Genomic DNA, 115343 nt, shown 5'->3' with positions numbered 1-115343 from the left:
CGTAATAAAGAAATTAATAATTTAAGTGCACTTTAATTATTTAGAGTGAGTGCTTTTATGGTTTTTTAAATAACGTTTTTCGGCTTCCATCAATAATACTGTTAAATATATTTTAGTGGGAAGCGACAGCAGCACGCCTACAGCAATGCATGCCGCCGCTATAATTATTCCTTTAATACCATGCTCGACGGTAAAGTAGTTCGACACAATTAACGTATGGCCAGTCACGATAAGGCACAACCCAAGCACTATTGATGTTTTAAGCAGCCTAATTATCATTATTTGCGACATAGTTACCTCACTAAGAGTAAGCTTATTGTAGACAGGCTTTAAATACTTGGCATTGATTTAAGACAACAAACAGTACAAAAAAAGCCCAGCTTATTACTAAACTGGGCTTTTAAATGTATTAACTACTGTCTTTGTTAGTCGAGCATATTACGCAGTACATATTGTAAAATGCCGCCGTGTTTGTAGTAATCCCACTCTTTAGGGGTATCAATACGTACGTCTGCACTCAAGGTTACTTTTTTACCTTCGGCATTTGTAGCAATAACGGTGACTTCATCGGTTTTATCGTACAGGCCATCAATATCGAATTGTTCTTGCCCTGTTAACCCGTGTGACTCGTAGCTTTCACCTTCTTTAAATTGCAGAGGTAGTACACCCATACCAATTAAGTTAGAGCGATGAATACGTTCGTAGCTTTGTGCTACAACGGCTTTAACGCCTAATAAAAGTGAGCCTTTAGCAGCCCAGTCACGAGATGAACCCGTGCCATATTCTTTGCCCGCTAAAATAATGAGTGGAGTATTATTTTTTTGATACTCCATTGCTGCATCATAAATGCTCTCTAGCGTATCGCCAGGCTGAGTACGTGTTACGCCGCCTTCAGTACCAGGAGCTAGTAAGTTTTTAAGACGCACATTAGCGAACGTTCCACGCATCATTACTTCGTGATTACCACGGCGTGAGCCGTACGAGTTAAATTGCGCTTTATCTACACCTTTCTCTTGCAAGTATAAACCTGCTGGCGCTTCTGCTTTAATAGCACCCGCTGGAGAAATATGGTCAGTGGTTACTGAATCTCCAAGTTTAGCTAAACAACGTGCACCTTCAATAGAAGGAATGCCCGGTGGTTCTACTTTCATACCATCAAAAAAGGGTGCTTTTTTAATGTAGGTAGATGCATCATCCCAATCGTAAAGTTTGCCATCCGGTATTTTAATTTGCTGCCAACGGCTATCGCCTTCGTAAACGTTAGCGTAGCTTTTTTCAAACATTTCCTTAGTTACGGTTTCTTTAACTAAGTCACTTACTTCTTTAACGCTTGGCCAAATGTTTTTAAGGTAAATATCGTTACCGTTAGCATCTTGCGCAAGGGGTTCGTTGTATACGTCAATATCGGTTCTGCCTGCAATGGCATAGGCTACAACAAGTGGAGGAGAGGCTAAAAAGTTCATTTTAACATCTTGGTGAATACGCCCTTCAAAGTTACGGTTACCCGATAAAATAGAGCTCACTACTAATTTATGCTTTTGAATCGCGTCTGATATTTCAGTTGCAAGAGGCCCTGAGTTACCAATACAGGTAGTACAGCCGTAGCCAACTAAGTTAAAACCTAAGCTTTCTAAGTCATCCATTAAGCCTGCTTTTTCTAGGTAGTCGGTAACTACCTTAGAGCCTGGTGCAAGTGATGTTTTAACCCAAGGTTTTACATTAATGCCTAACTGTTTCGCTTTTTTAGCAACCAAACCAGCAGCTAAAATAACACTTGGATTAGAGGTGTTGGTACAGCTGGTAATCGCGGCAATAACACAAGCGCCATCGTTTAGCTCAAACTCTTGGCCTTTAAATTTAACCTTAGCGGCACCCATAAACTGCGCTTCGTTAACTGGCTCATCTGGATTTGTTGTCGGTCCTTCACTCTCAATACGAGCTTGTTCTTCATCGCTTTTATCACGACGAGCCATACGTTCGTCTTGGAAGCCTTTTAAATGATCGCTAATAACTTTGCCAGCTTCGTTTAAGGCAATTCTATCTTGTGGGCGCTTAGGGCCTGCAAGGCTTGGTACAACGTCATCTAATTTAAGCTCAAGTGTATCGGTATAATTAGCTTCGTCGCCATCGTTACGCCATAAGCCTTGATGCTTAGCGTAATCTTCAATTACTTTTAAGTGTTTTTCGTCGCGGTTTGTTAAGCGAAGGTAGTTAATGGTCTCATCATCAATTGGAAAAATACCACACGTAGCGCCGTATTCTGGTGCCATATTGGCTATGGTTGCTCTATCGGCAAGTGGTAGGTCGGCAAGGCCGTCACCATAAAATTCTACAAATTTACCCACTACGCCATGATTACGCAGTATTTCGGTTACTGTTAACACTAAATCGGTTGCGGTAGTACCTTCAGGTAAACGTCCGCTTAGCTTCATACCTACTACTTGTGGAATGAGTAAACTTATTGGCTGACCAAGCATGGCTGCTTCAGCTTCAATGCCGCCTACACCCCAGCCAAGCACACCTAAGCCATTAATCATGGTGGTGTGAGAGTCAGTCCCTACAAGCGTATCTGGGTAAGCGAATTTTTTTCCGTCGCGCTCTTCATTAAAAACAACGCGCGCTAAGTATTCTAGGTTTACTTGGTGAACAATGCCGGTTGCTGGTGGCACTACTTTTAAATTATCAAAAGCGGTTTGTCCCCAACGTAAAAACTCGTAACGTTCTTTATTTCGGTCGTACTCAAGTTTTGCATTTAAATCAAATGCACCATCATTTCCGTAGCCATCTACTTGCACCGAATGGTCAATCACAAGTTCAGCAGGCGATAACGGGTTTATTTTTGCAGGATCTCCACCTAGCTTTTCCATTGCGTCACGCATCGCGGCTAAATCTACAATAGCGGGTACGCCGGTAAAATCTTGCATAACAACACGGGCGGGAGTAAAGGCAACTTCAGATGCAGGCTTTGCTTGAGGATCCCAATTAAGAAGGGCTTGAATGTCTTGTTCTTTTATATTTACGCCATCTTCGTTACGAAGAAGGTTTTCAAGTAGTACTTTTAAGGAAAAGGGCAATCGTTTCGCTTTGTCGCCAAGTCCTTTTAGAGAATGAATATGATATTGCTCACCATTTATTGTGAGCTGATGTTGGGTATCGAAACTATTATTCATTATTTGCCCCTTTATGAATTATAAAAATGTTTTGAAGAGTGACCTCTGTAGTGTTCGAGTTGCAAAGTACATACCAGTGTAAAAAATCGCGTTTAGAGAACGAATTTTATACAGTTATTATAGTAGAGATGATGCTGAAAAATTTAATTTCAAGAGATGATTTAAAAGAAGAGATAGGGTCAAAAGTTATTTCGACCCTTATTAATACCAATTTTATTAAAAACATGATCATTTTATCGTATTAAATAGCGCACTCACTGCGTTAAAAATTATTCATATAGAACAACTATGTGTCGTAATTTTCGCCTTGTTATTACGCTATTTTCTTAGCGCTATAATAGATCACTAATTTAATGCAATTGGTATAATTACCGTAACCAGCCCTGCTGCTTACCTTTAATACTCAAGCAAAGTAAAGCGATGGCAATAATGATTACAAAAATAGGCATAAATACCGCACTTGCGCCAAGTAGCTCAATACTATTTATGACCACAAAATTATAATATTGCTGAATTAAAATAGCGCCGAGCGATAGCGCAAAAGTAGGTGTTGCCAGCGCGTTTTTAGCAAGTAAAAACAGACAACCCAAAGTGCTTCCAAATACGGCTACAGCAAATGCAATGGTTGACCAAAGAGGGATGTCAGAGTAGGCAGCTTGTTGATCTAACGGAAGTTTACCTATCATTTCGGGTGTCATCATCATGTGCATAGCAAAAGCAATAACGCCAAGTAAATTCCATACGAGTGCCGCCCATACAACGGGTTTAAACCAATTTTTAGGTGTGTTTACAGACATTTTATAACCTTGTTTTTATTATTAATTAGGTTATTAAAGAGTAAAAAGGCCAACTATACAAGTTGGCCTTTTTATATAAAAAGAGTGCTTTTAAATGCTTAACCAAATGAAATAGGACGACGACCTGTTTTATCATCTACTTTTGGTTTTTTAGTTCGCTTACGCTTACTTTTAGCTGGTTGATTTGTTGGTTGTGGTGCAGCTTGCTTTGACTCTGCTTGAGTTTGTACCGCAGGTTTTTCTGCAGGGATTGCATCTTCACTTAGTGAGAGTTTAAAAAACTCACCATCAAACTCTAGTACATCACCACTGTATAATTTTTTCCGTTTAATTGTACAAATTTCATGGTTAACACCCACATAGCCTTCAGTAATTAGGTTTTTAGCTTGGCCGCCACCTTCAACTAAGTTTAGTACTTTTAATAATTTACAGAGCTCAATCGGCTCTTCTTCTAATTCTATTTCTATGTATTCTTCGTTCATATTTGCTCTCGGTGGGGTAACGCACAAGCTGTAGTATAAAGGCTTGCAGCTATTTTTGCACCAAAGCAAGTAACTTTAGCTAATTGTAATAGGGAAATAAGGACGAAAGTTTTTATGTATTTTATCTGTCTTTAAAAAAACTGAAGCAATTGAAGAGTAATCTTTGCAGCAGTTAATTTTACGTATGGCCTGCTAATTGCTAAAACCTTGGCGGAATAAATATTTTTCATTAAATGGAGTAGGAAATGGGCGTAAGATTAGCAATGAAAAAAGAGCTAATGGGATTAGATAATTCAGGTATGTTAACTGCTGACGATGTTAGAGAGCACCTTGCTAATTCTGTAAAAAAGCAAGCTGATCAAGATGAGCGCGGTTTTTCTGTAATTTCAAAATTCAATGATACCCATAGCCGTTTAGTTAGTGGTGATGCCACGAGAAAAACAAAACTTGAATTTGAACGTCATCGTTTATTTAAAGAAGTTTTATATACTCGCAAAAGTGTTGATGCTTGGTTAGATAGCCAAACAAATTAAATTGCTATAAATAGTTACCTTTAATAGACTACAATTGTAATCAAAAAGGGGTAACTATGAAAAATGGAATTTTAATATGTGTGTTGGCATTACTATTAGCTGCGTGCCAACAGCCTACCGTGTATGTATTTAGTGAAAACTTGCAAGATGAACAGCGCAACCAGCTCGATGCTGCGCTAAAAGCACAATCGCTCCCTTATGAATATGTAGAGCTGGCAATCCCACCTGATTTTGGTGAAGCCACATTACTCTTATCAAGTGATAAGGTTTATCCTAAAGAAACTGAGCAACTTGCGGCTATAATGCAAGAGCTAGGTTACAAGCCACAAGTTAACTACACGACTCGTTCAAATCACTTTTATGGTGATGGCAATATAGGCTTTTATTTAAAGAATATAGTGGCGGGTACTACCTTTGTTATGCCTAAAAAGTTACGAACAACTCAATGCAGCGAAGAGAAGTACAATGATTTACTTGTCACATTTACAGATAAATATGCTGACTTTAGTTTACCCAGTGGCGCTGTTGTAAGGTTAGGTTGGGAGTTTTTATACGGTTACGTTGTTATTTATTATAAAACCTATTCGCAAACATATCGTCATTCACAGCCGTTTGTAAATACCCCCTTTGGTGCCAAGCCCTCAGATACTTACACTTTTACTGCGCACGTTAATAAGCCCAGTTGGCTTGATTGCTCATTGCAAATTGTTTATATGGATTGAACTAACCGTGAGTTTCTATATGCTCGCTTAATTTGGCAATGCGCAGGCTCATACCTTCAATAATTCGGTCTTTAATTTTTTCGCGGATAACATTAGGTAAGCGGGTGAGTGCTTCAGGGGTAATGGCAAGTACTATGGTGTCGGTTTTAGCGCGAGCACTGGTGCTGCGTTCTCGGTTATTTATAAAGGCACCTTCACCTATAAATTCACCGGGCTCAATAGTGCCAAGTTCTAGCAAGTGGTTATGCTTAAATACTAATAATGCGCCGCTAAGTACAATGTACAAGCGCTTGTCATTATCGTATTGCTTAAATAAAAATTGATGCTGACTTACTAAATATAACAGGCCGAACGACTCCAATAAGACTTGGCGCTCGCTGAGCGTAAATTCTTTAAAAAAGTGCAGCCTGTTTATAATTTCCATTTGTTTGAATAATGGAATATGTTCGATTAGCTTCATCAATAACCAAATGTGTTAAAAGCGTTTAATCAGCTAATATTGCGCTCTTTTAATTTTCGGGTCAACGTGTTGCGTCCCCAACCAATTTTTATGGCTGCATCTTGCTTATGACCAGAGCAATTAGCCAGCGCCGTTTTTATTAAGCGAGTTTCTAGTTGAGCTTGAATGTCAGGCCAAATATTTTCTTTGCCTTGCTTTAGCTCTTGATTAAGCCATTGCTGAAACGCGTCTAACCAATCACCTTCTTCTTGGGTTGGTGTAGCATCTAGAATCTCCGGCGGTAAATCTTGCTCGCTTACAAGTTCGCCCGGTGCCATAACTGTTAGCCAGCGACACGTGTTTTCTAATTGGCGTACATTGCCAGGCCAATTAAATAAGCGTAATTGATCAGTCGCTTTAGGGCTCAGTACCTTGCTTTCTACTTGTAGCTCTTTAGCGCTTTTATGTAAAAAGTGTTGCGATAAGCTTTCTATATCTTCAGTACGCTCTCGAAGAGCGGGTAAACGTAGGCGTACTACATTTAGACGATGAAATAAATCATCCCTAAACTTGCCCTGTTTAACTAAATCTTCAAGGTTTTGGTGCGTAGCTGCAATAATACGCACATCTACTTTTATACTTTGATGGCCACCAACGCGATAAAACTCACCATCGGCAAGTACGCGTAATAAACGTGTTTGCACATCAAGTGGCATATCACCAATTTCATCTAAAAATAGTGTACCGCCATTGGCTTGCTCAAAGCGGCCTTTACGTACGCTATCGGCGCCTGTAAACGCGCCTTTTTCGTGGCCAAATAACTCTGACTCAACAAGCTCTTTTGGAATGGCCGCCATGTTAAGTGCAATAAATTGATTTTCTTTACGTGGGCTATGATTGTGTAGGGCGCTGGCGACAAGTTCTTTACCTGTGCCAGATTCGCCATTTATTAATACGCTCATGCTAGAGGCCGATAGTTTACCTATCGCTCTAAACACTTCTTGCATAGCGGGTGCTTCACCAATTATGTGCGCACTTTTTGGTGGTGTTTGCTTTCGCTTAGTTTTTTTAGTGGAGTTTGCTCTGCATGCGCTTTCGACTAGCGCCACTGCTTCGTTTAAATCAAACGGCTTAGCTAGGTATTCAAAAGCACCTTTTTGAAATGCATTAACTGCAGAGTCCAAATCTGAGTGAGCAGTCATTATAATAACTGGCAGCCCAGGGTTTTGCTCTGCAATAAGTTCAAGCAAAGCCATACCGTCCATACCAGGCATTCGTACGTCCGAAACTAAAACAGTAGGTTGACTAAACTTTAATGCGCTCAATACATCTTGCGCATTAGCAAAGCTTTCTGCGTTAAACCCTGCACGGGTTAGTGCTTTTTCAAGTACAAATCGAATAGAAGCATCATCATCTACAAGCCAAACTGTTTTCATGCAAACTCCAAACATTAATCTGCAAAGGGCAGATAGATATTAAATTCAGTATGTCCAGGCCAGCTATCACACTCTATATAGCCATTATGTTGATCTATCAGCGTTTGCGCTATTGAGAGTCCTAACCCTGAGCCATCTTCTTTATTGGTGATCATAGGGTAGAACAGTGTTTCACGTACACTGGGATCAATACCTGGTCCGTTATCAGATATTTGGATCAACAAGGCTTTTTTAGGTGCTTTACCTGGGCGACGATGTTGATGATTAATGCGGGTTTTTATTGTTATTTCACCGCCATCTACAAGCGCCTGCTGAGCATTTCGAACAATGTTTAATACTACTTGCTGAATTTTACCTTGATCAATGTATACATCAGGAATACTTGGGTCGTAATCCTTAACCAAGCTAATGTTAGAACAATTATCTAACGTACTTAGTCGTGCAACCGATTCAAGTGATTGATGTATATTGCCATACGATTTTTGCGGAAGCTGATTTGGCCCCAAAAGCCTATCTACTAATTCGCGTAATCGGTCGGCTTGCTCAATGATAAGTTCAGCACATTGATCTCTTTCTTGTTGATCAACCTCATACTGCAATAACTGCGCCGCTCCGCGAATTCCACCTAAAGGATTTTTAATTTCGTGAGCTAAACCTCTAATTAGATTTCGGGCTGCTTGATATTGATGCATTTGATTAGACGCTTGGTCGTGCTTAATTTCGTCATCGGTTTGGCGCCACTCAAATAAAATATAAAGTGAGCCATCAAACTTAATTTGTCGTGTACTTACGGCTACTTTTGCATGGCGAGAATCGCTAAAAACCACGTCAGCTCTGTGCTGCTGGCAATCTACACCTTCAACTAATGAGTATTGTTCTATACGCTGCAAATCGATTGAATGGTAATTAAAAAGACTATCAAAAGGCTGATCTAATAGGCGCTTGTTACCAAGGCCAAGCAGTTCGCTAGTACTGGTATTGGCATAGACAACGGTGAAGTTTTTATCAAGCAACATGATAGCGGTTGTTTGATTTTGCCAAATAGCATCGAGTAGCTCAGGGCTAAAGTTTTTATTATTAATCATAGCTGCACCATTTTAGTGCGTGAATATTTACAAGCAAGTTATATAGTAAAATACACTGCTGCACGTTTAGTAATGCCCCAATTTAGTTACTTAGGTTTAGCCCTTTTCGGTGCATAAAAAATATGCAGGGCTCACTTATAGCAATAACTTGGTTTTTACTATTCAAAAGCTTTAATTGTAGTGTGTGCTCACCACGTTCTACATCTCTTATTGCAAAGGTTGAACTGTCACTGGCTGGGCCATGTGCTTTGCCATCAATAAAAAGTTGTATAGTAAAACCAGTTTCAAAGCGTGGTTTTATTCGGCTAGTAACATAAACAGTGCCGGTATTTTCACGAATAGTCTGGTTATGATCAGGTGAGGAAATGGCAATACTAAAGGCCGCTTGTTGGGGCTGGGGTTGCTCGTCAAAAATGTCAGTATTTGTTGCAGGCATATTAAGATCTTGGCTGGTAAGCTTTACCTCTTTAGCACCTTTATGAGGGGTGTCAGAGAACACTAATACGCCATTTTTATCTTTCCAAGCGTATATCTTTGTTTCACCAGCGTAACCATAATTGCTTAATCCTAAAGCAATTAATAGTAATAAAATCTTGATGTTCACTCTGCAGCCCTGCATTTTTGTCGGTAACTTAACTTTAGTGGAGATTGATTAATTTTACCATTAAAAAAGCCCGCAAAGCGGGCTTGAGAACACACATATTTTATACAGCTAAATTAACAGCTGTAGTACATTTCAAACTCAACTGGGTGAGTTGTCATGTTAAGCTTTTCAACTTCTTTAGATTTAAGTTCGATGTAAGCATCGATTAAGTCGTCAGTGAATACACCACCTTGAGTTAAGAATTCACGGTCTGCGCTAAGTGCAGATAGTGCTTCGTCAAGTGATGCTGCAACAGTTGGGATTTCTGCTGCTTCTTCAGCTGGTAAGTCATATAAATCTTTATCCATAGCATCGCCAGGGTGGATCTTGTTTTTGATACCATCAAGGCCAGCCATAAGCATTGCTGAGAAAGCAAGGTATGGGTTAGCAGTTGGATCTGGGAAGCGTACTTCAATACGACGACCTTTTTCAGATGGAACCACTGGGATACGAATTGATGCAGAACGGTTACGTGCAGAGTATGCAAGCATAACTGGTGCTTCAAAACCTGGTACTAAACGTTTGTACGAGTTAGTAGAGGCATTTGCAAAAGCGTTAATTGCTTTAGCATGCTTGATGATACCGCCAATGTAGTAAAGCGCATCTTCAGAAAGGCCGCCGTACTTATCACCAGCAAAAAGGTTTACACCATCTTTAGCAAGTGACTGGTGACAATGCATACCAGAACCGTTATCACCAACAACTGGCTTAGGCATAAACGTTGCTGTTTTACCGTATAAGTGAGCCATGTTATGGATAACATATTTCATTTCTTGGATTTCATCCGCTTTTAATACCATTGTATTAAAGCGAGTAGCAATCTCGTTTTGACCTGCTGTTGCAACTTCGTGGTGATGTGCTTCTACTACTTGGCCCATTTCTTCTAGAACTAGACACGTAGCTGAACGCCAATCTTGGAAGTCATCAACAGGAGCAACTGGGAAGTAACCGCCTTTAATACCTGGACGGTGACCTGTGTTGCCATCTGCATACTCTTTATCTGAGTTCCAAGCAGCTTGCTTAGAATCAATTTTGTACATAGAACCAGACATATCTGATTTGTATTTAACGTCGTCAAATACGAAAAACTCTGGCTCAGGGCCAAATAAAACTGTATCTGCAATACCTGTAGAGCGCATGTAATCTTCAGCACGCTTAGCAACAGAACGCGGGTCGCGCTCATAACCTTGAAGCGTTGAAGGCTCTACTACGTCACAACGTACGATTAATGTTGATTCTTCAGTGAAAGGGTCTAGTTTGATTGATTCAGCAACTGGCATTAATACCATGTCTGATTCGTTTATGCCTTTCCAGCCTGCAATTGAAGAACCGTCAAACATTTTACCGTCTTCAAAAAAGTCTTCATCAACTTGGTGATGAGGAATAGATACATGTTGTTCTTTACCCTTAGTGTCAGTAAAGCGTAAATCAATGAACTTAACGTCATTTTCTTTAATAAAATCTAAAACCGATTGTGACATGTGTCCTCCAACTATTGGGTTTTGTTATTGCTGCATAATTGCTTTGGGATTTACTAAGCTGATTTTGTGCCATTTTTATAACTAGCTGTTTATAAATTAAAAAAATATCGTTGCATCAAAATGGAATGTACAAACGCACTATATTGGTGCGTAAATTTTCCTTTTTGGTGCAAAATTTACAGGGCACAATTTGCTGCTAATTTAATCGCTCGGAAATAGCATAACCTAAATGCAAAAGAGTACCAAAAAGATCAGCAAAATAGCCAAAAAGGCTGTTTTTCAAAAAAAATTTGAAATTTAATTCATATAATTGTCATATATAAAACAGATACTTAGTAAAAGTATTGAGAAAGTTTTGAAATTTATATTGGATAAACTTTCATCCATGTCATTAATGAGGGATAATATGCGCCCTTTTAAATCCTATGCTGGGACATCTCGCGAAAGCGTGGATGAGTGCGTAGATCTTGCAGGATCAATGAGAATTTAATTTCTCTGAGTAAATATATGAGCATCGAACAGTTAAGAAATATAGCGATTATCGCGCACGTTGACCATGGTAAAACAACACTGGTTGACAAACTACTTGAGCAATCAGGTACATTAGAAACACGCGGCGGTAACGAAGAGCGCGTGATGGACTCAAACGACATTGAGAAAGAACGTGGTATTACCATTTTGGCTAAAAACACAGCCATTTCTTGGAATGACTACCATATCAATATCGTAGATACCCCGGGACACGCCGATTTCGGTGGTGAAGTTGAACGCGTACTTTCGATGGCTGACTCAGTATTATTACTTGTTGATGCTCAAGAAGGTCCAATGCCGCAAACGCGTTTCGTTACGCAAAAAGCATTCGCGCAAGGCTTAAAGCCAATCGTCGTTATCAATAAAATTGATAAGCCAGGCGCTCGTCCAGATTGGGTTATGGATCAAATCTTTGATTTATTCGACAACCTTGGCGCGACTGACGAACAGTTAGACTTTAAAGTAATCTACGCTTCAGCAATCAACGGTTGGGCAACACTAGATTTAGACGAACCATCAGACAACATGGAACCTATGTTCAAGATGATCGTTGAAGAAGTATCACCACCGGATGCAGATCCTGAAGGTGACTTCCAAATGCAAATTTCTCAACTAGATTACAACTCTTATGTTGGTGTAGTTGGTATTGGTCGTATTAAACGTGGTTCTGTTGCTCCTAACCAACAAGTTACTATTATCAGTGCTGATGGCACTACACGTAATGGTAAAATTGGTGCAGTACAAAGCTACCTAGGTCTTGAGCGTATCGAAACTGATAGAGCTTACGCTGGTAACATCGTAACTGTAACAGGTATTGGTGAGCTTAAGATTTCTGATACAGTTTGTTTCCCAGGAAACGTTGAAGCATTACCACCACTAAGTGTTGATGAGCCAACTGTAACAATGACATTCTCTGTAAATAACTCACCTTTCTGTGGTAAAGAAGGTAAGTTTGTAACGTCACGTAATATCCGTGAGCGTTTAGACAAAGAATTAGTACACAACGTAGCACTTCGCGTTGAAGATACTGCAAGCCCAGATAGCTTCCGTGTTTCTGGTCGTGGTGAATTACACCTAGGTATCTTAATCGAAAACATGCGTCGTGAAGGTTACGAGCTTTCAGTTTCTCGTCCAGAAGTTATCTTACGTACTGTAGATGGCGTTCTAGAAGAACCGTTTGAAACAGTGACTATTGACTGTCAAGAAGAGCATCAAGGTTCTGTTATGGAACAAGTTGGCCTACGTAAAGGTGAACTTACTAACATGACTCCAGATGGCAAAGGCCGTATGCGTTTAGACTTCATGATCCCAAGCCGTGGTTTAATTGGTTTCCAAACTGATTTCATGACGCTTACTTCGGGTTCTGGTCTTATGTACCATACGTTCGATCATTATGGTCCTCATAAAGGTGGCGCTATCGGTGTTCGTAAGAACGGCGTAATGATTGCAAACGCAACTGGTAAAGCACTTACTAACGCATTATTCAACTTACAAGAGCGCGGCCGTTTATTCATCGGTCACGGTGTTGAAGTATACGAAGGTATGGTTATCGGTATTCATAACCGTGATAACGACCTTACAGTTAACGCCCTTAAAGGCAAGCAGTTAACTAACGTACGTGCATCTGGTACTGATGAAGCGCAAACGCTTTCTCCGCACCTTAACTACTCACTTGAGCAAGCACTTGAGTTCATCGATGATGACGAGCTAGTTGAAGTTACTCCACTAAACATTCGTATCCGTAAGAAACACCTTACAGAAAACGAACGTAAACGTGCGGGTCGTGCACCTAAGTCATAATCTATTAATTTAGAATAATGATTTTAAAAGCCGCTGTATTGCAAAATACAGCGGCTTTTTTGTGGATGAAAATAAGAGCTGTTAGCTATAGTCGTCAGTTGAAAGTATTTAGTTCAAAATTATATGACTACTGTTTTGAGATGAAATTTCCATAATATATTTACCTCTAAAAGCGCAGCGCCTCTTAACCTCTTTGTGAATAATTTACTTAAAGATCTTTTGCACAAGGAGAAGGGAATGAGAAGAGAAAGAGAAAGCTGAAACAGCCGATAATGCAAAGTATCTGTGTATGTTGGGTCTCGCTTCGCTCAACCCAACATACATGTTCAATTATTTTATTGGTAGTAACTTACTTTTTAGGAAGTAAGGTTATTTTGCCAAATACGTCGGCATCTATAAAACCACGATTTCTGTCGCCATTTACTGGTTGTACTTCATGTGAGCCCATAAAGTGCTCGCGCACGTCACTGCCATCGTTATCGCAATACGCTAACATAAACCCGATTATTTGCTTTTCGCTAAGTGTAAGTGGCGTGTTTTTAGCCCCTTCTTTATAATCATTAGGGTAGAGTTTTATTGCTACTTCCCAGGTAATGTTAAAGGGCGCGGTGGTGTTGCGCTTCCAGTTACTAACTAGGTGGTCAGTATACAAATGAGCTTTTTTATCAGGTCCGTAATCGGCAGCTTGGTTATCAAGGCCAATATGGTACGCCAAAGCGGTGTGATTAAATTGATGATTACCGCCCGATGCATCGCTATCAATAAATACTTCAAGCGCATCGTCATCCCAATATTTATAGGTTGGATCAGCGTGTGTATCTATTAAAACGTCATCCACAATATCGGCTTGTAGGTATAAATAGTTTTGATCCCACAATAAGCGATAACGCCCTTTAAAGTCGGCATCGTTTGATGGCAGTGTGCCATCCATTAGATAAGGCATGTCGTGCCAAGCGGCTTTATCCCATGCGCTTTCTGATACGCCATCAATAGTAATTGGAGTTGATGTATGTTCAACATCAATAGCCATTGCTGGCGTGCTTAATAAAAAGCTTAAGGCGAGTGCTAATTTCTTCATTAATCTCTCAATTTTATTGTCGATTTGTCTTAATGTAATAACAATCTTAAAACAGCTAAGTAAATAGTTACAGTGAAATACTCTCGCCTTCGTTTAAAATATACAGCGGTACTTTTGAATCCATTTTATTGTACATATGCAATAAGCGAAGTAAGGCTGAATGACTGCTGTGGTCGCCCATTTTCCAACTTGAGTTACCGTATCCCCACGGTATCATTACTTTACAATTAAGCTCTTGTGCTGCGTTGAGCGCGTCTTCAGGTGTGGTGTGCACGTAACGGTACCAGTTAGGATCGTCTTTACTGTAGTAAGAAGCGATTGGCATTAAGCAAATATCGATATCGCCGTATTTTTGCTGTATGTCTTTAAAATGTTTTGAGTAGCCTGTATCGCCTGCAAAAAATAAAGTGCTACCGTTTTGTTCAAGTAACCAGCCATTCCATAGGTCTTTATCGTGATCTTCGTAAATAAAGGGCACTAATACGCGAGCGCTAAAATGATGAGCTGGCACGGCGTTAATAACTAAGTCGTCAATGTTGGTTGTTGAGTACCACGGCATTTCGGTAATATTAAAACCGCCGGCAGGGAAGTTATCGGCCATCCCGAGTGGTGTTAAATAGCGAGGTTTATTGCCAATACTTTGTATGTCGGCTTTATTAAAATGATCGTAATGAATATGCGAATACATTACCGCATCAATATTTTCGAGTTCTTGCTCACTAGGCCAAGCGCCTGCTTTACGATAAATACCACCGCTGAGTTTAAAGCCAAGTGCGACTGGAGAATCAAACTGATTTTTTACCAGATCAAACAGCACACTTTGACCATTTGGAGTGTTAATAACAAAACTAGCGTGGCCAAGCCAGCGTACGGTATAGCCAGTGCTAAGTTGTGGTTTAGTTTGCAGACCTTGGTACTGGCAGTTTTCGCTGCCGGTTTTGCATAGTAAGTCTGGGTGAGCTGGGTAGCAGTTTTCAGTACAGGTAGTGGGATATGTTTTTTCACCTGTGTATAAATTTTTATAACGGCCGTTCTTATCATTAATAACAACAACTGAGTCAGAGCTGGTAATACGATTAATATTATTAGGTGCACCGCAGGCCGTTAATATACATAAGAGCATTGCTGCGATTAAAAAGCGTTTCATTGTAAATCCCTTTTAGTATTCCCTTTAACATAAAAAAGCCTGCAATTAAGCAGGCTTGTTAAAGTAACAAATGATTAGCCAGCGCTATTCATTTGTTCAATAAATTTATTTGAATCGGCAATCGATTTGTTCATGTCGTTCATCAACAATTGAATATCGCGCTTAAGGTTAGTGAATTCACCTTTAATAGCCGATACCGCTTGTGCATTTAAGTTATGCTTTAAGTATAAAACGTTATCATGAAGCGAGGTTAATACTGGCTCCATTTTACTCTCTGCGCTGCGCATTGAGCGTAATAACTGATCAAATTGACGCTTAGTCGCGGTTAGCTTTTTGCTGCTTTCACGCTTAAGTGACGCGCTCTTGTATTGCTCTAACTCATCGCTCCACTCATCAAATAGCGCTTCTGCCACGTCTTCTACTTTATTGATGTTAGTTGACACTTCGTTAGCGGCATTTAAGCTCGACTCGTAATCGTCGTTTAACTGATTATAAGTGTCTTGTAGTTCGCCACCATTAAAATCGATTAGAGTCGTTAAGCGCTCTAGTGCCGATTTAAATTCTTCTTGTGACTCTTGTTGCGAGTCTTTGGTTTCTTCTACGCGGTCAATAAGAATATCGCGTTTGTGAACACCCACTTTTTCCATCGCAGAATAATAAGCTGATTGGCAGCCAGTTAAAGTAAGTGTTACTACAAGCATTGAAACACTGAGTAATGTTTGTTTTTTCATTTGAATTCCTGTTTACGAGCGTTAGTGCTGTAAATTATGGCGCTGATTGTTATTATAATCAAAACTAAATAAGCACAAGTCAATTGTATGAATGATAAGCTCTCACATTACAAACAGCAAGTTAAGTCCTTTATACGCCAGCAGCCTGGTTGGTGGATGCAGTATTTTAATCGTTGTATAGACGATCAAATAACGGTTAATGCAGGTTACCTTGCTTACGTAACCCTTCTTTCATTAGTGCCATTAATTGCGGTGGGTGTTGCTATATTTTCAGCTTTTCCGGGCTTTGAATCTACTCGCATGGAAATTGAGAGCTTTTTGTTTACCAACTTTGTCCCTACCTCTACCGATGTTATTAGAGAGCACATTAGCTCCTTTGCCGGTAACGCTAATCAAATGACGGCGGTAGGTATTGGCTTTTTAGCTGCAATAGCCTTGCTGTTAATACGTAATGTAGATGCCACACTAAATCGAATTTGGCGAATTAAGAAAAAACGCCCGATGATGATCTCATTTGCTGTGTATTGGATGGTTTTGAGCTTAGGGCCTGTATTACTCGGAGCGAGTATTGGGGTTACCTCTTATATTGTATCTTTGGTATCGTTTGCTGATCAGGGTATTCCTGGGTTTAGCGGGTTTTTGTTAAAGTTATTGCCGTATGGGATTTCGATGGTGGGCTTTATTATGCTCTACACCTTAGTGCCTAATACGCGTGTATCTTTCAGAGCAGCAATACCTGGCGCTTTTTTTGCGGCACTTTTATTTGAGCTGACTAAAAAAGGGTTTGCACTTTATATTAGCCATTTTCCTTCGTACGAAGTTATTTACGGGGCAGTCGCAACCATTCCTATTTTGTTTGTATGGGTGTATTTGTCGTGGGTAGTTGTTTTGCTTGGCGCTGAATTTACTGCGTGTATTAGCCCAAATGATATTCCAGAAACACCAGAACTTGAACTAGAAGATGATGAACCAGCAGTAAAGGACACAGTTTAAATGCAAGGTTTAATACAACGCGTAAAGCATGCCAAAGTAGAGATTAACAACCAAGTCGTAGGCGAAATTAGCCAAGGTATATTGTTGTTGCTGGGCGTTGAAAAGCACGACGATACGCAAACGGCCGATAAGCTTTTACACAAGGTAAGTAATTATCGTATTTTTACTGACGAAAACGACAAAATGAACTTAAGCCTTAAAGATATTAAAGGTGAGTTACTGGTGGTTTCGCAATTTACGCTAGCGGCTGATACTAAAAAGGGTATGCGCCCTAGCTTTTCATCTGCGGCAACGCCAAGCCAAGCTAATGAGCTTTACGAGTACTTTGTTGCTCAAGCTAAAGAGTTGGGGCTTACAATAGCCACCGGTGAGTTTGGTGCCGATATGCAAGTAAGCTTGTGTAACGATGGGCCCGTAACGTTTAACTTATCTGTTTAAACTTTTTGGTTACCACGACAATATGATTTACATAGCCCGTAATTTTTTGCGGGCTAATGTTACAACCAAATACATCGAGTAATAGCTGTTGAAGTTGTTTTAATTGCGACTCATGCTGCGATAAAAAGTTAATAAATAGCACACCGTTGTTATTTAAAGCCGAGTAAATTTTTTTATAAAATGCCTCTTCAAATAAAAATCGAGGTGCATCTATCTGGCTAAACAAATCTAAAATAATCCAATCAATATTTTGCGCACTTTTTAAAATCTGTTGCGCATCGGCGCAAAGCAGTTGCTCATTTTTATTTGACGAAAAAAATTGGGTATAGCAATCAATAATATCGGCGTTTTTTTCAACCGATGTTATTTGTGCTTTAGGGTATTTGTGTTGTAAATAATTACGAATTGCTCCGCCGCCGAGGCCGAGTTCTAACACTTTTTGTGGCGGCTTAAGAGCCTGCCAATGCTTACCTAGGCATAATAAATGTGGAAAAAGTAATAAATCCGGGTTATTTAAATCAATAACAGATTGAAGAGTGTCGTTAATCAGTAACCAGCGTAACGGCTCGTGCTCACGTACTTGAATGTGATCGCCACTGCATTTATGCCAATAGATTAACTGACCAATACTATGGCTATTTTCAATAAATTGATCGCCCAGCAAACCCGTCAGTGAATTTATATAATTGATTTTTTCCATCATATTCTCAGCATAAACTAGCAACGTTAAAGCGCAATGGCCTTTGCCATTATTTTTTACGTTATTTTACAGCCATCACCAAAGTCGTATTTGCAGTTTTTTTAAGATGGAGTATGGTATTTGCCATCAATAATACCAACGGACTTAATTATTTAAGCTTTTTAGTTTGGTAGATAATCAATACTATTAGTATAGCGCCGTAGCCTTTTTTGACTTTTATTTACGGCTTATATAACAACAGGAGTATGTATGTTTCAGGTAAGCACCCCACAAAGTAGCGAAGATTGGCAAGCGTATTACCAGTTGCGTTGGCAGGTATTACGCGCGCCTTGGGGCGAGCCACGTGGCTCTGAACAAGACGATATGGAACAAGACTCTGAGCACCGCTTTATAAAAAATAAAGAAGGCGAAGTGCTAGGTGTAGCACGTTTGCACTTTAACAATCATGAGCAAGCACAAGTGCGCTATATGGCGGTTGCAGAGGGTAATCGTAACCAGCATATTGGTAGTCGCTTACTGCACGAGCTTGAAAAAATTGCATGGGTTCAAAACGCAGGTGAGCTTGTATTGTTTGCACGCGAACGAGCGCTTGAATTTTATAAACGCCACGGTTACGAATTAAAAGAAAAAGCGCACTTAGCGTATGGCGATGTTCAACACTTTAAAATGGTAAAGCAAAAACCGTCTGAGCCAGGTTGGTTTCGTCACCCTAATTGGACGCAAGTACTACAAAATACGTGGCGTGAGTCTATTCCAATTAGTGACGCGATGGGTATTAAGGTAGAAAGCTATACTGATTGGCAATTTACAACCAGCGCTGACCTAGACGCTAACTTAAACCTACATAACACTATGTTTGCAGGTTCTATTTATAGCTTGGCCACGCTAACAGGTTGGGGGGCTACGTACTTAGCACTTAAAGAAGCTGGGCTTGAAGGTAATATTGTATTAGCCGATGCTAACATTAAGTACTTAAAACCGCTTACTACCGACCCACGTGGTTGTGTTGATATACAAACCTGTAAGGGCAAGTTAAGCGATTTAGAAACCGACGGTAAAGCAAGTTACGTAGTGCCTGTAACTATTTACGATGGTGATAACGTGGTTGCCGAATTTGAAGGGCAGTTTGTAGTAAAAAAATAACTCTTTAGCTGTTCAAAACACAAAAAAGCCAAGCGATGCTTGGCTTTTTTGTGTGTAAAACTTAGGGAAGTATTACAGCAAATCGGTTAATAATATACCGACACCAATACGTTCTACATCCGCATTGTAATCAATTAAGCTTTCGCCATAACCGTTAAAGTATTGTGCATAACCACGAACGCGACCCCATAAAGGAAACGACCAGTCGAGTTGAATTGCACCACGATTATCTGAATTTAAATTGTTACGCGTCATAAAGCTAAATTCATGGTCATGAAAACGATACGCGCCGCTAAATTCGAAGTAACCCATGTATTTGTATATGTCTGGGTTGTCGTCGCCATTGGCTTCTAAAATATCTTCTTTTTCGTCCTCAGCTATTCGGTACCAAGGTTTAAAGCTAAAAACAAAGCCTCTGTTTTCCCAAATGAAGTCTGCGTAAATACGGTTCCACGAACGTGAGTTTGGTTGGCTTCGACCATTTGATTGATGCGAAATACCTAATGCGATTGCCATTTCGTCGCCCCATAATACGTTTTCTGGGTCGAGGTAATTTATCCAAAATATCTCTGGTTCGTAGTTGGTCTCACGAAATGGAGACGAAATTTCTGAGTTATAAATTTGCCAATATGATTGCAGTGTAAAGCCAAAAAATATGGCTTGGTCTTTATCCGAAAAATCATCGTAAAGAGGCACTTTTATCGATAGCTGATATTTGGCTTCTAGATTGTCGAGCGGTTCGCCGTCGTTATCATCTGTTAGTGCATCAAAACCATCAAAAGGGCGATCGTTTGGGTGTGATACGTACGAAAGCGGTAAAATATAGTTACGCTTATGTGGCGTAATTACATTTCTATTTTTTTTACCTACTTCTTCACGGGCTTGGCGTTTATCAAGCGCGGTAAGTTGTTTATTTTCTTCAAGAGCTGAACACTTTTTACGAAGATCGTCTAATGTCTGTTTACCATCTCCGCCAATTACCTCATTTAAAATACACTGTTTTACAAGCTCGATGTCGTTATCTTGCTCGTTTGTAGCAACTTCTTCTTGTGCGAAGGTAGCGGTACTAATTAAAGCAGAAAGAGTTATCCAGTGGCGCCAGCTCATTGTAATTCCTTGTGAGTTTGGGTTGTTGTATGCGTTAATTTAATTATAACGTCTTTTTACATATGTAACGGTGAACTTTTACTGAATTTGTATTTATAACAAGGTCTATACGTATACAAAGTAAGTATAGATCAAAAGAAAAGCGGCCTAAGCCGCTTTTCTAATGCAAATTAACTATTTTAGTTAATTTATACCAACTTTATTAAAAACATGATTATTCTAGCGTATTAAATAGCTCACTAACTACGTTAAAAATTATTTATATAGAACAACTATGTACCATAATTTTAGCCTTGTTATTAAGCTATTTCCTTATCGCTATAATAGATCACTAATTTAATGCAATTGGTATTACTCTCACGCAATGAGAAGGGTGAGCTAAAGCTCAAATATGTTAGTAAAAAACTTATAAAGCTCGGTACCTTGATTAACACTCGCTGAGGCGAAGTGCAAAATAGCAATTGCATCGCAATCAAGAGTAAGTGTTTGCAATGGTTGCTCACTTAAGTAGCGCTCCATGCGTAAAATATTGGCAATAGGCTCACCAGCTTTAATGTGCCCGCCAAGTGGGGCTAAGTATTCAACCATGCCGCCAATAGGGGCGTAGTAGGCAAAGTAGTCATCTAAATTACATGCATAACGGGTCATATTAGCTGGCGTATGCGGTGCGTTTTGTAATACGCCTTTGTGATTTAAGTAACTTAAAATGCTGTTTGCATCGTTTAATGCTTCTTTTAAGTCTATTTTTTCTTGGCTGCCTAGCTCTACAGTAAATGCTTCTACAGGTATTGATAATTCGCGACCTTGTCCGCTAAGTGCATCACTTAAATGCCACCATGGGCAAAAGTTAGCTTCATCCATAGCGCCGTCAAAATCACTAGGAATAAGCAGTACATGTTCAATATTAAAGTAACGTGCGCTGTCGGTTGCATAGCTTGGGCAGTACAGATGCTTGCTTGAAATAGGGCCTGTGTGTAAATCGAGTACTATATCAGCCTGATGAGCGAGCTTTTGTAAGTTAAGCGCAATGCGTTTACCCGTATTGAGTAAATAAGCAGGGCCGTTAAGTTTGCTGTCTACTTCGTCAATAAGTGCCTGTTTGAAGTTACTTTTTAATGTAGCGTCGTCATACTGAGTATGATTTTGTGCAAACTGTGCCACTAAATTTTTATTGTAGTGATACATGCGATTCCAATTAGTGCCCGTAATCGGATCGAACCTGCCAAGGGTAAACTCGCCAGATTTTTGATTACAACCAACCGGATTGGCATAAGGTACAAGGGTAATATCGCCACTAAGGTTAAGGTGTTTTAATTGCTCAAGCAGCTGAAAAATAACTGCGTTACCTTGCACTTCAGCGCCATGCATATTGGCCTGAATGTAAACATTTGGCCCTGTGCCATCGCCTTTTAAACGATACACAGGAATTGTAAGCGGTAAGCCGTTTGCAACTTCCCCTACTACAATGTTCTCTTGGCTAATGTGTGTTGTATTACTCATACTTGTTACCTTAAATAATGGCTGGCATTTTCGGCTTGGCGAACACAGGTAAGTGTACCGTTTTGCAAGGTGTACTCAGCAGCTAGCTCATGGCATAAAAAATACGGCATACTTTCGGTAAAGCCGTAAGCACCGCATTGGCTAAACACTAGCCAGTCGTGCTCATTTAAATCGCTTGGCAGGTTATGTTCACCTAAGCAATCAAGCGCTGTACAAAGTGGGCCATATAAAGTGACCGCTTGAGTTTTAGCACTGGATTCACGCAGTAACGCAGCAGGAAAGTCTTGGCTGGTAACAGCAGGGCGTAATAAGTGATTTATACCGCCGCTTAAAATTACTTGCTGTTGATTATAGTTTTGTTTGCGCTCTACTACTGGGTTTGCGTAATGACCGCATTCGCCCACGGCATAGCGACCAAGTTCCATCCATAATTCTTCTACACCCGCATCATTTTTAATTTTAGCTAGCGCAGCAATTAAGTCATCCCAATCAAGTGTTGCCTCGTTTTGTGTATAAGGAATACCTAAACCGCCACCTAAATCTAAAATTTTAAGGCTAATATTTAAATCGCTGGCAAGTTGGCTAAGAGGTGCAATCATTTGTGACCACAAGTCGCTTAGTTTTTGCGTGCTAAGCATGTTGCCCCACTGAAAAATATGCAGGCCGTCAAATTTAAGCGCAGGGTAGTCAGCTACATTGAGTGCTTGCCATTCATTACAACCCAAACCAAACGGCGTAAGGCTGTCGCCGCCCAGTGGGTTTTTTTCACCTTCAGGCCAACGTAATTGTACACGCAGTAATACTTGTAACTGCGTGTTTTGTAGTTGCGCTTGTTGGTTTAACCAACGTACTTGATTGAGGCTTTCTGCTACGAATATACGCACGCCGCGCTCAATAAAGTGTTTTATTTGTTTAGGGCTTTTTGCAGGCCCTGTGTTGAGCACGCGCTGCGAGCTAATACCTTGTGCTAGTACTTGCTCAAGCTCACCTTTACTTGCTACGTCAAAATTAAAGCCAGCACTGTCTAAGCTTTGAATAATTTTAGACAGTGGGTTTGCTTTTACCGCGTACCACAGTTTTACATCGGTTTGCGCAACTAAACGCGCAAGATGCGTGTTTAGTTGATCTAGGTCGTAAACAAAAAAAGGTGTATCAAGTTGTTGTGTAATAGTATTTACAGCAGTTTTGATAGGCGTGCTCAAAAAGCTCATTATCGTAAAACCTCTTCAAGCAATAACGATGCATCGCTTTTCTCGTCGCGGTATTTAACTATTAACGCACACGACATGCTTAGGCCTTGCTCGCGCGCCCACTCGTTAGACGCTGGGCGAGAGCCAGGTATTACAATGGCGTATTCTGGAATTGGCTCGTCTTTATCTAGTTGGCGCTCGTTTACGCAGTCGTATACCGGAATAGTTGCTGATAAACGCACACCAGGGGCAAGTACTGCGCCTTTTTTAATGACTACGCCTTCAACAATAATACAGCCTGCACCAATAAATGCATCATCTTCAACCACTACTGGGCTGGCACCAATTGGCTCAAGTACACCACCAAGCTGAACTGCAGCACTTAAATGTACGTTTTTACCTACTTGTGCACAAGAACCCACCAATGCGTGGCTATCTACCATTGTGCCTTCGTCGATATATGCACCAATGTTTACATACGCTGGTGGCATAATAATCGTACCTTTAGCAACATAAGCACCACGGCGAACACTTGAGCCACCTGGTACCATACGAACGCCATCATCAGTACTAAATACTTGCGGAGCTAGGTTATGTTTATCAACAAAGCCGCCTGCAAACTCAGTATTAGTGCCATTTTTAAAGGCTTCTAAAATGCCTTGTTTTACTTCTACGTTAGCTTGCCATTGGCCGCTTTCGTTTTGTGATGCTGCGCGTACTGCGCCCGATTCTAAATTATTTAATAGTTCTAACCAGCTCATTATAAAAACCTGTATTTAATGCCAAGATAAAATGGTGTTGTTTGCAGTTGTGATGCAATCGGTTTGAGTTAACTCAAGATGTGTTAAAGGTGGACGAAGTTGCGGGCTGCTTAAGCGGCCTTGCAAATGCATCAGTACCTTTACGGGAATAGGGTTTGCGACAGCAAATAGGCTATTAATAGCGCTTGACCACTGGGCAAATAAATTAGGGTGTTGACCACTTAAACTGCGCTTAACAAACTCGTGAGTTTGTTCAGGCCATGCGTTTGCAGCTACCGACACCAAACCTTTTGCGCCAGCTTGAGCAAAATAAGGCATTAGCGCATCGTCGCCACTAAAAATAGCTAAATTAGGCGCGGCTTGGCGGTAAGCTTCAAACTGAGCAATGCTGCCGCTCGCTTCTTTTAACGCCCATAAATTTTTATTGTTTTGTAAGTTTTGAATTGTTGCCACTGGGATGCTAACAGCGCTTCGACCCGGTACGTTATAAAGCATACATGGGTGAGCGCTTGCATTTAGCAGGCTTTCAAACCAATGAGTTTGACCTATAGCGCCAGGCTTTGCATAAAGCGGTGAGCCAAGTAAAAAGCTATGAATTGGGAGTGTATTACAGTAGTTAACCCACTCAATTTGTTGCTTTAAGTTACTACCGCCCACAGCTACCATGAGTGGTACTGTTGGTTTTAGCTGGCATACGTGCTCAACAATGGCTTGTTGTTCTTTTAGCGTTAGTGCTAAACCTTCGCCCGTACTGCCAAGTAGCAAAATACCGTTATGTGCCGCTTCTTGATCGCTAACCAACTTAGTTAACGTGTTGTAGTCGACATCGCCGTGTTGATCAAATGGCGTAACGAGCGCGGTCCACAGTGAGTAGTCGTTTAAATTGAAGTTGTTGATCATCTCTCACGAACTTATAATTTGTACCAATTTTATTAAAAACGTGATCATTTTAGCGATAACTAATTTAATGTAATTGGTATTATTCGAAGAGTTAAAAAGCTTTATGGAAGGAGCCGCATTAACGTCGTTCGAACTAATAATTCGAAGAGCGAATGGGCTTAAAATAATAGGGCGCACGGCCTTAATATTTAAGACCAGAAGCTCTCCACCAAACTAACAAGCTGCTTTTTATAAACAGCTATTGGTGACAGTCGCTAGGGTTCAACCTAGTCGCCCGAAATAAACACCTCGCAAAAGTGGTTACTTCTCGGCGTTAATTCCCCTCACGTATGCTTACTGGAGTTTGCGCTCCTAACATACGTTACCTGAATAACGCACCTCTTCTAGCCCTTTGCACCTGTTTGTAGAGTAAAACTTACAAACCTGTGCAATTTAAATAGGGTAATTACGGCGATTAAAGCATTTTAGCCGTCTAGGTGTCAAGCGACTAAATACAGATTAATTCATCGAAAAGAGGGGTGGTTACGTATTAGGTGCTTTTCTCGTACACTAGCAATATAAGTAGTGAGGTATTTAATTAGTATGGAAAAATTTAGCGATATTTATAAGCGAGCGGTAGAGCGAAAAGGCTCTGAAAAAATGCTTAAGTTATTACTTGCAAAACCGCTATCTAAAAAACAACTAAGCACGTTAAGTGACGACGATTGGCTTGAAGAATTTACTCGAAAAGTATTTCAAAGCGGCTTTTATTGGTCAGTCATAAATAATAAGTGGCCGGGCTTTAGAGAGGTTTTTTGGGATTTTAGCGTTGATAAGTTATTAATGATGCCACCTGATATGCTGGAACAAAAAGCAACGGATGAGCGAATTGTTCGTAACTATAAAAAAGTAAAAACAATTACCGAAAATGCTTACATGATCCACGAAATAGCAGGAGAACATGGCAGTTTTAGCCAGTTTATCGCTAATTGGCCAACAGACGATATTATTGGCTTGTGGGCGTATTTAAAAAAACATGGTTCGCGTTTAGGCGGAAATACAGGGCCTTATGCGCTGCGAGCACTTGGTAAAGATACATTTTTACTATCACGCGATGTAGAGAATTATTTGCGTGCCCATAAAATTATAGACGGCGGCTTACAAACTAAAAAGTCACTAAATGCAGCCCAAGCTTTTTTTAACGAAATGCAAAAGCAAAGCGGCTTAAGTATGCAAGAGTTAAGCTTAATTGTTGCTTATGGCGTAGGTGACAACCGTGTTGGTATAAGTCAGCAATAATAGGAATTACCATGAAATTAGTGCCAAGATACACAGATATTGCGGAAAACTTCGCAATAGAAGATTTCCCTCCAAGTGTCGCCTCTCCTCAGCTATTACTGTGGAACGAGAGTTTAGCAAAACAATTTAGTATTAACGTTGCGGCTGATTTGCGTGCCAGCACTTTTAGCGGTAACGAAAAACAGGCGATTCCTGCAGTAGCACTTGGTTACTCTGGGCACCAATTTGGACATTTTTCACCACGCTTAGGTGATGGACGAGCGCACTTACTGGGCGCTATTAGTGATGATGAAAACCAGTTATGGGATATTCAATTAAAAGGCTCTGGTGCTACTCCTTACTCAAGAGGTGGGGATGGACGTTGCGCACTTGGCCCTGCTATTCGTGAATACGTAATGAGCGAAGCAATGCATGCGCTGGGAGTTAAAACCACACGCTGCTTAGCGGTTGTTGGTAGTGGTGAAACGGTTTATCGTAATCCGCCACAAGCAGGGGCTATCGTTACGCGTGTAGCAACGAGTCATATTCGTGTTGGTTCATTTCAATATTTAGCGACGCAAGGCGATGTTGAAGGGCTTAAAAATTTAGCCGATTTAGCTATAGAGCGACACTACCCAGAAATAACCGATACAGGTTCGCAGCGATATTTAGCATTTTTAGGCGCTGTGATTAAAAACCAAGTTAAGCTAGTTGTGAGCTGGATGCGTGTTGGCTTTATTCACGGAGTAATGAATACAGATAATACGCTAGTTAGCGGAGAGACCATTGATTACGGCCCGTGTGCCATGATGAATAGCTTTGATTTTGATACTGTATTTAGCTCTATAGACAAACAAGGCCGCTATGCATTCGGTAATCAACCTAATATAGCTAACTGGAACTGCGCACGCTTAGCTGAGAGCTTAATACCACTCATTAGCGATGATGACGAGCAAGCGGTTTCATTAATGACGCCATTTATTAATAGTTTTGCTGAGCAGTTTAATACTGAGTTTACGGCTATGTGGGCACAAAAACTGGGTTTAAATGAATCTAGCGATAGTAGTGGCGAGTTAATAGCAGAGTTGTTAACGCTATTAAAAGATAATCAGCTCGACTACACCAATACCTTTGATGCGCTTACTGAATCCTTAAAAGGAGAAAAAAGCGTACCTGAGTCGCTAATTGAATGGAGAGCTAGGTGGGTAAGTTTAACTGACGATAATAGTTATGAAGTAATGAGAGCGGCAAATCCTCGTGTTATACCGCGAAATCATGTGATCGAAGAAATAATTGCACAATATAACGCTACAGGATCCAGCGAGTTACTACAGCGCTTTATAAAAATAGCCGGTAATCCATACTCTTACGGTGAAAAGTTATCAGAATTTTGCTCTCCACCGACGAATGATAATGACTACCAGACTTTTTGTGGTACTTAATACTTAACTTTAAATATAACCGCATGATTAAAAAGAGTCATTTTTTAATCAAACATGCGCATATACCTAGGGGAATGCTAATTCTGGTGGTATTATGCGCACAATTAAAACCAAGCAATATTTCTTTGCATTTATAAGTGCATTCAATTTAATTGCTCTTACATTCCTTGCTAAGTACTAATTTACAAAAACCTACTATATTTATTTTTCAATAAAGTTTTAATTTCGCCTATAGTAAGTGGATGTGTGTTGCGACAAGGCATAGAAAAAAGTAATAAACTTTATTTTTCGTTAAGTATTGATTAACAAAGGCTCAGTTAGTCTATATAAAACTGATTGAGCTAGTATCGATTAGCTACAATTTAAAATTGTTCAAATGGGAAGAAAACAATGAAATTAAAATCACTTACAATTGCAATCGCGTTGGCTGCAACTAGCGCATCTACGTTCGCTGCTGATAAAGAAGAAGGTTTCTACATTGGCGCATTTGGCGACTACTATGACGCATCTTGGAAAAACATGCGTGACCAAGCCGGTCTTGACGTAAACGAATCAACTGGCTGGGGTGTTGAAGCTGGTTACCGTTTCAGTGATTACTGGAGCGCACGTCTTGAATATGCTGACATGGATTTTAATGCTTTTGATAAAGTTGCTGGCAACCGTAACAATATTGATGGCGAGCGTTACGGTATTGATGCTCTTTACCATTTAGACGGCGGTCCTTTCTATGGTCTTTTCGGTATTAAAGAAATTGACGTAGTTGATGACAACACATTCTTAAATGCAGGTGTTGGTTACCAACATTTCATTACAGATGGCTTATTTGTAAATGCTGAAACAGCTGTATACCAAGGTCTTGACCGTGGTTACACAGATGTTGGCGCTAAAATTGGTATTAACTACTTATTTGGCCAAAACTCTGCTCCTGTAGAGCCAGTAAAACCAGCTCCAGAGCCTAAAGTGGTTGAAGTAGCTGTAGCTCCTGTAGACAGCGACAACGATAACATTCTTGACGCAGATGATAAGTGTCCTAACACACCTATGACTGATGCTGTAGATGGTACTGGTTGTACTTTATATGAAGATAAAGAAGTAACAGTAAGCTTATTAGTGACTTTCCCTAACAATGCTTCTGCAGTATCTACTCAATACTTAAATGATATTGAAAAAGTATCTGCATTCTTAAAAGAGTACCCAGATACAACAGTACTATTAGAAGGTCACACTTCTGCTGTAGGTAAAGCAACTTACAACAAATGGTTATCTAAAAAACGTGCTGATGCTGTAGCTAAGCAACTTGTTGCTGATGGTATTGCTGAAGACCGTATTACTACAGTTGGTTTAGGTGAAGAGCGTCTTAAAAATGATGCAAACACTAAAGCTGCAAACGCAGAAAACCGTCGTGTAGAAGCGCATATCAAAACTATCAAAAACGTTAAAGTTTTACGTTAATTAAATAGTTTGTAATAAAGACCCAGCCAAGTGCTGGGTTTTTTTATGCCTGTAATAAATTAATGTTAGTTAATGGTAATGATTCTTACTTAACAAGTATTCATGAAAATAGTTTTTACCACAACCACTATTCATAGTATTTATAATCGGTATAATCAGTTGCGCAACTGGATGGATTTTCATCTATCCATAAAAGCTTTATAATTACGCGTTAGAATACTATAAGTATTGGGTAACTTATTTGCGCCCAAAGCGCTACCGGATACTTTCACGTCACCAAGAGGGCAATATTGTGCTACAAGAATATCGTAAACACGTAGAAGAACGTGCCGCGTTAGGTATCGTACCAGCGCCATTAGATGCTCAGCAAACTGCTGATCTTATTGAATTAATAAAAAACCCACCTGCAGGTGAAGAAGAATTCATTTTAGATTTGTTCATTCAGCGTATACCAGCTGGTGTTGATGATGCTGCCTATATTAAAGCGGGATTTTTAGCAGCTGTAGCTAAAGGTGAAGCTAATTCTCCACTTGTTTCTAAAGAAAAAGCGGCAGAATTATTAGGTACAATGCTGGGCGGTTACAATATCGCGCCAATGATTGACCTACTTGATGACGAAACACTTGCACCAATCGTAGTTAAAGGCCTTTCAAATACATTACTTATGTTTGATGCGTTCTACGATGTTGAAGAAAAAGCAAAAGCGGGTAATACATTCGCTAAGCAAATTATTGAGTCTTGGGCAAATGCAGAATGGTTTACTAATAAGCCAGCTGTTGCTGAAAAGATCTCAGTTACTGTATTTAAAGTAACTGGCGAGACAAATACTGATGACTTATCACCAGCACCAGATGCATGGTCTCGTCCAGATATCCCACTTCATGCTTTAGCAATGCTAAAAATTGAACGTGATGGAATTACACCAGACAAGCCAGGCGAAGTAGGTCCAATCTCTCAGCTTGAAGAATTAAAAACTAAAGGCTTACCACTTGCATATGTAGGTGACGTTGTTGGTACTGGTTCTTCTCGTAAGTCTGCAACTAACTCTGTACTTTGGTTCATGGGCGATGATATCCCATTCGTACCAAACAAGCGTGTTGGCGGTGTATGTCTAGGTAATAAAATTGCTCCAATCTTCTTCAATACAATGGAAGATTCAGGTGCATTACCAATTGAATTAAATGTTGATGAGCTTAACATGGGTGAGCAAATCGATATTTACCCGTACGAAGGTGTTGTTAAGAGCCACGGTACTGACAAAGTAATCTCAACTTTTGAACTTAAATCTGATGTAATTTTAGATGAAGTTCGTGCTGGTGGTCGTATACCACTTATCATTGGTCGTGGTTTAACTGATAAAGCACGTACATCACTTGGCCTAGGTCCAACTGATGTGTTTAAAGTACCAACAGTGACAGAAGTGTCTGAAAAAGGCTTCACACTAGCGCAAAAAATGGTTGGTAAAGCGTGTAACGTTCCAGGTATTCGCCCAGGCCAATACTGTGAACCTAAAATGACAACTGTTGGCTCGCAAGATACAACAGGTCCTATGACACGTGACGAACTTAAAGACTTAGCATGTTTAGGTTTTTCTGCAGATTTAACAATGCAGTCTTTCTGTCATACGTCGGCTTACCCTAAACCAATCGATGTAAACACTCACCATACGCTTCCTGATTTCATCATGAACCGTGGCGGTGTGTCACTTCGCCCAGGTGATGGTGTAATTCACTCATGGTTAAACCGTATGTTATTACCAGATACTGTAGGTACTGGTGGTGATTCACATACACGTTTCCCATTAGGTATTTCATTCCCAGCAGGTTCGGGTGCAGTAGCATTCGCAGCAGCTACAGGTGTTATGCCTCTTGATATGCCTGAGTCAATTTTGGTTCGCTTTAAAGGTGAAATGCAACCAGGTATCACTTTACGTGACCTTGTACATGCAATCCCTTACTTCGGTATTAAAGAAGGTTTATTAACAGTTGAGAAAAAAGGTAAAATTAACGAATTCTCTGGTCGTGTACTAGAAATTGAAGGCGTTGAACACCTAACTGTTGAGCAAGCGTTTGAACTATCAGATGCATCTGCAGAGCGTTCTGCAGCAGGTTGTGCGGTTAAACTTTCTAAAGAGTCTATCGCAGAATACCTAGAATCAAACATTGTTATGCTTAAATGGATGATCTCTGAAGGTTACGGCGATGTACGTACTATTGAGCGTCGTATTACTGCAATGCAAGATTGGTTAGCTAACCCAGAACTAATGGAAGCTGACGCTGATGCAGAGTACAAACATGTACTTGAAATCGATTTAGCAGATATTAAAGAGCCAATCCTTTGTGCTCCAAATGACCCTGATGATGCACGTTTATTATCTGATGTTACTGGCGAGAAAATCGACGAAGTATTCATCGGTTCTTGTATGACTAACATCGGTCACTTCCGCGCAGCAGGTAAGTTACTAGATGGCTTTAAAGGTCGTATCCCAACTCAGCTTTGGGTTGCCCCGCCAACTAAGATGGATAAAGATCAGCTTACAGACGAAGGTTACTACGGTATCTTTGGTCGTGTAGGTGCACGTATCGAAACTCCAGGTTGTTCACTATGTATGGGTAACCAAGCACGTGTTGCAGACAAAGCAACGGTTGTGTCTACCTCTACACGTAACTTCCCTAACCGTTTAGGTAATGGCGCGAACGTATTCTTAGCTTCAGCAGAACTTGCTGCAGTAGCGGCTATTTTAGGTAAACTACCTACTCCAGCTGAGTACCAAGAATACGCAGCGAAGATTAATGCAACGGCTGCAGATACTTACCGTTACTTAAACTTCCACCGTATGCCTGCTTACACTAAAAAAGCAGACAACGTGATTATTCAACAAGCTGTATAACTTTTAGAGTTTGTTTAAAAACCCGCTTCGGCGGGTTTTTTATTGGCTAAAACAAATATTAGATAGTTCATGCTTCTTTTTTTGTATTATTGTATTAACTCTAGTCTTAAATTGCTTTTAAAGTAATTAATCGCGCAAAAATTCCTATCAAAATGCATTAAAATCCTTATCAATATTCTCATTATTTTAGGCGAGATTTTATGACAGCATTAAACAACCAGAATTTATTGCAACTACGTTTTGTTAACCAAGCAAATATTGATTTGGTAAAACCTTCTTTTGATAACCTTCCTGCAAACCTTTATGCAGATGGTGCCTTTCGTAAACGTCGTTATTCAGTAGTAAAAATGCAAAATGGTGAAATAAAGCTACAGCAAGCCAAAGCATTTGTTCAAGATGATTCAATTAATACTTTTCAAGGTAATGTAGAGCGTACTTACGAAAATTTAGAGCAAAGTTTACTTGAGTCAGAGGGCATGAAAAGCATTGTAAATGAGTTTCGCCAACTTACCGGTATTGATGAAGAACGTAATATTGAAATTCATCAGTTCCGCATGCTTGCGATTGATAGCGATACACCTGCAGCGCCAGAAGGCGTGCATCAAGATGGTTTTGACCATGTATGTATATGCGGTGTTTCTCACGAGAACTTAGAAGGTGGCGAACTGCTTGTATACGAAAACAAGCAAGCTGAGCCTTGTTTTAAAATGGAAATAAAAGACGGCATGTTTGCATTAATAAACGACCGTCAAGTGTGGCATAACGCAACACCTATGAACAAAATTGATGCTAGCAAACCAGGTTACCTGGATTGTTTTGTATTAACGTCTTAAGGAAGTTAGGCATGAACATAACGCAATTACGTGAGCAGTTTCCAGCATTAATGCAGAACGTTGATGGTAAATCGCCAATATTTTTAGACGGACCAGGTGGCTCGCAGGTACCAACATCGGTGCTTACTGCGATGACAGCTTATTTAGGTCATTATAATTCGAACTTAGGTGGCGCGTTTTTTTCAAGTGATAAAACGGTTGAGTTGATGGCGAATGCGCGCCAAGCCGCTGCTGATTTACTTAATGCACCTAGCTCACAACAAATTGTGTTTGGTCCAAACATGACCAGCCTTACGTTTAGTTTTAGCCGTGCAATTTCACGCGACTGGCAGGCTGGCGATGAAATAATTGTAACCAATGCCGATCACTTCTCGAATGTATCGTCGTGGCAACAAGCTGCAGAAGATAAAGGCGTTAAAGTCAATACGGCTTTAATTAACGAAGCTGATTGCAGCTTAGATATGGTGCAATTTGAAAGCTTATTAAACAGCAACACTAAGCTTGTAGCGGTCACTTATGCTTCAAATACCACAGGTTCAATTAATAATATTAAACGTATTGTTGAGCTTGCTCACGATGTAGGTGCACTTGTTTATGTTGATGCCGTACATTATGCACCGCATGAGCTTGTTGACGTGCAAGCACTTGATTGCGACTTCTTAGCGTGCTCTGCGTATAAGTTTTTTGGCCCGCATTTAGGTATGGTTTACGGTAAAAAAGAACATTTAGACGGGTTTACGCCTTACAAGGTTGAGCCAGCTAAAGACGTAGCACCAGGTCGCTGGGAAACCGGCACGCAAAGCTTTGAAGCAATGGCTGGTTTTATCGCAGCTGTTGATTACATTGCGGCGATTAGCGAACTTGACGATAGCCATTCACGCCGCGAAAAGTTAAGCGTTGCTTTTGCTAAAACTAAGCAGCACGAAATGGCGCTTAGCGAACACTTTTTAACGCGCTTAGTTAATTATCCACGTATTAAGTTATTTGGTATTGATGATTTTGATCGCCTTAATGAGCGTACACCTACTTTTGCTTTAATTTTTGAAGGGCTTGAGCCACGCGCCGTTTCAGAATTTCTAGGTAAGCAGCATATTTGCGTGTGGGATGGTAATTTTTACGCGCAAGGGTTGTGCAAGCAATTAGATGTGCTTGATAAAGGCGGCGTAGTGCGCATTGGTTGTATGCACTACAACACCATTGAAGAGCTAGATCAGTTGTTTAATTTATTTGATGAACTGCTAGGTTAATCATATCGTTTTGGTGCGCTAACTCTTTGGCGCACCATATATTTGTTCTGCACGATTAAACAGCACCCACGACGTTAAAATATACTTATCGTTTGATACTGGCTTATTACCTCTGTGAGTATGTGTAAAGTAGCCTGGGGCTATTACCATAGTGCCTTTTTTAGGTGCGATTTTACGATTTTGATAGTAAAACTCTGTTTCACCACCTTCTTCTACATCGTTTAAGTAAAACATAAATAACAACACGCGATGCAAAGCTTCATTGTGCTGTAGCTGCGGATAAACTTCACTGTGCCAGTAAGGGTAGCCACCTTTGTTTACTTCGTATTTTTGCGCTTGAATGTTACCGAGTCTAAAAATTTGCTGAACTAAAACGGGTAACTGCGGTTTACCCACTTCTTCAAAATTCTCTTGGGTTAAATCGACTACATCACCTGTTTTTGGATGATAAACCTTTAAGCCAAATGCCCCAATCATCATAAAAATATGCTCTTCAACATACTTAAAAACATGCTGTGCAGTCGTTTGTTGTATATGTTTTAATTGTTGTGCATATTCGGGGTGATTATTTAAGTGTAGGTCGTGGCTGTCTTTTTTCTTTAAGTCGACACCGCCCGATGTTACCCCTTGTCTTACATGCGGGCTTTGCGCGAATGTGGAAATAAATTCATCGCAAAACTCATCGCTTAATGCGTTATCAATAACGCGTATAAAGTCCGTCATGGTTTACCTTTATATAATTATTATTGGATTTTTATGTTTATTGAAAAAGTGATGCCGCGCTTTAGCGAAACAGATGCACTCGGACACATTAACAATACCGTACTCCCTGTATGGTTTGAAGTCGCGCGTGGACCTATTTTTAAGTTTTTTACACCGGACTTAAATCCACATGATTGGAAATTGATTATCGCCAAAGTTGAAGTGTCGTTTGTGGGCGAATTATTTTATGGCCACGAAGTGACAGTAAAAACCTCTGTAGAGCATATAGGAACCAGCTCTTTTACACTTAGGCAAGAAGCATGGCAACACGATAAATGCTGCGCAATAGGCAAAGCTGTGATGGTGAGGTACGATTTTATTGCTAAATCAAAGCAAGCGCTTAGCATTGACGAAAAAGCAGCGCTTAACGAGCATATTTACCAAGACAGTTAACCTTACAAAGCTTATATTTTATATAAGCTCATGCTGAGCTGGATTAGTGTAAATAAATAATGGCAGCTATAAATTTTTGTCGAGAAATTTTAACGTATTTAGATTGAGTTGCAGGCTCCAATTATATACTATTTATATTATATATTGTTGCGCCGTTATAACAGGAAATGTTAATTCGGTAATTTGATTGGAGTATGCGTGTGACATCTATTGCCAGTAACCAGCTTTTACAAGTTATTCAGCTCAGTGATGGTGAGAATTTAGCAGCTGAAATTTTGCCGTTTGGCGCAATAATAAAAAGCATTAAATTTAAAAAACAAGAAATGACGCTTAGCGTCGATGATCCTCAATACTATCTTGAAAACCCATTTTACTTAGGCGCTACAGTAGGTCGATACGCTAATCGTATTGCAAAGGGGCGTTTTAGCTTATCTGGTACGCAGTATCAACTAGAGGCAAATAACGGTCCTAATAGCCTACATGGCGGTGTTAAAGGTTTTAATAAAGTACTTTGGCAAGTAACTAAACAAACTGAAAGTGAAGTTGAGCTTTATTATTGCTCGCCCGACGGAGAACAAGGTTTCCCCGGTGAGTTGCAGGTTTGGCAAACTATTAGCGCTAAAAACGGCGAGCTTACTCTGCACTTTAAAGCGCTAACCAATAAAGAAACGCTCGTTAACTTTACCAACCATTGCTACTTTAATCTTGATGGCAGTGAATCAATTAATGAGCATCTTGTTCAAATTAATACCGAACGTTACCTTCCTATTGATACAACTAGTATTCCACTTAATGAAGCCGCTTTAGTTTGCGGTACCTGCTTTGACTTTACTAAGCCAGCTCAAGTTGGTGAGGCCTTAAGTGCTGTTCATCCTCAGCTAGAAGCTGGAAATGGCTTTGATCACTGCTATATTTTTAATGATGACAGCAGTTTAAAGACGATGGCTACATTAACTTCGCCACACACGAACGTTAGTTTAACCCTTAAAAGTACGCAGCCAGGCATGCAGCTTTATACCGCAAACTTTGTTGGTTCGCCTTTTAAAGCACGGCAAGCTTTGTGTTTTGAAGCGCAAAATTGGCCAGATGCGCCAAATCGTGAAAATTTTCCAAAGGCTAATTTATTGCCAGCAGAGAAATACGAACAGGTTATTATTTACGCTTTTTCTGAGTGAATACAGTTCTTTAATGTTAATTAAAAGAAAATCAAAAGAAAATATACGGTAATTAAATGCTTTCCATAATTAAGGAAAAGGTTGCACTTTTTGCCGGTTTAAAGTATTTATAATATAAATAGTATTTGAAACTATACGCACTACCACAACGACACAACGACTACACACAATCAGGAGTTTTTAAAAAATGATAATTAACAATAAGTTATCGTTCAACAAGAAAACCGCGCTCAGTATTGCTATCACTGGTATATTGGCAAGCGGAAGCGTTGCAGCTCAAGGCGCTGAAGGCAATACGCCTACAGTAGTAAATGAAGATGTTGAAGTTATCGCAGTAACGGGTATCCGCAGCAGCTTACGTTCATCAATGTTAGATAAAAAAGCATCTAATGTTGTTACAGACGGGATTAAAGCAGAAGATCTTGGTAAATTTCCAGATTTAAACGTAGCAGAGTCTCTGCAACGTATTACAGGTGTAGCAATTGACCGTAGTGGTGGTGAAGGCCAAGCGGTAACTATTCGTGGTTTTGGTCCACAATTTAATACTGTACTTGTTAATGGTCGTCAAATTGCGACAGACAGTGCAGGTCGTGAATTTAATTTTGATGTATTAGCGGCAGATCAAATCACCGGTGCTGATATTTATAAAAGTAATACAGCAACGCTTCAAGAAGGCGGCATTGGTGGTACGGTTAACGTAACTACAGCACGTCCTTTTGACTTTGGCGGTTTACATGTTTTAGGCTCTGTTAAAGGCATGTACGAAAGCTTATCTGAAGAAGTATCTCCATCAGCATCATTTTTAGTAAGTAATACGTTTAACGATGACAAGCTAGGTGTGCTTTTTGCCATCACTAATCAGCAACGTAAGCTTCAAAATAACCAAATTTTAACGGCAGGTTGGCGCGGTGGCCAAACAATCTCTAACCCTACTGATGGTGTACTGTTTGAAAATGCATACATTCCACGTAACTGGGATCAAGTCGTTGATGAGCAAGATCGTGAACGTACAAACGCAAGTTTAGTGCTTCAATATGCACCATCTGACGATGTTACAATTACTGTTGATGGAATGATTTCAAAATTTGAAGTTGATTCGTCAGTGCGTGATTTAGCATCATGGTTTGAACCAGACCGTGTAGGCAGTGCAACAATTGATGCTGAAACAGGTACGCTTTTAACTTTCTCTCAAGATGTAGGCCTAGGCGCACCAAGTGGCGACCCTGCAAGTGACTTTGTATCGCATACACGTAACTCACGTGATGTAACTAACAAAGCATTTGGTATCAATGTTGATTGGCAAGTAAACGAGTCATTAAAAGCAAAATTTGATGTATCTCGCTCAACAGCTGAAAACGACCGTGCAGGTAATGATCGCTTTAACGTTGTAGGTATGATTAACAGCTACAGCTTTGACGGTACTGGCAGTATTCCTACCGTACAGCATGATGGCTTTGAAAATGGGTCATTGCCAGATCCAAGCCTAGCGCGTCTTCACTACAATGAAATTGGTAACCAATTTACAGATGAAGATGAAATCACTGAAGTAAAAGCCGACTTTGAATACGTACCAGATAAAGGTCCATTAGAGCGTATTAACTTTGGTGCTTATCGCCAAGAGCGTGAAAAATCTAGCTTCCAAATTTTTGGTAGCCAATGTCAATTTTGTGGTTACGGTACACAAGCACCGCTTGATGAAATTGATTTTGAAGCGTACACAGCGAGTAACTACTTCCCTGGTTTAATCGATACATTTTATAGCTACGATGGCGATAAAATGCTTGATTACTTAGCGGATCAAGGTTTCCCAGTAGAGCCAACACTACAAAATAACCGTTACACAATTAACGAAGACATCACTAGCTTATACATGGACTTTACGCTTGGTTTTGACCTAGCAGATATGCCAGTAACCGTTAATATGGGTGCTCGTTATTCTGAAACTGATATTGAAGTTGCTGCAATACAAAGCTTTATTAGCGATGTAGTTCCAACGTCAGATGCGACATTGTTTGCTAATGTATTTGGCCCTGCGACTAATATTGAACAAGGTACTAGCTACTCAAACTTACTACCGTCTTTCAACGTTAAGCTTGAGCTACAAGATAATATGATTTTACGTTTTGCCGCGTACGATAGTATTACTCGTCCAACGATGTCTCAGTTATCTCCAGCAACAAACTTTAACGAGCCACGTCGTCAAAACTTAACAGCAAGTGGTGGTAACCCAGCGCTAAAACCATTCCAATCAGAAAACTGGGATATCTCTTACGAGTGGTACTACAACGATGCTAACTTATTTAGCTTTGCTGTATTTAGTAAAGAAGTTGACGACTTTATTGTTACGTTAACAGGTGCTGAAACATACGATATGACAGACCGTTCAGGTCCTGATTTTGCGTGTACTACATGTACAGACCAAACAGATGACGAACTTATTGGTAGCTCAGAAGTTTACACTGTAAGCCGTCCTCAAAATGGTGAGTCTGCAACTGTAACCGGCTTCGAAGTGGGTGTTACTCACATGTTTGAAAATGGCTTTGGTTTTATCGCTAATGCGACTGTTGTGAATAGCGACATTAATGTAGGTGATGATACAACTCAAACATTTGCACTTGAAGGTTTGGGCGATTCACAAAACTTAGTATTGTTTTATGAGCAAGACAACTGGCAAGCACGTGTTGCATTTAACAACCGTGAAGGCTTTTTACGCTTAGTTGATAACGGCTTCAATGGTGAACCAGTGAACGTAGAAACGTACGGCCAGTGGGATATTAGTGCAAGCTACGATATTAACGAAAACTTCACTATTTTTGCAGAAGGCATCAATATCACTGAGGAAGAGTTAGTACAAACAGGTCGTTTTGCTAACCAAATTTATTCAGTGGAAGATAATGGCTCACGTTACGCGTTTGGTATTCGCGGATCGTTTTAATTAATGTTTGAGGCGAATTTCTCGCCTCTTGTTTCATTGCAGCACATTAGTGCTAATACCAATTAGGTTAATTTAACAGTAGTGTATATTAGTTAACCTAATTGGCTAAAATGAAACCACATTAAATCCAAATGCCCTACCGGGCATTTGTTGTATAAAACGTTATCAAAGATACTCAAAGAGTAGTCCATTATGAATAAAACAATAAAAACAATCGCAGTAATTGGTGGCGGCACAGCAGGATGGTTGAGCGCTGCAATTATAGCTTCGTATCACCAAGGTAAAAATGGTGATGGCTTAAAAGTGATGTTGGTTGAATCGTCAGATATTCCAACAATTGGTGTAGGTGAAGGTACCTGGCCCACGATGAAAAACACACTTCAGCAAATAGGTTTGCGTGAAGTTGATGTATTTAAAGCCTGTAACGCTACCTTTAAGCAAGGTGGTAAATTTGTAAATTGGACGCACGGCAACAACGACTTTTACTACCATCCATTTACTGTACCGCTAGGCTACGGCCGCATAGATTTAGCCCCTTATTTAGATAATGTTGAAGACTTTGCACAGCAAACTAATTTTCAACATGATATTTGCGAAGCAAGCTTAGCCCCAAGAGGTATAGCGCAAGGTGAATATCAAGGTAACTGTAATTACGCTTATCACTTAGATGCCGGCGCTTTTGCAGAAATGCTTAAACAGCATTGTAAAAGTAAGCTTGGCGTAGAGCATATTATTGGTACTGTTGATCAGGTAAAACTTGATGACGATGGTGCAATAAATGAGCTTACTCTAAAAGATCAAACCCGCATTATAAGCGCCGATTTATTTATAGACTGTACTGGTTTTTCATCATTGTTATTAGGCCAAGCGCTCAACGTACCGTTTAAAAAAATGGACCACGTGCTATTTAACGACAGCGCACTGGCGATGCAAGTTCCTTACGATGAAAACGATGACTCCTTAGCCAGCCATACCATAGCAACAGCTCAAAACGCTGGATGGATTTGGGATATAGGTTTAACGCATCGCCGTGGTGTAGGGCATGTTTATTCAAGCAAATTTTTATCAGACGATGAAGCAGAGCAAAACTTACGAAACTATTTAGGCGATGCAGCAAACGGTTTAACTGCCCGTAAAATTAGCTTTGAGTCGGGCTACCGTGAGAAGTTTTGGCATAAAAACTGTGTTGCAGTGGGTATGTCAGCAGGGTTTGTAGAGCCGCTTGAAGCAACCGCTATTATGCTTGTTGAAATTTCAGCACGCTTTGTAGCAGAGCATATTCCAGCAGATACACAAGTAATGCCTATTGTAGCTAAACGCTTTAACGAGCAAATGGACTACCGCTGGCAGCGCATTATCGACTTTTTAAAGCTGCATTACATGTTAACCAAGCGCCCAGAACCTTACTGGCAAGCACATGTGCATCCGGACACTATTCCACAAACCCTGCAAGAAGATTTACTTCTTTGGGGAAGCCGTGGCCCGCTTATTCAAGATTTTCATGGCGCATTAGAGTTATTCCCAGCCGCCAGCTACCAGTACGTTTTATATGGTATGGGCTTCAAACCAGACTTTACTAAACAGGCTTATTTGTATTCACAAGACGCTCAAGCCAAACAAATAATTGAACGTAACAGCCAGCTTACACAGCAGATGTTGCAAACTTTGCCGCCACACCGCGCTTATATTGAGCAGTGGTTAGCGGCTAACCCAGTTTAAGGATGTGTAACTATGGCTATTAGTGAACTAGTAAACACCAAACACCAAACATTAAAAATTAACCCTAATGCAGGTATTGAATATGCAAAAACGCAGCATTTAGTTAATTTAAGAGCTAACGAAGTAGCAAAAGCTGCATGCGACTTACCTATATTTTTAGCGCGAAATGCGCAAAACGGCAGTTATACCGTATCGGGTTTAACAAGCTTTAGTGCTGGGCAAAGTTTATTGGTTAATAACAACCAGTGGCAGGCGCTTTACACACCGGTATGTATACAAACTCACCCTCTTTATTTAATGACCCGTGAAGCAAATAGCAGCGACTACTTTATTGCGATTGATGATCAAAGCTCAGCCGTAAATACGCAGCAAGGCGAGGCACTATTTGATGCTAAAGGTAACCCAAGCTTATTTTTAAATTCACAGCAAAAGCTACTTGAGAGCGATTTAAAAAATGATTATCAAACGTATCAATTTACCCAAGAAGTAGCGCGCTTAGGGCTTATTAAAAACATAGATATTATATTGCAGTTTGAACAAGGCGAAACCCAAACTATTCAAGGTTTGAGCACAGTTGATGAAGACAAACTGCAAACTTTAGATAGCGATACCGTTGCAAACTTACACAAGCAAGGTTACCTAAGTGTGCTTAACAGTATGCTTATTTCACTGTTTCAGTTAAATGCATTGGTAAAGCTGCACAACCAACGTCCCGAACTTATGCCTTTAAAGCAAATTAAGTTAGAACTAAGTCGAGATGCGCACGCGCTGTAGCGTGCACTTTTTTATTACACAGACATTGCGCGTAACGCGTAGGAGACACACACATGTCAGATAACATTTTACAGCTGGTGGTTTTTGTTTTTGTCACCGCTTTAATTGGTGGCCTTACTTATTGGAAATGCCGAGGCCAAAATCGTAATAACGGACAAAGCCAAACCAAAGAGTATTTTTTAGCGGGAGGTGGCCTTACTTGGATGTTTGTTGCAGGTTCAATAACACTTACTAACTTAAGCACCGACCAACTAGTAGGTATGAATGGTAACCAAATGGCTTTGCTTGTTTGGTGGGAGCTTGCGGCGATTATTGGCTTAATTATTTTAGCTAAAGTCTTCATTCCTGTTTATTACAAATACAATTGTACTACCACCACAGAGCTTTTAGAAAAGCGCTATAACAACAAACATATTCGCGCTGTTATTGGGGGATTATTCTTTTTAGGTAATGCACTTATTTACATGCCAGCGGTAATTTACTCAGGTGCGCTGTTTATGCAAACCATGTTTAAGGTTGATATTCCGCTAATGTATATTGCCACCGCATTTGCCATTGTAGGTGCTATTTATGCGTTTTTTGGTGGCCTACGTGCAGTTGCAGTGTCTGATACTTACAACGGTTTACTGGTACTGGGTATGGCTGTTTTAGTGGTATTTTTAGCACTTAATGCGATTAATTATGACTTTACGGGTATTCCTGAGGAGCGCTTAACACTCATAGGCGATGCTGACTCACCTATTCCGTGGCCAACACTTTTAACCGGTATGATCTTTATTCAAATGTATTACTGGGGTACTAACCAAACAATTACGCAACGAGCCATGGCTGCTCCTAATGTTAAAGAAGCGCAAAAAGGTATATTTGCCGCAGCGGGAATTCGTTTTTTAATCGTCCCTGCCATTGTGGTATTACCGGGTATTATTTCGTTTAAACTTTACGGCGATATTGGCGACGCTGCTTATGGTCGAATTGTAGGTGATGTAATGCCAGCATGGTTAACCGGTGTGTTTGCAGCGGCAATGGCAGCCGCTGTACTCTCTACTTACAACAGCTTATTAAATTCAGCTACAGCACTATATGTATGTGACATTCACGAAGCTTACTTTAATAAAGAGCCAAGTGTTGTAAAGCTAAGTGGTTACGTAACATTGCTACTAACAAGCTTAACACTGGTACTTGTACCAATTTACCAGCAAGCAGACAGTATTATTAACTTACTACAGCAATTAAATGGCTTATTAAGTATGCCTATATTCTCAATTTTTGTAGTGGGCTTATTATTTAAAAATGTTGATGCACGTGCAGGTATTGCAGCAGTAATTTTAGGTGTTGTAATGTACGGCATGCTTACGTTTGCAAACTCACCACTACATACTGACATTCATTACATACACTTAATGCCAATTACACTGATTGTATGTGTAGCTTTTGCATTGATAGTAAATAAAGTGGTATTTGGTTTGAATGCGCAGTGGGCAGGTAAAACACCGGCACTTGATGACGCAGGACAAGTACAAGTACAAAAATAGATTGTAAATAGTTTAAGCTGACAAAATCGGTCATGGGGCAACTCTGGCCGATTTTTTATATATATTAAAAGCAATAACAGAGCTTTAAAGTAAAGGTTAGTTTAATACCTTTTATTACAGTGGTACTTTCAGTGAGTTTATCTGACTATTTGCGATGTAAAGACTATCAAAATCTAATTTGTATGATATATACTATTATTATTGGGTGTCACCATCTGATAGATTGTGGCTCAAGCAAAGAGATACATTTAGTAAATAGTGTAGCTTACTAATTTTCGTTATATTTATAACTCACACAATAAACAAGAGGATAGGAAAATCATGGCCGACACTAAATCATTTTATCGATTAGACAGTGTAAACAGCACCGTTATTTTCGATTGCCAGAGCAAAACACCAGCGTTACTGTACTTTGGTAAACGCCTATCTGAGCAAACAACAGAAACAATGCTTACTCAGCTTGCTACCCGTCAAGAAGTAAAATGTGCCGTGGTTGAAGAAGCGCCTATTTCTCTATCTCCTTTATTAGGCGAAGGCTTTACTGGCGCGCCAGGGCTTGAGCTAGTAAATGATTCAATCGCATGGTCAGTTGGGCCAGAGCTTCAAGAAGTGCGTCAGCCTTCAAGTGCGACTGTTGAGTTTGTAAGTGTAGATAAGCTTCGTGGTATTGAAGTCGTGCACAGCATTACGCTTGACAACAACAGTGACGTACTAAGTGCACATACTGTATTAACTAATTTAGGTGACTCACCACTGAGCGTTAATTTCTGCGCCGCGCCAACATTTCAATTGCCAGATAGCGTAAGCAAAATAGTGAGCTTTGAAGGTCGTTGGTCAAACGAATTCCAGCGTCAATCTGTTGATTTAGTGCTTGGCAGCTTTGTACGTGAAAACCGTAAAGGCAAAACATCACACGATGTGTTTCCTGGTTTATTAGTGCATAACGAAAATGCTGGCGAGCAACACGGCGAATGTTACGGCTTTCATTTAGGTTGGAGCGGCAACAATAAACTACGCGCAGAGCTTCTAGCTGAAGGTCGTCGTTATGTACAAATGGGTGAGCTATTACTTCCTGGTGAGCTTACGCTTGCTAAAGGTCAAACGTATCAAAGCCCGAGCATTTATGGCTCGTTTTCAAGTGAAGGTTTTAGCGCGCTTTCTCGTAATTTCCATCGTTTTGTTAAAGCTAATTTACTTAGCCAAGCTCAACGTGAAAAAGCGCGCCCTGTGCATTACAACACGTGGGAAGGTATTTACTTTGATCACGACGTAGACACGCTTAAGCAGTTAGCCGACAAAGTAGCGCCGTTAGGTATTGAGCGTTTTGTACTTGATGATGGCTGGTTTAAAGGCCGCCGTGGTGACAATGCAGGCTTAGGTGATTGGACTGTAGATTACAAAATTTACCCAGATGGCTTATCGCCAGTCATTGATCATGTAAACAGCTTAGGCATGGAGTTTGGTATTTGGTTTGAACCAGAAATGGTAAACCCAGATAGTGATTTATACCGCGCGCATCCTGATTGGGTTTTAGGCTCCCAAAACAACGAACAGTTAAGCTTTAGAAATCAGCTCGTACTTGATTTAACGCGCTCTGAGGTTGTTGAGTACCTATACAAAGCGATTGACGATATTTTAGTTGAATACCCAACTATTAAGTACATTAAATGGGATATGAACCGCGATATTAACCATGCGGGTAATTTTGATGGTAAGCCAGCAGTGCACCAGCAAACATTAGCACTTTATCGTTTAATTGACCGTATTAAAGCGGCGCACCCAGGGCTTGAAATAGAAAGCTGTTCGTCAGGTGGTGCACGTGTAGATTACGGCGTACTTGCACACACAGACCGTGTATGGACGTCAGATTCAAACGATGCGCTTGATCGCCTTGAAATACAGCGTGGATGTTCGTTCTTTTTCCCATCGTCGGTTATGGGTGCACACGTAGGCCCACGCGATTGTCATATCACAGGGCGTAATGTAAGTATTGAAATGCGTGCTGCGGTATCAATGTTTGGCCACATGGGTATCGAAATGGACCCACGAGAGCTGACCGATCACGAATACAATGCACTTAAAGCGGCAATAGCACTTCACAAAGAGCATCGTGAATTTATTCATGCTGCCGATTTATACCGCCTAGATAGCGACGATTTATCAATTAACTTTGGTTTAATCGATGAGCAAAAAACAAAAGCGTTATTTGCTTATAACAGCGTTCGCGAAACACCGCGTACAGCGCCTAATAAGCTTCGTTTTGTTGGTTTAGATGCCGATGCGCAGTACACACTTAATTTAGTGTGGCCGGTAAATTTTGAAGAGTATCGTCCATCTTCAATTGCTGCGGTAAATGGTCAAACATTTACAGGTGAAGCGCTAATGCAGTTTGGTTTACAAATGCCAATATCATTCCCGCAAACATCGCTTATATTTGAGCTTAACAAAGCTTAAATTTAACTAAGAGCAGTAAAAGGCGCTAATCGCTTTTATGCTGCTCTATTTAGATATCAGCAGTCAGCTCTATATTGTTTAGAGCTGACTTTTTTATATCCTTAGTAAGCTAATTTAGTAAATTAACTTAGTAAACTCAAAAGTATCGAAAATAGAGTGGTTACGCTTGCGCGTAATTTTGCTTGTTACCCAACCAACGTTGAATTAGTGGGTCAACAACCTCTGGGTGTTGCTTAAGCATTTGCTGTGCAATCGGTCTTACTTGATTAAGTATGTGCTTATCGCGGGTAAGATCGGCAATTTTAAACTCGGCTAACCCTGTTTGTTTTGTACCGAGTACTTCACCAGGGCCACGAATTTCTAAATCGCGCTCTGCTATCACAAAACCATCGTTACTATCGCGTAGTACACCTAATCGCTTTTGAGCGGTATGAGACAGTGGTGCGTGGTATAAAAGCACGCAATGCGATGCCGTAGCGCCACGGCCAACTCGCCCACGTAACTGATGCAGCTGTGCTAAGCCTAAGCGCTCAGGGTTTTCTATAATGATTAAGCTCGCACTAGGGACGTCTACACCAACTTCAATAACCGTAGTGGCTACTAATACGTGTATGTTTCCTGCCTTAAACTCGCTCATAATGGCTTGTTTTTCAGCTGATTTCATTCGCCCATGTACTAAGCCTACGTTTAGCTCTGGTAGCGCTTCTTTTAACTGCAGTGCGCTGTCTTCGGCGGCTTGGCATTGCAGTACTTCAGATTCATCAATAAGTGTACACACCCAATAAACTTGGCGGCCTTGCTCGTTACACGCTAATTTAACGCGGGCAATAATATCGTCTCTGCGAGTATCAGGAAGTGCCACTGTTGTGATTGGCGTACGCCCAGGTGGCAGCTCATCAATCACAGAGGTTTCTAAGTCGGCATAGGCGGTCATAGCGAGTGTACGTGGAATGGGTGTTGCGGTCATGACTAGTTGATGAGGGTAACAATCACCAAACTTACCTTTTTCACGCAGTGATAAACGCTGGTGGACACCAAAGCGGTGTTGTTCATCAATAACTATAAGCACTAAGTTATTAAACTTAACTTCATCTTGAAATAAAGCGTGAGTACCTACAATCATTTGCGCTTCACCAGAGGCTATTTTTTCAAGTGTTGCTACGCGCTCTTTGCCTTTTGTTTTACCGCCAAGCCAAGCAACTGTTATACCTAGTTGATTAAACCACGTTGTAAAATTAACACCATGTTGCTCTGATAAAATTTCAGTAGGAGCCATTAAAGCGACTTGAAAGCCCTGCGCAATGGCTGTTAGTGCACTAAGTGCTGCTACTAGGGTTTTACCTGAGCCTACATCGCCTTGTACTAAACGCATCATGGGATACGCGTGTTGCATGTCACCTTTAATTTCAGCAACTACGCGGCTTTGCGCATTTGTGGGTGCAAAAGGAAGTTGCTCTAAAAATTGGCTTTCTAATGTGTTTACCGGATTTAATGCCACGGCTTTAACTTGTTGCCCTTGCTCTCGTACTTTTAATAAGCTGAGGTTTTGAGCAAGTAACTCCTCAAATACAAGGCGCTGTTGAGCAGGGTGAGTACCTTGCTCTAATGCAGTTACATCAACATCATTTGGTGGGCGGTGCAGTAATAATAGTGCGTCACTTAGCGGCATATTTGATGGCTGCCACTGTGAAGGCAGTAGTTCTTCTACTGAGTATTTATTTAGTAAATCAATAGCCTGTTCGCTTAAAGCTCTAATCGATAGTTGCTTTAAGCCTTCGGTTGTTGAATAAACGGGCGTTAATGTTGTCGCTACCGGCTGCTCGTTAGAGGTATCGCTGATGCTGTATTCAGGATGACTCATTTCAAAGCCAACACGGCCACGGCGCACTTCACCAAAACAACGTATTATTTTACCAGCGCTAAATGCGTTTTTTTGTGCGGCGGTAAAATTAAAAAATCGTAGTGTTAGCCTGCCAGTACCATCATTGATTTGGCAAACAAGCATGCGCCTTTTTCCAAACGTGATTTGGCTTGTTTCAATTGTTGCTTCAACACTCACGTGGCTATGTAGTGACAACTCATTAATCGCGTATAAGCGAGTGCGATCTTCGTAGCGAAGTGGCAAATGAAAAAGCATATCTTGCACAGTTAAAATACCTAGCTTTAACAAACGCTCAGCCATTTTTGGGCCGACCCCTTTGAGCTCTGTAATTGGGTATTGATTTAAGCTAGGTTTAGACAAATTATATCAATCTTATTATTTGTGAATAAGTTAAGTGTACTTACAGAGCTTTAGTCCATCAAGTATGTTTTAAAGCTTGCCAAAATTGCTCGTCAGCGACTATTTCGCCGTTTTCATCAAGTGCAGGATAAGGTAATTTTTTTTGTTTACACTGCCTTGCGATAATAGGGTGGCAGCCTTCAAAGTAGAGTGGATGTTTAACTTCGGCGCTCAACATATCTCTATTATATAAACCAGCCAGCTCACGTTGGCGCTGTGCTTCAAACAATATTAGCGCAGCAGCAACTGAAACATTTAGCGATTGCACCATGCCTTGCATTGGAATAATAATATTTTGATCGGCATATTCTAGAGCTTTTTCTGATATCCCTGTTTTTTCTTGTCCAACAATAATAGCCGTTGGCTTGGTGTAATCTACTTCTCTAAAATCAACGGCATCTTCTGATAAGTGAGTCGCGAGTATTTGTATTTCTGGATTGCGTTCACGCATTGCAGTAACGGCATCATCAATATTTCTATGTAAGTGCGTCTCTAGCCAGTTTTTACTGCCGCCTGAGGTATTGTTTGTTAGCCATTTTTGCTTTTCAGGCCATACAGCATGTACGTGATGACAACCAACCGCATCAGCACTTCGTACTATTGCAGATAAGTTATGGTGTTTGTGCACGTCTTCTAAGCACACGGTTAAGTCTGTTTGACGGCGCGAAAGTACGTCTTCGATTCTTTGATAGCGAGTTTGCTGCATGGTTATCCTCTTTTTTCGGCAATTATACGAGATTTTTACAGTTAAGGCATTACCGTACGGCTAATTGGATTTTGTAGAGAAATCAGTGTTTCTGTTGATTGAATGGCTTCTATTGCTTGTATCTTATTAATCAGCACATCTTGTAAGTGATCAATGGACTTTGTCATTACCTTTATAAATATACTGTAGTTACCTGTTGTGTAATAAGCCTCTACCACTTCCTCCAATGCTTCTAGCTTTATAAGTGTTTGTGGGTAATCACGTGCGTTATTTAAATTAATACCTATAAAGCAACACACATCGTAGCCTAACTGTTTAGTATTAATCGTTAATTGGGTGCCTGTAATGATCCCTGCTTGCTTCATTTTTTCAATTCTTACGTGAATTGTCCCTGCGCTTACATTAAATCTTTTTGCTAATTCGGCGTACGCAGTACGGGCATTTTCCATTAATGCATGAAGTATCTGTTTATCGAGATTATCGATTAAATAATTTTCCATTATATTTTTCTCATAAAATTATCGAATATATGATTTTTATACCACTTAATTGATGGTTTTAATATGTTAAAGCTATTTTTGTTATGGGATATTGAATTAATTAATCAAATCGTTACATTAACCTCATTAAAGGCGCTCATTAGGGTGCTTTTTATCAATTAAGCAAGTAACAATAACTGGGAATGAGGCCAATTATTATGAGTTCACACTATGTGCAGCAACAGCAGCAAATAAGTAAAGTTAAACAATTTTTTTCACAGCAACTAGAAACCCAACTTGGGCTGGTTGAGGTTCAAGCCCCTATTTTGGCTAAAGTAGGTGACGGCACGCAAGATAACTTAAGCGGCCATGAAAACGCAGTTGCTGTAAATGTAAAAGCGATTACAGATAGCCGCTACGAAGTGGTGCATTCACTGGCTAAGTGGAAACGTAAAACACTCGCAACTTATGGCTTTGGTGTTGGTGAGGGTATTTACACTCAAATGAAAGCTTTGCGCCCAGATGAAGATTCATTAAGTCCTATTCATTCTGTATATGTTGATCAATGGGATTGGGAAAAAGTAATTAACGAAACCACAGAGCGTTCGCTGGCAACACTAAAGCAAACTGTTCAATCTATTTATAAAGGGATAAAAGAGACGGAAGCTTTTGTAAGTGAGTCTTATGGTTTGACGCCTTTTTTACCGGACGACATTAAGTTTGTGCACAGTGAAGAGCTACGTAAAATGTACCCTGACTTTAGCGCTAAACAACGCGAAAAAGCCATTGCACAAGAGTATGGTGCTGTATTTTTAATTGGTATTGGTGGCGCGCTTGGTGATGGCAAAATCCATGATGTAAGAGCCCCAGATTACGATGATTGGTCTACGCCGACATGCGAGCAATACATGGGTTTAAATGGTGATATTTTAGTATGGAACCCAGTACTTGAAGACGCCTTTGAAATTTCATCAATGGGTATACGCGTAAGTCCTGAAGTTTTAAAAGCGCAGTTAAGGGTTACTGGAGATGAAGAACGCTTAGAGTTTGATTGGCATAAAGCGCTACTACAAAGTAAATTTCCGCAAACAATTGGCGGTGGAATAGGGCAGTCGCGCTTGGCTATGCTCTTGCTACAAAAGCAGCATATAGGTCAAGTACAAGTGGGTGTATGGCCGCAGCAAACACATGCTGAGGTAAGCGGTTTACTTTAAATGTGAATAAATTTGAGTGCTCAATAGAGCACTCAGTTATTAGCTTGTTTTGAACTCTATTTCAATTTTGTTATTCAAAAGCTTAACGTTGCACGGAGGGTAATTGCGGATTGTTTTAAGTACTTTATCAAAAATATGAATCTCTACACCTGAATGCAAAACAGAATTTACCGCTAAATTAGCGTCGTTAAGTAAATCGTGTAAGTCGTGATCTAAGTTTGAAAGACGTTTTTCTAATTGCTCTGCCTGCTCACAATAATGCTTTTGAGTAGCACCAATTTTAGTAATTAATAGTTTTTTCTTTTCGGCATCTTTCACTAAATCAGTTTTTTCTAGTGCTGCTTGCAACGTGTCTAGCTGTGCATCTGTTTTAGCTAAGTCTTTAAAGCAATTATCAGTATCAGCGGTTATTTCGGCGCCAGAAGCCGCTAGGTTAATAATCATTTTAGCGCCTGATTCATTCCCTATTTCGCCAGCAATGAGGGTCGTTGCATCGAGTATTTCGCCACCAAATATTTTACCCTTAGGTAAGTCGGATTGACCAACTTGCAGCAAGCGTTTAGCTTTCATTACACAGTGGCTTGTTTGGCGATCAATAAAAATATTATTTGCTTCTAGGTAGCAATACTGTGAATGGGATACGTGAATATCACCTCGTGCAATAAGCTTACAAGACAGTGATTGTTCGTCGGCTTTTTGATGGCCAATAATGCCTTGTTTAACGGTGATGTTTCCGCCTGCGGTAAGCTCTCCTGATTCAACAGTGCCAAATATAGTAATATCGCCTTTGGCTGTTACTTTCATTCCAGGGTCTATATTACGGGTAACAATAACACTGCCTTGAAAGTCAATGTGGCCGCTTTTTACGTTTACATCTGAAATGGTAAAAATATCGTCGACACGCATACCATTATTAATTTCAACCGGAACACCTGCAATAGTAGAGACTAGTTCAAGCGGATTTAGCTTTGATATTTCGGTGCCTTCGCCTGCCACTAATTGTTTATTTTCTCCGGGTTTTGCGGGCAGTATGTCACCTATTACGGTAAAGCCTTCTTTACCAGGAGTTGCTGGTTGTTGGCGAATAAGCACAGAGCCTGGTTCTACACTTGCAAGCTTGCCAAAATCGCGCATATCCACGCTGCCATCTTCTTTGAGCTTGGGGGTTTTTAAACGGTCTTTTAAAGTCTCTACGGTTGTTATTAGTTTAGTAGCTAAACCATCACTTGGTAGTCTGCCTTTAGCTAATACTCCCTTAACGACAGAACCCGGTGTATGATCAAACTGTTTTTGCAGTAGCAACTCTAAAAATGCTTGCTTATAGCCACGCACAATTCCTGCTTTAACGAGTTGTTTTTTTGCATCTTCTAAACTTAATAATTTTCCGCCTTGGGCAAGGGTTAGCTCGCCAATGGCCAGCATTTTATCGTCGCTAATTGTTACATTTAAAGTGGCATTGTGTTTTGTTGCTACAACCAGAGTGTGTTGTGTGTTTTCGTTTTTAAAAAAATCATTAATAGCGTCATGATCTATTTTGCAGTCGCAAAAAGCTGACTTTTCGAGAGCCTCTAAAATAAATGCAGCGCTGGGAGGAATATGTTCTTTTACATCAAGTAAAACATTTCCATTGTTGGCAAGCTTAAACACGAGTTAATCCTTTTTTACTACTTAAGTTAAGTTTGTTTTTTAAAACACAACTACAGATTGCTAGAAATTTACATTTGAGTCAAGAAGTCAGAGAAAACGAAGTGCGGAGCGAGAAAATAAAGGCTATAGAGAAGCTCTATAGCCTGTAATACTTAATTGGTAGAAGGTAATTCCATTATTCCGTCTATTTCAACTTGTGCACCTTTTGGAAGTGCACGAACACCTAATGCAGCTCTCGCTGGGTAAGGTTGCTTAAAGTATTGGCTCATAACTTCATTTACAGTGGCGAAGTTAGATAAATCAGTTAGATAAATATTTATTTTCACTAAATCTTGAATTTGCCCGCCAGCTTCTTCACATACCGCAGTGATATTTTTAAATACCTGATGCGTTTGCTCACTAAAGTCTTCTGAAATCATTTCCATCGTTTCTGGCACTAATGGAATTTGACCAGATAAATAAACAGCGGTGCCTACTTTAACTGCTTGGCTGTAAGTGCCAATGGCAGCAGGTGCTTTGTCGGTAGAGATAAATGCTTTATTCATGTGTTTCCTATTTTACTTTTTACGATAGACTTTTTGTACATCAGGCATAACGCGAATGCGGCGCATAATGTTAGCAACGTGGATACGGTTTTTAACGGTAACCCCTAAATCTATCACGTATAAATTACTTTCTTTTTCATCGGTGGTAATTTCTACAATATTGGCTTGGGTTGTAGTAACAACATTGGTTAATTTAGCCAGAGCCCCTTGATGATTAATAATTTCAACTCTCAGAGCTGCAATATATTCTTTCTCAGGGTTATCGTCCCATTTTACAACTAAGTATTTAGAGCGCTCATTTTCCCAGCCACGGATGTTTTTACATTCTTGGCGGTGAACGGTCAGGCCCTTACCTTGGCTTACATGAGCTGTAATAGCATCGCCAGGTACAGGTCGGCAACACTTAGAGTAATTAACTAGCATGCCCTCAGTACCAATAATGGTCGCTTTGGCTTGGCTGGTAATATCAGTTAAGTCGTCACTGTCATTTTGTAATAGACGTTTGGCAATTAACATGCTCATTAGGTTACCAGAGCCAATTTCTACAAGTAATTCAAGAAGCGTTGTTAGTTCGTGCTCCTCAAGTACTCTCGCTATATTTTCATCAGCAATGCTATCTAGTTTGTTTTCACCTAATGCTGAATCAAGTAAGCGGCGCCCTAAAAGCATGGCTTCTTCATGATGCTGGCTTCTAAGGTAATTACGAACGCCCAAACGCGCTTTACCAGTAACAATAAAGTTTAGCCATGTTGCATTAGGGTGAGCACCTGAGCTTGTTATTATCTCTATAGTTTGCCCTGTATCTAAGGGCCTACTTAAAGGGTGCGGCTTGCGATTAACGCGCGCGCCTACGCAGGTGTTGCCTACATCTGTATGCACGGCATAAGCAAAATCGACTGCGGTAGCACCCATCGGTAGCTCAACAATACGCCCATCTGGTGTAAATACGTAAATTTCTTCTGGGAATAGCTCAGTTTTTACATTTTCAATAAATTCAAATGATGAACCCGCACTTTGCTGAAGCTCTAATAAGCTCTGCATCCACTGGCGAGCACGTTGCTGCGAAGTATTACCTGCACCATCACCTGCTTTTTTATACATCCAATGCGCCGCTACACCTTTGTCGGCCATATGATCCATATCGTGAGTACGAATTTGAATTTCAACAGGTATACCGTGTGGACCAACTAATGAAGTATGAAGCGATTGGTAACCGTTTGTTTTTGGTACTGCAATATAATCTTTAAAGCGTGTTTCAATAGGTTTATAAAGACTATGAGCTACACCTAATACACGATAACACGTATCCATAGAGTCAACTGCAATTCTAAACGCGTAAATATCCATAACTTCGTTAAATAGCAGTTCTTTATTAAGCATTTTTTTATAAATACTATATAAATGTTTTTCACGGCCAGACACAGTTGCTTTAATGCCTGATTCTTCAAGACGTGCTTCTATTTCATGCTGGATATTAGTAATAACTTCTTTGCGATTACCGCGTGCTTTAGCAACTTCCGATTTAAGTGCGCGATGACGCATAGGATATAAAGCTTGAAAACCTAAGTCTTCAAGTTCATTTTTAATATCGTGAATACCTAAGCGGTTTGCAATTGGTGCGTAAATTTCTAGTGTTTCACGCGCTATTCTGCGGCGCTTATCTGGGCGCAATGCGCCTAAAGTACGCATATTGTGTGTTCTATCAGCAAGCTTGATTAAAATGACTCGAATATCCTGAGTCATTGCCATAATCATTTTGCGGTAGTTTTCAGCTTGGAATTCTTTTTTATCTTTAAAGCTAAGCTTATCGAGCTTACTCACACCTTCAACTAGCTCTGCAACAGTTTCGCCAAATATCTCGGCTAAATCTTGTTGACTAAAATCAGTATCTTCAATTACATCATGCATTAGCGCGGCCATGAGTGTTTCATGGTCAAGATGCATGCCTGCAAGAATTTGGGTTACTTCTACTGGGTGCGTTATGTAAGGTTCGCCACTCGAGCGAGTTTGTCCTTCATGGGCCTCTCGGGCTACCACGTAAGATTTTTGAACCAGCTCTACATCAGCAGCGGGCAAGTATTCTGAGATTTTCTTTTTAAGACCTTCAAAAAGATACATTCACACTCCAATGTTCTAGTGAAGCAAATTAGGTAAGTTACGAATATACGATGAAAAGAGAGGATTGCCAACGGCTATAGTAGAAATACTGCGCCGTTGGCTAAATCAGACCGGGAGGTCGATTATTGGTTGCCACCAACAATAGCAGCAACAGCAGCTAATTCAGCTGCTTCTTGGTGTTGTTGTTCTTCACGGTCAATTAAGTCCATTGAAGAGCTATCAACTAAACCTAGTTCAATTTCACGTAAAGCAACTACCGTTGGCTTATCGTTTTCAGGGTCTACTAGTGGAGTTTTACCACCAACAGCAATTTGGCGGGCACGACGAGCCGCAACTAAAATTAAGTCAAAACGATTACCAACTGCATCTACTGCATCTTCAACTGTTACGCGGGCCATCACAGCACTCCAAAAATAATTTAAATCAAAGACGTAGTTTACTGCAAGCAGCCACTTTCGCCAATAGCCAGTGTTCAATTTTTATCAGTTTTACTTGTCTAAGCCTGATTTAAATAGACTTAAATTATTTAAGCAGGCTATTTAGTAAAACTTGATGGCGTTCTTCTTGCGCTTTTAGGGTTAAGCGCTGAGCCATTACAATCATTTCTATGTCGCCAAGCGCGCTCTCAAAGTCATCATTAACAATTACATAGTCGTATTCGTTATAATGTGATGTTTCAGATTGTGCTTTTGCCATACGAGAGGCAATAACCTCAGCCGAATCTTGGCCACGATTATTTAAGCGTTGCTCTAACTCTTCTTTTGAAGGAGGTAGTATAAAAATAGTTTTCACGCTTGGCATTATTTCGCGCACTTGTTGCGCGCCTTGCCAATCAATATCTAAAAACACATCAATACCCGCATCAAGTTGCGACTCAATAGCCTGCTTTGATGTGCCGTAGTAATTGTCAAACACTTGGGCCCATTCAAAAAAGTCATCTTTGGCAATAAGCGCTTTAAACTCATCTGTAGATGCAAAGTGATAATGCACACCATTTTCTTCGCCTGGGCGAGGGGCGCGAGTTGTATGTGATACAGATACTTTCATATCAGCGTGTTTTTTTAATAACGCATTGATTAAGCTTGATTTACCAGCACCTGAAGGGGCTGATAAAATAAATAAGTTACCGCGAGTTTGTGCCATGCTTTTCTCTACCTAAAAATAAACAGGCTTGGATTACAAGTAAACCAAGCCTTTAATTAACTGCATTGTACTTTAATTAGCTCACCTTGCTCAAGTTAGACGTGCTCAAGTGAGCCATGCTTAAATTGAAGTGGCAGTGTTAGACTTTAAATAAAATTGCAATTTAAAATTGCCAACAGAACTAGCCGCTAGATATAAGTATTTGATAAGGTGAACTATCACCTATTAAAGGAGCCTTTATGCTTAATAAAACCTTATTTACCGCACAACAAGTAAGAGATAATGAAGCTTTAGCGGCTAAAAATAGTCATTGCGATTTATTTACCCTAATGCAGCGGGCAGGAGAGGCTGTATATAAGCAATGGCAGTTATTTGATGCGCAGCATACATTAGTCATTGTTGGCCATGGTAACAATGCTGGAGACGGTTACGTTGTAGCTAGGCTTATTATGCAATCAGGTAAAAAGGTAACAGTATGCGCTGCTGAACCCGAAAAAACATTAAAAGGTGATGCTGCAAAAGCGCAGCAGCTATGGATAGAAGCGGGTGGGGTGGTTTCTCATTTTACAAAAGATGCTCTTAATGAGTGCGATATCGTTATTGATGCGCTCCTTGGTACTGGGCTTAATAGCGCCGTGCGCGATAATTTTGCGAATATAATTAACGCTGTAAATAACAGTGGTAAGCCCGTAATAAGCATTGATATTCCATCAGGCATTGAAGCAAATACAGGACAGCCTTTAGGGTGCGCAGTACAAGCTACTTCAACCGTTACTTTTGTAGGTATAAAGCAAGGGCTCACAACGACGGCAGGTAAACAACATAGCGGTAAGTTAGTTTTTGATGATTTAGCAATTGGCGATGCGTTTACTTGTATAGCTCAATCATCAGGTACCTTGATAAATATTAATAGCTTTAAAGGAATTGCCACGCGGGCAATCAATAGTCACAAAGGCAGCCATGGCAAGCTTTTATGTGTTGGTGGCAATCAAGGTACTGCAGGTGCAATTAGGTTAAGTAGTGAAGCAGCTCTTAGAACGGGTGCTGGTATGGTAAGGGTGTATATACACGAAAGCTCAATAACACCTATTAGTATTGGCAGACCAGAACTTATGGTAAGCAGTAATAACTTACATCAAGCGCTAGAGTGGGCAAGCTGCGTTGTTATTGGCCCAGGGCTTGGGCAAGACGAGTGGGCACAAAAAACATTCGATGAAGTAATGCAATATTGCCAAAACAATAAAATGCCATTGGTTATAGATGCAGACGCCCTTAATTTACTCGCTAAGCAAGCTTCATCGTATATGTTAGAGCAATGCGTACTTACGCCACACCCAGGCGAAGCTTCACGACTGCTAAGTGTTAGTACTAGCGACATAGAATCAGACCGCTTTAATTATGCTCGCCTTTGCGCCAAGCGCTATAACGCGACTTGTGTATTAAAAGGTGCTGGAACATTAATAGCTAATGCCCAGCACACGTGGGTATGTGAAGATGGCAATCCAGCACTGGCAGTTGGCGGCAGTGGCGACGTACTCACTGGTATTATTGGGGCATTACTTGCTCAAGGTTTAACTATTGATGAAGCAGCACGCTATGGCGTAACACTGCACGCTAAAGCCGGTGATATCGCAAGTGAGCGAGACGGGCAAAGGGGAATGCTACCCAGTGATCTATTCCCAATTGTAAGAGAGTTAGTTAATAAAGTGACGTGAGTTTAAGCGTCACTCTACATAATTAATTATTAAGCTGTAATAAATCCCATTTTGTACCATGTAGGTCTTCAAAAACCACTACGGTGCCATAGGGTTCTACTCTAGGCTCTTCGTTAAATGTAACGCCTTTAGCAAGCATTAAATTATAATCTCGCCAAAAGTCATTGGTATGTAAAAATAAAAACACACGACCACCCGTTTGATTACCAATAGCGCTCATTTGTTCCGGCGTTGTGGCTTTAGCAAGCAGTAGATTAGTTCTGCTCGAATTGGCTCTGTTTGAACAAGCCCCGTTTGAATTTGGTGGTGAAATTAACACCCAGCGTTTACCATCACCTAAGTTAGTATCCTCTACTAACTCAAAGTTGAGCTTTTGAGTATAAAACTCAATGGCATCGCCGTAGTCCTTAATAACTAATGCAATGCTGCTTATATGCTGTTGAACGTTAGCCATGTTTGGTTTACTCCGTACTATTAAATAAATGTACTTTTTATTATATTAGTTAGCGACTTCGCAGCGTATATGCCCGCAGTATGTAATGTGAATTAACTTGCGAGTTCGTCTTCATCATCGGGTGGATCACCTGAGTCTTCTTTGCGTTTTCTTTGTTCTTGTTTTGCTTTTTGTACATTTTCGTAGGTAGGTGGCGGAATAGGCATCAGTGAAATAAGCGGAAAGAATGCTAAAAATAAATAAGCCCCCTTAGACATACTTTTACCCCACGTGACCATTTTGAGCATAGCCCAAACTACGAATGAAAATAACCCAGTCACAAGGGCAATAAAAACAAAGAAGATGAATATTCCGTTATTACTTAATAAATCCATTTAATATAAATCTTAGTTATACGTAACTTAGATGTGGGTATAAATTAAACAATACCAATGGTTTTTATACTAAAAAGCAAAAAACCAGCCGAAGCTGGTTTTTTATATAAGCGAGGTGCTTAAACGGTGATGTTTATCACATCATTCCGCCCATGCCACCCATTCCGCCCATGCCGCCCATATCAGGTGCACCAGCAGATTCGTCTTTAGGGATTTCAGCTACCATTGCTTCAGTAGTGATCATTAGACCCGCAATAGACCCTGCAAACTGTAGCGCAGAGCGTGTTACTTTAGTTGGATCTAGGATACCCATTTCAATCATGTCGTTGTATTCGCCAGTTGCTGCGTTGTAACCGTAGTTACCATCGCCGCCTTTAACTGCGTTAATTACAACTGATGCTTCGTCGCCTGCGTTTGTTACGATTTGACGAAGTGGTGCTTCCATCGCACGAAGTGCAACTTTAATACCGTGGTTTTGATCTTCGTTGTCGCCAACTAAATCAGCTAGCTTGCTAGCAGCACGTACAAGTGCAACACCGCCGCCAGGTACTACGCCTTCTTCAACCGCTGCACGAGTTGCATTTAATGCATCTTCAACGCGGTCTTTTTTCTCTTTCATTTCGATTTCAGTAGCAGCACCTACTTTGATTACTGCAACACCGCCAGCTAGTTTAGCCATGCGCTCTTGAAGTTTTTCTTTATCGTAGTCTGATGTAGCTTCTTCAATTTGTGCTTTAATTTGAGAAACACGACCAGTAATACCAGCTTCTTCACCAGCACCATCAATGATAGTTGTATCATCTTTAGTGATAATTACGCGTTTAGCTGTACCTAGGTCTTCAACTGTTGCTTTTTCAAGCTCTAAGCCGATTTCTTCAGAAATAACAGTACCGCCAGTTAATACAGCGATATCTTGTAGCATTGCTTTACGACGATCGCCAAAGCCAGGTGCTTTAACAGCTGATACTTTAACAATACCGCGCATGTTATTAACTACTAATGTAGCTAGTGCTTCGCCTTCAAGGTCTTCTGCAATGATTAGTAGTGGTTTACTTGCTTTAGCTACCGCTTCTAATGTTGGTAATAATTCACGGATGTTAGATATTTTTTTATCTACAAGTAGAATAAATGGGTTATCTAGCTCAACAGTGCCTTTTTCTGGGCTGTTGATAAAGTAAGGAGATAAGTAACCACGGTCAAACTGCATGCCTTCAACAACATCTAGTTCGTTTTCAAGCGATTGACCTTCTTCTACAGTAATAACACCACTGTTGCGGCCTACTTTTTCCATTGCTTGAGCAATGATATTACCAATCTCTTGATCAGAGTTAGCTGAAATAGTACCTACTTGTGCAATTGCTTTAGTATCAGAACAAGGAACAGATAACGCTTTAAGCTCTGCAACAGCAGCAATAACTGCTTTGTCGATGCCGCGCTTAAGATCCATTGGATTCATGCCTGCTGCAACAGCTTTAAGGCCTTCATTAACAATAGACTGTGCAAGTACTGTAGCGGTAGTTGTACCATCGCCGGCTGCATCATTTGCTTTAGATGCAACTTCTTTAACCATTTGTGCGCCCATGTTCTCAAACTTGTCTTCAAGTTCGATTTCTTTTGCTACAGATACACCATCTTTAGTGATAACTGGAGAGCCAAATGATTTGTCTAGCACAACGTTACGGCCTTTAGGACCTAATGTAACTTTTACTGCGTTTGCCAGGATGTTTACGCCAGTTAGCATTTTAGCGCGTGCGTCACCTGCAAAAAGTACTTCTTTTGCTGCCATGTTTTAAATTCCTCTAAATTCTTAAATGTTTATAAACGAAAAGTAGGTTTAGCCTACAATGCCTAAAATATTATCTTCACGCATGATCAGGTACTCTTGACCTTCGATCTTTTCAACTTTTTCAACATATGAGCCAAATAACACAGTGTCACCGGCTTTAACTTCTAACGCTCTCACGTCACCGTTATCTAAAACGCGACCATTACCTACGGCTACAACTTCTCCGCGAGTTGATTTTTCAGCTGCAGAGCCAGTTAATACAATACCGCCAGCAGATTTTGTTTCTTCTTCTAGACGTTTAACGATTACGCGATCTTGTAAAGGACGAATGTTCATGTTTTTTAGTTCTCCTAACAGTTTCTGAACAGTACAGAAAAAAGCTTTTCTAATTTGCATTCATTAATGGGGGTAGAGTGTAAAATTCCAAGAGAAAAAATGATAAATTTTTAATCTTTTCGCTCATATTCGCCATCAATAGTCGTTGGTCGTTCCATTTGCCCTTGCTCTCGTTCAGCATGTTGCTGCCCAGCAAACGGCGATGGCCCTTGTTGCCTACCTGCGCTCATTCTAACAGTTGCTTGGCTAGCAAGGCCTGCGGCCAGCTTGTTACGAATTGCAGGCGTTAATAATAGTAACCCAAACACGTCGGTCATAATGCCAGGGGTAAGTAATAATACCCCCGCAATTACAACGCATATTCCGGTAAATAATTCTTTGGCTGGCATTTGCCCTTGCGCCATTTGCGCTTGTACGTTTTGCAGCGCACCCATACCTTGTGTTTTAACCATTTTGGCACCTAAAATCGCGGTAATAACAACAAGTGCAATTGTTGCAAATCCGCCAATCACATCGCTTACTTGAATCAGTAAGGCGATTTCGATAATAGGGATGATGATAAACAACACAAATAAAAATCTAAACATAGCGCTCTCTAAATAATGACACTCAAAAGAGTTGATGAAATATAAATGAGGGTGACTAGGTCTCTTTTCAAGGTTAGGGCATAGGTATAGTCATTTTACTGATATTTAAGCGTCTACACATTGTATCGGCTATCGGATACTATGAAGCTAGACACTGTCCAATAAGAATAGGTTCATAATGACTACGCATTTTAAAATGATTTTTACGACCTGCAAAGATGAAGCAGAAGCACGCAGCCTAGCAAGGGCGTTGGTAGAAAAAAAGCTAGCAGCTTGTGTAAATATTTTACCTAACATGGGCTCTATTTATATGTGGGAGGGCGAAGTAGCAGAAGCAACTGAAGCCAAGCTACTTATAAAAACAAAAGCAGATAAAATGAACGATGTGTTTTTAACAATAAAAGAGCTACATAGCTACGAAGTGCCGGAGATTCAGGTTGTAGAAGTTTCAACCGGTAATTTGGCGTATTTTAATTGGATGGACGAGGTACTGAATTAATGCGTTTTTTCTTTTTATTGTTGGCTACATTATTAACTGTACCCGTAAAGGCTGCGACTAATAATGTGCTTGGTGATCTACTTGGGCCTCCTCAACAGACTTTTTTACCTGTAGACCAAGCGTTTGTTTTTGATTTTGACCAACAAGGCAGTACCTTGTTTGTAGGTTGGGATATAGCGCCAGACTATTATTTATATAAAAAGAAAATAGAAATTATCGCCAAAGGTGCAAACATTCAAGTAGGCAACTCCGGCAGTGGCGAAATTATTGAAGATGAATTTTTTGGTAAAACAGAGGTTTTTTTTAATTCCGCGAGTGTTATTAGTAAGCTAAGTAATATAACCGAAGGCGCCGTGGTTAAAGTTCGTTACCAAGGCTGTGCAAAAGCAGGGCTTTGCTATCCACCAGAAGTAATCAGCATCCCACTTAGTGTTATTAGTGGCGCACAGATTAAAAATATAGATCAAAATAGCGCCACCGATGAAGCGGCAACTGCGCAAAGTACATTTGCAGCACTCAACGAGCCAACTACTGAACCTAAAACAAATTCGGATGATGCCGAAAAAGAACTTACTTTTACTGAGCAATTAGCAAGTCAGGGCTTAATAACTAATTTACTTATATTTTTTGTGGTTGGTGTAGGCCTTGCTTTTACGCCGTGCGTATTTCCAATGTTTCCTATTTTGTCGAGCTTAATTGCGGGTCAGCAAAACCTTTCAACTAAAAAAGCGTTTGCGTTGTCGTTTGTATATATACAAGGCATGGCAGTTACTTATGCAGCACTAGGCTTAGTTGTTGCGGCGCTTGGTGGGCAAGTGCAGGGGTATTTACAGCATCCATTTGTACTAGTTAGCTTTAGTTTACTATTTGTATTATTGGCTATGTCGATGTTTGGTTGGTACGAAATAAAACTGCCAAGCAGTATGATGAGCAAGCTAACTCAGGTAAGTAATAACCAAAAAGGCGGCAACTACGTTGGCGTATTTTTAATGGGTGTACTGTCGGGGTTAATTGCATCACCGTGTACTACTGCGCCACTGTCGGCGGCGCTCTTATTTGTAGCGCAAAGTGGTGATTACTTAGTAGGTGGTTTAACGCTATACGTGCTTAGTTTAGGTATGGGGTTACCACTTTTATTACTTGGGACATCTGGCGGTAAATTGCTGCCTAAAGCAGGTGGTTGGATGGAGCAAGTTAAAACTTTGTTTGGCTTTGTAATGCTTGTTGTGCCGCTTATATTACTTGAGCGACTAGTAAGCGCCGACATTATATTATTAATGGCTGGTGTGCTTGCATTAGCAACGGCACTTTACCTACATCACTGGCAAAGTAGCCAAACACAAAGCAAGTTAAAAACTGTATTATGGTTTGCTGCAACGCTATTAGTTATGACTGGGTTTACGTTAACTAAAAACTACTTTTGGCCAGTACAAGCTGTGCAAGTAAGCTCACAAAGTAATGAGTTTAAAAAGGTGGCGGATTTAGCTGAGCTAAAAGAAGCCGTAGCGCAAGCGAATAATGAAGGTCGAATGGTTATGGTCGACTTATATGCTGACTGGTGTGTGGCGTGTAAAGAGTTTGAGCATTACACGTTTCCAGATGCCAAAGTGCAAAGTGAATTTAGCCATTATCAGCTAATTCAAGTTGATTTAACTAACAGTGACAATAAAACAATTGAGTTAATGGAAGAGTACACCGTGTTTGGTTTACCTAGTATTTTGTTTTTTAACAGCCAAGGTAAAGAGCTAACTACACAACGTGTAACCGGCTTTTTAAACGCAGAAGATTTTGCTAAACACCTTGCTACAGTGCGCGCCAGCGCACAATAATAGTGCAATAGAGCCACTTGGATATACCAAGTGGCTTACGACTCCCTCCTAGTTATTCGTTCCCAAAATAGAGATTGGACCAGTATTTTGCTGCTATTTACATCGAAATCACTATAATAGTTGGTTAACGTGAGAATTTGTTGCTACATTACTTTTTTCTGCTTGCTTAAAAGCGAAAAACTACTTAGCAACCGCTTAACTCATTACTTATAGGATATATCGCGTATTATGGCTGCAAAATTTAACCTTTTAGTTATAAATGGTCCAAATTTGAACATGCTTGGCAAACGTGAACCGGATAAATACGGTTTTCAAACGCTAAGTGAAATTATGAGCGAACTAACCAGTGCCGCTGATAGTCTAGATGTTGAGTTAGCACATTTTCAAAGTAATAGTGAGCAAGCCCTCATTGAGCGAATACACAGTGCTTGGCAAGCGGTTGATTACATAATAATTAACCCTGCTGCATTTACGCATACAAGCGTTGCATTACGTGATGCATTGCTAAGTGTTGATATTCCGTTTTTTGAAGTGCACTTAAGTAATGTGCACGCACGTGAAGCCTTTCGTCATCATTCGTATTTTTCTGATGTGGCACAAGGCGTGATATGTGGATTAGGTGCAATGGGTTACCACGCAGCATTAAATGCCGCTGTGAGCCGGTTGAAAAACTCGATTTAATTTTAAATTAACACACAAACAAACAGGCGGGTCGTGTAATGGATATTCGCAAGATAAAGAAGCTTATCGAATTAGTAGAAGAATCAGGTATTGCTGAGCTAGAAATCACTGAAGGTGAAGAATCAGTACGTATTAACCGTAACAACATGAGCGCAGGCCCTGGTTACCCGCAATTTGCTCCACAGCAATATGCACCGGCGCCAGCAGCCCCAGCTCCAGTTGCAGCAGCTCCTGTAGCAGTTGAAGCAGCAGCTCCAGCAGAACCTACTGGCCATCAAGTTAAATCACCAATGGTTGGATCTTTCTATGCAGCAGCGTCTCCTGAAGCTCCAGCGTATGTAGAAGTTGGTCAGCAAGTTAAAGTTGGCGATACGCTTTGTATTATCGAAGCTATGAAAATGATGAACCAAATTGAGTCAGATAAAGCCGGTACAGTAAGAGCTATCTTAGCTGAAAATGGCGAGCCAATAGAATTTGATCAACCTCTATTCATCATTGAATAATAGCGTAACCTAAAAGGCCAACTCTAATGTTAGATAAAGTAGTCATTGCAAACCGAGGTGAAATTGCACTTCGTATATTGCGCGCCTGCAAAGAGCTTGGGATCAAAACGGTTGCTGTGCATTCAACGGCGGATCGCGATCTTAAGCATGTATTGCTTGCAGATGAAACCATCTGTATTGGTAGACCATCAGCAACTGAAAGTTATTTAGATATCCCGCGCATTATTGCTGCGGCTGAAATAACTGACGCTGTAGCGATTCATCCAGGTTACGGTTTCCTTGCAGAAAACGCTGATTTTGCCGACCAAGTTGAGCAAAGTGGTTTTGTATTTATTGGTCCAAAAGGTGACACTATTCGCCTTATGGGTGATAAAGTTTCTGCTATTTCAGCAATGCGTAAAGCAGGCGTTCCATGTGTACCAGGGTCTGATGGTCCGGTATCAGATGATAAAGAACGTAACATGCAAATCGCTAAACGAATCGGTTACCCGGTAATCATCAAAGCCGCTGGTGGCGGTGGTGGTCGTGGTATGCGTGTTGTTCGTAGCGAATCTGAACTTATTGATTCAATTGCATTAACACAGCAAGAAGCTAAGCAGTTCTTTGGTAATAGCATGGTTTACATGGAGAAATTCCTTGAAAACCCACGCCATATCGAAGTTCAAGTATTAGCAGATGGCCAAGGTAATGCAGTACATTTAGGTGAACGTGATTGTTCTATGCAACGTCGTCACCAAAAAGTAGTTGAAGAAGCACCAGCGCCAGGTATTACTGCAGAAACACGTAAATTTATTGGTGAGCGCTGTACACGTGCATGTATCGAAATCGGTTACCGCGGTGCAGGTACGTTTGAGTTTTTATACGAAAACGGCGAGTTTTACTTCATCGAAATGAATACACGTATTCAGGTTGAACACCCTGTAACTGAAATGGTTACTGGTATTGATTTAATCAAAGAGCAGTTAAAAATTGCTGCGGGTCAACCATTATCATTCACGCAAGACGACGTTGTTATTCGTGGTCATGCTATTGAGTGTCGTATTAATGCTGAAGACCCTGAAACGTTTATCCCTTCACCGGGTAAAATTACACGTTTCCATCCTGCTGGTGGCTTAGGTATTCGTTGGGACAGCCATATTTACGCTGACTATACGGTTCCACCACATTACGATTCAATGATAGGTAAGTTAATCACTTACGGTGAAAACCGTGACGTAGCTATTGCCCGCGCGCGCAATGCACTTAACGAGCTAGTAATTGACGGAATTAAAACTAATACTCCTTTGCATAAGAGAATTCTTGCAGATGAAAATTTCCAAAATGGTGGTACTAACATCCACTATCTTGAGAAGAAATTAGGATTGTAATTCTAGCCTGTAAAAAGGCGTTTTATCTTAGTTAATAACCCGAGTTATTAAGCTGATTTAAATAATTAAAAATCCGATATCAGGAGACTGATATCGGATTTTTTAATGCCTGTAATTTAAGTTTTATAGGCAATAAAAAAGTCCATAAAATATACTGCAAAGAGTAAATTCGATGGACTCAATATTTATATAATATGTTGAACTAACATTACACTAATTTAGATTCAATTAACTGTAGTGCTTCTTCTAAAATTGTTTCTACTGCTTTTTTAGCGCGCTCAGGATCGCGTGACTTTATGGTCTCTAAAATATCAGCGTGCTTAGCAACATCTGCGCCCGGTACACCTTTAATGTGGTTTGTATAACGAATACTTACTCTAAGGGCTGTACTAATAAACTCAGTTAACTGCACAAAAAAGCGATTGTTACTGGCCACTAATATGCTGGTATGAAAAGCAATGTCGGCTTCTAATGGGTCGTCTAAGCCTTCGTCTGCTTCAGCCATACGGGCTAAGGCACTATCTATATCAGCGAGTTGTTCAGCAGTTGCATTTAGTGCTGCAAGAGCGGCCGCTTGTGGTTCAAGGGCTACGCGTACTTGAGTAAACTCTTTTAATAACGACAGTGATGGTTTGCTGCTTAAAATCCAACGTAGTACGTCGGTATCAAACATGTTCCAGCTACTTTCAGGTAATACACGAATACCTTGCTTAGGACGCGATGAAATTAATCCTTTAGCAGAGAGCATTTTTACCGCTTCGCGGGTAGCGCTGCGACTTACATCATACTTTATACATAAATCGGCTTCAGAAGGCAGGCCTTCGCTTACAGGGTAAACACCACGCACAATAGCAAAACCCAAATCGTGGGTTAATTGTTGTGTTAAATTTTGACGGGGTTGGCTTTTCATTGCGGAGGATTCCGAGTTGATATATTGCTTTATTATATATCATATATCATATTAATGTACTTAAGGATATGATATAAACTTTTAATTAGTTAAATATTTTAGCACAGCAATAACAACTTAGTTTGGCTCTTTATAATGTAAATGTAAGTTTATAAAGGGTTTAATTAAAATTGAAAATGCGCTGTATGGAGAGTTGAATTTGAACACCCTAGCTCAATATCATAGTCTTTCTGGTAAAGTTATTTTTATTACAGGCGGTGCATCAGGCATTGGTAGAGCAATGGTTAAATCCTTTGTAAACCAAAATGCAAAAGTAGCATTTATAGATATTGATGATAAGGCCGCGCAATCGCTTATTCGTGATTTACCCAATGCAAAACTATGGTATAGGCAAGTTGATGTAACTGACTCTCATGCACTTCAGCAATCACTTGTGGATGCATGCGCCGCTTTTGGTGCCATTAATGTACTAGTTAATAATGTAGCGAACGACCGCCGCCAAGCGAGCGAAGACGTTACAGTGCAAGACTGGGATCAGTGCTTACAAATAAACTTAAACCCTGCATTTTTTGCCTCTCAAGTTGCTATGTCTTTTATGAAGGGCGATGGAGCGGGCAGTATCATTAACTTTAGTTCTATTAACGCTATTATGGGGCAACCTCAAATGGCAGGCTATGTAACCGCAAAAGCAGGCCTAATAGGTATGACTAAGGCACTGGCTCGCGATTACGGCGAGTTTGGTATTCGCGTTAACGCTATTTTACCAGGGTGGGTGGCTACCGACCGTCAACTAGCAAGCTGGTTTACCGAAGAAGAGCAAGTTAAGTGGATGGAAGCCATGGCGCTTAAAAAATTAGTAACTCCTGAAGATGTTGCTAATTTGGCACTCTTTTTAGCCGCCGATGAAAGCAGTATGATCACCGGGCAAAGTATTAAAATTGACGGTGGGAGGCTTTAAAGCTTGGCTACTTCATCTCTTTTTATTGCTGTTGACTGGGGCACGAGCCATTTACGCGCTTATTTGTGCGAAGTAAAAGCGCAATCAACACTTAAACTATTAGCACAACGTGATGGCCCTGGTGTTGTTAAGGCAAATCAAAATTTTGAGCAAACCCTAATCGACACCATTGCGGTGTGGAAGCAAGAGTATGGCATCTTACCTATATATATTGCAGGACAAATTACCTCAAGCATCGGCTGGCACGAAACACCTTATTTAGAATGCCCAATTAATCCCGAAGGGTTACTTAATGCTGCTGTTAGCTTTGATTGCGATGGGCATATTATTAAAGCGTTACCTGGCACAAAGTGTACGCTGCAAAATGGCTTGTTTGATGTAATGCGCGGCGAAGAGCTGCAAATTTTAGGGTTTTTAAAGCAAAACCCAGAGTATCAACAAGGTAAAATATTACTCTGTTTGCCTGGCACACATACCAAATGGGTGCTTATAAACAATGGCGAAATCATTTGCTTTAAAACAGCCATGACCGGTGAGTTATATGATTTGTTATGTCATCAAAGTGTTTTAATTCCTAACGACTGCGCAGAGGGTGAGTTTGACTTTAAAGCATTTGAGCAAGGCTGTGAGTTAACTTTAGGTAGTGATAGCGGTAACTTGGCACATGGTATTTTTAGTGTGCGTACCCGCCAGCTTTCAAAGGAGTTAACGCCAGTACAAGCTAAAGCCTATTTGTCGGGGGTATTAATTGGCAGCGATGTACGAGCAGCTCGCCACGCTAGCGAATGGCAATTATTAAGTGATACACAAGTTGTGGTGATTGGCACAAAGCAGCTCAATAAGTGTTTTACTACGGCGCTTAACCAAATAGGTGTGAAGTGTATTGAGTTTGATATTAAAACAGCGACGCTTAGTGGCTTTAATTATTTATTTAATTTAGAGTCAAAAAAATAAACCCCTTTATAACGGTTAAATTATAAAGGGGTTAACAGGAAACTATTATAACTTGATAGTTAAGCGCTTTTAGCTGCTTGGTTATGCTCAATATAATCATTAAGCGCAGCAACTTGCGCCTCATTAAAACGTAGTCCTAATTTACTGCGGCGCCATAAAATATTGTATGCGTTTTCTGCCCACTCTTCATTTAGCAAGTAATCTACTTCTGCTGCAAATAAACCATGGCCAAAATCTTGGCCTAAATCACTCAGCCCAGTTACACTACCTAAAATATGTTTAGCACGAGTACCATAAGTGCGTACAAAGCGTTTAAGTGTTATTTCAGGTAGCCATTCGTATTTTGCTTTTAGCTCTGATTTAAGTGCTTCTACAGAGCTAAAATCACCACCAGGGAGCGGACTATGTTTGGTCCACGCATTGCTCATTTGTGGATAAAAATCTTCAAGCTTATTAACCGCAGCTTCGGCAAGTTTGCGATAAGTTGTAATTTTTCCGCCAAACACACTCAGTAGAGGTGTTTGTTTAGCATCACTCGAAAGCTCTAATTTATAATCGCGAGTAACGGCTTGTGCATTAACTGATTCGTCATCAAGTAATGGGCGTACACCAGAAAAGGTATGTACTATGTCTTCGCGTTTAATCGGTTGTTTAAAGTAGGTATTAGTAATATCAATTAAGTAATCAATTTCTTCATCACTAATTTTAACGTCTTGTGCTTCACCTTTGTGTTCTACATCGGTTGTGCCAATAAGTGAGAAGTCATCTTCAAACGGAATAACAAACACAATACGCTGATCTTTATTTTGTAAAATATAAGCTTGTTTTTCATCGTGAATACGAGGCACTACAATGTGGCTACCTTTTACAAGGCGAATATTTTGTGGTGATTTCTCTGTTAGTGCTTCGTCAAATAATTTAGCAACCCAAGGACCCGCAGCATTAACAATCCCTTTGGCAGAAATGGTGTATTTAGCTTTACTCTTTTGCTGCTCAAGCGTTACCTGCCATTTACCTTGCTCACGTTTAGCATTTACACACTTAGTTTGCGTGGTAATAACAGCACCTTTTTGTTGCGCTGCTAGGGCGTTTAAAACGACTAGGCGAGAGTCATCAACCCAGCCATCTGAGTATTCAAAACCTTTAGTAATAGAGGGTTCTAAAACGCTATTTTCACCAAATTTAATGCTTCGAGAACCCGCTAGTGTTTCGCGTTTTGCTAGGTTGTCATACATAAACAAGCCAATACGAATCATCCACGCAGGGCGCAGGTGTTTTTGATGCGGCAATCTAAAGGTTAGCGGCCACATAATATGAGGTGCGTTTTTAAGTAGCACTTCACGCTCTGCTAGCGCTTCTTTTACTAATCTAAATTCGTAGTGCTCAAGGTAGCGCAGACCGCCGTGGATCAGCTTAGAACTGTTTGAAGATGTTGCACAGGCAAGGTCTGATCGTTCGCACAATAGAACTTTTAACCCTCTGCCAGCTGCATCAGCTGCTATTCCAGTGCCGTTTACACCGCCACCGATGACTAGTAAGTCATATTCGTTATCTGCTAATTCCACCGAGCTAACCTTTTTATTTGTAATATAAATAAGACATAAGCATCATAAAGCTGCTGTTTTCATTTGACAATAGAAAACCCAGTTTTTTATTCGTTAATTTTGACGCCAATTCATTTTCAATTTTAAGCAGTAAAGCATGCCTTTTAAATCTAGCATTTAGCTAAGTTAAAAAAGCAAAGTGGCTAAAGTACTGGCCTTAGCCACTTAGTATTTACTGCGGGCAGTTTTTATTCGTTAAGCAGACTTGAGCTACGCAGTGCTGCCATTTTGCGTATAGATCGTTACGCTCGTCGGCACTCATGGTGGGCTCAAAGCGACGGTCGCATGTCCACATTTTAGATAACTGTTCAGTCGACTCGTACACACCTGCTTGCAAGCCCGCTAAATAAGCGACCCCTAAAGAAGTGGTTTCGGTCACTGTTGGGCGCTCAACTGTTGCACCTAAAATATTTGATAAAAAGGTCATAACCCAATTATTTTTTACCATACCGCCATCTACACGAAGCACACTTGGGCGAAGGCCATCACGCTCCATCGCTTTTTGTAAATCTTTGGTCTGGTAACCAACTGATTGCAAAGCAGCCGCAACAATAGTGCTAATACCAGAGTCGCGTGTTAGCCCTAAAATAGCGCCGCGTGCATTAGGGTCCCAATAAGGAGCGCCTAAACCAGTAAACGAAGGCACTAAAAATACACCATGATCGAGCGGTACATCTTTAACCATTGACTCACTTTCGCCAGCATGGCTAAGTAGTTTTAAGCCTTCAACAATCCACTGCATAGTTGCGCCAGCCATAAATATACTGCCTTCAATGGCGTAAGTTGGCTTGCCGTTTAATCTATAAGCAACAGTGGTCAGTAAGCGGTTTTCTGAGGTCAGTGCTTTTTCGCCAGTGTTAAGCATTAAAAAACAGCCAGTACCGTAAGTACTTTTAGCCATGCCTTGTTCAAAACATGCGTGTCCTACAAGCGCAGCTTGTTGATCGCCTGCAATACCACAAACACGAATTGGCGCGCCAAAAATGTCAGCGCTGGTTGAACCAAACTCGTCAGCTGAATCCATTACTTCTGGCAGCATAGATTCTGGAATATCGAATAACTCTAAAAGCTCTTGATCCCACTGCTGGGTATGAATATTAAATAACATGGTGCGCGATGCATTGGTTGCATCGGTGCGGTGCTCTTTACCGCCAGTTAGCTGCCAAAGTAGGTAAGTGTCAACCGTACCGAAGGCGAGTTCGCCTGCAAGGGCTTGTTCGCGTGCGCCTTCAACGTTATCTAAAATCCAACGAACTTTAGTGGCCGAAAAATAAGGGTCGAGCAGTAAGCCTGTTTTATCGCTTATTGTTTGGCAAAGCTCATCAGTTGTTAGGCTTTCGCAATAGACACTGGTGCGACGGTCTTGCCATACAATAGCGTTATAAATTGTTTTGCCTGTTTTTTTGTTCCATACCAAAGTGGTTTCGCGCTGATTGGTGATACCAATGGCAATAATTTCTTCAGGCTTTACATCGTTTTTAGTTAACACTTCGCGACTAGTGCTAAGCACTGTTTGCCAAATATCGTTAGGGTCGTGTTCTACCCAACCATTTTGTGGAAAATGCTGCGAAAATTCTTGTTGTGCTGTACCAAAAACGTCTGCATCTTTTGTAAACAAGATGGCCCGAGAGCTTGTGGTTCCTTGATCAATTGAGAGTATGTATTTGGACATGATATTTGTGTTATTTATCTTATCTTATATATGACTAGATTGCCTTTAACCGAAGTTAATGGCAATGGTTTTTTCTTAAAATAGCAGATTAAAAAATAAACACGCTAATATTTGCTGGTAACTCTTTTATATAAAAGGCGTTTTATTTTTGCATTATTTTAAGGGCGTATGCGGCTATTGATTAAAACAACCGCTTAAAGCTTATTATTACTTGGTGTGAGGTTTAGCTTGTAGCCAATCCATACCGGTAGAAAAGCGATTATCAAACCCACGCCATTGTGGCAGCGGCTTACCATCAACAACAGCTTGGTCGCCGTTTTGTGGTAAATCTAAGTATTTACACTCGCGGTCTATGCCTTTTACGTGGCAATCCATCATGGCAAGTACAAAGTGTTTGTTGGTCTCGTTTAGTGTGCGCATAGACCACGAAGGCTCGTAGTAATGGCCGATATCTAATTCGCTGCTGCTTTGTGCAATAGCAGGGGCTGGGTGTGGTGCTATATTATGGCGTGCATTTTTGTAAGTAAGCATGTACTTATATTTGCTGCCTGTTTGTTCATAAAGACTTTTAATGCCTTCATAGCCTGAAATGTCATCTAAGTTACCGGCTACATAAAGCGAAGGTACTTTAATATTTTCCATTGCTTTGGCATCAAATATAGCGTGCTGTCCGCCCCATGGTGCAAAGGCTACCATCGCTTTTATACGTGGGTCTACTTTTGGGTTTTGGTATTGCCCACCAGCGCAGCTGTTTAGTAATTGCTGTACTTGTTTAATTTGAGCTGGGTCTTTCATACCCGTAAACATAGCCGTTGTTTGCTCATTAAAAGCGTAACAACCACCTATTGTATTTACAGCGCCATAGCCACCCATTGAGTAACCAATTACGCCTGCGCTTTTGTTATCTACTTGCTTGCTTGCAAAGTTGTTTTGCTCATTAAAGTAATTAATAACAAACTGCTGATCGCGTGAGCGATTTATAAGCGTGCTAAAAAAGCCAGAAAACGGTGCGTTTTCAAAATCAACATCTGCGTTAGTTGAATCAGTATGATCAATCGCTGCAACAATGTAGCCGTGCGACGCTAAGTGCTCGCCTAAGTAGTACATAATTGTGCGGTAACCGGTATAACCGTGCGAAAGCACAATGACAGGGTAGTGTTCTTTATTATTAATGGCGACATCACGCATTGCATCGGCTTGCAAAGTAAACTCTTTACCTGAGCGAGTTTCATCTGTGTAGCTGGTAAGTGGCGCTTTTGCTGTGTTTACAGCCGGATACCACACCTCTACTTTTAAAGAACGATCTTTTTGGCCTTGTGTAGCGGGGTCAAATTGCGCAGGGTTAACTAAATCAAGTGTTTGCACACCCACATTGTAATTACCTTTTGCCGCAAGTTCTGGAAGTACTTCGCTAGTGATTGGCGGATATAGCTGCTCTGGTTTATTAGATTCAGCAACAGCTACACTGGCAGATAAACTGCACGTAGCAAGTAGTATGGCTTTTGAAAGCGCCTTGAGTGTGTGTGTCATTGTGTGTCCTTGTTGTGTATTTTTATTTTTTAATTAGTCAGTTCAGCCGACTCGACGGCATTGCTATATTGCAACTGCCATTGTGCTCGTAAGGTATCCATTATGTTCATAACTCTTAAGCTAGTACTGAGGGGCAACACGCTGCTTTGGGTTTGTTTTTGTAATATACACTGCGTTACATGTGCAATTTCAAACTTAAAGTTTTCATCGTCACTAAAGTTGTATTCAAGGTACTGAGGGTCTTGGTCGTTTATGTGTAGCTCTAGCGTTTTTGCACCTACAAACTGAGGTATTCGAATATAGCCAAGCTCACCATTAATACATGCTTCTGTTGGGCCATTTTGCTGCAGTGCGCTGGCAAGAGATGCAAATTGCCCGTTACCGTAATCAACTATAGCAGTGCTTCGCTCATCAACGCCGGTTGTGCTTTTATGTACAAAGGATTTGATGTGTTCAGGGGCTTTATTAAATACCACATCAGCAATCGAAATAGGATAAATACCTAAATCGAGTAGGGCGCCACCCGCTGTTACAGGGTTCATTAATCGGTGAGTGTCGGCAAAGCTGCCTGGTAAACTAAAGTTGGCATTAACACTGTGCACATTACCAATAACACCTTCATTTAGAAGCTGTTGTAATTTTACTATGGCTGGTAAAAATCGCATCCAAACGCCTTCCATTAAAAAGCAGTTTTGTTGTTTTGCAAGCTCAGTGAGACTTTGCAACTGCTTAGCATTAACGGTAATTGGTTTTTCGCTTAGCACGTGCTTATTGTGTTTTAAGCATTGGGCGATAGTTTTAAAGTGTTGATCGTGGGTATTGGCAATATAAATAGCATCTATATTTGGGCATTGCATAAGAGCTTGATAGCTCTCATAGCCTTGAATATTGTACGGTGTGGCAAATTCTTTAGCGCGCTGCTCACTCGTTGATGCAGCGCCAATAAGCTGTGCATCACTGCAATGCGCAATGCTTTTAGCAAAGGTGTGAGCTATATTGCCACACCCAATAATTCCCCAATTAACCTTTGCCATGCTTATTCCTTAAGTTTATTTAAAAAGACGTAATTTGTAATCCTGAACCCGCTGAACATACGTAAATATCAGCATTTAGGCTAAAACGCTCAAAGTAATGCTTTTCTACCGCTGCTTTAATTAGTGGTACTTCCGCATCGCGACACAAACATACAATTGCGCCACCAAAGCCGCCACCCGTCATACGTACTGCGCCGCGATCGCCCATCGCTTCTTTACAAATTTCTACTAGGCCATCGGTTGCAGGTACGGTTACTTCAAAGTCGTGTTTAAGAGATTGATGCGATGCAGCCATTAGCGTACGAAGTGCATCCATATCGTTATTTTGTAGTGCAGTAGTTGCTGCAATTACACGGTCGTTTTCGCTAATTACGTGGTGTGCACGTTTATATTCGTTTTCGCTTAATGTCGCTTTTACTGCTTGCAGGCCAGCCATGGTGGCTTGGCGAAGTGTTTCTACACCCATTTTTACAGCAGCTTGTTCGCAGTCAATACGGCGCTGGTTGTATTCGCTATCAACCAACTTACGCGGGTAGTTTGAATTAACAATAACAATATTTAAATCATCAGGAACTTTAACTGATTTAGTTGCGAGGTTTTCACAGTCGATTAATAGTGCATGACCATTCTCGCCTTTAGCTGAAATAAGCTGATCCATAATGCCGCATTGGCAATGCATAAAGTCGTTTTCGGCTTCTTGACCAAATAGCGCAATTTGCTCTGGCGGTAAACCAAGCTGTGCAATATGGTTAAACATACCGCCTACAGCAACTTCTAGTGCGGCCGATGATGACAAGCCACTACCTTGCGGTAAGTTGCTGTCAATAAGTAGGTCGGCGCCACGCAGTGTGAAGCCCGCTCTTTTAAGAACATAAGTAACAGCACGAATGTAGTTACCCCATTGCGACTGGCCTTCAGTGATTTCTTCATCAACACTAAAGCTGTCTTTTTCGCCTGGGTAATTTAAAGAATGCACAGTAATAATATTGTCGTCGCGTTCTTTAAACATCACTTGGGTACGAAACTCTAACGAACACGGTAAAACAAAACCGTCGTTGTAGTCGGTAAATTCGCCAATAAGGTTTACACGCCCCGGTGCTGCTGCAATACCTTGAGCAGGCGCGCCATACAGTGACAAAAATTGTTGTTGGAATTCGTTAAGCTTCATCTGTGTGTCCTGCTGTATCTTTATAGTGTGTTGTACTGGCTGCTTTTAAAATAGAAGCAGCGGTTTCTGCGCTTAAATCGCGTTGGCTTTCGCCTAGCATTTCGTAGCCTACCATGTGTTTTTTAACAGTAGCAGAGCGAAGTAGCGGCGGATAAAAGTGTGCATGCAAACGCCAATGTTGCTCATCAGAGCCTCTGTTAGCCGGTGCATTGTGCCATCCCATTGAGTATGGGAAGCTGCAATTAAATACGTTGTCGTACTTAGTAGTTAATACTTTAAGTGCCTGTGCTAAAGCGTCTGTTTGGACATCGTTTAGCTGGCTAAAGTTTTGAATATTATCTTTAGTTACTAGCATTGTTTCAAACGGCCACGCAGCCCAAAATGGCACAACAACAAGCCAATGTTCGTTTTCAAATACAACACGTGTTTGATCTGCTTGCTCTTTTTGTGCGTAATCGGCAAGCATAGCTGTACCATGCTTTTTATAATAAGCAAGCTGCTGGGTATCTTCGGCTTCTATTTCGGTTGATAAATGCGAGTGAGCCCATACTTGGCCGTGAGGATGAGGTTGCGAACAACCCATTATCTCGCCTTTATTTTCAAAAACTTGTACGCATTCGTACTGCTGTGCAAGCTCTGTGTAATTTTGTTTCCAGGTTTTTACTACTTCGTGCAATGCATCGTGCTCAAGCTCTGGAAGTGTTTTATTATGCTCTGGAGAAAAACAAATTACGCGGCATTCGCCACTGGCTTCGTCGGCAATAAATAAATCGCTGTCTGATTCTAAGCTTTGTAATTGCTCGCTGGCATTAGGCGTTAATGCACCAAAGTCATTTCTAAATACGTGTGTGTATTTATAATCAGGGTTACTGTCGCCATTTGCACGGGTATTAGTTGGGCAAAGTGGGCAGCCTTCATCGTGTTTTGGTAATACGTTTTCGTTAACGGCTTCTGTTGCGCCTAACCATGGGCGGTTATTACGATGTGGTGACACTAATACCCAACGACCCGTTAGCGGATTTTTACGTCTGTGAGTACTTTCTAATAAAGCCATGTTAACTCTCCAACCCACTTGGGTAATTAGTTTGCCAGCGCCATGTGTCGTTTGTCATGTCGCTAAGTGTTAGTTCTGCGTACCAGTTAAGTGTGTTTTGCGCTTTTGTAGCATCGGCGTAGTTACAGGCAATATCACCTGCTCGGCGCGGTGCAATCTTATACGGAATATCTTTATTGGCTGATGCGCTAAATGCGTTGATCATATCAAGCACAGAATAACCTTGCCCTGTGCCTAAGTTGTAAGCATGAAAGGCGGTATCTGTTTTATGCTGCATAAATGCCGCAACATGACCCTTAGCTAAATCTAAAACATGAATATAGTCGCGCACGCCTGTGCCATCTTCGGTGTCGTAGTCGTCACCAAAAATATTAACCACGTCACGTTTACCTACTGCAGTTTGGGCAATAAATGGCATTAAGTTATTAGGAATACCATTAGGACTTTCACCTAATAAACCACTTGGGTGTGCACCTACTGGGTTAAAGTAACGAAGCGCAATCCCCATAAATTGACTGTTGGCATTACATACGTCTTGCATGGCTTGTTCAACCATGACTTTAGTCCAACCATAAGGGTTCGTTGCGCGTATAGGGTGCTTTTCGTCAATAGGGAGGTAGTCTGGCTCGCCGTATACTGTAGCCGATGAGCTAAATATAATATGGTTAACGCCTTCATCTTGCATGTTTTGTAGCATGCTTAATGTGCCCGACACGTTATTTTGATAATAACGCAGCGGTTGCTCGGTAGATTCGCCAACGGCTTTTAAAGCTGCAAAGTGAAAAACAGCTTCGGCTTTAGTATGTTTTAGAGCGAGCTTAAACTGTTGCTCGTCTTGTATGTCGCCCAAAATAAACTCAAACCGAGTACCCGTAATCTTTTCGAGTTGGTCAAGTACCCGCGCACTTGCATTAGACAAGTTATCATAAATAACAGGCGTAATACCTGCTTCATGCAATGCAATACATGTGTGGCTACCTATGTAACCCATGCCGCCAGTAACTAAAACTTTCATGTTATTTCTCGAAAAGTGTATTTATATGATAAATACTACTATTAAGGTGATTTAAAAACAATAGTTATGATTGCTGAGTAATTCAAATAAAAGCATAAAAAATATTCAGCTTAAACACTCATCTGCCTTTTAAAGGAATGCTTTTATATTAACTAACATAGGCTTAGCTTTATCAATTAATTCTATAAACTGATTCAACTATTGGCCTAATTATCAGCAGTAAGTCGGGGTGCTAATATAGTGAAAATAAAGTAAGGAGAGATCAACATGAACAAAACAATTTTACTTACCGGCGCAACCGATGGCATTGGGCTAGAAACTGCAAAGATATTATTAGCACAAGGTCACACCGTATTATTACATGGCCGCAGCCAAGCAAAGCTCAATGCGCTACAAGTAGCTTTAACCGAGCAATACCCAAATGCAAGTACACATACTTATATTGCTGATTTAAGCGATATGAGCCAAGTTCAAACTTTGGCAAAAAATGTATTAGCCGATTTGGCCGAAAATAATAACCAGCTTGACGTACTTATTAATAACGCAGGCGTTTATCAATTAGTTGATGCTACAACAATTGACGGCCTTGATGCTCGCTTTGTTGTAAACACGATTGCGCCATATCTTCTTACAAAACTATTATTACCTGTTCTTGGTCATGATTCGCGAGTGGTTAATGTGTCATCAGCTGCGCAATCAAGCGTTAACTTAAATGCACTTATGGGTAACACTGAACTTTCTGATAGTGCGGCTTATGCACAAAGTAAATTGGCTATTACTATGTGGTCGCGTCATTTAGGGCTTGAGCTTAAAGATACTGGGCCATTAGTTATATCGGTAAACCCTAAATCGTTACTGGGAAGCAAAATGGTAAAAGACGCTTACGGTATAGATGGTGGGGATTTAAAAATTGGCGCAGATATTTTTTGTCGCGCAGCGCTTAGTGATGAATTTAAAGATGCCGCAGGCCTGTATTTTGATAACGATACAGGACGCTTCGCGCCTCCTCATGTTGATGCACTTGATAATGCTAAAAATCAACAACTAGTAGATACGTTAGACAGTATTTTAGCACAGCTTAAATTAGGTAAAGCATAATGAAAAATCATGTTACCTGGACAGTACAAGGCCAAATTAAAGAAGGTAAATACGATGAGTTTTTACTGGTAATGGCACAATTAGTTACTTTGGCTAAAAGTGAAGCGGGCACTTTAATGTATGAGTGGACAGTAAGTGAAGACAAGCGCAATGTACATATTTACGAGCGTTACCAAGATGAAGATGCTGCTAAAGCGCATCTTGCTGGTTGGGGCGAAAGTGGCCCACTATTTTTAAGCGTAGTTGATATGGATAAAGTAAGGGTATTTAGTCAATTATCAGAAGAGTTTGCACAAGCCTTTGCAGGCCCAAGCAGTGTATTTATGAAACCTGTGGGTGGCTTTGTAAAGTTTTAGAGAAAATACCCATTGTTGATCTAAAGAGCTCACCTCATCAGTGAGCTCTTTTTTTAGTTGCACTACTGCTCTTGCTGCAAGCGTTCGTATAGCCAATCTTTTAGTTCTGTACGTTCGTGTTTTAATAGATGCATTTGTTCATCGCTTATGGGCGCATCTTTGAGCTCTAACACTCTAATCTCTTTATCTAGCTTGTCGTACTTATCTGCTTTTTTTGCAAATTCAGTATCGCTTTCATTTAACTCGGCAATGGTCTTTAAGTACTCTGGAAAGTCATTTGTTAATGAGTGATCTTCGCCTAACATATTCGCTCCTTAGTAGGATATAAATGAGCTCACAAGTAAGTGAGTTGTATAAGTGGATTACTGCCTTTCATATAATACACTGGGGCTTACATAGATATAATTCAACCATCGAGCCACTAATTTGATGTAGCACAAGCAATCTGTTTATTTTGCTCAGTAAGGCATTTCACCAAAGTATTTAATAGTGCGATCAATAAATGCACGTACTTTAGAGGTCAATAATTTATTGTTGGGGTATACAGCCTACGTAGGTGTATTAACTAATCGTAAAAATCTTAGGGTTCGATATTATTGTTCAAGGTGCAAGGAATCTCTGGCTAGAGAAAATAAATTTAAATATCATCATGATTCAATACGTTAGTAAATCTCTTAACCAGAGTTCAAGTTAGTAAACCAATACCCGCTAAAGGCTTTTAAGCATTTTAGCTAAAAGAGTTAATTTTTAACGCTTTTTGCTAATTTATGTTGGTTAATTAATAGTGGTAGAATGCAGCGCTTAGTACCACTTGTGTAAAGTAGTGGTCAATAATTTATAAGGTCTGTTGTGTAATGCTGTTAATGATCGATAACTACGATTCGTTTACTTACAACTTAGTGCAATATTTTCAGCGTTTAGATCAAGACGTTTTAGTAAAACGTAATGATGAGCTAAGCATTGCACAAATAAAACAGTTAAACCCGCAGCACATCGTGTTATCGCCAGGGCCATGCACCCCTAACGAAGCGGGTATTTCACTAAATGTTGTTGAGCAACTCAAAGGGCAATATCCTATTTTAGGAATTTGCTTGGGACATCAAACTATCGCGCAAGCTTTAGGAGGAGATGTAATTCGTGCTAAAAAAGTAATGCACGGTAAAACATCACCCATAGTTCATACTAATAAAGGGGTGTTTAAAGGCTTAGCTAATCCGTTAACGGTATGTCGTTATCATTCTTTAGTGGTTAAAGCGCAAACTTTGCCTAAAGAGCTTGAAGTAACCGCATGGACTCAAACTGAGCAAGGAGAGTTTGACGAAATTATGGGGTTGTTACACAATGAACTTGCTATCGAAGGTGTGCAGTTTCACCCCGAAGCTATTTTAACTGCTCAAGGCTTGGAACTGCTTGATAACTTTTTAACTCGCTTCTAATGTTATAATACACATAGCATTTTATACTTTATTAATGGATGTCATGACTGAACTTGTAGCCCAGCAGCGTACTGCCAAAATACTAAGCCAACGAGCTCATGACTTATTGCTTGGGCATAGCTTTGCGCATCAGCAAATTGGTTTCATTCATACATTAGATATAGATTACGGCGAACCCATGAAGCAGCGCACCTTGCTTCAGGTTGAAGTGGCCGCACAGAATAAACGCCAGCAAAGTAGTACTGCACATCATAAGTACCGCGCTCAAGCGAGTGAACAGCTGCACAAAACAATTGAAACAGCTATATATAAGCAGCTCGAAGATATAGATGGCGTAATTCATAGCACCATAGGTATTGAAGATGGCATTGCCAATATACTCGATATATTAGCTGTAAAGTCAGCGTCGGTAGGGCGTTTAGAGCCACTGGTTAATGATATAAGCTGGTTGGGTAGGGAGTTAGTAACGCTCGTTAATTTACCTTACTATCGTAATCAACGTAGTAAAAACACGTCTGTAAAAGTAGATAAGCCATCGCTCGCCCTTCGTTATATTGGCCTTGATAACTTACAGCTAGTTATTCCTACATTTGCTGCCCGCCATTGGATGCCACATAGCACCGAACCATTTTCGTTATTAAAACGTCGTTTACGTGACAGTGCCATGGCAAACGCCATTGCTGCGCAAAAAATTGCACAAATTAATAATGTAAATGACGTTCATGCATTTACCCTTGGGATGCTTTTAGATGTAGGGCGAATTGCATTAGTGCGCTTGTACTTAAAAACGTTTGAGCAAATATGGCAACGTAAAGTACAGCTAGCCCGAAATGAAAACCAAAAAGATTTACACACCGCATTATTAGAGCTTCAGCCCGACCCGCTATTTTTAACTACTCTACTTAGCAATAAATCGATAGAAGTAAGCGCTAAGGTAATAGACAAAATGGCTTTTAAATATTTACCGTTTAAAGGGGTAATGCAGCAGCTAGTAAATGGGGTAGATAAGGGCGATACATTACTGCCATTAACAGAAGTAATGCTAAAGGCACGGTGCTATTCTCAATATCTTAATTTAAAAGAACATCAACTTATTGAACCTGATGAAGCTCTAAGCTGGTTTTCGCACTTTAAGTTCACTAAAACGGAACTAAAAACCCTCCAATCGAGTAATTTTACCAATTTAGCTATTCAAATTGACTAAAAATCTGAATTTTTTGTTAATTTTTTTGCGACTAACCATTCATTCTCATCTTATTGTTATATTACATATTTGCCGATTAAAGCGTGTGCGCCTCTGTACTCATGCGGTTAGTTGCCTAAAAATAAGCATAAATAGCTATGCAAATAGTTATTCACTATCTATGAAATAATATCTTTAGCCCTTTATTTTCAAGGGATACATGAAAGTTTTTAACGAGACAGATATAAGTAATTCTGAAATAATGTGCGTCTGAAAATTGAACCACAAAGCAATTTTGCGCAATTATCAGGTTACTGATCTTGCCTATAAAGTTGGTTAAAAATATTAACTAAACACCTATTTTGATGTTTTGTGTTGCTCACAATTAAGAGGAAATAAAATGACAGTCAATCGCGAATTATTTGATCACGTAATGGTTCCTAACTACGCACCTTCAAGCGTAATTCCTGTTCGAGGCGAAGGCTCTCGCGTATGGGATCAACAAGGTCGAGAGTTTATCGACTTTGCTGGTGGTATTGCAGTTAACTGTCTTGGCCATTGCCACCCTGCATTAGTAGGCGCATTAAAAGAGCAAGGCGAAAAAATCTGGCATCTATCTAACGTAATGACCAATGAGCCGGCACTTCGCCTAGCTAAAAAAATGGTTGATGCGACATTTGCTGAAAAAGTTTACTTTGCCAACTCTGGCGCAGAAGCAAATGAAGCCGCGCTTAAATTAGCGCGTCGTTTTGCACTTGATAAGTTTGGCGCAGAAAAATCACAAATTATCGCGTTCAACAAAGGTTTCCACGGTCGTACATTCTTTACCGTAACTGTTGGCGGCCAAGCTGCATATTCAGATGGTTTTGGCCCTAAGCCTGGCGACATTGTACATTGCGATTACAATGACCTTGCTGCTTTTGAAGCACTTATCAGCGATAAAACATGTGCCGTAATGATGGAACCTCTACAAGGTGAAGGCGGTATTGTTTCACCAACTGATGAGTTTGCTCAAGGTGTTCGCGATTTATGTACTAAACATAACGCACTGCTTATTTTTGATGAAGTTCAAACAGGTGTTGGCCGTACTGGCGATTTATACGCATACCAAGGCTTAAACGTAGTACCTGATATTTTAACTTCGGCTAAAGCACTTGGCGGCGGTTTTCCTATTGGCGCTATGATCACAACAACTGAAATTGCACAGCACCTTAAAGTAGGCACACATGGTTCTACTTATGGCGGTAACCCGCTTGCGTGTGCTGTTGCAGAAGCTGCATTTGATACAGTAAATACCCCAGAAGTACTGGCTGGCGTAAAAGAAAAAGCAGCATTATTTAATGAACTACTTAGCGCGGTTAACGAAAAATACAACGTATTTAGCGAAATCCGTGGCCAAGGTTTATTAATTGGTGCAGTAGTGAACGAGCAATACAAAGGTCGTGCAAAAGAGTTTTTAGTGGCAGGTACTGAGCAAGGCCTTATGTCACTAGTGGCAGGCGCTGACGTAGTACGTTTCACTCCATCTTTAGTAATTCCTGAAGCGGACATTCGCGAAGGTATGGCACGCTTTGAAAAAGCAGTAGCAAGCGTAGTAAACGCATAAGCGACTTAAGCCAACCAATTAAGGGTAAGCACCGCTTGCCCTGCAATTCCTATTTACCGTTATTTATAAGGGAGCAAGCGGACTCATGATGATCCTTCGCCCAATCCAGCAAAATGATTACTCAGCATTACTGAAAATTGCCCACGAATCTGGGCATGGTTTTACGTCTTTGCCATTAAACGAAGAACTATTGCAAAAGAAAATAGACCATTCTGTAAGTTCATTTGCTAAGCAAACGTCACAACCCGGTGACGAAGGCTACCTGTTTGTTCTTGAAGATAGCGAAACCGGTGATGTTGTAGGTACGTCTGCAATTGAAGCTGCGGTAGGGCTTGATGATGCATTTTATCATTATCACTTAAGTAAAGTGATTCACTCTTCGCGCACATTAGACGTATACAAAGCGGTTGATATTTTAACGCTATGTAACGACTACACAGGCGCTACAGAGCTTTGCACATTGTTTTTAAAAGATGGCTATCGTAAAAATTGTAACGGTAAGCTACTTTCAAAAGCGCGCTTTATGTTTATAAAACAGCACCAAGAGCGTTTTGCGCAAACAGTGATTGCAGAAATGCGCGGTGTGTCTGACGAAAACGGCAGCAGCCCTTTTTGGCAGTGGCTTGAAGAGCACTTTTTCTCAATGGATTTTCCAACAGCCGATTACCTAACAGGTATTGGCCAAAAAGTTTTCATTGCTGAACTAATGCCTAAATACCCAATTTACGTAAACTTGCTAAGTAAAGATGCGCAAGCCGTAATAGGTAAAGTACACGACAACACACGCCCAGCAATCGAGTTATTGAAAAGCGAAGGCTTTACGTTTAATGGCTACGTAGACATTTTTGACGGCGGCCCAACGGTTGAAGCAAAAGTAGATAACATTGCGACGATTCGTAATGCAAATAACTTTAACGTTGAAATTGGCGAAATGACTGGCGACACCATGGTGTTACTAGCTAACGAAAAGCTTGAAGATTTTAGAGCAACCGTTGCACCAATGACATTTGACGAGCGCGCAAAAAGCCTTATTTTATCGCAAGAAGTAGCAGATGCATTGCATTTGCAAACTGGCGATATTGTTAGTGCAACCACGATTTAATTTAGGAGAAAGTATATGACTCATCCTGCACAATTTATTAATGGTCAATGGTCACAAGGCCAAGGCACAGAATTTAATTCAGTAAACCCTGCAAATAACGACGTTATTTGGCAGGCATCATCAGCAACTGCGGCGCAAGTAGACACCGCAGTAAATGCAGCGCGCGAAGCGTTTTATGCATGGGCTGATAAAAGCTTTACTGAGCGTTTAGAAATAATTAAAGCATTCGCAGCGCAATTAAAAGAAAACAGCGAAGAGCTCGCTATTACTATCGCACAGGAAACAGGTAAGCCACTGTGGGAAACGCGCACAGAAGCGGGTGCTATGGTTGGTAAAATTGCCATTTCTGAAAAAGCATTTTTAGAGCGCACTGGCGACGTAGAAAACGCAATGCCACTTGGCCGTGCGATGATTCGTCATAAGCCACATGGGGTTGTAGCCGTATTTGGTCCGTATAACTTTCCGGGTCACTTACCTAATGGCCACATTGTGCCAGCGCTTTTAGCCGGTAACACGGTTGTATTTAAACCGTCTGAACTGACTCCTAAAGTTGCCGAGCTTACGCTTAAACTGTGGGAAAAAGCAGGCTTACCAGCCGGTGTAATTAACCTAGTTCAAGGTGAAGTAGAAACGGGTAAAGCTCTTGCTGCTCACAAAGGGATTGATGGCTTGTTCTTTACGGGTTCTTCGCGTACTGGTCATATTTTACATGAACAGTTTGCAGGTCAACCGGGTAAAATTTTAGCGCTAGAAATGGGTGGTAATAATCCACTTATTATTACTGACGTTGAAGACACTAAAGCAGTTGTTCACGATATTATTCAATCAGCGTTTATCTCAAGCGGCCAGCGTTGTACATGTGCACGTAAATTGTTTTTACCTAAAGGTAGCAAAGGCGATGCAATTTTAGAGCGCCTTATCACTGCAACTAAAGCGATTAAAGTAGGCAACTACGATGATGCAGACCAGCCATTTATGGGCTCTATGATCTCATCAGCGGCAGCTGCAGGCATGGTTAAAGCGCAAAACGAGCTTGTTGAGCTTGGCGCTCAAGTATTAGTAGAGCTTGAGCACACAGCCAATACCGGTTTTGTAACACCAGGTATTATTGAGTGTACAAATATTAGTGACTTCCCAGATGAAGAACATTTTGGACCACTTTTAAAAGTATTCCGCTTTGACGACTTTGACCAAGCCATTGATAAAGCAAACGATACAACCTTTGGTTTATCGGCTGGTTTATTAAGTGATAGTGCAGCAGATTACGACCATTTTTTACGTCGTATTCGCGCTGGTATTGTTAACTGGAACCGCCCAATTACTGGCGCATCAAGCGCAGCACCATTTGGTGGTATTGGCGCATCGGGCAATCACAGAGCAAGCGCGTATTACGCAGCTGATTACTGTGCATACCCAGTTGCTTCAGTAGAGCTTGAAAAAGTAGCGATGCCAGCAACACTAAGCCCAGGCTTAAAAATAGATTAAGCAGTAATACTACTTAATCATTATAAAAGCAGCTTCGGCTGCTTTTTTTGTATTGCTATCGTACAAGGCTAGTAATTATCGACTCTTTCTGCTTAAATCAGCATAATTAAATATATTTAGGTGGTTCGCATAATGGTTTTAGATAGGCAAGGGTACGATGATTTGATCATGTATCTAACTCAAAATTTAGCATTGTTTGAGAAGCCAGGCGAAATAAAACCAGGCGCTCCAACAGTAATGGAATTAATCGAAGACGTTATTGCACAAAATGTGATGCTTATTTGCGAGCAGCACACAGACCTCAACACAGAGCAGCGTAGTCAAATTGTACGTGAAGTTGATGGCATAGTTTACGATTTAGAAGAAGTCCTCAGCAGCATCACCTCACAGCCTGTCACGGTTGAACAGCATGCCTTTATAGATGAATTTGCAGGTTTAGTGAAAAACCTCTTTGATAGCGCTTTAGCACAACAATCTTAGCCATTTTATAGCCCTGCGTTGCATTTTCATTTGCAACTACGGCTAAGTTGCTTACAATCAAGAAAATATTTTTTGAGATATAACAATGCAAGCAAATGTAAAATGGGTTGAAGGCGATACGTTTATTGGCCGTTCTAATTCTAACCACAATGTTGTGTTTGATGGCGGCAGCGATAGCGCAGCACCAAGCCCAATGGAAATGGTTTTAATGTCAGTTGGCTGTTGCTCATCAGTTGATGTGGTTAGTATTTTAAAAAAAGCTAAACAAGATTTTTCAGACGTACAAGTGCAACTCTGTGCAGAACGCGCCGAAACAGCACCGCGCGTGTTTACCAAAATCAACTTACACTTTGTTGTTAAAGGCAATAATGTGTCTGAAAAGCACCTTGCACGTGCAGTTTCACTCTCTGCTGAAAAGTATTGCTCGGTTGCATTAATGCTTGATAAAACAGTAGAAATTACGCATAGCCACGAAGTTGTGCAAGATCAAGCAAAATAACGCTTTTTCCACGAGGAAAATTCGTATAAAATCCGCGAACTTTTCATTCTGCAGGTGCAGAACCCACTAATTTATAGGTTGGTTTATTATGAACAAACCCTTCGATAAACTTAAACTTCATGGCTTTAACAATTTAACCAAAAGTTTAAGCTTTAGTATTTATGATATTTGTTACGCAAAGACCGAGCAACAACGTAAAGAATATATTGAATATATCGATGAGCAGTACAGTGCAGATAGACTAACCGATATTTTAGGTGAAGTTGTTGATATTATTGGTGCTAACATTTTAAATGTAGCGCGCCAAGATTATGAACCGCAAGGCGCAAGTGTAACTATTTTGGTTTCAGAAGAACCAGTAGAAGAGCAGCAAAATTACGATGCTGACGAAGCACCAGGCCCATTACCTGATTCAGTTGTTGCACACCTAGATAAAAGCCATATTTGTGTACACACATACCCAGAAGCTCACCCTGATGATGGTATTTGTACATTCCGTGCTGATATTGAAGTATCTACCTGTGGCATTATTTCGCCACTTAAAGCGTTAAACTTCTTAATTCATAGCCTTGAGTCAGACGTAGTAACAATAGACTACCGCGTACGTGGTTTTACCCGCGACATAAACGGTGTTAAGCACTACATTGATCATGCTATTAGCTCGATTCAAAACTTCATGACAGAAGATACAAAAGAAGCGTACCAAATGATGGACGTGAACGTGTATCAAGAAAACCTGTTCCATACTAAAATGATGTTAAAAGAAACCGACTTAAATACCTATTTATTCGGCCTTTCTACTGATGAGTTATCGGATGAAGAAGAAGACGAAATTCGCTCTAAGCTGACTCGCGAAATGCAAGAAATATTCTATGGCCGTAACCTGCCAGATACAGAATAATAGCAACGAATTAAATTAAAAATGGCGCTCAGTGAGCGCCATTTTTTTATGCCTAAAAAAGCCCAGCTAATTAACTTAGCTGGGCTTTTGAATATATAGCGTATTAATTAATCATGCTGTAAATAAGTGCAAATACAGCAAGTGAGCCAACCGCTAATATAAATAGCGTGCTTAAACGGTTGCGGTATTTATGAAGTGCAGGCACTTTATAAACTGCAATCATTGGCATGATGAATAAAATCATCGCGATGATAGGGCCCGATAACTGATCCATCATGTCTAAAATACTTGGGTTTTTAACAGCGCAAAACCAAATAGCTAAAAACATAATTAGCACACCAATTTTATCGGCCGCTTTTGCGCTTAAACTTGTTTGTTTAGTTACTAAACCCGTAAAGCTTTCACGTGCCCCTAAAAAGTGACCCAAAAACGACGATGTAATAGCAATAAAGGCAACAAGCGGCCCAAGTGTGGCAATAAACGAGTTATCAGTAATGTTAGCAAGGTAGGATAAAACCGATACGTTAGCGGCTTTAGCAGCGGCCATTTGCTCGCCTGTAAGCGACAGCACGCAAGAGAAAACAAATAATAGTACAAAGGTAATAAGTAGTAAGCTAGTGCGCTTTAAAATCGCCTCAGACTTATGTGTAGCTTGTTCACCGTAGTGACCGCGTTGCACGTTTACAAAGCTTGAGATAGCCGCTGCGTGGCTAAACGAAAACACAATAATAGGAATCGATAACCACAACGTTTTTCCAAAGCTGCCCATTTCAGGCATTGTCATATCTGGCATTTGCCAACTTGGGATTAAATAAAGTGATAAAAAGAACAATATACCCACAAGCGGGTAAACTAAAATAGCAAAGGCACGCAGCATTAAGCGCTCGCCGCCCATCATTAAGCTAATCATACCTGCAACTAATACACCCGAAAGCAACACGCGAGAAGGTGATTCCATCCCCATTTGATTAACCATAAAGCTATCAACGGTATTAGTTAAGCCCACACCGTAAATAAGCAAAATTGGGAATATAGATAAAAAGTACAATAAAGAAATTAACCGCCCCGCAGTCACACCAAAGTGTTCTTCAACTACATCGGTAAAATCGGCATCTTTATTTTTTGATGAAAGTACAAAACGCGCTAATCCACGGTGTGCACAAAAGGTCATTGGAAATGCTAAGCATGCCAAAATAATTAACGGCCAAAAACCGCCAATGCCAATATTAATAGGTAAAAATAAAATACCCGCACCAACGGCGGTACCAAAAAGGCTTAAAGTCCACTGCGTATCGTGCAGATTCCATTTAGAAGTGGGTGTGTTTGAAGGTGTGTGTGCACCTGTTGTTGATGCATTTGAAAGCGTTGCATCTTGAGATGTTGTCATGTGTGTGTTTATCCATTATTTAAATAATAATCGCGCGCAAGAATATAGTTTTTAGCTAAAAATTTCATGTTTTGAGAGGATTTGTAGACTAATTAATTAGACCAAATTGAAGGGTAAGTGTCATGAATACGAAACAGCGGTGTAAAAGTGAGCAACACCCTTAAGCGGCAGCACCACATTATAATTTTAAAGTAGGTTGATTAGAGCGCAGCGAAACCCAACACGCTATAGTGTCACGCGAGCAGCAAAGCCGAGATAGGCGGTTTTCATAACGTAAAAATAGGGACTGATCATTTTTATTGGTTTTCATTTAAAAATCAGAATTTGCACCGAAAAGCTGTTAAGTAGAAGCCATTGATCTGAACTTCATAAGCGATTTTTATTAAACTCCGTTATACTTCCTGCAATTGAATATGCCAAACGAAGTAAATAGGCCACTAACTGCAATGAGCAAAGAGATTCTCTTCCATACTACTTTTGCGCACGAAACCAGTAAAACATGGGTTGTATTTGTCCATGGAGCAGGTGGTAGCTCGGCAATTTGGTTTCGTCAGCTTAAAGCCTATAAAAAAGAATATAATGTGTTGTTGCTAGATCTTCGTGGTCACGGTAAATCGAATAACTTAGTACAAAACTTTGTTGATAATAATTATTCATTTAATAATGTCTCTAAAGACATCATTGATGTGTTAGATCATAACAATATCACCAGCGCACACTTTGTTGGTATTTCATTGGGCACAATACTCATTCGAAATATTGCTGAAATTGCGCCGCAATATGTTTCTAGCATGGTGCTAGGTGGAGCGGTTACTCGTTTTAATACGCGCAGTAATACATTGGTTTATTTAGGTAATACTTTTAAACACTTCTTGCCTTATATGTGGCTGTATCGTTTATTTGCTTTTATTATGATGCCGAAAAAGCGTCATAAAAAATCTCGACTTTTGTTTGTTCGTGAAGCAAAGCGCTTGTGCCAAAAAGAGTTTATAAAATGGTTTAAATTAGCCATGGACGTAAACCCTTTAATGCAATACTTCAAAGAAAAAGACATTGATATTCCCATTCTGTACATTATGGGTAAGGAAGATCATATGTTCCTTGGCCCTGTTAAAGAAATGGTTAAGCGTCATAAAAATAGCGTACTGCAAACTATTCACCATTGCGGCCATGTTTGTAATGTGGAACGTCCTGACTTATTCAATCAGCACTCGCTTGCATTTATCGCCCAGCAAAATCGCTAAGGGTTGTAGAAGGAATAAGATCGGTACATTCTCTTTTGATTTTCGCCCTAAACTCAAAACATGTGCAAAACAAACTATTTCAGTAGTGAAGCAATAGAAAAAAATTTTAGAAAACATACTAACGCCTCTAATGCTGAGGCGGTATTTCTCGCATAGGAGTGCATTTTGGAAAAATTATATACAGCTCTATTGGTTGCGGCTGCAACGGGAATATTCTTTTTGGCATATAACAACCCTAAAGGTTATAGCTACTTGATGGAGAAGCTTGCTGAATTTTTCCCCCAGATGTGGCTGATAATTATATGCTTTTCTGGTGGTATTCATTTTACTTTCTGGGAACTAGAAATTCCTTATGAAGATAATAATCTTTACTCTTATGTGATTCCAAATTTTGCATATATCTGGGGGACGACGGCTTTATTACTAATTTTTTATTTATTATTAATTTCAATAGGTAAACTTCTAAAAGAATTAAAAGTTAAAGGCGATGATTGAACTATAAAAACGATGAAGGTTTATGGTTGAAGTTATTCTATAATAAGTACAACTACTTATAGTATTTATAGCTATCACTTGTCTTGCTGACAACTGATAGCTAACAGCTCGTAACTCTTAGCCCTTACTCTTCTATCGCACTCACAATAAAATACGGATTTAAGTATTCATCTTTGGTGTTATAAATAAGCGGGCTGCCATCAAGCTTAGTCACTTTAGCACCGGCTATTTCGGCGATGGCATGGCCTGCGCCTGTATCCCATTCGCAGGTTGGACCTAAGCGCGGGTAAATATCGGCGCTGCCTTCGGCGACTAAACACAGCTTTAGTGAGCTGCCTTTAGACACCATTTCAACCTCGTCAAAGCGTTTCACAAACTCTGCTAAATCGGGTGATGGGTGCGAGCGGCTGCCTACAACTCGAATTAACCCTTTGTTAGGTTTGGTAGTTACCTTAAGCTCAATTCGCTCATCGCCTTTATCTTTAAATGCGCCAATGGCTTCGGCGGCTAAGTAGGATACGCCAAGGGCAGGTGCATCTACTACGGCTAAAATAGGAATGCCGTTTTTGATTAGGGCGATGTTTACGGTAAATTCACCGTTCTTTTTAATAAATTCTTTAGTGCCGTCGATTGGGTCAACTAACCAGTAGCTTTTCCACGTTTGGCGTACATCCCAGCTTATGTCAGCGTTTTCTTCACTAAGTATTGGAATGTCAGGTGTGAGCTGTTGAAGCCCTGCCACAATCAGTTTATGAGCTGCTAAATCGGCGTCGGTTACGGGGCTTTCATCGGCTTTGTACTCAACGTTAAAATCCTTTTCGTAAATTCCCATTATCGCTTGGCCTGCTTTGCGGGCAAGGATTAGGGTTTCTTCTAGCAGTTCGGTTTGATTCATGGGGTTAACCTATATTATGTGCTTTTGTTTTAGATACGTTATCAGTTGTGTAACCGATTGGTCTAGGGTGTTTTTACTTGTATCTAAAATTATTTCTGGATTGTTTGGCACTTCGTAGCTTGAATCGATACCAGTGAAGTGTTTTATCTCTCCAGCGCGGGCTTTTTTGTATAAGCCTTTTGGATCGCGACTTTCGCATACATCCAGTGGGGTATCGATAAATACTTCAATAAATTCGCCTTCGTCTACTAAGCTGCGCACCATGTCGCGTTCGGCTCTAAAAGGCGATATAAACGCAGTAAGTACTAACAAGCCAGCGTCGGTCATTAGTTTTGCGGTTTCGCCTACGCGGCGTATGTTTTCAATGCGGTCTTCGTCGCTAAAGCCTAGATCTTTACACAAACCGTGGCGTACGTTGTCGCCATCGAGCAGGTAAGTGTGCGTACCTTGCTGGTTAAGCGCCGCTTCTAGTGCGTTTGCTACGGTGCTTTTGCCAGAGCCTGAAAAGCCGGTAAACCATAAAATAGCGGGCTTATGTTTTTTTTGCTCACTACGCTGTGCTTTTGTCGTTGCGTAGTTATGCCAAACTATATTTTCATCCATAGTGAGAGTCTCTTATGCTGTGAGCGCAGGTATTAAAACGGAAATACCAGCGGGATCAAGGTTAATACCGTGATTGAATAAATAATAGAAAGGGGTAAGCCCATCACTATATAATCTTTTAAGCGATAGTTACCCGCGCTATAAACCATTAGGTTAGTTTGATACCCAAATGGCGATATAAAGCTGGCTGATGCGCCAAAGGCAACCGCCATAATAAACGGTAGTGGGTCGACATTAAAACCAACCGCGAGCGAGTAAGCAACAGGGAACGATAAGGCAGCAGCTGCGTTGTTAGTAATAAGCTCGGTAAATAATACGGTCATTAAAAATATAGCTATAAACGCGCCGTACGGGCCAAAATCCCCGAGTACCATAAACATGGCGTCGGATATTTGCCCGGCAAGTCCGGTGCCTATCATTAATTTAGCAAGGCCAATGGCGCTGCCTACTACCACTAATAACTCGATAGGAAAACGGCGTTTTACTTCGTTAAGTTTTATGGTGCCACTGAGCATTAAGCCAATCAGTAATACTAATAAGCCTTTAACCAGCGGCACTATGCCAATAATGCTTAAACCCAGTACTGCGGCAAAGCTTAGTAGCACAATGTTTGATTGTTTAGGCGCAAGGTGGGCTTGTAAGTCAAACCCTGAAATATACACAAATTCGCGCTTTAAATTAGGCAAAGTGTAAAAGTTTTTGCCTGGTGCGAGTATAAGTGAGTCGCCAGCTTGTAATTGCACTTGCCCAAGGCCGCCTTGTAAGCGGTCATGTCCACGGCGAATGGCAATAACAGCAGCATGAAACTGCTCTCTAAAGCGGGCTTCTTTTACGGTTTTGCCAATAAATTTTGAAGATTGACTTACGACTACTTCTACTAAGTGTTCTATGTCTTTTTGATGATTCTCGTGCACTACTTTTAGGCCGTCGAAACGGGTAAGTAATGGCACCGATTTTATGTCACCTACAAACAGCAGCACGTCGTCTTTTTGAATAATTTGCTGCGGAGTGACTGCGCAAATGCGGCTCCCGTCGCGAATAATTTCAGCAAGGAATAAGTCTTTTAAATCTCGCAGGCCGTTTTCTTCTACGGTTTGGCCTATTAATTTTGAGCTTGCTTGTACTTTACCTTCTAGGTAAAAAGGCACGACTTCTTGGTCGCTTTTACCGTTGTCGGGTAAGTATTTAAGCATTACTAAAATAGTAATTAGGCCTACGCTTAGCGCGCCTAAACCTACTAAGGTAAAGTCAAAAAAGCCCAGCGGTTCCATGCCCGCATCTACTGCAAAGCCATTAACGATTAAGTTGGTTGATGTACCAATAAGCGTAATAGTGCCGCCCAAAATAGCAGTGTACGACAGCGGTAATAATAGCTTTGAAGGGGAGTGATTAGGATTGTCTTTAATCGCTGTAATAAGCGATGCAACAACGGCGGTATTGTTAGTGAACGACGATAAAAAGGCGGTTGATAAGCCCAATTTTGTTACCGATTTTACTAAACTACCTTTAGATAGCGATTGCGCTAACTTTTGAATTAGGGTGGTTTTTTCTATTGCGGTCGACACTAACACCAATAGTACTAAAGTGATAAGCGACGGGTTAGCGTAGTTAACTAACATGCTTTCAAGATCGATTAGCCCTGCTAAGTAGCTGGTGCCAATAGCGCTTACAAATAACCATGCTGGATTAATACGGGTGCCAAAAAGGCACCCGACTAAGGTAAGCATAATGCCTGTTAAAACGAGCTGTTCTACCATGCTTTTAAATTCCTAACAGGCTAAAGTTAACTTATAACTTAGAAATATCAAGCGCTTGCCAATGCGGGAAGTGCTTGCGTACTAAGCTGTTAAATTCAACTTCAAATTCGCTAAAGTTACTTTGCTTTGTTTGGCTTTGCAGTACTTGCTCAATCATACCGGCAGCAACAGTTAGGTTTGATAAGCGATCGATTAGGATAAACGAGCCTGTTTCGTGATTGCTGTGGTACTCGTCTGCCAAAATAGTTTCGGTTAGTTCAAGCGTTACAATCGCAATTTCGTTTAACTGCAGTGTGTCGCTAGTGCCGTGCTCAAGCGTGTTTACATCAATTGTGTAGTCAATCTTTTTAACAATAGCTGAGGTGTTTTTGCTGCCTAGTTTTAGGTTATAGCTTTTACCTAATACTAATGGCGATTCATGCATCCACACAATTTTAGCTTGCAGCTGGTTAGTAACAGCGGCCGTAGAATTTGCAGGTACGATTACATCCCCTCGGCTAATATCAATTTCGTTATTTAGGGTAACGGTAATTGCTTGGCCTGCTTCGGCGCTGTCTAGGTTGCCATCAAAGGTAACAATTTCTTTAATGCTTGATGTTTTACCCGACGGTAATACTTTTATAGCATCGCCTACGTGCATCTTGCCCGATGTAAGTGTGCCCTGAAAACCACGGAAGTTTAAGTTAGGACGCACGACATATTGCACCGGTAGGCGCGCTTCAAAGCCTGTATCTGTTTCGGCTGCTGGCGAATCTTCTAGTAATTCAAGTAGCGGCTTGTCGGTGTAATACGGTGTATGTGCAGAGCGTGTTACTACGTTGTCGCCTTTAAGCGCCGACATAGGCACAAACTTAATGTTTGATACGTTAAGTTGCTCAGCAAATTTAAGGTAATCAGCCTTAATTTTTTCATACACGGTTTCGTCAAAATCAACGATATCCATTTTATTAACGGCAACAACAAACTGTTTAATGCCCAGCGAGTCACAAATAAAGCTATGGCGCTTAGTTTGTACTTGTACGCCGTAACGCGCATCAACCAAAATAATGGCGACATCGCTTGTTGATGCACCCGTTACCATGTTGCGGGTGTATTGCTCGTGCCCAGGCGTGTCGGCAATAATAAATTTACGCTTAGCCGTTGAAAAGTAACGGTACGCTACGTCAATGGTAATGCCTTGCTCACGCTCAGCTTGTAGGCCATCAACTAATAATGCAAGGTCAAGATCTTCACCTGCGTTACCTACTTTTTCGTTATCTTTATGAAGGGCAGCTAGCTGATCTTCATAAATTTGGTGGCTGTCGTGCAGTAGGCGGCCAATCAATGTTGATTTACCGTCATCTACGCTGCCACAAGTAAGCATGCGTAATAAGCTTTTGTCTTGTTGGCGTGCTAGGTAGGCGTCTATGCCTATTTCTTTTACTTCGTTAAATGTATCGTTATTTTGGCTAGACATTAAAAATACCCCTCACGTTTTTTCTTCTCCATTGAGCCGGCTGAATCATGGTCAATAACACGACCTTCACGTTCAGATGACGTAGATAGCAGCATTTCTTCGATGATTTCGGTTAGAGTACTGGCTGTTGATTCAACTGCACCGGTAAGTGGGTAGCAGCCTAATGTACGAAAACGTACAGATTTCATTTGCGGTACTTCACCTTCATTAAGAGGCATACGCTCATCGTCAACCATAATCAAAGTACCGTCGCGCTCAACTACTGGGCGATCTTTAGCTAGGTACAATGGCACCATTTCGATGTTTTCTTGATAAATGTATTGCCAAATATCAAGCTCAGTCCAGTTAGATAATGGGAAAACACGAATGCTCTCACCCGGATTAACTTGGCTGTTGTAGGTATTCCAAAGCTCTGGGCGTTGGTTTTTAGGGTCCCAACGGTGGTGTTTGTCGCGGAACGAGTAAACACGCTCTTTTGCGCGTGACTTTTCTTCGTCGCGGCGTGCGCCACCAAATGCAGCATCAAAGCCGTATTTATCTAGCGCTTGTTTTAAGCCTTGGGTTTTCATTATGTCGGTATGTTTACCCGAGCCATGCGTAAACGGGCCTACACCCATTTCAATGCCTTCTGGATTTTTGTGTACCAGTAGGTCAAAGCCGTATTCTTTAGCTATACGGTCGCGAAACTCGATCATTTCACGAAACTTCCAGTTGGTGTCTACGTGTAATAACGGAAACGGAATTTTTGCAGGGTAAAATGCTTTACGCGCTAAGTGCAAAAGTACCGACGAATCTTTACCAATAGAGTAAAGCATTACTGGGTTCTCAAACTCAGCGGCGACTTCGCGCATGATTTTGATACTTTCAGCTTCAAGTTGCTGAAGGTGAGTTAAAGCCATTGTTAGTCGTCCTACTAAAATGATTAAAAGTTACAAATTTAAAATTCGGTTATGTATTTGATACATCTGTTAGCGGCTGTGCAAAGCTGCTTGTTTGCTCGTTTTTCCCAAACCACGCTAGTTGCGAGTGCAGGGCGGCTACTTCACCAATAATGAGTAGCGCAGGCGATATAATGCTGTTGCGTTCAATTAAGTCGGCAAGTTCGCCTAATTGGCCTGTTACTACACGCTGATTTTTACGTGTACCGTTTTCGATAATGGCAACAGGAGTGTCGGCTTTGCGGCCATGTTTTAAAAGCTCGCCTTGTATGTGCGGCGATTTAATTACGCCCATGTAAATAGCCAGCGTTTGATCTGCTTTTGCCAGCGATTGCCAATCAAGTTCTTGACCGTCTTTTTTACAGTGGCCAGTTACAAATTGAATGGCTTGTGCATGGTCACGATGCGTGAGCGGAATACCCGCATAAGCACTACAACCTGCAGCGGCTGTAATACCCGGTACAATTTGATAATTTACGTTGTTAGCAGCCAGTACTTGTACTTCTTCGCCACCACGACCATAAATAAACGGGTCACCACCTTTAATGCGGCATACTTTTTTGCCTTGTTTAGCAAGGTCGACCAGCATTTGGTTGGTATCTTCTTGAACAACACTATGATCGCCTAAGCGTTTACCTACACAAATAAGGTCAGCATCACGGCGCACTAGTTCCATAATCTCGTCAGAGACTAAAAAGTCGTAAACGACGACGTCGGCTTGTTGCATAAGTTGCAGTGCTTTAAGTGTTAAAAGCTCTGGATCGCCTGGGCCTGCACCTACTACATATACTTCGCCTTCAGGTTCTGCTTTCGCATCTAGCATTTGCTCTAGTTGCTCCTGTGCGGCTTGGGTATCGCCGGTTTGCACTTTACTCACGACAGATGAGTCGAACACGCCTTCCCAAAATTGGCGGCGGTCTGAAAAATGCTTAAAGCGTTTTTTTACTTTGTCTCTAAAGCCACCGACAAGTGTTGCAAGTGGGCCAATATGATGTGGAATAAGAGTTTCGAGCTTTTCGCGTAAGCGACGTGCAAGTACGGGCGCTGTGCCAGCACTTGATATAGCAATCGTAATTGGGTCACGGTCAACAATGGATGGGAATATAAACGTACATTTAGGTTGGTCATCAACCACGTTTACAAACACATTGCGGGCATTGGCAAGTTCAAATACGTTGTTGTTTACTTCATCGCGGTCGGTTGCTGCAATAACAAGCATTTTGCCATCAAGGTGCGATTCATCAAAATAAGCATCAATAAGCGTTACTTCATTATTATGTGCATGCTCTTTTAGTTCGTCGCAAAACCAAGGTGCTACTAAAGTAACGCTTGCTCTCGCTTTTAAAAACGCGCGACATTTGCGTAATGCGACCTCTCCACCGCCAACAACCAATACTGGTTTGTTGTCGAGTTTGGTAAAGATAGGTAAATACTGCACGTTAATAAGACCCCTAAACAAATTCAAATATAAGAAAACGCTTTATTCTGATAAGCAGAATATAGCGGCTATCAATAAGTAAAAAATAATTAAAACCAAGTTGATATAACCAAAAGTTATAATAGGTGGGCTTTTTAGGCCTAAGAGCTAGTTAACAAGGGATTGCGGCGAGTTACAAGTAAAATAACTAGCTTATAGTGTTTGGTTATGAGCTATAGCGAGTTTGGTTTAATTTGTTAATATGGATGCATATCAAATTTTGTACTTATACCAATTGCATTAAATTAGTGATCTATTATAGCGACGAGAAAATAGCTCAATAACAAGGCTAAAATTATGATACATAGTTGCTCTATATAAATAGTTTTTAACGTAGTTAGTGCGTTATTTAATACGCTAAAATGATCATGTTTTTAATAAAATTGGTATTACATAAGCAACGGAGCTCTAATGACACAACACCAAAAAGATGCCGCATTAGCAGTCGCACTGATGGATTTAACAAGCTTAAATACCAGCGATACCACTAAAAGCATTCAAGCACTTGTTGATAGCATAAATCCTACCTTAGGTACGCCTGCCGCAGTATGTATTTATAGCGATTTTGTTGATGATGCAAAAATAGCACTCGCAGCGCGTGAGCTTAACCATGTTAAAGTCGCAACAGTCACTAACTTTCCAACGGGTGATGCACCACTGAGTGATGTAATTAACGAAACACTTATTGCTATAGAGCGCGGCGCAGACGAAATTGATTTGGTTATTCCTTATAAAAAACTAATAGCGGGCGATGCTCAAACTGTACTTAGCTATGTAAGCGAAAGTAAAAAAGCGTGTGGGTCGCGCGCGCAACTTAAAGTAATAATAGAAAGCGGCGAGCTAAAAACCGACGCGCTTATTACTCAAGCCACGGAGCTTGCAATTGAAGGCGGTGCTGATTTTGTAAAAACCAGTACGGGTAAAGTGGCCATTAATGCGACCCTTGAATCAACAAAAATTATGCTAACAGCCATTAAAAACTCAAACAAACGTGTGGGCTTTAAAGCGGCCGGCGGTGTTAAAACTGTTGCCGATGCTAGTGATTATTTAGCACTAGCACGCGCAATGATGGGTGATGATTATTTGCAAGCAAATACATTTAGGTTTGGTGCTTCAAGCTTGTTAAGTGACGTTTATAAAACCATAGGGAAATAATCAATATCTTTGGATTGTAGGTTTATCTAACCGATTAAATTATTAGCAGTTTAAACAATAATGTAATTAATTAATTAGATTTTCCAATGTGGGTATCTTTTAGGCTTGTGTTAATGAACTGCGTAAGTATAATAGGCATCCACTTTGCAGGGGCGTAGTTCCAATTGGTAGAACAGCGGTCTCCAAAACCGATGGTTGGGAGTTCGAATCTCTCCGCCCCTGCCAGTTTTACTTGTTGTTTGAGTAGTCTGAGATTAAAAACCGGTTTAAGTTAAGTCTGTTTTTAAGTTTAGATTTTAATGGATTAACCCTGCCGTAGTGTAGGGTTGTTGTGTCTGTAGTTAAGGTAATAATATTATGAGCACGAATGTAGAAACACCATCAAGTGCGATGGAGTCAGTAAAGTGGTTAGTAGCAATCGCGCTACTTGCAGGCGCAGTTGTTGGTAATCACATGTATGCAGATCAATCTGTATTACTACGTGCTATTGGCGTTGTTGTTGCAATAGCGGCCGGATTAGCAATTGCCTCGCAAACATTTAAGGGACGTAACTTTCTTGCTTTCGCTAAAGAAGCTCGAATTGAAGTACGCAAAGTTATTTGGCCAACGCGCCAAGAAACTACCCACACGACATTAATTGTAATGGTTGCAACAGTGATTATGGCACTTATCCTTTGGGGATTAGATGGCATTTTATTCCGCGCTGTAGGCTTTTTAACTGGATTGGAGATCTGATCCCATGTCGGATGAGAACGAGAACAAAGAAATTAAGTTACGTTGGTATGTAGTACAGGCCTTTTCTGGTTACGAAAAGCGTGTAGCTCAAACGTTAATTGAACATATTAAAATCGAAGGTCTAGAATCGAGCTTTGGTGAGATACTAGTACCAACTGAAGAAGTTGTTGAGATGCGCGCTGGCCAAAAGCGTAAATCTGAGCGTAAATTCTTCCCAGGTTATGTATTAGTACAAATGGATATGAATGACGCAAGCTGGCACTTAGTGAACAGCACAGAACGCGTTATGGGCTTTATTGGTGGTACGTCTGATCGTCCTGCTCCTATCAGCCCTAAAGAAGCTGAGCGCATTCTTAATCGCCTACAAGAAAATGCTGAAGCACCTAAACCTGCTACATTATTTGAACCAGGTGAAGTTGTACGCGTTACAGATGGTCCATTTGCAGATTTCAGTGGTGTAGTTGAAGAAGTTGACTACGAAAAGAGCCGCGTAAAAGTATCTGTACTTATTTTTGGTCGTTCTACGCCAGTTGAGCTTGAATTCGGTCAAGTTGAGCAAGATAAGTAATTGATTAAAAAAGCTTCGCTAATTTTTATTTAAATTTTGGCATGAAGCTTGAAAAAGGCCGCTGATTAACTTATAATCAGCGGCCTTTTTGTATTAAGGTAAAATTTATTTTTTACTGTACAAAAAGTACGAAACCAATTTTTAAACTGGGAAGCCGTTAGAGTACGCGTCCTCGCGCGCACAAGGCTGAGACCCACCAAATGAGGTATTTATAATGGCTAAAAAAGTTGAAGCTCTAATCAAGCTACAAGTTGCCGCTGGTATGGCTAATCCTAGTCCTCCAGTAGGTCCTGCACTAGGTCAACACGGTGTAAACATCATGGAATTCTGTAAAGCGTTTAACGCACGTACAGAGTCTATCGAAAAAGGCGCTCCAGTTCCTGTAGTGATCTCTGTTTACGGTGACCGTTCATTTACGTTCGACATGAAAACGCCACCTGCTGCTTACTTACTTAAGAAAGCTGCTGGTATCAAGTCAGGCTCAGGCCGTCCTAACACTGATAAAGTAGGCACAGTAACTCGTGCTCAACTTGAAGAAATTGTTGAGACAAAACGAACTGACCTTACAGCTGCCGATATGGACGCAGCGGTTCGCACTATCGCAGGTTCTGCGCGTGCGATGGGCTTGAACGTAGAGGACTAAGAAATGGCTAAATTAACTAAACGTATGCGTACTATCCGCGAAAAAGTGGAAGTAACTAAAGATTACGAAATCAATGAAGCAGTTGCTCTTTTAAAAGAGTTAGCGACAGCTAAATTCGTAGAAAGTGTTGACGTTGCCGTTAACCTTGGTATCGATGCTCGTAAATCTGATCAAAACGTTCGTGGTGCTACTGTACTACCTAACGGTACTGGTCGTGACGTTCGTGTTGCTGTATTCACACAAGGCGCTAATGCAGAAGCTGCAAAAGAAGCCGGTGCTGAATTAGTAGGTATGGAAGATCTTGCTGAACTAGTTAAAAAAGGCGAGATGAACTTTGACGTTGTTGTTGCATCACCAGACGCTATGCGTGTTGTTGGTCAACTAGGTCAAATCTTAGGCCCACGTGGTCTAATGCCAAACCCTAAAACTGGTACTGTAACGCCTAACGTTGCAGAAGCAGTTAAAAATGCTAAAGCAGGTCAAGTACGTTACCGTAATGACAAAAATGGCATCATCCATACTACTATTGGTAAGGTTGATTTCACTGCAGAGCAGTTACAACAAAACCTTGAAGCTCTAATTGTTGCGCTTAAGAAGGCTAAACCTTCTCAAGCTAAAGGTGTTTACTTGAAGAAAGTAACTATCTCTACAACAATGGGCGCAGGTGTTTCTGTTGACCAAAACACTTTAAGCACTATTGTTGCTTAATTGAGTGTTTACATGGCGTGAAATTTGTACTATAATTTCGCGCCATTTTGTTGATTAATTTATTAATTTGCAAAGTAAAGAATTCGGGTTGAAGTCCATAATTTCGTTAAGCCTTTGGGGTTAACGATAAATTGGGCTTCCGTCCAAGACCGTAGGTGGCTTCGGCCTTAATATTCACCTACGTAGACGGTGTAGACCCCAGATAGATTTTTCCTAATCCTTCTGGCTCTCGCCGTAAAAAGCATCTCTACCTTGTTTGGTAGGGAAGAGTAGAACAGGGGAATCCGATAATCGGTACCCCCATTAAACCAGGAGTAACACCCATGGCTTTAAATCTTCAAGGCAAAAAAGCAATAGTTGCTGAAGTCAACGAAGCAGCCAATGGTGCTCTATCTGCAGTTGTTGCAGATTCTCGTGGTGTAACAGTTGGCGCAATCACTGCCCTTCGTAAAGAAGCTCGTGCAAATGGTGTTTGGATGAAAGTTGTCCGTAACACTTTAGCAAAACGTGCTCTTGAAGGAACAGATTTTGAGTGTCTTTCTGATTCATTTGTTGGTCCAAGCTTAATCGCTTTCTCATCAGAGCACCCAGGTGCTGCTGCGCGTATCTTTTCAGATTTCGCGAAAAAGAATGAGAAATTCGAGCTTAAAACGGCCGCTTTTGAAGGAAATGTTGTTGATGCAGCAATGCTTGCTACATTACCTACATACGATGAAGCTGTTGCACGCTTAATGAGTGCTATGAAAGAAGCGTCTGCTGGCAAATTGTGTAAAACAATTGAAGCAGTACGTGTACAGAAAGAAGAGCAAGCTGCTTAATTTTAAGCTGTTTAATCTCACTTTCGGTGTAAAATTTATTTGGACTTAATGTCCGTTAATTATTAGGAAATTTGTAATGTCTGTATCTAAAGACCAAATCCTTGACGCAATTGCTGAAATGTCAGTAATGGACGTTGTTGCTCTTATCGAAGCAATGGAAGAAAAATTCGGCGTAACTGCTGCAGCTGCAATGGTAGCTGGTCCAGCTGCTGAAGCTGCTGAAGAGAAAACAGAATTTGACGTAATCCTTACTGGCGCTGGCGCTAACAAGGTTTCTGCAATCAAAGCTGTTCGTAGCGCAACTGGCCTTGGCCTTAAAGAAGCGAAAGCTCTTGTTGAAGCTGCTCCTACACCTGTTAAAGAAGGTGTATCTAAAGAAGAAGCTGAAGCACTTGCAAAAGATCTTACTGAAGCTGGTGCTGAAGTTGAGGTTAAGTAATTTAGCTTTTGCTAAGTTCGCTGCCTGAGAAATCAGGCAAGGGCTGGTGATTATTTAATCACCGGCCTTTTTGCGCTATAGAGTGATGCACTCTTTTAGTTCAAATAAAATCTGATTTTTTCTTTACTTTCAACGCTTTATAGTTTGCTAGTGTTAAAGTGGGATCTAATTAGAACAACAGTTAAATGTTGTAAAATCTTGGCATAGCTGCCAGTTAAGTCTGTTCTTACAAGAACAGGTCGGGTCAAAGATCAGCAAGCTGAGGAACCCCATGGCTTACTCTTATTCTGAAAAGAAACGTATCCGTAAGGATTTTGGTAAACGTCCACAAGTTTTGGATATACCTTTTTTACTGTCTACACAGTTAGAATCGTTTAAAAAATTCTTAGTGCCGGACGCTGATGGCGATCATGGTTTGGAAGCTGCCTTCCGTTCTGTGTTCCCTATTAAAAGCTACTCGGGAAATTCTGAGCTTCAATACGTAAGTTACCGTATTGGTGAGCCAGTTTTCGATGTAAAAGAATGTCAAATTCGCGGTGTGACTTATTCTGCTCCACTTCGCGTGAAACTGCGTCTTGTTGTTATGGACAAAGAAGCACCAGGCACAGTTAAAGACATTAAAGAGCAAGAAGTTTACATGGGCGAAATTCCGCTCATGACAGATACCGGTACTTTTGTAATCAATGGTACAGAGCGTGTTATCGTTTCTCAGCTACACCGTAGCCCTGGTGTATTCTTTGATAACGACCGCGGTAAAACCCATTCATCGGGTAAAGTATTATATAACGCACGCGTTATACCTTACCGTGGTTCATGGTTAGACTTCGAATTTGATGCAAAAGATAACTTATATGTACGTATTGACCGCCGTCGTAAATTACCGGCGTCTATCATCCTACGTGCACTAGAGTATTCTAGCGAAGAAATCCTAGATATGTTCTTCGATAACACTACGTTTGAAGTAACGAATGGTAAAGTTCTTATGGAACTTGTACCTTCGCGTTTACGTGGTGAAACTGCCGCTTTTGATATCAAGAGCGAAGACGGTGAAGTATTTGTTGAAAGCGGTCGTCGTGTTACGGCTCGCCACATCAAGAGCATCGAGAAGAAAGGCATTAAGCAATTAGAAGTACCACATGAGTACATCATTGGCCGTATTGTAGCTAAAAACTATGTTGATGAGTCAACTGGTGAAGTTATTGCAAATGCAAATGACGAGCTAACTCTAGAGCTAATGGCTGAATTGGTTAAAGCCGGTCACACTAAAATTGATACGTTATATATCAATGAAGTGGACAGCGGTGCTTACATGTCAAATACATTGAACATTGACTCTTCAAGCAGCCGTTTAGAAGCACTAGTAGAAATTTACCGCATGATGCGCCCAGGCGAGCCACCGACGAAAGACGCGGCTGAAGCCTTATTCCAGAACTTGTTCTTCTCTGAAGAGCGTTATGACTTATCTACTGTAGGTCGTATGAAGTTCAATAGCCGTGTTGGTTACGATACAGACACAGGCCCAGGCACATTAAGCAAAGAAGACATCGTGTCTGTTATGAAAGTATTAATTGCTATTCGTAACGGTCAAGGCGATGTTGATGATATCGATCACTTAGGCAACCGTCGTATACGTAGTGTTGGCGAAATGGCTGAGAACCAATTCCGTGTTGGTCTAGTACGTGTTGAACGTGCTGTACGTGAGCGTTTAAGCTTAGGTGACCTTGACGCGATAATGCCACAAGATCTTATTAACGCTAAGCCTATTTCGGCAGCGGTTAAAGAGTTCTTCGGCTCGTCTCAGTTATCACAGTTTATGGACCAAAATAACCCACTATCAGAAGTTACGCATAAACGTCGTATCTCTGCATTAGGTCCGGGCGGTCTAACTCGTGAACGCGCAGGCTTTGAAGTACGTGACGTTCACGTAACTCACTATGGTCGCGTATGTCCAATCGAGACTCCTGAGGGTCCAAACATCGGTCTAATTAACTCGTTGTCTACGTACGCACGTACAAATGACTACGGTTTCTTAGAAACACCTTACCGCAAAGTGGTAGATGGTGTTGTAACTGATGAAGTTGATTACTTATCAGCCATCGAAGAAGGTCAGTTTGTTATCGCACAGGCGAACTCAAACTTAACTGAAACCAATGAGTTTGTTGATGAACTTATTCCATGTCGTCACAAAGGTGAATCTACCTTTATGGGTCGCATGGACCAGCAGTATATGGATGTATCACCACAACAGGTGATCTCTGTAGCGGCAGCACTTATCCCGTTCCTAGAACACGATGATGCTAACCGTGCATTGATGGGTTCAAACATGCAACGTCAAGCAGTACCAACATTGAAAGCGGATAAACCGTTAGTAGGTACTGGTATTGAGTTAACACTAGCGAAAGACTCTGGTGTAACTATCGTTGCTAAACGTGGTGGTGAAGTAATGTATGCTGACGCAAGTCGCATCGTTGTAAATGTACATGAAGAAGAACGCATCCCTGGTGAAGCGGGCATCGACATCTACAACTTAACCAAATACACACGTTCTAACCAAAATACATGTATTAACCAAAAACCAACTTGTATGGTTGGCGAACCGGTTACTCGTGGTGACGTGTTAGCAGATGGTCCTTCGACTGACTTAGGTGACTTAGCCCTTGGTCAAAACCTTCGCGTGGCATTCATGCCATGGAACGGTTACAACTTCGAAGATTCAATCTTGTTATCAGAGCGCGTAGTTGAAGAAGATCGTCTAACGACTATCCATATTCAAGAACTACAGTGTGTTGCCCGTGATACTAAATTAGGTCCTGAAGAGATCACTGCAGATATCCCGAATGTGGGTGAGTCTGCGCTAGGCAAGCTTGATGAATCAGGCGTTGTATATATTGGTGCTGAAGTTAAAGGCGGCGATATCCTAGTAGGTAAAGTGACTCCTAAAGGCGAGACACAGCTTACACCTGAAGAGAAGCTACTACGTGCTATCTTCGGCGAAAAAGCGTCTGACGTTAAAGACAGCTCTTTACGCGTACCAAACTCTGTAACTGGTACTGTAATTGACGTGCAAGTTTTCACCCGTGATGGTGTTGAAAAAGATAAACGTGCGTTAGAAGTTGAAGACATGCAGCTTCGCGAAGCGAAGAAAGACTTCAACGAAGAGTTCCGTATTTTAGAAGCAGGCGTTTTAGACCGTGCACGCAAGCTACTTGTAGCTGCTGGTTTTGATGAAGATAAACTTGCATCTCTTAATGCTGAAAAAGTACTTACGCAAAGCCTTGCTGAAGAAGACAAGCAAGCTGAGCTTGAGCAACTAGCTGCACAGTACGATGAGCTTAAAGCTGAATACGATAAAAAGTTTGAAAACAAACGTCGTAAAATTACCCAAGGTGATGATTTAGCACCAGGCGTACTTAAGATTGTTAAAGTATACCTAGCTGTTAAACGTCGTATCCAACCGGGTGATAAAATGGCGGGTCGTCACGGTAACAAAGGTGTTATCTCGACTATCGTACCAGTAGAAGATATGCCTTACGATGACAAAGGTCGTACGGTAGATATCGTATTGAATCCACTAGGTGTACCATCGCGTATGAACATCGGTCAGATCCTTGAAACACATATGGGTCTTGCTGCACGTGGTATCGGTGAACGTATTGAAGAGATGATGAAAGAACAACGTGAGCTTCATGAGCTGCGTGAATTCATCAAGCAAGCTTACGAAATTGGTGAATCTCGCCAAGTTGTAGACATTGCTAGCTTCACTGATGACGAAATTCGTCGTCTAGCTGAAAACTTAAAAGGTGGTTTACCAATAGCTACTCCTGCATTTGATGGCGCGAAAGAAAACGAAATCAAAGACATGCTTGAGCTTGGTGGATATCCTCGAAGTGGTCAGGTTACACTTTATGATGGCCGTACTGGCGATCAGTTTGAACGTCAAGTAACTGTTGGTTACATGTACATGCTTAAACTTAACCACTTGGTTGACGATAAGATGCACGCACGTTCTACTGGTTCTTACAGCCTTGTTACTCAGCAGCCGCTGGGTGGTAAAGCACAGTTCGGTGGCCAGCGTTTTGGTGAGATGGAAGTATGGGCACTTGAAGCTTACGGTGCTGCTTACACTCTACAAGAAATGCTAACAGTGAAATCGGATGACGTGAACGGTCGTACTAAGATGTATAAAAACATCGTTGATGGTAACCATAAAATGGAGCCAGGTATGCCAGAATCGTTCAACGTATTGTTGAAAGAAATCCGCTCACTGGGTATCAACATCGAGTTGGAAGAAAATTAAGCCAATTAGATGCTGCAGTTAACGCTGCAGCATCTGTTACGGCTGAATAGAATGTAGGGACGAGACCATCCGTCCTCAAGATTAACTCCGACAGGAGAGCTAAGGTGAAAGACTTACTTAAGTTTCTGAAGCAACAAAATAAGACCGAAGAATTCGATGCAATTCGCATTGGTCTTGCTTCACCAGACATGGTTCGTTCATGGTCATACGGTGAAGTAAAGAAACCTGAGACTATTAACTACCGTACTTTCAAGCCTGAGCGCGACGGCTTATTCTGTGCCCGTATTTTCGGCCCAGTGAAAGATTATGAGTGTTTGTGTGGTAAATATAAACGCCTTAAACACCGTGGTGTGATCTGTGAAAAGTGTGGCGTTGAAGTAACACTCACTAAAGTGCGACGCGATCGTATGGGTCATATCGACCTTGCGAGCCCAGTTGCACATATATGGTTTTTAAAATCATTACCGTCACGTATCGGCTTAATGCTAGATATGACGCTTCGTGATATTGAACGTGTTCTTTACTTCGAATCATTCGTAGTAACTGAGCCTGGTATGACAACGCTTGAGCGCGGTCAACTATTAGGTGAAGAAGAATACTTAGATTCACTAGAAGAGCATGGCGATGAGTTTGAAGCGAAGATGGGTGCTGAAGCAGTTTTAGACTTGCTTCGTGAACTCGATCTTGCTCAATTAATTGCTGAAATGCGTGAAGAGTTACCAACAATTAACTCTGAAACTAAGCGTAAAAAGATCACTAAACGTCTTAAGTTAATGGAATCGTTCCACCAATCAGGTAATAACCCTGAGTGGATGATCATGACAGTACTTCCAGTATTGCCACCAGATCTACGCCCATTAGTACCATTAGACGGTGGTCGTTTTGCGACATCTGATCTAAATGACCTTTACCGTCGTGTTATTAACCGTAACAACCGTCTTAAGCGTCTACTAGATTTAGCAGCACCAGACATTATTGTACGCAACGAAAAACGTATGTTACAAGAAGCGGTAGATGCGCTACTTGATAACGGTCGTCGTGGTCGTGCAATTACAGGTTCTAACAAGCGTCCTCTTAAATCTCTTGCTGATATGATCAAGGGTAAGCAAGGTCGTTTCCGTCAGAATCTACTTGGTAAGCGTGTAGATTATTCAGGCCGTTCTGTTATCACAGTAGGTCCTACACTTAAGCTTCACCAATGTGGTCTTCCTAAGAAGATGGCACTAGAGCTATTTAAACCATTCATCTATGGCAAATTAGAGCGTCGCGGCATGGCTACGACAATCAAAGCAGCTAAGAAGATGGTTGAACGTGAAGTTCCGGAAGTATGGGATGTACTTGACGAAGTAATTCGTGAACATCCAGTATTACTTAACCGTGCACCAACACTTCACCGTTTGGGTATCCAAGCGTTTGAGCCTGTGCTTATCGAAGGTAAAGCGATTCATTTGCATCCATTAGTATGTGCGGCTTACAACGCCGATTTCGATGGTGACCAAATGGCGGTACACGTACCGTTAACAATCGAAGCACAGCTTGAAGCTCGTGCCTTAATGATGTCAACAAACAACATTCTATCTCCAGCGAATGGTGAGCCAATCATCGTTCCTTCACAGGATGTTGTATTGGGTCTTTACTACATGACTCGTGACCGCATTAACGCTAAAGGCGAAGGCGCGATATTTAAAGATCCAAAAGAAGTAGAAAAAGCATACCGTAGTGGCAATGCTGACCTTCACGCAATCGTGAAAGTACGTATTAGCCAATCAGTTAAAAACGAAGATGGTGTAGTAGAAGATACTATTACTGTAATCGATACAACTGTAGGTCGTGCAATTCTATCTCTAATTTTACCAACTGGTATGCCGTTTGCGTCAATCAACCAGCCACTAGGTAAAAAGCAGATTTCTAGCTTATTGAATGAGTGTTACCGTCGTCTAGGTCTTAAAGACACTGTTGTGTTTGCTGACCAAGTTATGTACACCGGTTTCCATTATGCAATGAAGTCAGGTGTTTCTATCGGTATTGATGACTTAGTTATCCCACCGGTTAAAGCACAAATAATTGAATCAGCTGAAGCTGAAGTTACTGAAATCAACCAACAATTCCAATCAGGTCTTGTAACGGCTGGTGAAAAGTACAATAAAGTTATCGATATCTGGTCACGTGTAAACGAAAACTTATCACGTGAAATGATGTCTAACTTGTCAAAAGATACAGTTATTAATGCTAAAGGTGAAGAAGTAGAGCAACCGTCATTTAACTCAGTGTTTATGATGGCCGACTCAGGTGCTCGTGGTAGTGCTGCACAGATTCGTCAGTTGGCGGGTATGCGTGGTCTAATGGCACGTCCAGATGGTTCAATCATCGAGACGCCAATCACAGCTAACTTCCGTGAAGGTCTAAACGTACTTCAGTACTTCATCTCAACGCATGGTGCGCGTAAAGGTCTTGCCGATACAGCACTGAAAACAGCAAACTCGGGTTACCTAACGCGTCGTCTAGTAGACGTAGCACAAGATTTGGTAATCAATGAAGATGACTGTGGCACAGAAGATGGCTTAACAATGAAACCGCTTATTGAAGGTGGTGATGTTGTAGAAGCACTTCGCGAACGTGTTCTTGGTCGTGTTGTTGCTGAAGATATTGTAATTCCAGGTACTAATACTGTACTTGTTGAACGTAATATCATGCTTGATGAAAAACTGTGTGACCTTTTAGAAGAGCACTCAGTGGATGAAGTTCGCGTACGTTCTGTTATCACATGTGATAACGACTTTGGTGTATGTGCTAAGTGTTATGGTCGTGACCTTGCACGTGGTCATATCATCAACGCGGGTGAATCAGTCGGTGTTATCGCGGCGCAGTCAATCGGTGAGCCGGGTACACAGCTTACGATGCGTACATTCCACATCGGTGGTGCAGCATCAAGAGCGTCAGCAGAAAATAATGTACAAGTTAAAACTAACGGTACATTAAAACTGCACAACGCAAAATATGTATTAAATACAGATGGTAAGATTGTTATTACCTCACGTTCTACTGAGATCACTATCATTGATAGCTATGGTCGTGAGAAAGAGCGTTATAAAGTACCTTACGGTGCGGTATTAACAGTGCAAGACAATGCTGAAGTTCAAGGTAACGACATCGTTGCTACTTGGGACCCGCATAGTCACCCAATCGTTCTTGAGCATAAGTCAAAAGTATCGTTTAGCGACATAGATGACTCAAATACTGAAGCACAGACTGATGAACTAACAGGTTTAACCCGTGTAGTTGTTAAAGATCTTGCTAAAGTAAATACTAAAGAACCTAAGCTTATCATTGAAAGTGAAGAGCGCGGTCTGCAAGAAACACGTCTTCCTTCATTCACTACGATTGAAGTTATTGACGGCGTTACAGCAAACCCTGGTGACGTGTTAGCACGTATACCACAAGAAGGTTCGAAAACTCGTGATATCACGGGTGGTCTACCACGCGTAGCCGACTTATTTGAAGCGCGTAAACCTAAAGAGCCAGCTATCTTAGCTGAGATCACAGGTACTATTAGCTTCGGTAAAGAGACTAAAGGTAAGAAACGTTTAGTTATTACTCCAGCAGAAGGCGATCATTACGAAGAAATGATTCCTAAGTGGCGTCAACTTAACGTGTTTGAAGGTGAGCAAGTGTCTAAAGGTGAAGTTATCGCCGATGGTCCTGAATCGCCGCATGACATCTTACGCCTACGTGGTGTGACTCATGTTGCTAACTACATCGTTAACGAAGTGCAAGAGGTTTACCGTTTGCAAGGCGTTAAGATCAATGACAAGCACATTGAAACAATTATCCGTCAGATGATTCGTAAATGTACCATCATACACGGCGGTGATACTGACTTCTTAGCCGGTGAACAAATCGAAGTGGCGCGCGTTAATATCGCAAACCGTGACCTTGAAAAACAAGGTAAGATACCAGCTAAGTTTGAAATCCAGTTAATGGGTATCACAAAAGCATCACTAGCAACAGAATCTTTCATCTCTGCAGCGTCTTTCCAAGAGACAACACGTGTTCTTACAGATGCGGCAGTGAATGGTAAGAGCGATGAGCTTCGCGGTCTTAAAGAAAACGTAATTGTGGGTCGTTTGATCCCAGCCGGTACCGGTTTTGCGTATCATCAAGACCGTATGGCTCGCCGTAAACAAAGCAAAGTTGTAGTAGAAGAGCAAACAGTAAGTGCAGAAGAGGCGACTCAAGCACTTACAGACGCTCTAAATGCTGATTTGTCTGGAAATCAATAAACTGTTCTTAATCAATAGATTAAGTGATCGTAAGGCAGTTATATGCTGTCTTACGATTAGTTTAGGTTGACAGGTTAAACTTTGCTCATTAAAATTCCGCCACCCATTTACTTGTGTGCTTAATGCAGGCTCGTAAATAAAGGGCGGATTTTTTTATTTTTTTCAGTAGTAATTTTAATTTCAGGAGCTATTTAAATGGCAACTATTAACCAGCTAGTGCGTAAGCCACGCCGTAGCAAGGTTACGAAAAGTAACTCAGCTGCACTAAAAGCGTGTCCGCAAAAGCGCGGTGTATGTACTCGCGTATATACAACTACACCTAAGAAACCAAACTCGGCGTTACGTAAAGTAGCACGTGTACGTTTAACTAACGGTTTCGAAGTAACTTCATACATTGGCGGTGAAGGTCATAACCTTCAAGAGCATAGTGTAATCCTAATCCGTGGTGGTCGTGTTAAAGATTTACCAGGTGTGCGTTTTCACACTGTTCGTGGTGCACTTGACTGTGCAGGCGTTAGCGATCGTCGTCAAGCTCGTTCTAAATACGGTGCAAAACGCCCTAAAGGGTAATTGTATTCCGTTAGTAAGGCCAAGCACTAAATATTTATAATTATTGTTTTGGGTGATTGACTCGAAAGAGCAAACCTGAATATACCGGAGATACAAAATGCCTAGAAGACGCGTAATCGGTCAACGTAAAATTCTTCCAGATCCTAAGTTCGGATCGGAACTTCTTGCTAAATTCGTTAACATCGTGATGTTAGACGGCAAGAAATCTACTGCTGAAAAAATTGTTTATGGTGCGCTAGACGTGGCTGCTGAGAAATCAGGCAAGTCGCACCTAGAAATCTTTGAAACTGCACTTGATAACATCCGTCCACAGGTAGAGGTTAAATCTCGCCGTGTTGGTGGTTCAACTTATCAAGTACCAGTTGAAGTACGTCCAGTTCGTCGTAACGCATTAGGTATGCGTTGGTTAGTAGACGCTGCACGTAAGCGTGGCGAAAAATCTATGGGCTTACGTTTAGCTCAAGAAATCGTTGACGCTTCTGATAATAAAGGCACTGCGGTTAAGAAACGTGAAGACGTTCACCGTATGGCTGAAGCGAATAAAGCATTCGCTCATTACCGTTGGTAATCTGTCTTTAACCTTTAAGAGGATCATATGGCACGTACAACTCCACTTGAGCGCTATCGTAATATAGGTATTGTTGCTCACGTAGATGCAGGCAAAACCACCACAACAGAACGTGTTCTGTTCTACACAGGTCTTTCTCATAAGATCGGTGAAGTACATGATGGCGCTGCAACTATGGATTGGATGGAGCAGGAACAAGAGCGTGGTATCACAATCACTTCTGCTGCAACAACGTGTTTTTGGAAAGGGATGGACGCTCAATTTGACGCCCATCGTATCAATATTATTGATACTCCAGGACACGTAGATTTCACTATCGAAGTAGAGCGTTCTTTACGCGTACTTGATGGTGCGGTAGTTGTTCTTTGTGCTTCATCTGGTGTACAGCCACAAACTGAGACAGTTTGGCGTCAAGCGAACAAATACGAAGTTCCGAGAATGATCTTCGTAAATAAAATGGATCGCACGGGCGCAGACTTCTTAGCAGTGGTCAGCCAGGTGAAATCTCGTCTTGGAGCAACGCCTGTTCCAATTCAGTTGCCTGTAGGCGCTGAGGACGACTTTAAAGGTGTTATTGACCTTATAAAAATGAAAGTGATTAACTGGAACGAAGCGGACCAGGGTATGACTTTCTCTTATGAGGCAATACCGGCAGAACTTCTGGAATTAGCTGAAGAATGGCGCGCTCATTTAGTTGAAAGCGCTGCTGAAGCAACAGAAGAACTAATGGATAAATACTTAGAAGGTGAAGAGTTAAGTGAAGCAGAAATTAAAAATGCTTTACGCCAACGAACATTAGCAAATGAGATTGTTCCAGTTACTTGTGGTAGCGCATTTAAAAACAAAGGCGTTCAAGCTGTGCTTGATGGCGTTGTTGAATATATGCCGTCACCAGAGCAAGTGAAACAAATCCAAGGTATCTTAGAAAATGGTACTGAGGAAGAACGTCCAGCTAATGATAAAGCGCCGTTTGCTGCACTCGCATTTAAGATTGCAACAGACCCGTTCGTTGGAACCTTGACCTTTTTCCGTGTTTACTCTGGTACTGTTAAACAGGGTGACACGGTATATAATCCAGTAAAAAGTAAGCGTGAGCGACTTGGCCGTATCGTACAGATGCATTCAAACTCTCGTGAAGAGATCAAAGAAGTTTTCGCAGGCGACATCGCGGCAGCTATTGGTCTTAAAGACGTAACAACAGGTGAAACACTGTGTGATCCGAATTCTATTATTACGCTTGAGCGTATGGAATTCCCAGAACCAGTAATCTCTATTGCGGTTGAGCCCCGCACTATAGCTGACCAAGATAAGATGGGTATCGCACTAGGTAAACTAGCTGCTGAAGATCCTTCTTTTCGCGTACAAACTGACGAAGAATCAGGCCAGGTTATAATCTCTGGCATGGGTGAACTTCACCTAGATATCATCGTCGACCGTATGAAACGTGAATTCAGTGTTGAATGTAACGTTGGTAAGCCGCAGGTCTCATACCGAGAAGCTATTCGTTCAACTGTTAAGGTTGAAGGGAAGTTTATACGTCAGTCAGGTGGTCGTGGCCAATATGGACACGTTTGGATTAAACTTGAACCGATGGATATTACGGATGATGAGTCACCAATTTACGAGTTCGTTAACGAAACCGTAGGTGGTTCAGTTCCTAAAGAATTCGTTCCTGCGGTAGACAAAGGTATCCAAGAGCAAATGTCTCAAGGTGTACTGGCAGGCTACCCATTACTTGGCGTTAAAGCGACTTTATATGATGGTTCATTCCATGATGTAGATTCGAATGAAATGGCATTTAAAATAGCAGGTTCACTGGCAATGAAAAACGGGGCGCTTGAAGCTAACCCTGTACTTTTAGAGCCAGTAATGAAGGTTGAAGTACTCACTCCTGATTCAAATATGGGTGATGTAGTTGGCGACTTAAACCGTCGCCGCGGCATAATCGAAGGCATGGAAGATGCATTAGGTGGACTTAAGCAAATTAATGCGCAAGTTCCTCTTTCTGAAATGTTTGGTTATGCAACTGCTTTACGATCTGCAACACAGGGCCGTGCCTCATACTCTATGGAGTTTGTGAAGTACGCTGAAGCCTCTAAAAATGTCGCAGATACAATAATTTCAGCTCGCGCTGTTATATAATTTTAGCTTGTCTGGCTCAATAGTGAGTCAGGCTTTAATTTCTTTATTAGGAATTTTTTAAGATGGCAAAAGAAAAGTTTGAACGCGTAAAACCGCACGTAAACGTTGGTACAATCGGCCACGTTGACCACGGTAAAACTACACTAACTGCAGCAATCACTAACGTACTTGCAAAAGTATACGGCGG

Annotated in this window: 102 protein-coding genes, 1 tRNA gene and 1 riboswitch (1 of these 104 running past the window's edge); of the genes, 55 read left to right on the top strand and 48 right to left on the bottom strand. The window is 40.9% G+C overall.

Going from position 1 to position 115343, the window contains the following annotated elements; translation table 11 throughout:
* Window positions 1–36: the 3' end of a DUF4124 domain-containing protein gene (locus H5122_RS14730; RefSeq protein ID WP_182674039.1), read on the top strand. It extends 513 nt beyond the left edge of the window; 36 of the gene's 549 nt are visible here — the last part of the coding sequence; the start codon falls outside the window, past its left edge; the stop codon is at window positions 34–36.
* Here H5122_RS14730 and H5122_RS14725 read toward each other — a convergent pair whose 3' ends face one another.
* From H5122_RS14725 to H5122_RS14710, 4 genes are all read right to left on the bottom strand, one after another.
* Window positions 37–291 carry a hypothetical protein gene (locus H5122_RS14725; protein ID WP_182682461.1) on the bottom strand — a complete coding sequence of 85 codons (255 nt, stop codon included), beginning with the start codon at window positions 289–291 and terminating at the stop codon, window positions 37–39.
* 134 nt (window positions 292–425) lie between these two features.
* Complete coding sequence (acnA, locus tag H5122_RS14720; protein ID WP_182682460.1) at window positions 426–3170, bottom strand: aconitate hydratase AcnA; 2745 nt, start codon at window positions 3168–3170, stop codon at window positions 426–428.
* Window positions 3171–3538: 368 nt separating this feature from the next.
* Entirely contained in the window at window positions 3539–3967 is a 429-nt protein-coding gene (locus tag H5122_RS14715; RefSeq protein ID WP_182682459.1) for a hypothetical protein, read from the bottom strand.
* Window positions 3968–4065: 98 nt separating this feature from the next.
* The gene (locus tag H5122_RS14710) at window positions 4066–4449 is read right to left on the bottom strand and encodes an RNA-binding S4 domain-containing protein (protein WP_002961114.1); all 384 of its coding nucleotides are present in this window, start codon (window positions 4447–4449) and stop codon (window positions 4066–4068) included.
* A 245-nt stretch (window positions 4450–4694) separates the two neighbouring features.
* Between H5122_RS14710 and H5122_RS14705 the strand changes: the two genes are divergently transcribed.
* Window positions 4695–4982, top strand: coding sequence for a hypothetical protein (locus H5122_RS14705; protein WP_007582180.1), 288 nt, complete (start codon window positions 4695–4697; stop codon window positions 4980–4982).
* A 56-nt stretch (window positions 4983–5038) separates the two neighbouring features.
* Window positions 5039–5704, top strand: coding sequence for a hypothetical protein (locus tag H5122_RS14700; protein WP_182682458.1), 666 nt, complete (start codon window positions 5039–5041; stop codon window positions 5702–5704).
* 1 nt (window position 5705) lies between these two features.
* Here H5122_RS14700 and H5122_RS14695 read toward each other — a convergent pair whose 3' ends face one another.
* From H5122_RS14695 to glnA, 5 genes are all read right to left on the bottom strand, one after another.
* The gene (locus H5122_RS14695; RefSeq protein WP_002961116.1) at window positions 5706–6164 is read right to left on the bottom strand and encodes a cyclic nucleotide-binding domain-containing protein; all 459 of its coding nucleotides are present in this window, start codon (window positions 6162–6164) and stop codon (window positions 5706–5708) included.
* Between the two features lie 29 nt (window positions 6165–6193).
* Complete coding sequence (gene ntrC, locus H5122_RS14690; RefSeq protein ID WP_182682457.1) at window positions 6194–7579, bottom strand: nitrogen regulation protein NR(I); 1386 nt, start codon at window positions 7577–7579, stop codon at window positions 6194–6196.
* 14 nt (window positions 7580–7593) lie between these two features.
* Window positions 7594–8664 (bottom strand): nitrogen regulation protein NR(II), encoded by a 1071-nt coding sequence (gene glnL, locus H5122_RS14685; protein ID WP_149594440.1) that lies wholly within the window; start codon window positions 8662–8664, stop codon window positions 7594–7596.
* Window positions 8665–8746: 82 nt separating this feature from the next.
* Window positions 8747–9268: a DUF4124 domain-containing protein gene (locus H5122_RS14680; RefSeq protein ID WP_182682456.1), complete on the bottom strand. Its 522-nt coding sequence runs from the start codon at window positions 9266–9268 to the stop codon at window positions 8747–8749.
* A gap of 113 nt (window positions 9269–9381) precedes the next feature.
* Window positions 9382–10788, bottom strand: coding sequence for a glutamate--ammonia ligase (gene glnA, locus H5122_RS14675; protein WP_002961121.1), 1407 nt, complete (start codon window positions 10786–10788; stop codon window positions 9382–9384).
* Window positions 10789–11295: 507 nt separating this feature from the next.
* Here glnA and typA point away from each other — a divergent pair.
* Complete coding sequence (gene typA / locus H5122_RS14670) at window positions 11296–13119, top strand: translational GTPase TypA (RefSeq protein ID WP_002961123.1); 1824 nt, start codon at window positions 11296–11298, stop codon at window positions 13117–13119.
* A gap of 349 nt (window positions 13120–13468) precedes the next feature.
* Here typA and H5122_RS14665 read toward each other — a convergent pair whose 3' ends face one another.
* The 3 genes from H5122_RS14665 to H5122_RS14655 all read right to left on the bottom strand — a co-directional run bounded on the left by H5122_RS14665 (window position 13469) and on the right by H5122_RS14655 (window position 16075).
* On the bottom strand, window positions 13469–14197 hold the full coding sequence (locus H5122_RS14665; protein WP_182671860.1) for a CBM9 family sugar-binding protein: 729 nt from the start codon (window positions 14195–14197) through the stop codon (window positions 13469–13471).
* Window positions 14198–14264: 67 nt separating this feature from the next.
* Entirely contained in the window at window positions 14265–15344 is a 1080-nt protein-coding gene (locus H5122_RS14660) for an MBL fold metallo-hydrolase (RefSeq protein ID WP_182682455.1), read from the bottom strand.
* 74 nt (window positions 15345–15418) lie between these two features.
* The gene (locus tag H5122_RS14655; RefSeq protein WP_002961128.1) at window positions 15419–16075 is read right to left on the bottom strand and encodes a DUF2959 domain-containing protein; all 657 of its coding nucleotides are present in this window, start codon (window positions 16073–16075) and stop codon (window positions 15419–15421) included.
* 87 nt (window positions 16076–16162) lie between these two features.
* On the opposite strand from H5122_RS14655, the gene H5122_RS14650 reads away from it, so the two are divergent.
* Together H5122_RS14650 and dtd are read left to right on the top strand one after the other, a co-directional pair.
* On the top strand, window positions 16163–17068 hold the full coding sequence (locus tag H5122_RS14650) for a virulence factor BrkB family protein (RefSeq protein WP_002961130.1): 906 nt from the start codon (window positions 16163–16165) through the stop codon (window positions 17066–17068).
* Window positions 17069–17506, top strand: a complete 438-nt coding sequence (dtd, locus tag H5122_RS14645; RefSeq protein ID WP_024597209.1) for a D-aminoacyl-tRNA deacylase — start codon at window positions 17069–17071, stop codon at window positions 17504–17506.
* Here the strand turns inward: dtd and H5122_RS14640 are convergent.
* Window positions 17490–18209, bottom strand: a complete 720-nt coding sequence (locus H5122_RS14640; protein WP_182682454.1) for a spermidine synthase — start codon at window positions 18207–18209, stop codon at window positions 17490–17492. The genes dtd and H5122_RS14640 overlap by 17 nt on opposite strands.
* 246 nt (window positions 18210–18455) lie before the next feature.
* Between H5122_RS14640 and H5122_RS14635 the strand changes: the two genes are divergently transcribed.
* Window positions 18456–19349 carry a bifunctional GNAT family N-acetyltransferase/hotdog fold thioesterase gene (locus tag H5122_RS14635; protein ID WP_002961136.1) on the top strand — a complete coding sequence of 298 codons (894 nt, stop codon included), beginning with the start codon at window positions 18456–18458 and terminating at the stop codon, window positions 19347–19349.
* A 72-nt stretch (window positions 19350–19421) separates the two neighbouring features.
* Here H5122_RS14635 and H5122_RS14630 read toward each other — a convergent pair whose 3' ends face one another.
* The 5 genes from H5122_RS14630 to dapA all read right to left on the bottom strand — a co-directional run bounded on the left by H5122_RS14630 (window position 19422) and on the right by dapA (window position 24807).
* Window positions 19422–20456, bottom strand: coding sequence for a phospholipase A (locus H5122_RS14630; RefSeq protein WP_002958796.1), 1035 nt, complete (start codon window positions 20454–20456; stop codon window positions 19422–19424).
* A 378-nt stretch (window positions 20457–20834) separates the two neighbouring features.
* Window positions 20835–21956, bottom strand: coding sequence for a succinylglutamate desuccinylase/aspartoacylase family protein (locus H5122_RS14625; RefSeq protein WP_182682453.1), 1122 nt, complete (start codon window positions 21954–21956; stop codon window positions 20835–20837).
* 5 nt (window positions 21957–21961) lie between these two features.
* Window positions 21962–23167 (bottom strand): PLP-dependent decarboxylase, encoded by a 1206-nt coding sequence (locus H5122_RS14620; protein WP_182682452.1) that lies wholly within the window; start codon window positions 23165–23167, stop codon window positions 21962–21964.
* Window positions 23167–23907: a 2,3,4,5-tetrahydropyridine-2,6-dicarboxylate N-succinyltransferase gene (locus H5122_RS14615; RefSeq protein WP_182682451.1), complete on the bottom strand. Its 741-nt coding sequence runs from the start codon at window positions 23905–23907 to the stop codon at window positions 23167–23169. Before H5122_RS14615 ends, H5122_RS14620 begins: the two co-directional genes overlap by 1 nt.
* Before the next feature lie 15 nt (window positions 23908–23922).
* Window positions 23923–24807, bottom strand: a complete 885-nt coding sequence (gene dapA / locus H5122_RS14610; protein ID WP_182674052.1) for a 4-hydroxy-tetrahydrodipicolinate synthase — start codon at window positions 24805–24807, stop codon at window positions 23923–23925.
* 190 nt (window positions 24808–24997) lie between these two features.
* Window positions 24998–25198: riboswitch (Lysine riboswitch) on the bottom strand.
* A 191-nt stretch (window positions 25199–25389) separates the two neighbouring features.
* Here dapA and H5122_RS14605 point away from each other — a divergent pair.
* From H5122_RS14605 to H5122_RS14580, 6 genes are all read left to right on the top strand, one after another.
* Entirely contained in the window at window positions 25390–26085 is a 696-nt protein-coding gene (locus H5122_RS14605) for a DNA-3-methyladenine glycosylase I (protein ID WP_149594454.1), read from the top strand.
* Between the two features lie 11 nt (window positions 26086–26096).
* Window positions 26097–27506: a YdiU family protein gene (locus H5122_RS14600; protein ID WP_182682450.1), complete on the top strand. Its 1410-nt coding sequence runs from the start codon at window positions 26097–26099 to the stop codon at window positions 27504–27506.
* Window positions 27507–27896: 390 nt separating this feature from the next.
* Window positions 27897–28958 carry an OmpA family protein gene (locus H5122_RS14595; RefSeq protein WP_182671867.1) on the top strand — a complete coding sequence of 354 codons (1062 nt, stop codon included), beginning with the start codon at window positions 27897–27899 and terminating at the stop codon, window positions 28956–28958.
* A gap of 292 nt (window positions 28959–29250) precedes the next feature.
* Window positions 29251–31848, top strand: coding sequence for a bifunctional aconitate hydratase 2/2-methylisocitrate dehydratase (acnB, locus tag H5122_RS14590; RefSeq protein WP_039488618.1), 2598 nt, complete (start codon window positions 29251–29253; stop codon window positions 31846–31848).
* Window positions 31849–32048: 200 nt separating this feature from the next.
* Window positions 32049–32681 (top strand): 2OG-Fe dioxygenase family protein, encoded by a 633-nt coding sequence (locus H5122_RS14585; protein WP_182674073.1) that lies wholly within the window; start codon window positions 32049–32051, stop codon window positions 32679–32681.
* A gap of 11 nt (window positions 32682–32692) precedes the next feature.
* Complete coding sequence (locus tag H5122_RS14580) at window positions 32693–33928, top strand: cysteine desulfurase-like protein (protein ID WP_182671868.1); 1236 nt, start codon at window positions 32693–32695, stop codon at window positions 33926–33928.
* 18 nt (window positions 33929–33946) lie between these two features.
* On the opposite strand, the gene H5122_RS14575 is transcribed toward H5122_RS14580, so the two are convergent.
* The gene (locus tag H5122_RS14575) at window positions 33947–34651 is read right to left on the bottom strand and encodes a 2OG-Fe(II) oxygenase (RefSeq protein WP_165743502.1); all 705 of its coding nucleotides are present in this window, start codon (window positions 34649–34651) and stop codon (window positions 33947–33949) included.
* A 33-nt stretch (window positions 34652–34684) separates the two neighbouring features.
* On the opposite strand from H5122_RS14575, the gene H5122_RS14570 reads away from it, so the two are divergent.
* From H5122_RS14570 to H5122_RS14540, 7 genes are all read left to right on the top strand, one after another.
* Window positions 34685–35083, top strand: a complete 399-nt coding sequence (locus tag H5122_RS14570) for a thioesterase family protein (protein WP_182682449.1) — start codon at window positions 34685–34687, stop codon at window positions 35081–35083.
* Window positions 35084–35283: 200 nt separating this feature from the next.
* The gene (locus H5122_RS14565) at window positions 35284–36258 is read left to right on the top strand and encodes an aldose epimerase family protein (RefSeq protein ID WP_182682448.1); all 975 of its coding nucleotides are present in this window, start codon (window positions 35284–35286) and stop codon (window positions 36256–36258) included.
* A gap of 187 nt (window positions 36259–36445) precedes the next feature.
* On the top strand, window positions 36446–39193 hold the full coding sequence (locus H5122_RS14560; protein ID WP_182682447.1) for a TonB-dependent receptor: 2748 nt from the start codon (window positions 36446–36448) through the stop codon (window positions 39191–39193).
* Between the two features lie 192 nt (window positions 39194–39385).
* Window positions 39386–40912 (top strand): tryptophan halogenase family protein, encoded by a 1527-nt coding sequence (locus H5122_RS14555; RefSeq protein WP_182682446.1) that lies wholly within the window; start codon window positions 39386–39388, stop codon window positions 40910–40912.
* A gap of 12 nt (window positions 40913–40924) precedes the next feature.
* Window positions 40925–41686, top strand: coding sequence for a SapC family protein (locus H5122_RS14550; RefSeq protein WP_182682445.1), 762 nt, complete (start codon window positions 40925–40927; stop codon window positions 41684–41686).
* 53 nt (window positions 41687–41739) lie between these two features.
* Window positions 41740–43218, top strand: coding sequence for an SLC5 family protein (locus H5122_RS14545; protein WP_182682444.1), 1479 nt, complete (start codon window positions 41740–41742; stop codon window positions 43216–43218).
* A 321-nt stretch (window positions 43219–43539) separates the two neighbouring features.
* Window positions 43540–45672 carry an alpha-galactosidase gene (locus H5122_RS14540; RefSeq protein ID WP_182682443.1) on the top strand — a complete coding sequence of 711 codons (2133 nt, stop codon included), beginning with the start codon at window positions 43540–43542 and terminating at the stop codon, window positions 45670–45672.
* Between the two features lie 160 nt (window positions 45673–45832).
* On the opposite strand, the gene recG is transcribed toward H5122_RS14540, so the two are convergent.
* The 3 genes from recG to asnC are packed head-to-tail and all read right to left on the bottom strand — an operon-like array spanning window position 45833 to window position 49159.
* Window positions 45833–47914, bottom strand: a complete 2082-nt coding sequence (gene recG / locus H5122_RS14535) for an ATP-dependent DNA helicase RecG (protein ID WP_182682442.1) — start codon at window positions 47912–47914, stop codon at window positions 45833–45835.
* Between the two features lie 58 nt (window positions 47915–47972).
* Window positions 47973–48659, bottom strand: coding sequence for a tRNA (guanosine(18)-2'-O)-methyltransferase TrmH (trmH, locus tag H5122_RS14530; protein ID WP_007580009.1), 687 nt, complete (start codon window positions 48657–48659; stop codon window positions 47973–47975).
* A gap of 41 nt (window positions 48660–48700) precedes the next feature.
* Window positions 48701–49159 carry a transcriptional regulator AsnC gene (gene asnC / locus H5122_RS14525; protein WP_024595831.1) on the bottom strand — a complete coding sequence of 153 codons (459 nt, stop codon included), beginning with the start codon at window positions 49157–49159 and terminating at the stop codon, window positions 48701–48703.
* A 197-nt stretch (window positions 49160–49356) separates the two neighbouring features.
* On the opposite strand from asnC, the gene asnA reads away from it, so the two are divergent.
* Window positions 49357–50352, top strand: coding sequence for an aspartate--ammonia ligase (gene asnA, locus H5122_RS14520; protein WP_182671878.1), 996 nt, complete (start codon window positions 49357–49359; stop codon window positions 50350–50352).
* Window positions 50353–50391: 39 nt separating this feature from the next.
* Here the strand turns inward: asnA and H5122_RS14515 are convergent, their stop codons facing one another.
* The 5 genes from H5122_RS14515 to gmk all read right to left on the bottom strand — a co-directional run bounded on the left by H5122_RS14515 (window position 50392) and on the right by gmk (window position 55805).
* Window positions 50392–51999 (bottom strand): DUF342 domain-containing protein, encoded by a 1608-nt coding sequence (locus H5122_RS14515; protein ID WP_182682441.1) that lies wholly within the window; start codon window positions 51997–51999, stop codon window positions 50392–50394.
* Window positions 52000–52151: 152 nt separating this feature from the next.
* On the bottom strand, window positions 52152–52544 hold the full coding sequence (locus tag H5122_RS14510; protein ID WP_002958826.1) for a RidA family protein: 393 nt from the start codon (window positions 52542–52544) through the stop codon (window positions 52152–52154).
* Between the two features lie 12 nt (window positions 52545–52556).
* Window positions 52557–54662, bottom strand: coding sequence for a bifunctional GTP diphosphokinase/guanosine-3',5'-bis pyrophosphate 3'-pyrophosphohydrolase (spoT, locus tag H5122_RS14505; protein ID WP_002958827.1), 2106 nt, complete (start codon window positions 54660–54662; stop codon window positions 52557–52559).
* 122 nt (window positions 54663–54784) lie between these two features.
* Window positions 54785–55060, bottom strand: coding sequence for a DNA-directed RNA polymerase subunit omega (rpoZ, locus tag H5122_RS14500; protein WP_002958829.1), 276 nt, complete (start codon window positions 55058–55060; stop codon window positions 54785–54787).
* Between the two features lie 124 nt (window positions 55061–55184).
* On the bottom strand, window positions 55185–55805 hold the full coding sequence (gmk, locus tag H5122_RS14495; RefSeq protein ID WP_024596677.1) for a guanylate kinase: 621 nt from the start codon (window positions 55803–55805) through the stop codon (window positions 55185–55187).
* A gap of 239 nt (window positions 55806–56044) precedes the next feature.
* On the opposite strand from gmk, the gene H5122_RS14490 reads away from it, so the two are divergent.
* On the top strand, window positions 56045–57520 hold the full coding sequence (locus H5122_RS14490; protein ID WP_182682440.1) for an NAD(P)H-hydrate dehydratase: 1476 nt from the start codon (window positions 56045–56047) through the stop codon (window positions 57518–57520).
* A gap of 22 nt (window positions 57521–57542) precedes the next feature.
* Here H5122_RS14490 and H5122_RS14485 read toward each other — a convergent pair whose 3' ends face one another.
* The 5 genes from H5122_RS14485 to H5122_RS14465 form a co-directional block, all read right to left on the bottom strand.
* Window positions 57543–57974, bottom strand: a complete 432-nt coding sequence (locus H5122_RS14485; RefSeq protein WP_182671881.1) for a VOC family protein — start codon at window positions 57972–57974, stop codon at window positions 57543–57545.
* A gap of 92 nt (window positions 57975–58066) precedes the next feature.
* Window positions 58067–58252, bottom strand: a complete 186-nt coding sequence (locus H5122_RS14480) for a hypothetical protein (protein WP_008138818.1) — start codon at window positions 58250–58252, stop codon at window positions 58067–58069.
* 232 nt (window positions 58253–58484) lie between these two features.
* Window positions 58485–60134, bottom strand: coding sequence for a chaperonin GroEL (gene groL, locus H5122_RS14475; RefSeq protein ID WP_182674086.1), 1650 nt, complete (start codon window positions 60132–60134; stop codon window positions 58485–58487).
* A 48-nt stretch (window positions 60135–60182) separates the two neighbouring features.
* Window positions 60183–60470 carry a co-chaperone GroES gene (locus H5122_RS14470; RefSeq protein ID WP_002958836.1) on the bottom strand — a complete coding sequence of 96 codons (288 nt, stop codon included), beginning with the start codon at window positions 60468–60470 and terminating at the stop codon, window positions 60183–60185.
* Between the two features lie 110 nt (window positions 60471–60580).
* Window positions 60581–61057, bottom strand: a complete 477-nt coding sequence (locus tag H5122_RS14465) for an FxsA family protein (RefSeq protein ID WP_002958838.1) — start codon at window positions 61055–61057, stop codon at window positions 60581–60583.
* 178 nt (window positions 61058–61235) lie between these two features.
* Between H5122_RS14465 and cutA the strand changes: the two genes are divergently transcribed.
* The 5 genes from cutA (at window position 61236) to accC (ending at window position 65936) form a co-directional block, all read left to right on the top strand.
* Window positions 61236–61556 carry a divalent-cation tolerance protein CutA gene (gene cutA / locus H5122_RS14460; RefSeq protein ID WP_002958839.1) on the top strand — a complete coding sequence of 107 codons (321 nt, stop codon included), beginning with the start codon at window positions 61236–61238 and terminating at the stop codon, window positions 61554–61556.
* Window positions 61556–63385 carry a protein-disulfide reductase DsbD gene (locus H5122_RS14455; RefSeq protein WP_182682439.1) on the top strand — a complete coding sequence of 610 codons (1830 nt, stop codon included), beginning with the start codon at window positions 61556–61558 and terminating at the stop codon, window positions 63383–63385. The genes cutA and H5122_RS14455 overlap by 1 nt, the downstream gene beginning before the upstream one ends.
* A 228-nt stretch (window positions 63386–63613) precedes the next feature.
* Window positions 63614–64066, top strand: a complete 453-nt coding sequence (gene aroQ, locus H5122_RS14450) for a type II 3-dehydroquinate dehydratase (RefSeq protein WP_002958841.1) — start codon at window positions 63614–63616, stop codon at window positions 64064–64066.
* Window positions 64067–64104: 38 nt separating this feature from the next.
* Complete coding sequence (accB, locus tag H5122_RS14445; RefSeq protein ID WP_002958842.1) at window positions 64105–64569, top strand: acetyl-CoA carboxylase biotin carboxyl carrier protein; 465 nt, start codon at window positions 64105–64107, stop codon at window positions 64567–64569.
* Window positions 64570–64595: 26 nt separating this feature from the next.
* Entirely contained in the window at window positions 64596–65936 is a 1341-nt protein-coding gene (gene accC, locus H5122_RS14440; protein WP_002958843.1) for an acetyl-CoA carboxylase biotin carboxylase subunit, read from the top strand.
* A gap of 208 nt (window positions 65937–66144) precedes the next feature.
* Here accC and H5122_RS14435 read toward each other — a convergent pair whose 3' ends face one another.
* Window positions 66145–66846 carry a FadR/GntR family transcriptional regulator gene (locus H5122_RS14435; protein WP_024596672.1) on the bottom strand — a complete coding sequence of 234 codons (702 nt, stop codon included), beginning with the start codon at window positions 66844–66846 and terminating at the stop codon, window positions 66145–66147.
* Window positions 66847–67045: 199 nt separating this feature from the next.
* On the opposite strand from H5122_RS14435, the gene H5122_RS14430 reads away from it, so the two are divergent.
* Both H5122_RS14430 and H5122_RS14425 read left to right on the top strand, forming a co-directional pair.
* Window positions 67046–67804, top strand: coding sequence for an SDR family NAD(P)-dependent oxidoreductase (locus H5122_RS14430; protein ID WP_002958845.1), 759 nt, complete (start codon window positions 67046–67048; stop codon window positions 67802–67804).
* Window positions 67805–67807: 3 nt separating this feature from the next.
* Window positions 67808–68758 carry a 2-dehydro-3-deoxygalactonokinase gene (locus H5122_RS14425; RefSeq protein ID WP_182682438.1) on the top strand — a complete coding sequence of 317 codons (951 nt, stop codon included), beginning with the start codon at window positions 67808–67810 and terminating at the stop codon, window positions 68756–68758.
* A 59-nt stretch (window positions 68759–68817) separates the two neighbouring features.
* Here the strand turns inward: H5122_RS14425 and glpD are convergent, their stop codons facing one another.
* From glpD to galE, 7 genes are all read right to left on the bottom strand, one after another.
* The gene (gene glpD, locus H5122_RS14420) at window positions 68818–70323 is read right to left on the bottom strand and encodes a glycerol-3-phosphate dehydrogenase (protein WP_182682437.1); all 1506 of its coding nucleotides are present in this window, start codon (window positions 70321–70323) and stop codon (window positions 68818–68820) included.
* A 211-nt stretch (window positions 70324–70534) separates the two neighbouring features.
* Window positions 70535–72034, bottom strand: a complete 1500-nt coding sequence (gene glpK / locus H5122_RS14415) for a glycerol kinase GlpK (protein ID WP_182682436.1) — start codon at window positions 72032–72034, stop codon at window positions 70535–70537.
* 207 nt (window positions 72035–72241) lie between these two features.
* On the bottom strand, window positions 72242–73564 hold the full coding sequence (locus tag H5122_RS14410; RefSeq protein ID WP_182682435.1) for a dienelactone hydrolase family protein: 1323 nt from the start codon (window positions 73562–73564) through the stop codon (window positions 72242–72244).
* Window positions 73565–73593: 29 nt separating this feature from the next.
* Window positions 73594–74598: a Gfo/Idh/MocA family protein gene (locus tag H5122_RS14405; RefSeq protein ID WP_182682434.1), complete on the bottom strand. Its 1005-nt coding sequence runs from the start codon at window positions 74596–74598 to the stop codon at window positions 73594–73596.
* A gap of 19 nt (window positions 74599–74617) precedes the next feature.
* A complete protein-coding gene (gene galK, locus H5122_RS14400) occupies window positions 74618–75766 on the bottom strand; it encodes a galactokinase (RefSeq protein ID WP_182682433.1) in 1149 nt (382 codons plus the stop codon).
* Complete coding sequence (locus H5122_RS14395) at window positions 75756–76820, bottom strand: UDP-glucose--hexose-1-phosphate uridylyltransferase (RefSeq protein ID WP_182682432.1); 1065 nt, start codon at window positions 76818–76820, stop codon at window positions 75756–75758. The genes galK and H5122_RS14395 overlap by 11 nt, the downstream gene beginning before the upstream one ends.
* 1 nt (window position 76821) lies before the next feature.
* Window positions 76822–77835 carry a UDP-glucose 4-epimerase GalE gene (gene galE, locus H5122_RS14390; protein WP_149601995.1) on the bottom strand — a complete coding sequence of 338 codons (1014 nt, stop codon included), beginning with the start codon at window positions 77833–77835 and terminating at the stop codon, window positions 76822–76824.
* Window positions 77836–78102: 267 nt separating this feature from the next.
* Here galE and H5122_RS14385 point away from each other — a divergent pair, with 267 nt between their 5' ends.
* Together H5122_RS14385 and H5122_RS14380 are read left to right on the top strand one after the other, a co-directional pair.
* Window positions 78103–78933: an SDR family NAD(P)-dependent oxidoreductase gene (locus H5122_RS14385; protein ID WP_182682431.1), complete on the top strand. Its 831-nt coding sequence runs from the start codon at window positions 78103–78105 to the stop codon at window positions 78931–78933.
* On the top strand, window positions 78933–79289 hold the full coding sequence (locus H5122_RS14380; protein WP_182682430.1) for a putative quinol monooxygenase: 357 nt from the start codon (window positions 78933–78935) through the stop codon (window positions 79287–79289). Before H5122_RS14385 ends, H5122_RS14380 begins: the two co-directional genes overlap by 1 nt.
* A gap of 62 nt (window positions 79290–79351) precedes the next feature.
* Here the strand turns inward: H5122_RS14380 and H5122_RS14375 are convergent, their stop codons facing one another.
* A complete protein-coding gene (locus tag H5122_RS14375; RefSeq protein WP_002958856.1) occupies window positions 79352–79594 on the bottom strand; it encodes a YdcH family protein in 243 nt (80 codons plus the stop codon).
* Between the two features lie 549 nt (window positions 79595–80143).
* On the opposite strand from H5122_RS14375, the gene H5122_RS14370 reads away from it, so the two are divergent.
* The 8 genes from H5122_RS14370 to speD all read left to right on the top strand — a co-directional run bounded on the left by H5122_RS14370 (window position 80144) and on the right by speD (window position 87981).
* Entirely contained in the window at window positions 80144–80725 is a 582-nt protein-coding gene (locus H5122_RS14370; RefSeq protein WP_024596662.1) for an aminodeoxychorismate/anthranilate synthase component II, read from the top strand.
* A 43-nt stretch (window positions 80726–80768) separates the two neighbouring features.
* The gene (locus tag H5122_RS14365; RefSeq protein WP_002958858.1) at window positions 80769–81929 is read left to right on the top strand and encodes an HDOD domain-containing protein; all 1161 of its coding nucleotides are present in this window, start codon (window positions 80769–80771) and stop codon (window positions 81927–81929) included.
* A 379-nt stretch (window positions 81930–82308) separates the two neighbouring features.
* Window positions 82309–83514 carry an aspartate aminotransferase family protein gene (locus tag H5122_RS14360; RefSeq protein WP_002958859.1) on the top strand — a complete coding sequence of 402 codons (1206 nt, stop codon included), beginning with the start codon at window positions 82309–82311 and terminating at the stop codon, window positions 83512–83514.
* Window positions 83515–83599: 85 nt separating this feature from the next.
* Window positions 83600–84616 (top strand): arginine N-succinyltransferase, encoded by a 1017-nt coding sequence (gene astA / locus H5122_RS14355; protein WP_002958860.1) that lies wholly within the window; start codon window positions 83600–83602, stop codon window positions 84614–84616.
* A 15-nt stretch (window positions 84617–84631) separates the two neighbouring features.
* A complete protein-coding gene (astD, locus tag H5122_RS14350) occupies window positions 84632–86101 on the top strand; it encodes a succinylglutamate-semialdehyde dehydrogenase (protein ID WP_024603338.1) in 1470 nt (489 codons plus the stop codon).
* Window positions 86102–86233: 132 nt separating this feature from the next.
* Entirely contained in the window at window positions 86234–86581 is a 348-nt protein-coding gene (locus H5122_RS14345; RefSeq protein ID WP_002958862.1) for a DUF3802 family protein, read from the top strand.
* An 85-nt stretch (window positions 86582–86666) separates the two neighbouring features.
* Window positions 86667–87080: an OsmC family protein gene (locus tag H5122_RS14340; RefSeq protein ID WP_182674097.1), complete on the top strand. Its 414-nt coding sequence runs from the start codon at window positions 86667–86669 to the stop codon at window positions 87078–87080.
* An 88-nt stretch (window positions 87081–87168) separates the two neighbouring features.
* A complete protein-coding gene (speD, locus tag H5122_RS14335; protein ID WP_024597058.1) occupies window positions 87169–87981 on the top strand; it encodes an adenosylmethionine decarboxylase in 813 nt (270 codons plus the stop codon).
* Window positions 87982–88084: 103 nt separating this feature from the next.
* Here speD and H5122_RS14330 read toward each other — a convergent pair whose 3' ends face one another.
* Window positions 88085–89368: an aromatic amino acid transport family protein gene (locus H5122_RS14330; RefSeq protein ID WP_039488583.1), complete on the bottom strand. Its 1284-nt coding sequence runs from the start codon at window positions 89366–89368 to the stop codon at window positions 88085–88087.
* 446 nt (window positions 89369–89814) lie between these two features.
* On the opposite strand from H5122_RS14330, the gene H5122_RS14325 reads away from it, so the two are divergent.
* Both H5122_RS14325 and H5122_RS14320 read left to right on the top strand, forming a co-directional pair.
* A complete protein-coding gene (locus H5122_RS14325; RefSeq protein WP_182682429.1) occupies window positions 89815–90612 on the top strand; it encodes an alpha/beta fold hydrolase in 798 nt (265 codons plus the stop codon).
* A gap of 165 nt (window positions 90613–90777) precedes the next feature.
* A complete protein-coding gene (locus H5122_RS14320) occupies window positions 90778–91107 on the top strand; it encodes a hypothetical protein (RefSeq protein ID WP_039488582.1) in 330 nt (109 codons plus the stop codon).
* A 124-nt stretch (window positions 91108–91231) separates the two neighbouring features.
* Here the strand turns inward: H5122_RS14320 and cysQ are convergent, their stop codons facing one another.
* Genes cysQ through cysG form a run of 6 tightly spaced genes read right to left on the bottom strand, consistent with a single transcriptional unit; the run spans window position 91232 to window position 98194 of the window.
* Entirely contained in the window at window positions 91232–92002 is a 771-nt protein-coding gene (gene cysQ / locus H5122_RS14315) for a 3'(2'),5'-bisphosphate nucleotidase CysQ (protein WP_024589584.1), read from the bottom strand.
* A gap of 9 nt (window positions 92003–92011) precedes the next feature.
* The gene (gene cysC, locus H5122_RS14310; protein ID WP_007378439.1) at window positions 92012–92605 is read right to left on the bottom strand and encodes an adenylyl-sulfate kinase; all 594 of its coding nucleotides are present in this window, start codon (window positions 92603–92605) and stop codon (window positions 92012–92014) included.
* A 32-nt stretch (window positions 92606–92637) separates the two neighbouring features.
* On the bottom strand, window positions 92638–94362 hold the full coding sequence (locus H5122_RS14305; protein WP_002958871.1) for an SLC13 family permease: 1725 nt from the start codon (window positions 94360–94362) through the stop codon (window positions 92638–92640).
* A gap of 31 nt (window positions 94363–94393) precedes the next feature.
* Window positions 94394–95818, bottom strand: a complete 1425-nt coding sequence (cysN, locus tag H5122_RS14300; protein ID WP_182674101.1) for a sulfate adenylyltransferase subunit CysN — start codon at window positions 95816–95818, stop codon at window positions 94394–94396.
* A complete protein-coding gene (gene cysD / locus H5122_RS14295) occupies window positions 95818–96717 on the bottom strand; it encodes a sulfate adenylyltransferase subunit CysD (protein WP_002958873.1) in 900 nt (299 codons plus the stop codon). Before cysD ends, cysN begins: the two co-directional genes overlap by 1 nt.
* A gap of 49 nt (window positions 96718–96766) precedes the next feature.
* The gene (gene cysG / locus H5122_RS14290) at window positions 96767–98194 is read right to left on the bottom strand and encodes a siroheme synthase CysG (RefSeq protein ID WP_182682428.1); all 1428 of its coding nucleotides are present in this window, start codon (window positions 98192–98194) and stop codon (window positions 96767–96769) included.
* A 450-nt stretch (window positions 98195–98644) separates the two neighbouring features.
* Here cysG and deoC point away from each other — a divergent pair, with 450 nt between their 5' ends.
* From deoC to H5122_RS14220, 14 genes are all read left to right on the top strand, one after another.
* The gene (deoC, locus tag H5122_RS14285) at window positions 98645–99388 is read left to right on the top strand and encodes a deoxyribose-phosphate aldolase (RefSeq protein ID WP_182682427.1); all 744 of its coding nucleotides are present in this window, start codon (window positions 98645–98647) and stop codon (window positions 99386–99388) included.
* Between the two features lie 148 nt (window positions 99389–99536).
* Window positions 99537–99613, top strand: a tRNA-Trp gene (locus tag H5122_RS14280).
* A 132-nt stretch (window positions 99614–99745) separates the two neighbouring features.
* On the top strand, window positions 99746–100123 hold the full coding sequence (gene secE, locus H5122_RS14275) for a preprotein translocase subunit SecE (protein WP_002958877.1): 378 nt from the start codon (window positions 99746–99748) through the stop codon (window positions 100121–100123).
* 4 nt (window positions 100124–100127) lie between these two features.
* Window positions 100128–100691, top strand: a complete 564-nt coding sequence (gene nusG, locus H5122_RS14270) for a transcription termination/antitermination protein NusG (RefSeq protein WP_002958878.1) — start codon at window positions 100128–100130, stop codon at window positions 100689–100691.
* A 214-nt stretch (window positions 100692–100905) separates the two neighbouring features.
* A complete protein-coding gene (gene rplK / locus H5122_RS14265; protein ID WP_002958879.1) occupies window positions 100906–101334 on the top strand; it encodes a 50S ribosomal protein L11 in 429 nt (142 codons plus the stop codon).
* Window positions 101335–101337: 3 nt separating this feature from the next.
* The gene (gene rplA, locus H5122_RS14260; RefSeq protein ID WP_002958880.1) at window positions 101338–102042 is read left to right on the top strand and encodes a 50S ribosomal protein L1; all 705 of its coding nucleotides are present in this window, start codon (window positions 101338–101340) and stop codon (window positions 102040–102042) included.
* A gap of 323 nt (window positions 102043–102365) precedes the next feature.
* Window positions 102366–102860, top strand: a complete 495-nt coding sequence (rplJ, locus tag H5122_RS14255; RefSeq protein ID WP_002958881.1) for a 50S ribosomal protein L10 — start codon at window positions 102366–102368, stop codon at window positions 102858–102860.
* Between the two features lie 76 nt (window positions 102861–102936).
* Window positions 102937–103299 carry a 50S ribosomal protein L7/L12 gene (gene rplL, locus H5122_RS14250; protein ID WP_002958882.1) on the top strand — a complete coding sequence of 121 codons (363 nt, stop codon included), beginning with the start codon at window positions 102937–102939 and terminating at the stop codon, window positions 103297–103299.
* 271 nt (window positions 103300–103570) lie between these two features.
* Window positions 103571–107596, top strand: coding sequence for a DNA-directed RNA polymerase subunit beta (gene rpoB / locus H5122_RS14245; protein ID WP_182671903.1), 4026 nt, complete (start codon window positions 103571–103573; stop codon window positions 107594–107596).
* A 104-nt stretch (window positions 107597–107700) separates the two neighbouring features.
* Entirely contained in the window at window positions 107701–111876 is a 4176-nt protein-coding gene (gene rpoC, locus H5122_RS14240) for a DNA-directed RNA polymerase subunit beta' (protein ID WP_149594507.1), read from the top strand.
* Window positions 111877–112071: 195 nt separating this feature from the next.
* Window positions 112072–112446, top strand: coding sequence for a 30S ribosomal protein S12 (gene rpsL, locus H5122_RS14235; RefSeq protein WP_002958885.1), 375 nt, complete (start codon window positions 112072–112074; stop codon window positions 112444–112446).
* A 97-nt stretch (window positions 112447–112543) separates the two neighbouring features.
* Window positions 112544–113014, top strand: coding sequence for a 30S ribosomal protein S7 (gene rpsG / locus H5122_RS14230; protein ID WP_010555004.1), 471 nt, complete (start codon window positions 112544–112546; stop codon window positions 113012–113014).
* A 27-nt stretch (window positions 113015–113041) separates the two neighbouring features.
* Window positions 113042–115156 (top strand): elongation factor G, encoded by a 2115-nt coding sequence (gene fusA / locus H5122_RS14225; RefSeq protein ID WP_002958887.1) that lies wholly within the window; start codon window positions 113042–113044, stop codon window positions 115154–115156.
* A gap of 62 nt (window positions 115157–115218) precedes the next feature.
* The coding region (locus H5122_RS14220; protein ID WP_033023824.1) for a GTP-binding protein at window positions 115219–115343 on the top strand (125 nt) is incomplete at its 3' end.

The organism is Pseudoalteromonas sp. SG43-8, assembly GCF_014164245.1.
Taxonomy (GTDB): domain Bacteria; phylum Pseudomonadota; class Gammaproteobacteria; order Enterobacterales; family Alteromonadaceae; genus Pseudoalteromonas; species Pseudoalteromonas distincta.
This window is presented reverse-complemented; position numbering and strand designations above follow the sequence as displayed.

Excerpts from the sequence above, each read along its gene's own strand:
- rpsG (WP_010555004.1), top strand. The coding sequence starts at position 112,544 with ATGCCTAGAAGACGCGTAATCGGTCAACGTAAAATTCTTCCAGATCCT.
- astA (WP_002958860.1), top strand. The coding sequence starts at position 83,600 with ATGATGATCCTTCGCCCAATCCAGCAAAATGATTACTCAGCATTACTG.
- acnA (WP_182682460.1), bottom strand. The coding sequence starts at position 3,170 with ATGAATAATAGTTTCGATACCCAACATCAGCTCACAATAAATGGTGAG.
- H5122_RS14660 (WP_182682455.1), bottom strand. The coding sequence starts at position 15,344 with ATGAAACGCTTTTTAATCGCAGCAATGCTCTTATGTATATTAACGGCC.
- H5122_RS14480 (WP_008138818.1), bottom strand. The coding sequence starts at position 58,252 with ATGGTCACGTGGGGTAAAAGTATGTCTAAGGGGGCTTATTTATTTTTA.
- H5122_RS14435 (WP_024596672.1), bottom strand. The coding sequence starts at position 66,846 with ATGAAAAGCCAACCCCGTCAAAATTTAACACAACAATTAACCCACGAT.
- H5122_RS14360 (WP_002958859.1), top strand. The coding sequence starts at position 82,309 with ATGACAGTCAATCGCGAATTATTTGATCACGTAATGGTTCCTAACTAC.
- nusG (WP_002958878.1), top strand. The coding sequence starts at position 100,128 with ATGTCGGATGAGAACGAGAACAAAGAAATTAAGTTACGTTGGTATGTA.
- H5122_RS14630 (WP_002958796.1), bottom strand. The coding sequence starts at position 20,456 with ATGAGCTGGCGCCACTGGATAACTCTTTCTGCTTTAATTAGTACCGCT.
- H5122_RS14385 (WP_182682431.1), top strand. The coding sequence starts at position 78,103 with ATGAACAAAACAATTTTACTTACCGGCGCAACCGATGGCATTGGGCTA.
- H5122_RS14615 (WP_182682451.1), bottom strand. The coding sequence starts at position 23,907 with ATGAGCTGGTTAGAACTATTAAATAATTTAGAATCGGGCGCAGTACGC.
- cutA (WP_002958839.1), top strand. The coding sequence starts at position 61,236 with ATGACTACGCATTTTAAAATGATTTTTACGACCTGCAAAGATGAAGCA.
- cysC (WP_007378439.1), bottom strand. The coding sequence starts at position 92,605 with ATGGATGAAAATATAGTTTGGCATAACTACGCAACGACAAAAGCACAG.
- H5122_RS14665 (WP_182671860.1), bottom strand. The coding sequence starts at position 14,197 with ATGAAGAAATTAGCACTCGCCTTAAGCTTTTTATTAAGCACGCCAGCA.
- H5122_RS14555 (WP_182682446.1), top strand. The coding sequence starts at position 39,386 with ATGAATAAAACAATAAAAACAATCGCAGTAATTGGTGGCGGCACAGCA.
- H5122_RS14510 (WP_002958826.1), bottom strand. The coding sequence starts at position 52,544 with ATGAATAAAGCATTTATCTCTACCGACAAAGCACCTGCTGCCATTGGC.
- groL (WP_182674086.1), bottom strand. The coding sequence starts at position 60,134 with ATGGCAGCAAAAGAAGTACTTTTTGCAGGTGACGCACGCGCTAAAATG.
- cysQ (WP_024589584.1), bottom strand. The coding sequence starts at position 92,002 with ATGAATCAAACCGAACTGCTAGAAGAAACCCTAATCCTTGCCCGCAAA.
- aroQ (WP_002958841.1), top strand. The coding sequence starts at position 63,614 with ATGGCTGCAAAATTTAACCTTTTAGTTATAAATGGTCCAAATTTGAAC.
- H5122_RS14600 (WP_182682450.1), top strand. The coding sequence starts at position 26,097 with ATGAAATTAGTGCCAAGATACACAGATATTGCGGAAAACTTCGCAATA.
- galK (WP_182682433.1), bottom strand. The coding sequence starts at position 75,766 with ATGAAGCTTAACGAATTCCAACAACAATTTTTGTCACTGTATGGCGCG.
- H5122_RS14325 (WP_182682429.1), top strand. The coding sequence starts at position 89,815 with ATGAGCAAAGAGATTCTCTTCCATACTACTTTTGCGCACGAAACCAGT.
- H5122_RS14575 (WP_165743502.1), bottom strand. The coding sequence starts at position 34,651 with ATGACGGACTTTATACGCGTTATTGATAACGCATTAAGCGATGAGTTT.
- H5122_RS14330 (WP_039488583.1), bottom strand. The coding sequence starts at position 89,368 with ATGACAACATCTCAAGATGCAACGCTTTCAAATGCATCAACAACAGGT.
- H5122_RS14715 (WP_182682459.1), bottom strand. The coding sequence starts at position 3,967 with ATGTCTGTAAACACACCTAAAAATTGGTTTAAACCCGTTGTATGGGCG.
- H5122_RS14455 (WP_182682439.1), top strand. The coding sequence starts at position 61,556 with ATGCGTTTTTTCTTTTTATTGTTGGCTACATTATTAACTGTACCCGTA.
- accC (WP_002958843.1), top strand. The coding sequence starts at position 64,596 with ATGTTAGATAAAGTAGTCATTGCAAACCGAGGTGAAATTGCACTTCGT.
- cysN (WP_182674101.1), bottom strand. The coding sequence starts at position 95,818 with ATGTCTAGCCAAAATAACGATACATTTAACGAAGTAAAAGAAATAGGC.
- glnL (WP_149594440.1), bottom strand. The coding sequence starts at position 8,664 with ATGATTAATAATAAAAACTTTAGCCCTGAGCTACTCGATGCTATTTGG.
- H5122_RS14395 (WP_182682432.1), bottom strand. The coding sequence starts at position 76,820 with ATGGCTTTATTAGAAAGTACTCACAGACGTAAAAATCCGCTAACGGGT.
- H5122_RS14705 (WP_007582180.1), top strand. The coding sequence starts at position 4,695 with ATGGGCGTAAGATTAGCAATGAAAAAAGAGCTAATGGGATTAGATAAT.
- dtd (WP_024597209.1), top strand. The coding sequence starts at position 17,069 with ATGCAAGGTTTAATACAACGCGTAAAGCATGCCAAAGTAGAGATTAAC.
- fusA (WP_002958887.1), top strand. The coding sequence starts at position 113,042 with ATGGCACGTACAACTCCACTTGAGCGCTATCGTAATATAGGTATTGTT.
- H5122_RS14655 (WP_002961128.1), bottom strand. The coding sequence starts at position 16,075 with ATGAAAAAACAAACATTACTCAGTGTTTCAATGCTTGTAGTAACACTT.
- glpK (WP_182682436.1), bottom strand. The coding sequence starts at position 72,034 with ATGTCCAAATACATACTCTCAATTGATCAAGGAACCACAAGCTCTCGG.
- H5122_RS14370 (WP_024596662.1), top strand. The coding sequence starts at position 80,144 with ATGCTGTTAATGATCGATAACTACGATTCGTTTACTTACAACTTAGTG.
- H5122_RS14550 (WP_182682445.1), top strand. The coding sequence starts at position 40,925 with ATGGCTATTAGTGAACTAGTAAACACCAAACACCAAACATTAAAAATT.
- H5122_RS14570 (WP_182682449.1), top strand. The coding sequence starts at position 34,685 with ATGTTTATTGAAAAAGTGATGCCGCGCTTTAGCGAAACAGATGCACTC.
- rplL (WP_002958882.1), top strand. The coding sequence starts at position 102,937 with ATGTCTGTATCTAAAGACCAAATCCTTGACGCAATTGCTGAAATGTCA.
- H5122_RS14540 (WP_182682443.1), top strand. The coding sequence starts at position 43,540 with ATGGCCGACACTAAATCATTTTATCGATTAGACAGTGTAAACAGCACC.
- H5122_RS14700 (WP_182682458.1), top strand. The coding sequence starts at position 5,039 with ATGAAAAATGGAATTTTAATATGTGTGTTGGCATTACTATTAGCTGCG.
- H5122_RS14545 (WP_182682444.1), top strand. The coding sequence starts at position 41,740 with ATGTCAGATAACATTTTACAGCTGGTGGTTTTTGTTTTTGTCACCGCT.
- H5122_RS14595 (WP_182671867.1), top strand. The coding sequence starts at position 27,897 with ATGAAATTAAAATCACTTACAATTGCAATCGCGTTGGCTGCAACTAGC.
- secE (WP_002958877.1), top strand. The coding sequence starts at position 99,746 with ATGAGCACGAATGTAGAAACACCATCAAGTGCGATGGAGTCAGTAAAG.
- asnA (WP_182671878.1), top strand. The coding sequence starts at position 49,357 with ATGAGTTCACACTATGTGCAGCAACAGCAGCAAATAAGTAAAGTTAAA.
- H5122_RS14710 (WP_002961114.1), bottom strand. The coding sequence starts at position 4,449 with ATGAACGAAGAATACATAGAAATAGAATTAGAAGAAGAGCCGATTGAG.
- H5122_RS14560 (WP_182682447.1), top strand. The coding sequence starts at position 36,446 with ATGATAATTAACAATAAGTTATCGTTCAACAAGAAAACCGCGCTCAGT.
- cysD (WP_002958873.1), bottom strand. The coding sequence starts at position 96,717 with ATGGCTTTAACTCACCTTCAGCAACTTGAAGCTGAAAGTATCAAAATC.
- typA (WP_002961123.1), top strand. The coding sequence starts at position 11,296 with ATGAGCATCGAACAGTTAAGAAATATAGCGATTATCGCGCACGTTGAC.
- rplJ (WP_002958881.1), top strand. The coding sequence starts at position 102,366 with ATGGCTTTAAATCTTCAAGGCAAAAAAGCAATAGTTGCTGAAGTCAAC.
- gmk (WP_024596677.1), bottom strand. The coding sequence starts at position 55,805 with ATGGCACAAACTCGCGGTAACTTATTTATTTTATCAGCCCCTTCAGGT.
- rplK (WP_002958879.1), top strand. The coding sequence starts at position 100,906 with ATGGCTAAAAAAGTTGAAGCTCTAATCAAGCTACAAGTTGCCGCTGGT.
- speD (WP_024597058.1), top strand. The coding sequence starts at position 87,169 with ATGAACAAACCCTTCGATAAACTTAAACTTCATGGCTTTAACAATTTA.
- galE (WP_149601995.1), bottom strand. The coding sequence starts at position 77,835 with ATGAAAGTTTTAGTTACTGGCGGCATGGGTTACATAGGTAGCCACACA.
- H5122_RS14410 (WP_182682435.1), bottom strand. The coding sequence starts at position 73,564 with ATGACACACACACTCAAGGCGCTTTCAAAAGCCATACTACTTGCTACG.
- ntrC (WP_182682457.1), bottom strand. The coding sequence starts at position 7,579 with ATGAAAACAGTTTGGCTTGTAGATGATGATGCTTCTATTCGATTTGTA.
- trmH (WP_007580009.1), bottom strand. The coding sequence starts at position 48,659 with ATGCAGCAAACTCGCTATCAAAGAATCGAAGACGTACTTTCGCGCCGT.
- H5122_RS14380 (WP_182682430.1), top strand. The coding sequence starts at position 78,933 with ATGAAAAATCATGTTACCTGGACAGTACAAGGCCAAATTAAAGAAGGT.
- H5122_RS14465 (WP_002958838.1), bottom strand. The coding sequence starts at position 61,057 with ATGTTTAGATTTTTATTTGTGTTGTTTATCATCATCCCTATTATCGAA.
- H5122_RS14640 (WP_182682454.1), bottom strand. The coding sequence starts at position 18,209 with ATGATGGAAAAAATCAATTATATAAATTCACTGACGGGTTTGCTGGGC.
- accB (WP_002958842.1), top strand. The coding sequence starts at position 64,105 with ATGGATATTCGCAAGATAAAGAAGCTTATCGAATTAGTAGAAGAATCA.
- glnA (WP_002961121.1), bottom strand. The coding sequence starts at position 10,788 with ATGTCACAATCGGTTTTAGATTTTATTAAAGAAAATGACGTTAAGTTC.
- spoT (WP_002958827.1), bottom strand. The coding sequence starts at position 54,662 with ATGTATCTTTTTGAAGGTCTTAAAAAGAAAATCTCAGAATACTTGCCC.
- H5122_RS14585 (WP_182674073.1), top strand. The coding sequence starts at position 32,049 with ATGACAGCATTAAACAACCAGAATTTATTGCAACTACGTTTTGTTAAC.
- H5122_RS14340 (WP_182674097.1), top strand. The coding sequence starts at position 86,667 with ATGCAAGCAAATGTAAAATGGGTTGAAGGCGATACGTTTATTGGCCGT.
- deoC (WP_182682427.1), top strand. The coding sequence starts at position 98,645 with ATGACACAACACCAAAAAGATGCCGCATTAGCAGTCGCACTGATGGAT.
- asnC (WP_024595831.1), bottom strand. The coding sequence starts at position 49,159 with ATGGAAAATTATTTAATCGATAATCTCGATAAACAGATACTTCATGCA.
- H5122_RS14405 (WP_182682434.1), bottom strand. The coding sequence starts at position 74,598 with ATGGCAAAGGTTAATTGGGGAATTATTGGGTGTGGCAATATAGCTCAC.
- H5122_RS14650 (WP_002961130.1), top strand. The coding sequence starts at position 16,163 with ATGAATGATAAGCTCTCACATTACAAACAGCAAGTTAAGTCCTTTATA.
- H5122_RS14485 (WP_182671881.1), bottom strand. The coding sequence starts at position 57,974 with ATGGCTAACGTTCAACAGCATATAAGCAGCATTGCATTAGTTATTAAG.
- H5122_RS14580 (WP_182671868.1), top strand. The coding sequence starts at position 32,693 with ATGAACATAACGCAATTACGTGAGCAGTTTCCAGCATTAATGCAGAAC.
- H5122_RS14695 (WP_002961116.1), bottom strand. The coding sequence starts at position 6,164 with ATGAAGCTAATCGAACATATTCCATTATTCAAACAAATGGAAATTATA.
- astD (WP_024603338.1), top strand. The coding sequence starts at position 84,632 with ATGACTCATCCTGCACAATTTATTAATGGTCAATGGTCACAAGGCCAA.
- H5122_RS14365 (WP_002958858.1), top strand. The coding sequence starts at position 80,769 with ATGACTGAACTTGTAGCCCAGCAGCGTACTGCCAAAATACTAAGCCAA.
- rpsL (WP_002958885.1), top strand. The coding sequence starts at position 112,072 with ATGGCAACTATTAACCAGCTAGTGCGTAAGCCACGCCGTAGCAAGGTT.
- H5122_RS14375 (WP_002958856.1), bottom strand. The coding sequence starts at position 79,594 with ATGTTAGGCGAAGATCACTCATTAACAAATGACTTTCCAGAGTACTTA.
- H5122_RS14725 (WP_182682461.1), bottom strand. The coding sequence starts at position 291 with ATGTCGCAAATAATGATAATTAGGCTGCTTAAAACATCAATAGTGCTT.
- H5122_RS14605 (WP_149594454.1), top strand. The coding sequence starts at position 25,390 with ATGGAAAAATTTAGCGATATTTATAAGCGAGCGGTAGAGCGAAAAGGC.
- dapA (WP_182674052.1), bottom strand. The coding sequence starts at position 24,807 with ATGATCAACAACTTCAATTTAAACGACTACTCACTGTGGACCGCGCTC.
- rplA (WP_002958880.1), top strand. The coding sequence starts at position 101,338 with ATGGCTAAATTAACTAAACGTATGCGTACTATCCGCGAAAAAGTGGAA.
- H5122_RS14635 (WP_002961136.1), top strand. The coding sequence starts at position 18,456 with ATGTTTCAGGTAAGCACCCCACAAAGTAGCGAAGATTGGCAAGCGTAT.
- H5122_RS14620 (WP_182682452.1), bottom strand. The coding sequence starts at position 23,167 with ATGAGCTTTTTGAGCACGCCTATCAAAACTGCTGTAAATACTATTACA.
- rpoZ (WP_002958829.1), bottom strand. The coding sequence starts at position 55,060 with ATGGCCCGCGTAACAGTTGAAGATGCAGTAGATGCAGTTGGTAATCGT.
- rpoB (WP_182671903.1), top strand. The coding sequence starts at position 103,571 with ATGGCTTACTCTTATTCTGAAAAGAAACGTATCCGTAAGGATTTTGGT.
- H5122_RS14470 (WP_002958836.1), bottom strand. The coding sequence starts at position 60,470 with ATGAACATTCGTCCTTTACAAGATCGCGTAATCGTTAAACGTCTAGAA.
- H5122_RS14305 (WP_002958871.1), bottom strand. The coding sequence starts at position 94,362 with ATGGTAGAACAGCTCGTTTTAACAGGCATTATGCTTACCTTAGTCGGG.
- H5122_RS14345 (WP_002958862.1), top strand. The coding sequence starts at position 86,234 with ATGGTTTTAGATAGGCAAGGGTACGATGATTTGATCATGTATCTAACT.
- H5122_RS14625 (WP_182682453.1), bottom strand. The coding sequence starts at position 21,956 with ATGAGTAATACAACACACATTAGCCAAGAGAACATTGTAGTAGGGGAA.
- H5122_RS14490 (WP_182682440.1), top strand. The coding sequence starts at position 56,045 with ATGCTTAATAAAACCTTATTTACCGCACAACAAGTAAGAGATAATGAA.